Genomic DNA, 115343 nt, shown 5'->3' with positions numbered 1-115343 from the left:
GCCATATCATCAGCAAGAATCAGGATAACATTAGGTTTTTCCTGACCATTGATTATACTAATTGAAAATATTAAAACTAACAATAAGCTATAAAGGTTGGTCATTCCATTTAGATGACCCTGTCCATTTTTCGTTCTGTAATGAAGTAAATACATCATTGCCATTTTACTCTACCTTAAGTGTTTCATTCAAGCTTCTCCTTAATCCCTGCACTATTCTTTGTTCTCGCTTGTCACTAATAATGTTATCAACCTTAAATAGGTTCTGCTTAAGATTATAAAGTTCTTCTGCGATTATACTATCGTTATTAACGGATTTCCATTGAATGTACCTATAGTCTTTATCCCTAATTGTTGAACCAATGATTGAAAAATTTGCTTCTGATCCAAGAGGTCTAGGAATTTGTGATACAGCAATTTTCTTAATTTCCTTTTTAGGATTTTCAAATATGGGTAATAGGGAATTACCATCGAGTTTTTGCGAAAGATTCTCAATATCTATATCGGCTATCTCGACCAATGTTGGAAATAAATCAATCAACTCTACGATTGAAGATGATTTGGATCCTGGTTTTGTCAAATTAGGACTGTATACTACCAAAGGTACGCGTGTTCCTATTTCAAAATTTGTCCATTTACCAAACTGGCCATGCTCACCTGCATGATATCCATGATCCGACAAAAAAACAATCGTAGTTTTGTCCATCAGGTCCAAATTTTCAAGCTCATCTATTATCTTTCCAATCTGAGCATCCAAAAAACTTATAGCAGCATAGTACCCATGTCTTAACTCCAACTTTTTGTTGTCCGAAATAGGTCCATTTTTCGGCACATCGGAATATGACCTAGCCTCATTAGAGTCTATATAATTCCAATCCGATATAGAATTTATTTCATCAGTATATGAAAGACTAGGTAATTTTGACCGATCATAATAATCCCAGTATTTTTTTGGAGCATTATATGGTAAATGAGGTTTCCAAAAACCAACTGCTAAAAAAAAAGGAGTCTCACGTAAATTACGCAGGGTGTTAATAGCTTCATTTGCTATTCTACCATCTAAATAGGCTTCGTCTGGTACATCCTCCATTTGTACGGCTGCTCCCTTAGGTATATCTCCATGTATTTCGAATGGCCTTCCCGGTATATACCAATCTTGGCTATGTGCCGCCCAATGATACATTTCAGGACGCGACCAAGATTTTGGGTCTCCCATCAAGGCCTGGCCCCAATTATGGAAAATTTTGCCAATTCCAACTGCAGTATAGCCTTGATCTTTAAAAACTTCAGGTAATGTCTTTATTCGTGGGTGTATTCCTCGAAAATGTGGAGCATTGCTCCAAATTCTTAAATTATTGGGACGCTTTCCTGTAAGAATGGAAGATCTAGAAGGGTTACAGAGTGGAGCTTGGGCATAAGCTCTATCAAAGAGCATACCTCGATTTATTAACTTATTTATATTTGGAGTCCTTAGGTCATAAACATTAAAATTGTTAAATAAGTCATCAACCATAATAAAAAGAACATTATTCACATTTCCCGCTTGTATATTTTCATGGGAATCCTGTCCAAAAATATTAGGTTTTATAGATAGTATAACCGTAATAACTAATAAAGACCTTAATAAAAAAACACTATCCTTAAATACAATGGTACTTATTTTCATCCTTATAAGATTTTTCTAAAAATGCTCACACAACCTTGATTAGTTTTCCCTAAGCAAAGAATCGTTCAATTCTTTCATTTTTTCTAATATTAGACTACTTAATTCCTTAATGGCTTTAATTTCTACTTCATTTTGAGCATTAATCAGATTAATATTTTCTTCAGGATCTAGTGAAACATGATACAACTCATCTCTTGAAGGGTCGTTAAAATCCTTTACAAGCTTCCATTCTTTAGTTCTATACGATCTTAAATCTGCTTTTGCATAATTCATCATGCTATATTCTGCATATATATCGTTATTCCAATCAATGTTCGGTTCCGAGGTCAATAATGGGTTTAAACTTTTACCACGAATTGTCAAATTATCTGGCACTTTGATTCCTGCCATTTCTATAATTGTTGGAAACCAATCAAGGCTAGAGATATTATCATAAATAATTGTACCTGGTTGAACTTTTCCCGGCCATTTGACAATGGCTGGAACTTTTAATGAATTATCAAATAAGTTAGGTCTGTATTTACTGGGTATATCCGGTGTACCATTGGGTAAGTTTTTAGTAATCCAATAGCCATTTCCCTTGTGTTCTATTCCATTATGACCCATATTGTAGCCATGGTCTGAAGAAAAAATTACTATTGTATTTTTATCTAGATTCAGAATTTCTAAAATCTCCAAAAGTCTACCTACATTTCTGTCTACACCCGTAACACTTGCCAGATACTCCTTCATTTTTTTTTGGACTTTATAAAGATCTAAGTCAGGATAATTTGGATTAGGAACTTCAATTGGCTTATCCGAATATGGTTCCCAATCCTCCGGTGCTACAGGTAACCATGGGCTATGTGGCGCCCTATAATTTAAGCAAAGCAAAAATGGTTCTCTTTGATTTCTTCTTACAAAATCAATAGCTTCATTGGTTAAAATGTCAGTTGTATACCCTTCAAAGGTTTTTACTACCCCGTTCTTTTCCAATTTTGGAGATTCAGAACTTGTACCACCACCGGTCAAACCCATAAAAAAATCAAACCCGTGATTTGTTGGATGAAATTCCTTACTCTTAGTTTCAGTCCAATCGCCCAAATGCCATTTTCCAATGAGACCAGTTTTATAACCTGACTCTTGAATTACTTCAGCAAAAGTCGTAGTGCCGGGCGAAAGACCTATTTTATTCTTCTCATTATACAATTTATGGCCAGGCTGTGGTATAAAATCCAAAATTCCTAGTTCGCTTCCATATTTGCTTGTCATAATACTAGCCCTAGCTGGACTACAGACAGGGGTTGATACAAATGCATTTTCAAAATAGGCTCCCTCGTTAGCTAACCTATCGATATTTGGTGTATAACTGTTACTATTACCCGATCTGTTCAACGTCCAAGATGCTTGATCATCAGTATAAATAAAAACTATGTTTGGCCTTTCGATTTGAGCTTCCAAATCAAAAAATTTAAACAGAGCCAGGAGTACAAAAACAAAGTTTAAGATGACTGTGTTACTTTTTATGTACAACCCAAAAACTTTAAATGATATAATTTTAATCATAAGTACACGGTCCTATTTAAATGACACCAAAAAAACTTGTCTAATTATTTTTTTGACTTAATGGGTTGGTAAACAAATAAAAATGACCATCTTCCGCTCCAAGCAAAATATCAGGGATTTTATCGCCATTCCAATCCACGACTGTTGGTGAAGTTGTATGGCCCGCTATTTTCTTTTCTGACAAATCACCTTTGTAAACAAAACTTACCTTATCACCTTCCTCAAGAACATTTTCGAACCAAGAAGCATTTTTTCCGTTAACTATCAAATCCAAATCACCGTCCATGTCCCAATCCACAAAACAGATTTTACGCCTTCCACTTGCTCCATATTTCCCGTTGTTCAATCTTAGTGGCCCATCATTTTTTGCTGTCGGTTTGTTCTTGTTGTCAAACTCAGATTCTCCCTTTCCATAAAAAATCCTCTGTCCAGGTTTTAAGTAAAGTTCCCCATTATCATTATACCGTTCATAAAAAGATAGATATCCCTCGTGATCTAGCATTACCAAGTCCATCAGTCCATCCTTATTCCAATCAATCGTTACAGGAGTTGTTCTCCATTGTGTGGCCAACTCATTCCTTTCTGGATTCCACCAATTCCATTCAGGCTTAGGTATAGAATCTGCACCCCAACCCACCTTAATAGGAATCGCTGCTTGTAATTCAGGGGTACCCTTTGAACCAATATTCCGGTGCCACATAATCTTACCCCATATGGAATTTACAATGATATCCTTTAAACCATCACCGTCCCAGTCATTAATTGATAATGTAGTATAACCCCATTTCCTTTCCGCAGGCCCCTGTATAGAACCATTTTCTCCTGCTAAATATCGAATTTCCTCTCCCTCAGCAGTTAACTTCTTTGGAGAATCCCATTTTGGCAAACTATCTCCACCTAAGTTTTCTATGAATGCAATATATCCTGCAGAATTACCAACTATTAAATCCTCATCACCGTCTTCATCCCAATCTACACTATAAGGAGTAGATAAAGCTCCGAATTTTAAATTATCGGCCTTTTGATAAAAGTATTTGGGAGAATTGAATACGGGCATACTATTTTCCACTAAACCGGTATTCTCTACAAATGCCACTCTACCATCTTCATCTCCAACTATAAGGTCAATGTCCCCATCCTTGTCCCAGTCTAAGGAAGAAGGTATAATCATTTCTAAATCCATGGTAATGGTGCCATTCTTATTTTCAAGAAAACGTCCTTCAGAATATATAGGTTTCTCTCTTGTCCCTATATTTTCAAACCAATTAAAACGATCCAAAAATTCACCGCAAATAATATCTAAATCTCCGTCACCATCAAAATCGGCAAAATTGGGAGATGGCGCCCCATAAACATCTATTGGTTCATTTCCTACATTAATTGTTCCTCTATTTATGTATCCACCATTTTCATTTTCCAAAAGATAAATGTATCCATGTAGAGGACCATTTATCCACTCGCCTTCTTCATTAAAAGCATTGTCCCAACCATAATCAGTCCAATCATCAATACCTACTATGATATCTAAATCACCATCATTTTCATAATCCACATATTTCCATTGACTAAACCTTATTTTAGAGTGATTTTTTTCTATTTCTTCTTTAAATGGTAGATTTTTTGAGTTAGAAAAAATATCCTTTTTAAAATTCAAATATTCAACACCTCTACCTAGAACTCTAGTTTGACTTCCGTCTGAAAATACTTGAAGGTTCTTCATACCTTCCCCAATTTTTATGGGTTCTTCAAAAATTGGCATTTTCACTTTGGGACCTGAAGTGTTTTCAAAGAAATAAGTACCATTAAATGGGGTATCTGGACAAGAAACAATCATGTCCATATCTCCATCATTGTCAAAATCCATTGGCAGAGGCCATGCCCATAATCCAACTCCCAATTCAACTGATATTTCGTTGTTATTGTATTTAACGATTGTAAATTCTTTTGAATCTACGTTCCTTTCCAATCTAGAAGTCTTTGAATTAGAGCAAGAGCACAAAGTAATTAGGATAAATAATGAATTGAAAATTATAATCTTATTCATATTGATATAGTTTACGTCTTAAATCGAATTTAAATGCAGAATTCACTATTTGTACCATTGTATTTAGTTGTTTATTGAGGATTGATTCTAGGAAATCTAGCGTTAGAATTATATAAACGCTGAAGCAATTCCTTTTTCATAAGTTCGGCATCCCACGGACGTGTAGCTGCAAGATTATGAGATTCTCCTAGGTCATTCTTAAGGTCATATAGTTCGATACTATCAGTATCAAAAAACAAAATTAGCTTCAAAGAATTTTTACGTAATGCTGCGTGCGGACGTGTCTGACTAATTTCGCCATCCTCCAAACCAATATCATCTTTTGCTTTATTATATGCCTCACCTTCGGGATGATAATAAGGAAAATGCCAAAACAATGTTTTTTCTCTCACAATCCCTTTCCCCTTTAATAGTGAGAAAATGGATTGCCCATCAAGTTCAACTGTTTCCAATTTATTGGTTCCTGCTATTTCCATAAGCGTTGGGAAAAAATCAGTTTGTATAACAGGGGTGTTTTCAATGCAATCAGGCTCGACAACACCAGGCCAGGAAATTACCATCGGTATCCTAATTCCTGCTTCATATAAGTTCCATTTACTACCTCTAAAAGGGGCATGATGAGCAAAAGCTGGATGCCCACCATTATCTGATGTAAAAATCACCAATGTTTTTTCTCTAAGGCCAGATTTATCAAGGGCCTTTAACACTTGACCAACATAATAATCTAATAGTTCAATATTGGCGGTATATCGCAACTCTTCTTTACTAATATTGTTGCTTGCCTTTTTTTTATATTTTTCTTCTATCCATTGCAAACCGAGTAAGTGAGGCGTGTGAACAAAATAATGACTTACCATTAGAAAAAAAGGAGAATTATGATTTTTCTCTATGAACTTAATAGCTTCATTCGTGAGAGAATCTTCTGGATATTCTCCTATTTGCAATTGAGGGGAATTTTTTATCCCACTGTATGGATGAGACCCAAAGGTTTCCTTTGCTGTATCAAACCCTTGTTGGGATGGTCCATGGGTGGGACTCCAACCTTTATAAACTTTATGATGGGCTGCAACATGCCATTTACCAACTATACCGGTTTCATATCCTGCCTTTTTAAGACCTTCGGCTATCGTTATTTCTTCTAAAGGTAGGTTAAGGGTAATTGGAGGTGGTATAAGCTTTTTGTTTTGGAACATCGAAATCCATTTTTGATTATCCCAACCCAACGAATCTTTTTTATGCTTTGTAACAAATTCAAAACCTAATCGCGCAGGTGATTTTCCAGTCAAAAGTGCAGCTCTTGCAGGAGAACACAAAGGAGCCGATGAGTAAGCATTGGTGAAGCTCATCCCAGAGTTAATTAATAAATCTATGTTAGGAGTTTCAGCAATCGAATTACCTAAAGCTCCAGGATAATTGGGTAAATCTCCATAACCTAAGTCATCTACATAAATCAGAAGTATATTCGGTTTAATAGGTTCTCCAAGAACACCCTCATTTTTATCCTTGGCAAAAAGATAAGTACTAAGGAAACAAAAAAACAAAAGATTTATCTTAGACGGTACATCGAGAAATTTAATATCCTTCATTTTGTTTAAGTAATGGGTTAGCATCAAGTGCGAATTGTGGAATTGGATATCTGACCATATGATCCTGTGCAGGAATACCCCGAGCAATAGCTTGGCTTATAAATTTATCATGGCGTATCAAATCATGCCTTCTTTTACCTTCCCACCAGAATTCCCATCCCCTTTCCTTTAAGATATGGTCGTTCAATTCATCTTTGCTTCCAAAATCTGACAAAACCAAATTTGGCAATCCTGCCCTATTTCGAACCTGATTGATCAAATCTATGGATTCTTGGTTGGGCCCGTCGAGTTCATTTAGTGCTTCTGCTCTTGATAAAAGAATGTCAGCATATCTTATATCGGGAATATCATTACCATAAGCTGGACCTGCAAAGTCATCTGCTGGCCAGTATTTAAAAGGACGTACGTTATCATTTGGCGGCAGAAGATTAATAAGCTCCCCAGAAGTATTTATATATTCTTTTAATATTAGAGAAGTTCTTTTGTCGTTTGAGTCGAAAGAAAGCCAGAAGTCATCCCTAATTCTAAGCATAGTGGCAAAATTTCTACATCCATCACAGAACTCTAGACCTGTATTAGGATCTCTAGCAAAACTTTGTGGCCATGCGAAATTCATAAAACTTATGTTAGCCTCTCGTCCTAAATCAGCCTTAGCCGTCCTAACCCATAACAATTCTCTATTGCGCTCACTCTTCACCTGAAAAAGTTCAAAATATTCAGGAAATAATTCGTAATAGCCCATACTGATAACATTTTGAGCCATAGTTGCACACTTTTCCCATTGTTTGGTATTTAAATAAAATTTAGTGAGAACTCCCATAGCTGCTCCTTTATGTGCTCTACCCCATTGCTTCTCAGTACCTGGATTAGGTAAGTTTAGCATTGCTTGGGATAATTCTGTTTCTATGAAATTTAAAATTTCCTCTTCAGACGCCCTAGGTATCTCTAATTCTTGTGTGGTACTGGTTCGTAAAGGCGTTGGGCCAAAACGCATATATAATTTATAGTAGCTGGCCGCTCTAATAAATCGAGCCTCAGCGGTAATTAATATTTTTGAGGCATCATCTATATTCGCTGCCTCTAAATTTTCAAGAAGTATGTTTGAATTTCTGATAGCTTGGTAAGGCTGATTCCAAAAAACGGGATATAATCTACTTCCCACGCCATCTAACACGAAGTCTTGAAAATTAGTTGCCCAATTGGCGATAGCACCTTCAGTGGTAAAACCACCGTCAGTCATTATCTCCTCTACAGATAATTGCTGCGCAGCATCATTACCTCCGACCTCTGCAAAATTTGCGTAGGCCCCATTTAGAATTGCTTCAACACCTTGTAATGATTCAAATAAATTTTCCGGTGCGGTTTCAGAAAAAATTTCTGGTTCGATAGTTGATTCACAACGAACAAACAGTGCGACCGTGATAAATACTAAAATTATAATTTGTATAGATTTCATAATATCACTATTAGTTAATTAATTTTATTTTAAAACCCTATATTAAAACCAAGTAAAAAGGATGTGGCAGATGGGTACCCGTTCCAATCAATTCTAAAATTGGCTGTGCCATTAGGATTTAAAGCAGGATCAAAGCCATCATAGGATGAAAAAGTAGCAAGGTTCAAGCCAGTAGCATAAATCTCAAAGGACTTGAATGAATTTTTTATCCAATCTGATGGAAACATATACCCCAATCTGATTGATTGCAGTTTTACGTATGATGCATCCACTACCGTTTTGGAATTGACTCCTTGTCCCTGTTGACTTATCCCCAAATATGATGGTTGTTGATTGGTAGGATTTTCTGGCGTCCATCTATTTAAAAATGGCTCGGCAAATCTATTTACTCTTATTCCTGACCTTGGATAATATTGTTCTAAAAGGTTACCGTTTATCATTTCTACTCCTTCCACACCCATAAACAAAACGTTTAGGTTCCAATTTCCAAGATCAAAAGTATTTGTGAACCCCCAAGTCAAATCTGGAAAAGAATTTCCAAGTATGACTCTATCGTTCCCATCTATGGTCCCATCACCATTGACATCCCTAAACTTAAAATCGCCAGGACTAACATTATTAGAAATTTGAGTAAAATCATCTCCTTCCTGCCAAACACCAATAACATCGAAACCATAAAAAGAACGTAAAGGATCCCCGGGTCTTATAATTCCAACTTCAGTTGCGGCGGCGCCGAAACTTCCCGATAGAATTTCAGGAATTCCACCTAAATCGATCACCTCATTTTGCAATGTGGCTAAGTTTAGGTTGGAGTTCCATGAAAAATTTTTCCCTGAGATGTTATAGGTATTCAGACCAATTTCAATACCCGTATTTTTCATACTACCAATATTTACCAGTTGACTACTGAATCCACTGGAAGTTGGAACAGGTAGGCTAAGAAGCATGTCTGTAGTTTTCTTATTATACCATGCGAATGAACCCGAAATTCTATCATTAAAAAAACCAAAATCAATACCTAAATCAATCTGCTCGGTTGTTTCCCATTGAAGATTGGGATTGGCAATTCTACTTGGATTAAGGCTGGTAACAAAATTGTCATTTAACACATAACTTGTTTGGTTTCCAGTATTAAAAGTGGAAATTGCTTGATTGTTTCCTATTTCCTGATTTCCTGTCAAGCCCCAACTCGCTCTAAGTTTAAGTGTGTTAACAATATCATTTTTGAAAAACTCTTCTTGGTCCAACAGCCAACCGGCTGAAACAGAAGGAAAAAAGCCAAAACGGTTACCCTCCCCAAATCGGCTAGAACCATCAATTCTATAACTTGCGGTAAGAAGATATTTATCCAATAGCTTATAATTTATCCTTCCAAGATAAGAGAGTAAACTATTGGAAGCTTTACTGCTATTATTGATTAAAGTAGATCTGTCAGCAAGACCGAAGTTATCAGCAAGGGTAGCATCCGTTGTAAAATTATTGGCATCTTGTGAACTGAACCTTCGTTGGAACTGTTGGGTCGTGATACCTAAAAGTAAGCTGACATCATGAACTCCAAAATCTTTGATATAATTTACCGTACCCTCAATAAGATAATTTGAGTCTGTAGCGGAATAAGCAGAAGCAACACCTCCCAATGAATTACCTATGATAGTGGTTCTATCCTTGTAGACCGACTTATTCTCGTTGTTGACGTCAGCCCCTACATTTACCTTAAATGAAAACTCAGGTAGTAAAAAATACTCTAAAAAGGCAGACCCTAAACTTCTGTATCTATTACCTGTTATATGATTTCCAAAGATAATGGCTTCGGGATTATCGATATCAAAGAATTCTGAAATCACAAAATTACCTTGGCTGTCTCTAATAGGTAAAGTTGGGTCATATAATTTTGCTGCATTTATCGCACCCCCTCTTAAATTAACATCAAATCCATTGGGAACAAAATTGTCTTTTATGTAGCTTATTGTAGTGTTAATACCTACATTAAATTTTTCAGTTCTGTGATTTAAGTTGAAACGTCCGCTAAATCTATTGAACTGAGTATTTTTAACTAAGCCTTCTTCTTTCGTATTATTTAAGGTTGCAAGATATGAAGTGTTGGCATTACCCCACGAAAAACTAACATTGTGCTTTTGTAAAATGGCTTGATCCCTAAATACCACATCTTGCCAATCCGTATCGACACCTGGTCCATCGGGGACCCTCTCTGCTTCACTTCCAGCTCCTAAATCGATAAGTGAATTAATTCCTTCTCTATACTGTTCCGCATTCAAGAGATTTAATCGATTATGCACTTTGTTGAAACCAACATGGGTGCTATAATCAATTCTCAAATCACCTGAATTACCTTTTTTGGTGGTAATCATTATTACACCATTTGCACCTCGAGACCCATAAATAGCGGTTGCAGATGCATCCTTTAGAATGTCAATAGAGGCTATATCTTCAGGATTCAAAAAGCCAATTGGATTTCTCGGTGATCTTGTAGGTGCAGTTTCGTTACCTGTTTGTGAAATCGAAGGCTCATTATTAATGGGTAAACCATCTATAACATAAAGAGGACCACTTCCTGCATTTATGGATCCCACACCCCTAATGTTGATTGACATACCACCTCCAGGTTCACCACTATTTTGAACCACTTGGACACCAGCGGCCTTGCCTTGAATCATCTGATCTACATTGGTATTGGCTTGGGCGCTGAAAGAATCTTCATTTAATGATGCTATAGAACCAGTTACATCCCTTCTAACTTGGGTTCCATAACCAATTACTACTACTTCATCAAGTGAACTTACATCTTCAACAAGGGTTACGTTGATTTCTAACTCATCTCCGACTGGGATTTCCTTTGTTTTAAAACCGATGTAACTGAATACAAGAATAGCATTATTTGAATTTACCTCGACGCTGTAGTTACCATCAAAATCAGTCATGGTGCCAGTGTTTTCATTTTTAATAGTAACATTTACACCCGGTAATCCCGCAGGACTATCTTCACTTATGACCTTACCATTGATATTTCTTTGAGAGAAAAGAGAAGGTAAGGTCAAAATACTGAACAGCACAAAAGAAAATAAGATTCTATACCCTGTCCACTTTGGCTGACTCTCTAAATGATTTCCATACATAATCAATTTGTTAATTAGTTAGTTATTAAGTTTATGTCGCTTAATCGATTAAGCTATTGGTTAAATAAAAAATAATCCTGACTCTTAAATAAATAATTCAATGATATATCATTACGAAAACCATGATACATAAATGATTGCTTTAACGATTAAGCAATATTACTAATAAAATTGTAAAAACAAAAAAAAATCTTTCCAATATTGGTTTTTTAACAAAAAAGTCTTTTAAAAAAAAGACAACATTTAATTTAATTGATAAATTAATTAATATTTTTCAATTATTTTTCCTCATACCCTCCTCTTCCAGATGCGCAGGTAATTTCAATTGCGAGGTATTTAAATCAGGATTATTTATATGTTCTATAAGTGTTTTAAGTGCGTAATAGCCCATTTTCTTTATAGGTTGATCAATGTAAGGAACAAAATTTTGCAGAAAATGATAAGTTGAGTTCTGGTCGAAAACTACTACATCAATTTTCGCTAGTATATCTTTTTCTAATCCTATTAATTGCCTTAAACCTTCTTCTGCTAGTGTATTTGTTTGAAAATAGATTGCCGTCGCATTATTAACATTTATTAAATGGGTGATTGCTTCGTGCATATCAGCCTTTAATTTATTATTACTTACCCTTTTTACCAGATTTGCATCTTCCTCTATTCCATTAGTTTTGAGTCCTTCAACATATCCATTATACCTATCTTGATAATGTGCCAATGAGGAATTGTAACCTATCGTTGCAATTCTTTTATGCCCTTTTTTTATCAAATATTCTGTGGCAAGCATAGAGGCATTGAAATTATCGGCAACAATATAATTATAGTCCAAATCCTGGAAATATCTATCAATAAGCACAAAAGGAATATTTTGTTTTTTTAGCTGAGATATAGTGTTTTTTGAACCTTCCGGGGGTGCTATTATTAATCCATCAACTTGCCTAGTTAACAAAAGCTCAAGCACTCTATCAAACTTTCTTATATTCTCGTCAGATGACCCGAAAATCACAGTATAGCCTAAACTAAAGGCTTCATCTTCAATAATTCTGGCCAAGTTCGCAAAAAATGGGTTCGATATATCCGCTAGTATAACACCTATAGTTTTGGTTCTATTAGTTTTTAGGCTTCTAGCATTTAAATTTGGCCTGTAATTTAAGGCTTTCGCAGTATCTCTAATTTTTTTTGCCGTTTTATCTGATACTCTATTCTCCTTCCCTTTTCCGCCCAACACATAAGAAACTAAAGGTACCGATACCCCTACCTCCTTTGCAATATCCTTAAGTGATGGCTTCTTTTTCATTTTGCTTTAACAATTAAGCTAAAACAATGGTACTAATATATTCAGAGATACCCAAGAAATTTGTTGGCGAGTCTTCTGAAGATTCGAATAAAACATTTTTCAACGTAACAATTAATACCACAATCCATTCTTATTTGTACAAGGGTCCATAATTTTTGCATGCCCTGAAATCGGAAGATTCAATATCCATACCAAAGGAAGCCCAATCCTTGGGCCGAAAAACTTTCTCATTGGGTATATTGTGCATATTCACAGGTATTCTTAACATGCTACAAAGTGTTATAATATCATTACCGTAATGACCATAACTAAATGCAGCGTGATTCGCTCCCCAATTTGCCATAACACTATAAACATCTTTGAAGGCAACCTTTTCTTTATCTAATCTTGGAACAAACCAGGTAGTAGGCCAAGTAGGATCTGTCCTGTTGTCTAATATTTTATGTACATCTTCGGGCAACTCTACGGTCCAACCTTCAACTATTTGTATTACTGGCCCCAACCCGTCCACCAAATTAATCCTACATAGGGTTACAGGCATTTCTCCTTTAGTAACAAAATGAGATGAATAACCGCCACCTCCAAAATACTCATACATGGCAGGTGGCCAATCAGTTGCATTAAGGCATTTTTTTACCTCTTCTTCTTTTATTTCCCAATAGGGTTTCATTACGGGCTTGCCATTTTGAGTTTGTTGTCCCGTCCCATCTAGAGTAGACGATCCAGAATTAATTAAATGAATAATTCCATCTGATGATTTACCTTGTAGCTGGTATCCCGTTACCCTTTCAACAGATGAAGCACTCCAAAACGTTCTCACATCGGAAAACATTTGAGCTTGGTTTGTCAATAAATATCCAAATAACATAGAAACCCCATTCAAACTGTCATTTTCAGTGGCCATTATATACGGACTCCTAATACCATTCCAATCAAATGAGGAATTGAGTATTGCCTCTAAAAAATCACCATTAGGCATATAATCATTCCATTGACGTTGTCCTTGAAATCCAGCAGCTAAAGCATTATGACCTAATGCCTCCTCTCCATATCCCATGTCCTTTAATTTTGGATTACCTATCATTAAATCTCTTGCGATTATGGTCATTTTAACCACGGTCTCCCATTCTTCATCCATCTTTTTTCTAGACTTGACAAGTTTTTCAGGATTTCGATTTTCACCCTCTTTGCAATTCTCTTTAGTCCAAACAAGTGCTTTTTTGAACTCTTGTTTGTCATAAATTCCTTTCTGAAGCCTCCTATTAATTTCACTCATATCGACATACTCATTGCGCATGCCCAAGTACTTTTGAAAGAAAACCTCATTAACTATTGAACCTGCTATGCCCATAGATACAGATCCAATTGATAAATAGGATTTACCTTTTAAAGTTGCTACTGCAATACCTGACCTAACGAATTGTAAAATACTTTCCTTAACATCATCAGGAATAGTTTCATCATCCCTTTCTTGAACTTCTCTTCCGTAGATACTAAATGCAGGAAGTCCTTTTTGGGCATGTCCCGCCAACGCGGCTGCCAAATAAACAGCTCCCGGACGTTCCGTGCCGTTGAAACCCCAGATTGCTTTTGGCCTAGTAGGGTTCATATCTATTGTTTCTGTACCATAGCACCAACATGGGGTTACAGTTACAGAAAGTCCCACTCCTTCTTTTAAAAATTTTTCCTCGCACTTTTGAGCTTCTGGTACTCGACCAATTGTATTATCAGCTACGATACATTCTACATTCTCCCCATTAAAGTACTTTACATTTGAAGATACTAATTGTGCAACCCTTAGGGCCATATCCATCGTAGACTTTTCTAAGGATTCTCTAATACCGCCTAACCTAGCATCAATAACCGGTCTTATTCCAACTTTTGGCATTTCTTTCATATTACTTTATTAACTTTTATTAATCTTGGTTAAATTTTATTGGATAGTATCCTTTTCTACATATTCGGCGAACGACAAGTATTTTTCGTAGAGTTTATTATATACTTCTACATTTTGCTTATTTGGCTGAAATGTTTTTTTAATACCCCTACCCATAGCCTTTTGGGCCATATAGTAATCTTGGTATATACCCGAAACTACAGCTGCTGACATTGCTGCTCCCAGAGCGCATGTATTATTAGAACGCATTACACTTACCGGGTAGTTCAGAATATCAGCCAGAGTCTGCATAACGAAATTGGATTTTTGAGCAACTCCACCTACTGCTATTACTCCCTTTATTTCTATTGACTCCTCTAGAAACCTTTCCAATATTTTCCGAGAACCAAAACAGGTCGATTCTACCAATGCTTTAAATATTTTAGGTGGATCGGAACCGAGGGTTAATCCCAAAATTCCTCCTTTTAAGGATTGATTGGAATCTGGTGTTCTTCTGCCATTTAACCAATCTAATGCGACAATATCCGAATCTGATATAGTTAACTGACTAGCAGCATTACTTAAATCTTCCAAAATTGTCTTATTGTATTGACTTATGGCCCCTTCCCATAACTCCTTAGATCTTGGTTTACTAAATGAATTAGGACCTTCCAAGTTCCACATAAGAAGCTTTTTTAACCAGGCATAAATATCGCCAAATGCAGATTGACCAGCTTCCAAGCCAATCATATCAGGTAAAATGGAACCATCCACTTGTCCGCAAATTCCTTCAACTACTTTTTTTTTAATTTCCACCTTGGAAATAGTCAGCATATCACATGTAGAAGTACCGATCACCTTTACAAGATAATTGGGCTTAATTTGGGCACCTACAGCACCCATATGAGCATCAAGACTTCCTACACCGACTTTTGTATGCTTGGGTAGCCCTAATTCTTTGGCCCATTCACCAGTGATATACCCAGCTTCCATATCGGCTGTATAGGTTTTCGTATAAAGTCTTTCTCTTAATCCTTGTAGTAATGGGTCTACGGTTAATAAAAACTCATCAGAGGGCAAACCTCCCCAAGATTTATTCCACATAGCCTTATGACCCGCAGAGCATACATTCCTTTTAATCTTTAATGGGTCATCATTGCCTGTTAGTAATGCAGGTATCCAGTCACTATGCTCCACCCAAGAGTAAGCAGCGTTTCTGACCTTTTCATCTACTCTTAAAACATGTAATATTTTGGACCAAAACCATTCCGATGAATAAGTTCCTCCTACATATTTTGTATAGTCATTAAAATCCCCTGAATGTGCCAGCTCATTAATCTCCAATGCCTCTTTAATTGCAGAATGGTCCTTCCACAAAATGAACATGGCATTAGGATTATCCTTAAAATCTTCGAGTAAGGCCAAGGGAACACCATTCACATCAACAGCGACTGGAGTGGAACCTGTAGACGCAATGGATAACCCATAAACTGAATTAATCGTTGATTCTGGAATATCTTTCAACAATTCACTCATTGATTTTTTTAAAGAATTTATATGATCAATAGGATGTTGTCGAAATTGACTCTTGTTTGGATTACAATACTTACCCTTTGCCCATAATTCATAATTACTTGAACCAACGGATAAAGTTTCGCCATTTAGTGCATCTACAAGTAGGGTCCTTACTGAATCGGTTCCAAAATCGACACCAATTGTGAGCTTTCTATTTTTAGCCATAATTTAAACGATTAAGCAATAATTTTAAAAAAAATGCAAAAGTGCAATCCATTTTGCTTTATCGATTAAGCAATAATAAAAAAATATATGGTTAAAAAAAAATTACACTGAATAATTATTGAGAATTTATTATAATTGTCATTGAATTACTAACTAGAGTACCCAAAAACGTACACGTTTTAAATAATATTTGGTTAAAATAAAGGGGATTTTGGGCATTTACTTGAACTCATAACCCGAAGGTCACTGGTTCGAGTCCAGTTCCCGCTACTAGCAAACAAAGGGCTTTCAAGAGATTGAGGGCCCTTTTTTTATATAATCTTTATCCAAGTCCAAAACTGGACGAGAGCTTTATCCTGAATGCTGTCAAAGTGTTTATTAATATACTATCTCCAATTCCGCATAGGAAACTGGCGAAGTAATATCCGGTCTTTGTCCCAAATTGCCCCTATAGATGTCCTTGCTGATCGGCCAAGTCTCCAATTCCTCATCGGGTAGATCATCCTCGATCACGTTTATAATTTCTGCCTCTTTCAAGTTGGGGTCCAGCCAAACCTCAATATCCATTTCCTGTAAAATTACCGGTCGCCTGTTTTTTTTATTGTGGATTTTTTGGAACAATGGGGTCGCGCTTTTTGTAAGTATGGAGAATGTAACTGTGCCGTCGGAGATGGTAGTGTAAATCCCCGCCAGACTGAGCGGGCTATCGTCTTTTCGCTTAAAATAAAAAGGGATTTTAAAATTATTTCTTGCGGTGTGGGGTTCAAAAAATCCCTTTAGCGGTACAATACATTTCTTGAAGCCTTTGTAATTGGCGGAGTTGAAAAGTTTTTCTGATTTCGCGTTCAGCCCAGACCCATATTTTATCGTATCCTTATAATATTCTTGCGGTTCTATATGGAACTTGTAATGGGGTATGATTCCCCATAGGGCATTGGTTAATATGTTCGGGTTTTCTTCCGTAATGATCCAGGACCGATTGTGCGCGAATCCATTGTTAAAATAACGGTTGTATTCATTTTCAGGTTCGGCATACACATAGTTGTGATCCAAACGGTAATAGGTCTCTACCAATTTTACATCGCCAAACTCTTCCGTTGAAAAACACATCGTCCAAGACTTATAACTTTCTATTGGGTGTATAGGGTGCCTTTAATTCCTCCAAGGTTTTTTCAAAAGCTTCCATGGAACTATTTAATTCCTTCAAGGCTTGTTTGAAGGTATTGAACTCTTTTGAAGCGATTTCAATGTTCGTCACTTGTGTTTTGGTAGGTTCCTGTGTCGTTTCCCAATGAGCCCCTGCTACCTGTCCTACCCTAGATCTAATGGAAGGAGGCGTGGGCTCGTCCAAGGATTGTTTTACGGGATTGCCATATAAAGCCTTTCGTAGGGAACTTATCTCAAGCCCTAACTCCTTCAACTGATTGAAATGGGTCTCCTTGGCCAAAGGGGTCTTCAGCAAGGCTTCCTTCATGTGCCTGATCTGATTACCGTATTCACCCAATTTTTCGCCCGCATTATAAATTTGTCTGGAAAGCTCCGCCGTTCTATCCTGAAAAAGCTGAATGTCCCCATGTGCCATATTTTCCCTTTCATTGTGTACGGGTACCACCTTAAAGCTTTCCGGTGTTCCCTGGGGTTGCAATTCCCCGTCAAACAACACATACATTTGAACGCTGTAAGTGCCCGGTGAAACCAAAGGACCTTGGTCCTCTCCCGCCCAAGGCGGCCTAAAATCCGGAACGGACAAATCTATGGGGTTGGGCGCCGAACGCCTCAAATCCCACGTGGTACGTTGTAGCCCTTTACCGGACTTGCCTTGCAACCATCGTACAGGTTCTTGGTTTTGGTCCGATATCAAAAAGAGCACCTTGGCATCTTCCTGTCCCTTTTCTTCTTCCAGGGCTTCCCAGCCTGGAAAGGGAACCGACATTTTCTTCGACCTCAGCTCCTTTTCCTTTTCGCTTCGTAAGGTCTTGCCCGTTTTTGGCACATCTTTTATCCAGTAAGAGAATGTGGCACCAAAAGGCGGATTGTCCGTGGCAAAGCTTGTGGATCCCAAAGTGGGCATGCCCTTGGCCTGCATAGGGACATTTGGTACGTACCACCACGCATCCCGTACCGGGAATAGTTGATTGTTTTTATCCGATATTTTTTTACCCAATCCCCGTAACGGGGTGTAATCGTCCAGTACAAAAAATCCCCTTCCAAAGGACGCTCCCACCAAGTCGTTGTCCCTTGGGTGCAATTCGATGTCCCGAAACGGAATCGTGGGCACTCCTGATTTTAAGGGAATCCAATTTGTCCCTTTATTCGGGGAGAAATAAATGCCATATTCCGTGCCAATGAACAATAGGTTTGAATCGACATAGTCTTGCTTTATAACCCATACGATGGTCTCCTTGGGCAGGTCGCCCACTATGGAAGTCCACGAACGGCCACGGTCCGTACTCATGAACAAATACGGGGTGTAATTCCCTATTTTATGGACATCCGCGCTAACGAACACAACATTTGGATCATGAGCGGATGCTTCGATATCGTTTATAAAGGAAAGCTCAGGAACTTTGGGCAAGGCCCCACTTTTCCGCCAGGTCTGGCCTCCATCCTCGCTTACATAGATCAATCCGTCATCGGAACCCGTATACAATAAACCTTCCTGTTTAGGAGATTCTGCAATAGAGGTCAAAGTGGCATATTTGGACATGGCTCCCGTGTCATACAGGGCATCCACGCTCCAGACCCTGCCCATCATATCCAATTCATAACGTACCCTATTGGTCGTTAAATCATCGCTTATCGGTTGCCAGGAATCTCCCTTATCGTCACTACGCCACAATCGTTGCGAGCCGTAATATATCCTGTTGTTATTGTGGGGGCTGATCAATAACGGACTGTCCCAGTTCCATCTGTCGGCCATACCATCGGTTGACTGGGGCTGAATATCCATTCCCTCCTCCGTTTTCCTATCATGCCGATACAAATTGCCTTCCTGGATTTCCATATAGACAGTATTGGGATCCGTGGGGTCGAACGCATTGTCGTAACCATCCGCGCCCAAAGGCACATACCAATCCTGATTGCGAACGCCCTCAGTATTCATCGTCCGGGAGGGGCCGATCAAGGTGCCTAGATCCTGCGCGCCTCCCACTATATTGTAAAAAGGACGGGCATTATCCAAGGAAAGCTTGTAAAACTGTGAAATGGGCAGGTTTGGAAAATGCCGCCATGTACTGCCCTCATCAAAAGTTTCGTAAAGTCCGCCATCTGTTCCTGCGAGCAAATGCCTGCCATTGTTCGGGTCGATCCAAAGAGCGTGATTATCGCTATGCTTTTCACGACCTGTGCCCAAAACCTTAAAGCTTTTGCCGCCATCCCGGGTTACCCTAATGAAGACATCCATTTGATAGATCAAATCGGGATTCGTTGGTGACGCCTCGATCTCCTGATAGTAATGTGGTCCCGTTCCTCCGGATATATAATCGTTGCGTTTTTCCCAACTTTCTCCTTTATCGGCCGAGCTGTAAAATCCCTTTTCGGCAGCATCCGCTTCAATGGTAGCATATACCAGATTTGGATTTGCGTGTGTAACTGCCAATCCTATTTTGCCCATATCCCCTTTGGGCAGCCCTGTGGTCTTTTGGGTCCAGGTGTCACCGTTGTCAGTGGATTTATAGATTCCTGATTTTGGTCCACCGGATAGCAGGGCCCAGATGTGCCTTCTTCGTTGGTAGGCCGCGGCATAGACAACATCTGGATTTTCCGGGTCGAACTCAATATCGGTAACACCCGTATGCTCGTCAATTTTAAGGACCTGGTTCCAAGTCTGTCCGCCATCGGTGGTTTTAAAGACACCGCGGTCCCCGCCCGAAGACCACAATGGGCCTTCAGCGGCCACCAATACCACATTGCTGTTTCTGGGATCCACCAATATTTTTCCTACATGCTCGGAATTTTCCAGACCCATGGATGTCCAGGTGGCACCTCCATCGTTCGATTTATAGATACCATCTCCCCAGCCTACATGTCTGCCGCTTACGTTCTCACCGGTTCCTACCCAAACAGTCTGGGAGTTGTTGGGGTCAATGGTCACGCAGCCTATGGAATAGGAGGACTGATCTTCAAAAACGGGATGCCAGGTTATTCCGTTATTTTGCGTTTTCCACACACCGCCGGACCCCACGGCAACATACCAGATACTTGGATCCTTTTGGCTTACGGCAATATCCGCAATTCTTCCACCCATAAGTGCCGGACCAATAGCACGGAACTCCAAGCCATTTAGGTCCTTGGCAATACCCGAAAAATTGGGGTTTTGGGAATGGATAAGGTTAACATTGATAAGCAATAAAAAAAGGAGCGCTTTAACGGAGTTTTTGATATACATGGTTGAACCTTTAGTATGTTTGGAATGATATGGAGTTCTAAAGTAAAAATAACGAACCCTGATCAAACATTTGGGTGCCTCCAAACAATTTTTGGACATATTTTTAGGACCGATGGATTTCCTATAGAAAAAACATAATTCTTTTTGAGTTAGTAATTAAACGTATTGCTGTACCTAGGAATTCTATTCGATGATATCTTGCACCCAATCAAAAACTAGGAATGCATAAATGAGCCAGACCATACAAAGAATCTATTTGGCGGACGATGATAGTGACGACAGAGCATTTTTTTCCGATGCCTTAGGTGAAATTCCTATTGCCACTACAATTGAGGAGTTTAGTAACGGGGTAGACCTCATGTCTTTTTTATTGAACAGTGAGCACCAAAAACCCGATGCCATTTTCTTGGATTTAAAAATGCCCATGATGGACGGATTCGAATGCCTGGCCGACATTCGGGATTTAGAGTCGTTCTCGAATATTCCAGTAATCATTTACTCCACCTCTTTTCATGAAAAAGATGTAGAAAGACTAAAAAAAATGGGAGCTACCCTTTATTTAAAGAAACCTTCTTCATTCAATCAATTGAAGACCTTACTGCATAAATGTCTTTCTCATTTAGCTCAAATGTCCAAAGGTACGACCAAAATTGAACCTCAATTTCTAATTTCAATTTAGATTGTTTTAAAGTTTTCTCTTGTAGGATTGAGATAAAGAGAAAATCTTATTTGTTCAATGAACACATTCGTTCAATTTTTGGGTCAATAAAAACTTCCGAAATACGTAAGTTCCTACCCAAATTTATATTACTTTGGGCGTCAAAATCCATTGGCTAAATGCACGAACTAACCTACACTTCCCAGGCAAAAAAGAATGTTTCTCTTAAAGACCTGAACGATATTCTTAAAACCGCCAATGAATTCAACAAAACCCACTCCATAACCGGTTGTTTGGTATACCACAACGGACTTTTTGTACAGACGCTGCACGGGGCGAAAAAAGGAATTTTTGACCTCTTGAAAAAAATTCAAGGGGACGAAAGACATACCAATGTAAATCTTGTATGGGAAGGTCCCGCAGAAAAAGAAGTATTCAAAGGGTGGCACATGGCCTTCTTCTCACCTAAAACTTCCGGTAAAACTTCTGAAAGTCTGATAGATTTTGAAAGGAACCTTATAACGCTTTCTACATTTTATAAGGCAGATTCAGCATCGGTACGGATATTTTGGTCCATTGTGAAGGATTTATGTTTGAACGAGGCACAAACACACTAATCAACTACACAAGATTAGTAATTAGACCGCTTTCCTAAAAAAGGACAAGCCTTCATCGGTTATTTTGATACCTATATAGGACATGGCCGTTTTTAAAGTTTCCACTTCCCTTTCCGCATTATCGTTCAAAACTCCCAAAGAGTTTATTATCAAGGAATTCAATTGTCCTCTTGCCCTACCATTCAAATCTTGGTTCTCTTCAATATAAATGGCATCCCTTAATTTTATGTTTTTTGAAATAGCCTCATCTATCTGTAATATAAGATCTTTAATCTCATCGATAGGGTTCTTCGACAGGATTAAATCGAACTGTGTGCGGATACTTTTCTTCCATAAATTCAAGAGTTGTAATCTGGACTCAATATCCTTTTTAACCTCAATGTAGAGGTGGGCTTTTTTATGCTGCATTGGTTCGCTCATCATTTGACATTTTTATTTAAAGTTATCGGTCCGCTTCGCTATTCATTATCCCAAAAGTTTGAATTAATTGTCCATATTTATTTGAACCAAAAATCATTGTTTCAATCTTTCTAAAAAAATTTAGGCTGAGAGCTTGGTGCCACGCGCTTTCGTCAAATACACTTTGGGGGAACACTTAAAACGTTTGTTGAATATTTTGGAGAAATAGCTACGGCTGGAAAAACCAATGGTGTATACAATTTCGGAGACGTTCAAGTCGGTTTCCTGAATTAATTTTTCAGCCAGATCCAAGCGCTGGTTTTTAATGCAACTTGCCACTGTAGAGCCTGTAAACACCTTGAAACCAGATTGTAATTTTGCTGCGGATAGTCCGTATTTTCTAACAAAATAGTCTATGGAATAAGGAAACTCCGGCTTTGCCCTAATTTCCTCGATGGCTTCCTCAAGGCGCAACATCTCCCGCTTTGTCAATGTGGAATCATGTAAGGTTTTTTTGGAATTATCACTTTTATAATGTAAAATCTCCAATGCCAAAGTAAAGTGCACAAGCCCTTCGATCAATAATTTTCGAACCACACCGGTTTGGGAAATAGACTTTATTTGAAGCAAGTGCTCCTTAATCTTTAGATTGACCGTTCCAACATATTCATATTTTTTGTTCTTTAAAAATTGGGAAAACAACTGATTTTTTAATTTTTCGGTTTTCTCAACTGAAGTTTCGGAAGTATAGTCATCAGAAACTTGAATGACCGAAAAATGGACCTTCTTTCCAGGTTCCAATTCGATATTCACTTCCTCTTCCATACCCCCAAGAATTACCGTCCTTAAAGAATCCACCTCAATGGAAGACTTACTCGCAGGTAACTTTAGGGTAAAATTTCCTTCTAGACAATAAATGAAAAACAAACCGCGTGTGGAAGGGTTTTTCAGGTTTAAATTGACTGTTTCCGTAGTCTTTATATCGAATTGGCTATACCCAATACCTGATTCCAGCTCTACGGACTGGATGCGCCCGGTTCCTTTATGGTTATCGAACATCAATATACGTTCCGTATCGAATATGGAAATACTTCCTCCTAGACTATTGTTAAGCTGATTTAATTTTGCGTGTGTAGTGTTCATGGTTGACTGATTTAAGATTTTAAAAAGTGATGTTAGAATCACCTATTATTTTGAATCCCAAAAATCTTGATTAACCGATGATTTATGTTATAACATTTTCTGTTTCTGTTATAACATCTCATTCCGTTATCACTTAAATGGGGAATGGCGCTATTTAGATAACGAGGGCAAATAAACCGTGAATACGGCTCCTTCGGTATTCTTGCTGGTCGCCGTAATTATTCCATTGTGCGCTTCCACGATTTTTTTGCAAATGGCCAATCCAAGTCCGGTACCTGAATATTCATTTTTACCGTGCAGCCTTTGAAAAATCTCAAAAATCCTTTCCCCGTATTGGTCATCAAAGCCAATACCGTTGTCAATAAATTCCAACTTGTGATAGGTTCCTGCTGTAAGCTTGGGGATTTGGTTTAAGGCGTCAACCGTTATGCTGCTGTGCTTAATGGCAACCACTGGAACGGTTTCTGCTGCCATGTATTTTAAGGAATTTCCAATAAGATTTGAGAAAAGTTGTTCCATCTGAAATTGAACCCCATTAATTTCCGGAAGTTTATCCGCCTTGATGGAGGCATTTGTTTCACAGATCCGTTCGCCCAAATCTTCCAACACATTGGTCAAGATTTCGTTAAGGTCGATTTTTGTGGGCTTGTCCTCCACATCCTCTATTCTGGAATAGGACAACAAATTGGAGATTAGATTGCGCATCCTTTCCGTTGAAGAAGTTATCTTTTCAAGATAATTTTGAGATCTGGGCCCCATCCTTTCCCTTTCTTCCACATTCAATCTACTAATGAACATCTGAATTTTTCGCAGGGGCTCCTGTAAATCATGGCTTGCAATACGGTTAAAGGCCTCCAAGTCAGAATTTATCTTTTTCAATTCGGCATTTTTGGCTTGCAAAAGGGATTCGTGTTCTATCTGTCTGGTGACATCCTTAAAAACACCTACCATGTACCAATTATTTTGGGTTGGATAATACTCCCCGATCGTATTGATATATTTTACCTCCCTTGTTCTGGTTTTGACCTTAAAGGTTATATCGATCCTTTCCTTGGTTTCCTGCGTTTTTGCTATGATCGACCTGACCCATATCATATCCTTTTCATGCACAAATTTCAATATGGTATCCAGGGTTGGATTCGCAGCAAAAGGAGCGTCGTAGCCCAAAAGTTTATAGACGTTCTCGGAAAGGGACAACGTGCCATTGGTTAAATCCCATCGAAAACTGCCCGTGCTTGCAACATATTCAGCTTTTAGGAGCAACTTATTCTGTATCTCCAATTGCCGCTCGTATTCCTTTTCTTTGGTAATATCCTTTAAAAAATTGACCACCCCATTCTCTAGTTTAACCAGCCTAGCACTGAACCATACCGCCAAACTTCCAAAGACAAATTTGGCCGTATAATTGATAGTTTCCCCAGTGGAATAGCATTTTTTGGCCCTGTCAAAAACGCCGTTTTCCATAACCTGTTGGTCATAATCCAACCATCGCAAACCAATCATTTCATTGACTTTCAAGTCTGTGATTTCCTCTATACGGTTGTTGACATACTTAATGGTAAAATCCTCTATATCACCCCTATCATTGAAAAGTGGTTCTAAGTAGGCAATAACATTATTGCTACGATCCAAGATTTTCTCCCTAAATAAGTTGGACAGTTCCAACTCTGAAATTCGGTTTCTCAGTTCAATTCTGTCCGGCATATCATTGGGAAATTTATTGGGTAACTTGTAATTTGTCCATCTAAAAGAATTCTCAAGGACACCTATTAAATATGGGTTTTTAAATTCTTAATAGAAAGTTTTCCTTCTTAAAATCATCCATATGATAGGCCCAATTCATTTTTATCACTTGGGCCAGGGATTTCTTCAAGTCCTCAAAACTGGAAGGTTTTTTGATGTAGATATTGGCACCGTTCAGAAATGTGCGTTCAATATCCTTGTCAGACGACGAAGTGGAATAAATTGCAATGGGCAAATCCTTCAGCAACGGATTCTTTCGAATTTCGGTCAAACACTCAAATCCGTTCATTATCGGCATGTTAAGGTCTAGGAAAATTAGATTGGGTAAATTCTCCATTTGCTGCCTTAAGTAATCCAAGCAACTTTTCCCGTTGTCCAATTGCTGTAATTGGGTATTTAAGTCAACTCCTACCAAGGCATCGGCAAAAAACTCCCTGTCGTCCTCATCATCGTCTACCAGCAAAATTTTCATTTTATTCATACAATTTTCCGTTAAATGGTGTTTATAGTGTTATTTCTTATTTTCAAATATTGTGTTGTCGTCAAACCGGTAACCTTCTTGAATTGGCCGGATAAATGAGGTACACTGCTAAAATTTAGGCTAAAAGCAATATCGGACAATGTTTTATCTTCTTGCATTAATAGATCCTTCACTTTTTCAATGCGGATCAACACATAAAAATTTTCAATCGTAGTAAAGGTTTTCGACGTAAAATGGTTGGATAGGTATGAATAACTGTAACCCAATTCATCCGAAAGCATTTTGGATATAGAAATATTCCTATCATAATCCCCTCGAACATATTTTTTTATAAGGGCCTTTATTTGATCCAGTAATGACAATGTATTGCCGGTATTGATCTTTATTCCATAGGGGGCCAAACCCTTGGAAAGTGCCTGCATCTCCTTTTCCTCGATTTCCCCAGATAGTATAATCGAATCTTCATGAATTCGTTCCACTGGGATATCCATGGAATCCATGGTCCTTTTTACCACTTCCATGACAACTTTTTCAACTTCATAAGTGAACTCAAATTTCACGTTTCCAATTCAAATTAGATAAACCTCTAAAATATTTACATTCCATAAAACCGAATAACAAAATACAGTTTTTCTTTAACGATTTTTGGCAACGGGCGAACTTTACATCCCACTTTGTAAGCTCTAAATATATACGCCTTATAAATGTACCTCGGATTACAACTGACTTTGATTAACAATTCTTTAGGAATTGAGATTAGAATCCATAATTTTATATAAAAGATTACATTTCAATCAATTATAGCTTATTCTCATCAAGAAAATTGCATTTAGCCCCAAGCTGATTTTAAAAATCAAAATCTGTCAAAGAAGTAATTGAACTGATTTCCAAAATCCGAAAGTACTCGATTTAAAGGATGAAAATTATAGTTAAGTATTTTTGATGATAGCCTACGGCGGGCCACAGGAGGTATTTCAAAAAGCGATCGAATTAAAAAAATTTTCCTTTCATGAGACGATTATTACAGACCAAAACTCATAATTTAAGAGCTATCTTGGGCGCTTGACGGAAAATTTGGCAAACAAACATTCCAAATATGCTTTATCTCCATTGGCACTAGCTGCATATATCAATAGAATGCAGATTGTGAGTCTATTATTGAAATATGGTGCGTCCTACCTGACAAAAATGAAAAAAGGATAAAGCCCACAAAATTTGGCAGAAAGGGAAGGGTATGATAAAATCTATGAATGTCTCTCGAAAGAATTAATTGACCGGAAGCAATCGGGCCACCACAATAAATTTTATACTTTTAATTGATAGGAATTAAGTAACGACCAAAACCTTCATTTTAAATAAAATAACCATGTCCGAACCTAACGAATTAGATAATTACTTGGACAACCACTATATACACCGTAGCAATTGGTTACGAGCGGCAGTTTTGGGAGCCAATGACGGCATTCTTTCTACAGCCAGTATTGCTATTGGCGTAGCTGCGGCCAGTGAAATAAGGGAACCAGTGGTTTTGGCAACATTGGCGGGCCTAGTTGCCGGGGCTTTATCAATGGCAGCCGGCGAATACGTCTCCGTAAGTTCACAAACCGATGTGGAAAAAGCGGATATAAAAAGGGAAAAAGAGGAATTAGAGGAAATGCCTAATTTGGAACTAAAGCGCTTGGCACAAATCTATGAGGAAAGGGGTTTAAAGAAAGAAACTGCCCTAACGGTAGCCAAGGAACTCACGGCACATGATGCCTTGGGAGCCCATATTCGTGACGAATTGGGAATCAACGATATTAGTGCAGCCAATCCTTTACAGGCAGCCATGGCATCAGGCGCCGCATTCACCATAGGTGGGATACTTCCATTCTTAGTTACACTTTTTCTACCCTTGGAAAACATGGAGTATTACTTGTATGGATTTGCCATTTTTTTCCTGGTGCTTTTGGGGGCCATGGCGGCAAAAGCAGGTGGTTCAAGCATCCTAAATGCGGTTGCCCGGGTAACCTTTTGGGGTACCATAGCCATGGGGTTGACCGCCTTGGTAGGACATTTTTTTGGGGTTAGCGTCGCCTAAATCTTGTATTGCTTAGTTGCTATCGATTAAAAAACGCTTAACGAAACTTTTTTTCAATAATCCTCTGGCGCTGGACAAAAGGTTTTCTGTTTCCTCCAAGGTGGTATTCCTCATATCTGCAATTTCATCTGGTGTGAAACCTTGATCTGTGTATAATTCAAATACGCACCTCATGGGCAAGGACATTTTACCCAATACCATATCCATATGCCTTTCAACCCGCTCCTTGTCCAAACTTTCATCCAGTTTTTGCGCAAGGCCCTTTTCCTCTTCGGTTATAAAGACATGGTCCAATGAATAGTTGGTCCTGTCCAAGGAACTATCGTCCAACTCTTCCAATAGAACCAAATCACCATCACCATCGGTACTAAAATCTTCCTCCATGGCATCCCACTCCTTTTTGGAATAGGTGTCAATGTTTTCAAAAAATATGTGATCAAATTCCTCTTCGGTCAAACGATCATCTAACAGGTCATCTACTTTTTTAAAAAGAAAAGGGCGAAGGCCATATTCATTTTTCACAAGTTCCCAATTGTCATAAACTTCAATAAACAATTGGTCCGTAAAGTCATTGGGATCGAACATTCCCTTATTTAATTTACCGGCACGTATTGCGTTCTTCAACCTTATAGCAACATAATTTTTAACCTGTGGCATCAAACGCAATAATTCCTTATTGAAAGCCTCCCGGTTTTCTTGGTTTTTAAAATCAACCAGATTATTATAGGTCTCCTGAACCATCCAAAGTATGGTACCCATAATTGCTTTGTTTTCTTTTGTTCTATTCATGGCTTAACTGTTTTATTCATTGAATGTACGTTGATATGAAAACAAAAAACATGATTTATATCATTAAAAATCAAATATTTAAAGCGTGTCTTATGAAGGTGCCTATGTATATCGCATGATAAATGTCATACTTTTAAAAATGGGAAACCATTAATTTTAAAGGTGTTAAATCAAGAGCAATGAAAAACATTCTTATCCCGACCGATTTTTCTGATAGTGCCGAAAATGCCATCACTTTTGCATTAGACCTATTCAAATGCGACCGCACCAATTTTTATTTGATGCATGCGTATGCCGATGAGCTCTACGCAATGAGCCCCGATTCAGAGGGAATTGATTTTAAGAAGAAAAAGTTCCATGAAGCTTCGGAAAAAAAGCTTGGGGAAATAATTTCAAAGAATATAAAAGAAAAACATAATCCAAGGCATCGTTTTGAGTCTATTTCCGTATTCGAATCTCTCGTAGACGGTGTTAACGACTTTGTCAACTTAAAGAACATTGACTTGGTATTAATGGGAACCAAAGGGCAAACAGCTGACAAGAACATCACTTTTGGAAGCCATACCGTTCAGGTCTTTAAATATGTAAAGTGCCCGGTTTTGGCCATTCCTAGTGATTATACATTTTCACAGCCAAAAAAGATATTGTTCCCATCAGATTATATGGTTCCCTATAAACGAAGGGAACTAAAACTATTGGATACTTTGGCCGGCCGATTTAAGTCCGAAGTCCATTCGCTCTACATTTCGGATTTTGAGGATTTGAGCCACAGACAAGAGGACAATCGGTTGTTCCTAAAAGGGTCTTTGCCAAATGCCAATTTAAGCTTTACCAGGACCGAGGTAAAGAATAAGGGAATCGCCATAATGGACTACGCCCATGAACACAAAATGGATATGTTGGTCATGGTTAATTCCAGACATTCCTTTTTGGAGGATATGCTCTACCGCTCCACGGTGGACCAAATTGCCCTAAACCCGGTAATTCCGTTTATGGTATTGCAGAACTTACCTCGTTAATCGTAATATTTTAGTCATGAAAAAAATAATTTTACCTACGGATTTTTCGGAAAATGCCTGGAATGCCATTTTTACGGCCCTCAAGATATATGCCGATGTTACCTGCCATTTTTATATCGTCAACGCCTACGAACCAAGTGTTTTAAAGCCTTTGGGGGCACAAGGCCACAAAAGGTTGGACGTCATTTACGATTCACTTTCACAGCAGTCGAACAAGGAATTGAAAGAAATTCTTACCTACCTGGAAAAAAACCACAAAAACCCGCATCATAGTTTTGAGACGGTTTCTGTGGAAAGCACACTAGAGGAAGCAATGTATAAAATAGCACAGGAAAAAGATGCGGACCTGATTATCATGGGTACTCAGGGTGCCACAGGGGCTAAACAGGTTTTTTTGGGCAGTAATACGGTAAAAGTGCTCAACAAACTAACGAATGTCCCCATTTTGGCGGTACCGGATTCCTTTAATTTCCAAAAGTTGAAAACCGTCATTTTTTCGACGGATTTTATGAAGGGCTACGATAAATTTGAATTGGACAGTCTCCTGGAAATGGCAACTATTTGGAATGCCAACATAGAGATAATCCATGTTGCCGAGGAATTTGTCCTGAACGAAACACAAGAAACCAATAAGGCTATATTGGAAGAACGGTTGTCTGGCATGGAATTTACTTTTACCGATCTGCCCTTCAAGTCCAGCACGGCCTATACCATAGGTCAACATACTGCCAACCGCGCGTACGATATACTTGGGATGATACGGCATCACCATACGTTTTGGGAGAAGGTAATTGGGGAACCCGTGGTGAAGAAAATAGCCTTTCACTCCACGATTCCTGTATTGTTCCTTCCGGAAAAGTAGCTTGAAAAAATTGGGATCACTCCTTAGGAATGCTCCCTAATGACTTCTAGGATATCGTTCTTTTGGAGCACACCTGACTGTCTCCACAACTGCTTTCCGTTTTTGAAAAGCATCATGGTAGGCACGCCCCTAACATTATATTTAGTGGCCAATTTTTGGTTTTTGTCCACATCTATTTTCACGATTTTCAAACGATCCCCCAAGTCATCCTTCACCTGTTGAAGAATTGGGGCCAACATTTTGCAAGGTCCGCACCAGTCGGCATAAAAATCGACCAAAACGGGAACATCAGAATCCACGATGTTTTTAAAAGAGCTTTTCACACGTTTAAATTTTCTGTTTTAAAATAACACGATCAATTGTCAATTTGACGAATTATTAATTAAGTCATGATATTGGGTTCAAACCAACTCCATTATACAAGTTACTAAATTTTGAAAGATGGATACCTGACAAAAATCATGGAATTTGGCCACAGGAATTCGTAACTTATATACGTAATCTTAAAGGCCGATTTAGGTCAAGATAACCCACAAAATATCTGGAAAGTAATTGGTTCGACAGACCACACGCAATCGCTAAAAACAATAAAAAGATGAAACGAATATTATTACCCACGGATTTTTCGGATAATTCATTCAAGGCAATTGACTATGGATTATCGCTCTTCAAAAATGAGAAGTGTACCTTCTTTCTCCTGAACACCTATATGCCGCCCGTTTATCATACGGAATATTTGTTGGGGAGCCCTGGCCAAATAGGTCTTGGGGATATGATCCGGGAAGATTCCAAGAACAATTTGAACGAGCTGAAGGAAAAACTGGAAACGGAGTACAAAAATCCGCTTCACACCTTTGTCACCCATTCCGCCTTTAATATGCTCACCGAAGAAATAAGCCACATGACGGAAGCCGAGGACATAGATTTGGTCATCATGGGTACCCAAGGTGCCACAGGTGCCCAGGAAATATTGTTTGGAACCAATACGGTACACGCCATTAGGAGCAGTAAATGCCCGGTATTGGCCATTCCCCAAGGCTATGCATATCAGGACCCAAAATCCATCCTTTTCCCAACGGATTACGAAGTGGATTATTCAGGGGAAAAACTTGCTGCGATGTTGCATATCGCAACAGGGCATGATGCCCAGGTTCACGTGATGCACGTATTCACACAGTTGGAATTGGATTCCAAGCAATTATCCAACCAGCAAACCCTAAAAAAGATGTTGGGAAGCAATGGGAAGTTTCATGAGGTTGAAGGTGACGAGATCATCACCGCGATCAATAAATTTCAGGAAAGTACCAAAATCGATATGTTATGTATGATTCAAAATAAGCACACGTTCTTGGAGCGTTTGTTCATAGAACCCATCATTAAGAAAATCGGTTTTCATGTAAAGGTTCCTTTTTTGGTCATTCCACAACCTTGACCTTATGAAGACCCTTAAAATTCTTGTGGCCACTGATTTTTCAGATGAGGCTTATAACGCCCTTTTCTATGCTACCAAGCTTTTGGCAAACCAGTCTTGTATTTTTTTTATTCTACATGTTTTCAAAAAACCGATAGGTCTTTTGCCAAAACAAATTAATGTCAACGATAAAAAAATCGACCTATTGGAAAAAGAGTCCATAGAGAATTTAAAAAAGACTTTCCATAAAATCCACTTGGACGATAAGAATGAACTGCACGAATTTAAAATGCTATCCAAGCAAGGATTCCTTGGTGAGGTCATTTATGAAACCATAGGAAATTTTTGTATAGATATAGTGTTTATGGGCAACAAAGGAACTACAGGGGCCAAGGAAATATTTATGGGAAGCAATACGGTACAAACCATCAGGGATTTAAGGAAATGTCCACTCATGGCCGTTCCGAAGGAAGTGGAGTTCAAACTTCCAAAAAAAATAGCTTTCATTTCGGACTTGAAAAAGGGCTGCAATCTAAAAACCATAAAACCTCTTTTGCATTTGGTTAAAATGCTTGATGCATCGGTACATATTGTACACATCATCGAAGAGGAATTTTTGTCTTCCCTCCAAGCATCCAATAAAAAGTTATTGCAAATTTCCTTTAATGACTTTAATCCTAGTTTCACCTCAATTTTTGAGTTTGCAGATAAAGCTCAGATTATTGACAGTTTTGTAAAAAACAGCGAGGTAGATATTTTCTCCATGGTACACACCAAAAAGAGTTTAATTGAGCGGTTGCTTAAAAAACCAGTACTTTTGGATTTAAGTATATATTCAACAGTACCCTTTCTCATGCTACCGCATAGGGAATGACAATTATCATACTTTAATTAGCTTCTTTATCCTAATTTATATGAAATAAAAATTATGGATATGAAATGAGCAATATCAAGTCTTAATACCCATTGAGATGGTTTGTGGCGAAATCAATGATTCATGAACACCTATGAAAACAAAATGAAATGATGTGAATAATTGCAACCCTGTGCTGAGCGTAGTCGAAGCATGACCTATGACAAACAATAAAAATAAACAGATGAAAAATATAGGTATTTGGTTGGACAGCAAAAACGCTTTGATCGTTCGTTTGAATGAAAACGGAGACTCTTTGAACAAAATAAATTCCGGTGTTGAATTTTTCAACAGAACCAGCACCTCTGGGTCAAGGGTCAAATGGGGTGGAACCCAAGATATAACCCATGAAAGGAATTATTTGGAAAAACAAAAACGGCAATTTAAAACATATTTCAAGGAGGTGGCCCATGCGGTAGCCGACTGTGATGCACTGGCACTTTTTGGCCCAGCGGATATTAATGAGAAACTAAAAAAGGAACTGGAGGAAAACTATCCTGAAATTAACAGAAAAATAGTTGCAGTAAAAAAAACGGATAGTATGACCGCTAATCAAATAAAGGCCCTCATTAGAGACTTCTTCAACAATAGATAAACCGATCGCCCATGGAACATTTTCTTGCGCTTTTTGAGAACCCTACGGTCCTAAAGTTCCTAAAACTTGGATTGTGGATTGTGCTCATTATTATCATCATAGGTTTATTAAGAAAAACCCTCAAAAAGCGAATAGAGGATACCATCATTAGATACAAAGCTCAAAAAGGTATAGAAATCATTGGCTACTTTCTCATTTTGCTTATAGTCTTCATGGCTTTCACAGTGGATGACATTAAGGACTACACCCTTGTCATTGGTTTATTTACCGCCGGAATCACCTTTACCCTCCAGGAACTTATTCTAAGCATGGCAGGTTCATTTTATATTTTTTTTGTGCGTGTCTATAAACCTGGTGATAGAATAGAGATCAATAATATCAAAGGTGATGTTATCGATATAGACAGTATCTACACCACCCTAATGGAAATAGGAGAATGGGTCAGTAGCGACAATTATTCCGGAAGAATAGTAAAAATTAGCAATGCATTCGTATTTAAAGGCCCCATTAAGAATTATTCCATGGATTTTCCCTTTGTCTGGGATGAGCTTAATATTCTGATTACTTACGGTTCCAATATGGAACTTGCCCAATCCCTAATATTGAAAAAGGCAAATGAAATATTATCGGAATATACCGAAAAATCCCAGGCAAAATGGCAGGAGATGGTGGAACGCTATTATATTGAAAATGCAACGATAAAACCCACCCTGGCCGTTCAACTTACCGATAATTGGATAGCTTTGAACTTACGCTACATTACGGATTACAAATTAAGAAGGGATACCAAAAACAGATTGTTTTCAAATATTGAAAAGGCCCTAAAGGAAACAAAAGGTAAGGTAACCTTGGCCTCAACCACCCTTCAGCTTCTAAAAATACCGGAGGTTGAGATTCAACTAAAAAAATGATATGAAGGAATCTAACATTGAGGTACAAAAATCTTCTGGGGAAAGAGTACAATTCTCCATGGATAAACTAAGAAGTTCGCTTAAACATAGTGGGGCGGACCATGAATTGGTGGAGGATATTGTGACGAAGGTACGGGATGAAATCTATCCGGGAATCACTACAAATGAAATCTACAATCGTGCCTATGCACTTTTAAAAAAGAGGAAGTCGGTTTTTGCTTCCAAGTACAAACTAAAAAAAGCCATCTATGAGTTGGGACCTACGGGATTCCCTTTTGAACGGTTCGTGGCCGCCATTTTAAAATACTCGGGGTACCAGGTTGAAGTGGGCGTTTTTTTAGAAGGTCTATGTGTAACCCATGAAATAGATGTACTGGCCGAAAAAAATGAATGCACCACCATTATTGAATGCAAGTTCCACGGCGATAAAGGACTCAACTGCAATGTAAAAATCCCCCTCTACATACATTCTAGGTACAATGATATCAAGGAGCACTGGGTAAATAGAAAGAGAGAAAAGAATATACTGGAAAAGGGTTGGGTGGTTACGAACACCCGTTTCACACAAGATGCCATAAAATATGGGACGTGTGCCAACCTATACCTTCTAAGCTGGGATTATCCCAAAAATGAAGGTCTCAAGGACCGCATTGATCGCCTGGGACTATATCCCATCACGGTCTCCACGCTTTTAAGCAATCGAGAAAAACAATTCCTGCTCAGTAGGGATGTGGTCCTATGTCGGCAACTCCTTAAGGATAAATTCTTCCTTGATCATTTGGGTATATCCCCAAACCGAAAAGCCAAAATATTGGATGATATTGGTCAACTCTGTAATCTTTAGGCCATGAATAATATCAAGATTCAATTTCTTGGAGCCAGTGGCACCGTTACAGGTTCTAAATTTTATCTGGAAACCCCAGACGTAAATATTATGGTAGATTGCGGCATGTTCCAAGGATTGAAGGAACTCAGGGAGATCAATTGGAAACCTTTGCCCATAGACGCATCAAAAATAGATTTTGTGTTGTTGACCCATGGACATTTGGACCATACCGGATACTTGCCAAGATTGCTCAAAGAAGGATTTAAAGGTAAAATCATTGGAACCGCCCCCACTTTGGACATCACACGGATTATTTTGATGGATAGTGGAAAAATTCAGGAGGAACAGGCCCAATTGGCCAATGAAGAGGGCTACAGCAAACATTCACCTGCGGAGCCCTATTATTCTACAAAGGATGCGGAAAGAACATTTACCTTTTTCCAAACCTGTGAAAAAGATTCATGGATATCCCTTTCACAAAATGTCAGGGCCAGATTTAAGTTTAATGGCCATATCATTGGGGCAACCTTTATCGAATTGGAAGCTTTTGGAAAGTTATTTGTGTTTTCCGGGGACGTTGGAAGAACTACTGACATTCTTTTATCCCCTCCGGAACGACCCAAATGGGCAGATTACCTGTTTTTAGAGAGTACCTATGGCAATAAACTACACCCTGAGGAAGACGTTCCCACAATTTTAAGCACCTTAATAAAACGGACGATTCAGGAAAGGGGAAATCTTATCATTCCATCCTTTGCCGTGGAACGCTTGCAGTCTCTTATGTATACTTTATGGATGCTATTTAAAAAGAACAAAATTCCAAACATTCCCATTTTTATAGATAGTCCAATGGGTTCCAATGTACTTTCCGTTTTTGAGAGGTTTCCTGCTTGGCACACTCTTAAAATTTGCGAATACCATGCCATGGTGCATCATTTTAACATTATTACTTCCTATGCGGATACCTGGAAAACCATTGATGATCAAAGACCGAAAATTATCATTGCCGGCAGTGGAATGGTCACCGGAGGACGGGTCCTTACCTACTTGCAACAAATGCTTGATAGGACAACAACCCAAATTCTGTTGGTTGGTTTCCAAGCTGAAGGCACCCGGGGCAGACAACTTTTGGATGGAGCACATGAATTGAAAATATTCGGAAAGTATTATCCGGTAAAGGCAAAAGTCCATCTTCTGGAAAGTCTTTCCGCACATGCGGACCAAAACGAATTGTTGCATTGGACAGATACCATTGAAAACATTCCGGAAAAGGTATTCCTTATCCATGGGGAGCCCAGTGCACTGGATGCCTTACGGGTAAAACTTAAAGACACAAAAGGTTGGAATTGCCACATCCCGAAGCAATACGAAACTGAAAAAATTATGTGTTGAAAGGGTACATACCTATCAATACCGTCGTATGATTTTTGTCATTTTTAATACTCGGGTCAATGCATATCTTTAATGATCGCTTAAATGTACATGTCATGAAAAAAATACTTTTCGTTTTCACTGTTCTTCTTATGGGATGTTCCTCCACTAGTCTAATTGAAAACTGGAAAGACCCGGATACCGTACTTTTCCACGCCAACAAAGTCCTTTTGGTAGGAATGACACAAAACGAGGAAGCGCGAACCGACTTTGAACAAAAACTTCAAAAAGAATTCGAAAAAAGGGATGTGGAGGCTTGGAAAAGTTTGGACGTTTTTGACGTGTCCTTTACGGATTCCAAGAAAACCCAAGAGGAACTGGATTTGGTGGAGCAGAGTTTGTTGGACAAGGGTTTCGATGCCATACTCCTTACCAAGATTACGGGCTCGGAGAATAGGGAAAATTTCATGAAGTCCGTGTCTCGTTGGGACTCGGGCCAATCACGTTTCAACGATGATTACCTGGAGCATCAGGATATCTATTTTGATAACAGCTACTATGAAAAGTTCAAGATATATTTTGCGGAAACCACCTTGTACTGCATTTGTGAAGGAAAGGAACGCGCCATGATATGGCGGGGCATTATTGAAATCTCAGACCCCAACAATGTAAACAAGGCCATAAACGATTACATCAAATTGGTGGTCACCGCACTGGAAGAACAGGATTTAATCTTTATCGAGGATTTTTAGGACCGGTTTTGTAAACTGGACCTTTACAATATCGGACTGAATATTTTTCCGATTCCTTCCTTGAGTTTTTTGGTCCAAGGGCGCCCAACATAAGCATCATACGTAAGCATGTTACCGGTACCACTGTCCCTTAGAAAATCGGCCTTTAATAACTCCGCAAACTTCTTTTCATAGATAATGGCGTTCACTTCATAGTTCTGTTCAAAACTCCGATCGTCCAGATTGGCCGTTCCAATGGAGGAAATGGCATCGTCGCTAACGATGATCTTGCTGTGAAGGAATCCGTCCGGGAAGAGGTAAATTTTTACGCCCGACTTTAAAAAAGTCTCAAAATAAGAGTGTACGGCCCAGCTGACCAATCGGTTATCCGCATTTTCAGATACCAAGAGACGTACATCCACCCCACCCAATGCCGCGGTCTGTAAGGCCTTAATCAGCGCCTGGTTTGGTATGATGTAGGGATTCGTGATGTAAACATATTTTTTGGCGGCATTGATGATGGAAAAATAGGTCTGCTCCAAAGCGGGAAAATCATCGTCCGGACCTCCGGAAACGATTTGCACCAAGGTATCGATTTTTGATTTGGTAATGCCCGTGGGGTTTTCAAGGGGCTCCAATAATTCTTGACAGACCAGGTACCAATCCATCATAAAAACCTGATTTAGGTGATTGGCGGCAGGACCGGTTATTTTTAGGTGCATATCGTGCCACTTGCCCAAGCCGGGGTCGCCTTTGAGGTATTTGTCGGATATATTGATGCCCCCCGTAAATGCGATTTGTCCGTCCACCACGATTATCTTTCTATGGTTTCTATAGTTCAGGGAGGAGAAAAAACGTCCGAATTTAAAGGGCAAAAAGGGGTATACTTCCACCCCAATGACCTGCAATTTTTTAAGATAGGCCTTGCTCAAGGAAAAACTCCCAATACCATCATAGATCATCCTTACCTTAACGCCCATCGCTATTTTGGTTTTAAAAAGCACCCATAATTTGTCCGCCAACTCGCCATCCTCATAAATGTAATACTGTATATGAATTTCGCGCTGTGCCTGCTCCAGAGCATTAAAAATGGCGTCAAAGGTGGTCTTCCCGTCCTTTAAAAGCTGTAAATCATTGTCCCCAACCGGAGGAAAGTGGGAGTTATTGTAGAAGAGGGTCATCAATTTCCGGTATCTTCCCTCAAAGGAATTCACCAAGTCCGTTCCTGGACTAGGAAGTTTGGTGAACAGGTTCCTTTTTAAGGCTATCAGTTTATTCTTTCTCCGGTTTCTGCCCAAGAGAAGGTAAAGAATGATTCCGCCAACGGGAATCGCAAAAATGGCCAATAACCAAGCCAGACTTTTGGAAGGTTTGGCCCCATAAAGCAGAATTGCAACAACAATGGACAGCGTGATCAATATATAAATACCCAGAATAATGGTCGTCCACATAGCAAGGCCAATTTTTATAATGTATTAATTCGATTTTTTAAAATAAATCAAAATAGGTTCAGGAGCAATGATTGTGGTCACGAATTCTGACCTTTTGATTCATTGGGTATGATTCGAGTCAAGCTATAATGTTGAACACTAGCAACAAAAAAACCCTTGAAAGTAAATCCAAGGGCTCTTTTATCATAGAATTTTTTTTACCAAGTTTCTATTTCCTTTCTAATTTCCTCTTTCCTTTTTCCTGTTTTTTCCTGAAGTCTTCCCAGCATTTCATCAAATTTACCTTCGGCGAACGTGGTGTCATCATCTGTAACGTTTCCGTATTTCTGTTTGAATTCGCCTTTCACCTGGTTCCACTTTCCTTCCAATTGTTCCTTATTCATAATATCTATTTTTAAAAAATTCAACTTATAACTTCAATTTACCCATTAATTGTGGTTTGAAATGACGTATTCGATGGGTTTATTGATGCATTTCCAAAAGAAGGCATATTCCGTTCCAAAACATGTCAAGGAACTAAAGGAATAATTGGGAGGTTAAAACAAAAAAACTTAATAATATGCTAATTTTTTCAATTCATTAACATCGTAATTTATTATTTATCAAGTATTTATCTATAGAATCAATAACAGAATTGATTACGGCAGGGATAGCCTTCCATTGTGCTTATTTTTATTCTGTGAATGAACGTTGATAGATAAAAATCAGGAGATTTCATTCCATAATTTGTAAAATTAAAAACCTAATAGTATGAAATTTAAAACAGTAGTCGCTATCGTATTGATGGTAGCATCCGCAAACATATTCGCGCAAAGCGATAAGGACAAACAAGTAATGGCCGATGCGGAAAAGGCAAAAATGGAACTTCAGAAAATGGACGGTATGGACCGGTTCTTCAACAATTCTTCCGGATATGTTATTTTCCCAAATGTGGGAAAAGGAGGATTGATCGTGGGAGGTGCATCCGGTAACGGCGTACTTTACGAAAATGGTATGGTACAAGGAATGGCCAGTTTGAAAAAAGTGGACATTGGACTACAGGCCGGAGGACAGGCACTTACCGAAATCATCTTTTTTGAGACCGAAGAGGCCTTGAACGATTTTAAGGACGGTAATTATGAACTCTCCGCAAATGCCACGGCAATAGCAATCGACAAGGGCTTTGCGGCAAATGCCAATTATAAAGATGGGGTGGCCGTATTTACAAATCCAAAGAAAGGCTTGATGGCAGACCTATCCATTGGGGGGCAAAAGTTCGAATATGACGAAATGGACAAATAAGGGTCCAAGAACTTTATAAAGCTAAAAACCGGGACAAGTCCCGGTTTTTTTTTGCCTTAATATGCGCTTTCCGATTAAAAGTAGTTGAGCACATAGCCAAAAATCCAGTAAAGTATAAGGAAAACAAAGATGGTTCCAATACAACCACATTTACCGCCCCCAATTTTTCTTGCGCCGTACCACGCCCCGATAATCTGTATTAGTTTTTTCATTTTTTAGTAAATCGATGTTCTATTATAAGTGTTGGACGATATTCGAAATTTAGTGTTTTTATACTAGCCGAACGAAAGCTTCGTATCCTTTTTCAAAAGTTTGTTCACGTGTGCCCACAGCGTTAATTTGGAAGATCCGGGCGATTTTACAATTTCCGACCCATGAAAGATTTGATGGAACAACATTTTCTTGTGCCTAATTTGGTCAGACACATCGTCAAAGTTGTTGTAGATGGTAGAAAATTGGGAAAACAAACGAAACTTGTTCTCCTCCAGATTCAACAATACGATTTCGCCGTGCCTTTCATCCTTGCTGATTCTACCAAATAACTTTCGCACCAAGGTTTCCTCCCCTTCCAACAAGTGAATAAAGTTATGGCGGTGATAAACCAGGCACCCGGTAATCCCATGCGCTGCATTAAACCGACTCGCATTTCGCATTAAATCGTGTATTTCCTCATTGGGCAATCCCTTCGCTGCTTTAGATCGATAAATAAGTGAGAACATAGGAAATCTATTTCCTATTAAAGTTAAGGTCAAGAAGAAATTGATATTAGCCCAAAAAGAAAAATTTGTGAACCTATTTATGACATAAACACATAGTTCCCAAACACTTGAAAGGATGATCCATAATTGCTATAAAAGCCAAAAAATTCTTAAAAGAGTTAATTTCTTTAACTGTTTGGGAATACATTTGTTCACCAACCAGAGACAAAATGCAAAAGGAAAAAATCAATTATAAAATAACCTCAAAGGAGAATCCAAATTCCCCTTTGATAATGACCATTAAATTTTCCATAGTGGTCGCCGCCATAGGCATCGTCTTCTGCATCATCCTTTTGGCAAAAAACAATTTCTAGGAGTAGGAGCCAAACTTCAATTTCCAAAGTAAAGTATAGCCTATTGCATTTCGGGCAAATCCAGTACCCTCTCAGGGCCATAGAACTTTAAGGCGATCGCAAACACTATTACAGATAATATCATGCCGATCATAAAGACGGTATAGGTCCATCGTAACAATCTGTACTTTCTTTCAAGCACGATTCCCAAATAGTACAGGTCCTTGGTCAGGGAGCTGTAAATATATTCTTGGTCCTTTATGACTTCACTTATGGCCCATTGGTATTTTTCGAGCTCCATTTTATGAAAGTTTCCAAAAAAGAGGAGGTTTACCTTTTTGGTCTTCACGTCCTCCTCTGTGAATTCGCCGCTGGTCACGTTTGGCTTGGTAGCCAAAATAGACATGATCATGGAGATGATACTGAAAAAAATAAAGATAAAAGTGGGATAAAATAAATAGTCGTTTGAAGGATTGTCCAATTTTGGTATGAGGTTTGCCAGGGCCAACGAGATGATAATGGCATTCACGGAAAGTAAGATATTGGCCTTCGTATCGGCAATATCGCTGAGCTTTATATGGTTTCTTAACGTGACCCTATAAAGTGTCTGCACGCCCCGATCCGGAATCTGTCCTTTGAACTTGGCCTTTAGGCTTTCCTTTTTCACCAGCTTTTTACTCTTGTTTTTGGCCTTAACGAGTCGCTTGATATTCTTATCCTTCCCTTTCTGCCAATTTTCCCTTGCATGGTCCGTAAAATATCTATGCTTAACCCTTAAAAGATGAATGTTTTCCTCACGCCAATCCTCTATCGAATAATCCTTTAAATTTAATTGCTTTAATTCCTCCCTAAGCAATTCAGAAGTCTGCAAAAAGGACTTCTTGGCAAAGTGGGAAGAATCCGCATCCCGCATGATTTTCTCCAAATGGTTTTTGGGCTCGTAGTTCATTTTAGTTGCCAATATCAAACTACAAACATCCGTAATGAATTCCTCCGGGCAATCCTGCTTCTCCAAAAACTCACGGGCCATCTGGCAGCTATGTTCCTCGTGGTTATCGTGCGATTTCAAATATCCAAGATCGTGGAACCATACGGCAACCATCAGCTTTTCCCGATCCTTGTCCCCAATCTTTTCGCCTTCAATAAGTTCCTTGGCACTTTTTACGACCCTTTCGGTATGTCGTAAATTATGATATAGATAGGTGGTATCAATTTCCTTGCCCAATTTTTGGGTCACGAAGCTTTCAGCTTTCGATACAATGGTATCCATGAGAATATAATTTTTCTATTTTATTAAAAGGGGGCAATGAATCCAACTTGGACCATATTTGCCTCTTTGGAATTAAAATAACCGATGTTAAAAGTCAATGCTTTTAGACTACTTATCCATAAGCCTCCTCCCTGTGAAGTATGCCATGTGTTTGAGCTTTCGTTGGAACTCCATACCCTTCCATAATCAAAGCCCGCATACATACCGATAGTAACGGGAGAAACAGCTGTAACATAGCGTTTGATGCTCCATTTAAGGTCGGAAGTGTGATAAAAGGAAGACCTTCCGGTAAAGCGCTCGTCTCTAAAACCCCTTAGCCCATTATTACCCCCAATGGAAGGAATGTGGTAAAAGAATATATCATTGGATTTGGACACTGTACTATATTCCGCGGTACTACCTAGAACCAAGCCCCCGGATGAAATTATTTTATGGTTAAAACCAAGTTTAAGCGACCCGTAGGCAAAGTTATTTTCCTGAAGGTTAAGATTGGCTTTGTATCCCAATCTAAGACCTATATAAATAGATTTTGAAGGGAAATCATCCGCATCCTCGTTGTCATAATAACCCGATAGCTCGGCTCCCCCATAATTCTGATTTTGGAACAATTCCGGGGTCAAATTGCTGCGGTTAAAAAATCTTTGATCATTTTCATTGACCTTATAAGACTCAAAAAGCCCCCTTATTTTTAAGGTGTAATAGGATATTCCGGCAGCCAAGTTCAATTGCTTTAATCGTGCCCTGTAATAATCCCTTCCCAAGTTATCCTCATTGTTAAAAGTATCATTGCCTATACCAAAAAAATTCCTGGCGTATCTATCACTGGTATAAAATCCGTCCATAATAAAATTCCATTTGGGAAATATATTACCAATAGCTCCGGAATATTTTAACTCTGTTGCTTGGAAATTAAAATAGTATTTGGCACTTAACGTATGTTTTTGCTTGAAATCGTTGCCATTTAATCCGTTAACGGTATACGTATTGGATGCTCCAAGAAACACCCCGTCATCTGTTCTGAAACCCGTATTGGGTACAATGACGTTCGTATTGGGTTTAAAGTATCGCCAATGGTAATTATTGGTCGTATAAATATCGCTCAGTTGGGTTTTGGGTTCTTCCTCTTCAAATACGATTTTTTCATGTTCCCAATCAAAGATCTTTATCCGTTTCTTGTTTTTTATGGCATATACGTCCTCCCCATAGCCACCTATAATCTTTATTTTGATTTTTGGGTCTGCATCCCCCCAAACCCTAAAAATATCATCGTCACCCAGTCCATAAAGCCAAACCTCCTTAGTCTCCTCCTCTTTGAAAGTACGTTGAAAGAATATTTCGTTCTTCTCATCTGTCAACAACCTTTTTAGGGTGACGGACAACCCACCGTTTGGTAGTTTTTCCACTTCGAACAGGTCGTCCTTTTCCGTTCCTGTTACCGCCACCACCGTATTCAAGTATTCCGCATATTCCCGCGTTTTTTCCGGTAGGGTCTCCAGACGTTCTTGTAAGCTTTTTTTAATAAATTCTGAAGTTTCGTCCCTAACTTCCACCGGCAGTCTCATAAAAGCCTCGTCAATTACCTGGGACGTCATGTTTTCTTTAATGTACGTCGCCTCGTCCACCCAAGCATCCACCCCATATTTGTTCAACAATGCCCTGTCCAACTTATTACCACCCATATTCTGCCATTTGGGGTTCTCTATCTCGCCGTCGAACGTCTGCCATCTTTTGGTGGTTGGCACAAAGAGTTTCACAAACTTGACGGCAAAACCATCGAACCGGGGAAATACATTGTCCCGGTCCCTAGGTACCGGCATAAACTCGCGCTCACCATCGGGGGTTTCGTACTCTACCCATCGCCATTGGTCCTGGTGCCTGTCCCAATCGCCTATCAACATATCAAAAATACGGGCGCGGATAAAATTCTTTTGGTCTATGGCATAGGATTCGTCGCGCTTTATTCTCTCGAGCATATCGGTAGTACTTTCAAAATCCTTCACCTTGCCAGTAACTTTGTCGATCGTTCTCCTGTATCCCTTATAATTTAATTGTTCATCCGACGGACGCCTTTGTATGAAATAGAGCTCGTCCCCAAAATTTTCATTATACTGCTCCAGTTGGGGCTGCTTGGGTACATAAAATAAATGGGTGTCCGAGTGGTTGATACCGACGGATTCCGCCAATGGATTCACCACCATTTGCATAAACGGATGCGCCGTGGTGAAAAAATCCGATATGACCTCCTCTGTCCAGGTATCCCTGTAATCATCGGAATTATAGGAAATACCGGGCAACATGAACTTTAGGAATTTGAGGGCGCTTTTTCGTAAGGAACGCATGGCATATTGTTTACCATCGTCGTCCGCCAACCGCAAGGAAAACGACTGGTGCCCACCTCCTTCTTTCACCACATGTAGACCACCGTAAAGGGTGTCCAGCCTTACGACAGGGGCCTCCACGGGCTTTCCAAAATAGGAACGGTAACGTTCTCCCCATAAAAATTTGTAGAAACCTCCCTTTTCATAATCATTGGGGTTATCCAATATGGTCGTCGTGAACGTATCTCCTAGATTCTCATCAAAGGTTGCAAATTCGTGGTCCGCTTCTTTGGGTTTTAAGATTTCGAAGGTTTTTTCTTCCTCCAGATCGGCTTCCGAAATAAAGGTCACCTTTGAGCTACCATCCTTGAAAAAATCCAATCGGGCAAAGCCCCTATCGCCATAGGCATATTCCCCATGATATTTTAGGGAACCGCCAATGGCCGTAATGTGTTTTTCCTCGATTTTGGTGGGGCTTTTGGAGCCCAAAGAACCGCTGATGACCTGATGTATTCCCCCGCCGGACAATAACTGTAGGTTTTCCTCGTGCCCGGAAACCAAGGTAATCCTATCATTGGCCTGGGCCAGGGAACTGATAGCGATCCTCAAATAATTGTACCGCCTAGAATTCAAATGGCCGGGGTCGAAAGCCCCAAGGTCCATCACCGCATTCCGCAATGTTCCCAAAATGGGCAATGGGGTTATATGGGATTTGAAGGATTCCGTTCCCGCATAGGTTCCGTTGCTCATCACCGGATGATGCATGGCTATTACGATGTTCTTTCCCTGACCGTCATTGATATAGCCCTCCAGTTCTTCCATAAACCTTCTTCGGGTGACGATATTGGGGCACTTTTTGTTGATATCCTCCAATCTGGACCAATTGGCAATGAACCACTTGGAATCGACTAAAATCAGGTCCAAATCGTCATTGATGACTTTGTACTCAATGGGGCAACCATTTTCCGGAAATACGTCGATACCTTCTTTATCTATTTCCTTAAGGTAATCCTCTACCCGTTCCATTTTGTCCAGTTCGTAGCTCTTCCATTCATTGTTGCCGGGAAGAAATATGGTCTTTCCCTTAAAATCTTTCACCAAAGCTATCTGTTCCGTTATCAAGGTGCTGTCCTTGGTCCAGGCATCGGATTCCGTAGAAACATTGTCGCCCGTGAAAATGACGGTGCTGTTCTCCCCGCTTTGGTTTATTTCCGACCGAAAACGTTCCAACAATTTTTGATTGGATACACTGGAAGGATTGCCATACCCACCGGCCAGAAAAAAGGTATAGCTGGGTTCCTCCGTAGAATTAGATTCGACCAAGGGAATTTCCCGATGCTCTTTGTACGTAGCACAGGAATTCAAAAAAAATATTCCGAAGGCGACCAAAAGGGTACATAAAAAATGGAAGAATCTGGCTTTTAATGTGTGAGGTCTTGTCATAAATGTGTTTATGTTATCGATAGGTCCCGTATCCTATTCAAAGGCGATTCCGCTTAGGACCACGCCCAAAATCATGAGCACCAAAAACCCGATGACTATGGCCGTACCCAACTTTGTCTTTTTATCCTTTTGGAAAATATATCCTCGTTTTTCCTTTTCAGGTTCCTTTACGAACTCTGTTTTTTCTTCTCCTTGTTTCATGCGTTCAGATTTTTATTGTTAATAATTATGTCAGATATAATTCGCCGTTCCAAAATGTTGATCCTTATCAAGATTGGATGTGGCGCATTTGATATGTTTAGCTTTTAATGTAAACTGTTTTCTTGTTCACAAAAGCCAAAATGCCCTCGCGGGATAGCTCCCTGCCATACCCCGATGCCTTGGTACCCCCAAAGGGCAACCTTGGGTCCGATTTTACCATGTCGTTGATAAAAAAGGCCCCATCCGATATTCTTGGTATCAAGTCCAATGATCCCTCAATGTCCTCCGTGAACAACATGGCGCCCAATCCAAATTTGGAATTGTTTGCCAAGGCAATGGCATCTGCTCTATCCTTGGCCCTGATGATGGCCGCTACCGGACCAAAAGTCTCCTCGTCAAAAGCTGGCATTCCTGGAACGACCTCGGTAAGTATAGTTGGTTGAAAATAGGCTCCTTCCATCTTGTTTCCCATTGTAAGCTGTGCACCTTTCTCAATTGATTTATCCACTTGTTCCTTTAAGCTTTTTGCCAAGTCTTCCCTTGCCAATACACCTATATACGTTTCCTTTTCCTTCGGGTCCCCGGAAACGAGCTGTTTGGTAGCCTCCGTAAATTTTTGGACAAAAGTATCGTATAGCTCATCACATACTATGAAGCGCTTGGCCGCGATACAACTTTGCCCCGTATTTTGCATCCTTGCCTTTACCATGGTGTCCAGGTGCTTTTCTAAATCCGCATCCTCAAAAACGATGCACGCATTGTTGCCTCCAAGTTCCAGTACGGTTTTTTTCAGGTTCTTGCCAGCAGTTTGTGCGATGCCCCTACCGGCCTTTTCGCTTCCCGTGAGGGTCACGGCTTTAATGGTTTCGTTTGCGATCAATTTCTCAATTTCCTCGTGGCCGGCAAGGATACTTTGAAAACAACCTTTTGGATATCCCGCATCCAAGAAAAGTTTTTCAAGTGCTCTGGCGCATCCGGGTACGTTTTGGGCATGTTTTAAAATACCGGTATTGCCGGCGGTCAGTGTGGGTGCGGCAAACCGAATGACCTGCCAAAATGGATAGTTCCAGGGCATTACGGCTAGAATACAGCCCAAGGGGTCATAACTTATAAAACTTTCCTCGGCATCGGTCTCAATAATTTCATCGGCCAAAAGATCTTCGGCATTGTAGGCATAGAAATCGCAGGCCCACGCACACTTTTCTATTTCGGCAATACTTTGAGAAATGGGCTTGCCCATTTCAGAGGTCATCAACATGGCATATTCTTCCTTTCGTTCCAAAAGTAGCTCGGAGACATTTTCCAACAGCTCGCAACGTTCCTTAATAGTTTTGTTAAACCATTCCTCTTGTACGGATTGGATCAACTCTAATTTCTGCTTAATGGAATGGGATGTATCCTTTTCGTAAGACCGGATTTTCTCTCCCGTATATGGATTTTTTGACCAAATGATTGACATAGTATATGGAATTGATATATAACTCTCAAATATAAATGCAACAAGAGGATGTCGTTGGTCCTTTTCCCCAAATTGTTGACCCTTTTACGTGTTCATCATTGCCGTTAATATTTAAATGGTTAGAGCAAAGCTATATTCCAGATAATTCTAAAATTTGTAAGGAAAGTGATGAACGACATCACATTGAATTTTAAAATCAATCATTATGAGTAATAACACTGGAAATACACTTTTAGCGATTATTGCCGGCTCCGCCATTGGCGCAGCATTGGGAATTCTATATGCACCGGATAAGGGAGAAATAACAAGGAAACGAATTGCAGACAAGGCAAATGAAACCAAAGATCACCTAACTGAAAACGCGATAAGCTTAAAGGATAGGGTAGCAAACAGTATTGCTTCTGAAAAACAATCTTTGGACCACAGAGTAGAGTCTTTAGTTTCTGATGTAAGTTATAAGACCGAGGATATAATCACTACCCTGGAAACGAAGTTGGCCGAATTAAAAGCCAAAAACAAAAAACTTCAAAAAAGCTCGTAAATGGGAATTTTTGAATCGCTTAACAACACTTCAAACAAGGCTGTTGACCTAAGTGAACAGTATTACAAAAAGACTCAGGAGTATTACAAACTCAAAGTCTTTCATCAATTGGCAACAACTACCGGAATGTTCTGTAAAATGGCCATTCTTGGTAGTTTGGCCTTTTTAGGTGTTTTATTCCTTGCCGTTAGCAGTATGCTATATTTGGGTGAGGTATTGGGAAGTATGGCCTATTCTTGTTTACTAGTAGCAGGCATAATCTTTCTTATTGTAGCCATTCTATATAAACTAAGAAGAAAAATAGACAATGCCATTGTTAAAAAACTTTCCAAAAAATTCTTTAGTTAATTAGACGACCATATATGTACAACAATTTTGACGAAATAGAATTTGATTTGCAGCGACTGAATCTTGAAAGACAAATTGCAATAGAGGAGCTTAAGGGGCTTAAGCAGGAAGTCAAGGAAGATTTAAATCCTTACAATTGGTTGTCTACTGCTATTTCCTTGATCAAAAAATATGGTATTCTTTATCTCATTAAGAAAATTCTAAAGTGAAAAATTAGCTTAAATCACCTCCAAGTTTAAAGGTTTTTTCACATGTGCCTGGAATTCACTTGGACTGATGCCATATTTATTCTTAAAAATTTTAGAAAAATAGCTACGGCTACTAAAGCCAATGGAATAAACTACTTGGGAGATGTTCATATCAGAGTTACCAAGAAAATCCCTGGCTGCTTCCAAACGTACATGCCTTATGTATTCCGTCACAGTACGGGTATATAATAATTTAAAACCTTCTTGTAGTTTGGATTGGGACAGACCACTTTCCCTAGCTAGTCGTTCCAAAGTATAGTCTTTGGAAACGTTTTTGGCAATCGAATTGGCTAAATCCCTTATTATTTTTAATTCTCTACGTAACAACGAGGTTGAAGGAAGGGAATTTTTGCTTTCCTTTTCATGTTGGGCTATATGCATAGCCAGAATCTCATACACCAATCCTTCAATTTGCATAATTCTAATCATTCCATTTTTACTTCGGACCTTTCTTAATGCAGAAATTTTATTTGCCAGTTTTAAATTGTAAGATCCAAAAAAAGCGAACTTCCTTTCATGGTCGGTGTCCATGAATACATCGTACAGTCGTTTATTTAGTTCCTGTACCCCGTTCAATCGTTTTTTAAGAAATTTTCTTCGGGTTATTAAAATCACATTGATGGAAAGTTCCACCCCCTTTTCAAAATATCCCAAGCTTGTCGTATTGTCCATATTCGCTATGATTACAGATTGAAACTGTTCCAGCTGTCTTAACTCGCTTTCCAATTGGTTGCCAAACCGGTGGCCACATTGACCTTTCAAACAATAATAGAATCGAATAGGGCTAAAATCGGCATAATTACTTTCAAAAATCACATCTTCATGGAAAGTAATATTGTACTCCAACATAGTAACTCCCCATTCAAACGATATAAAGCGAATATTACCAGTAGCATTTTCGTTATTTATCAATAGTGTAAACTCGCCCCATCGCTCGGAAATTACACCTCCAATTTGTTCCTGAATTTGACGAACATTCTCGCGAGTGGAATTGCCCGTGGTTTTGATTGTTATCATACGCAACTAATGAGTGTACATCAATATAGTAAGGATTTCCTGAAATGTAGTAAAGCACTAGTATTCATTAAGCCACAGGATTTCCAGTTGCGGAAAGTTAAAACCTTTTGATCAGATAAAGACTCTTTAACAAAAAAAAGCCCCTAAAATGGAGCTTTAAGAATTAACAAACTACTATTTACAATTGGTCTCTTGTATCCTTTGTCCATGCATCCAACATCCAACTAACCTTTTCCAAACTGGCAATATATCCTCCCATCATATCAATAGTTCCTTCATCCCCTGCTTCATCAGCTTTTTTAATCACCTTATTCATCTGTTTCAGTATAGATTCGTGATTGGTCAAAATGTGCTCCACCATTTTTTGGTCGCTTATCAAGGAAGAAGTTTCCTTTACTTTTGACAATTTAAAATATTCCGTAAACCGACTTTCCGGATGGTGCCTTAGGGTCAGAATTCGTTCAGCAATTTCATCAATTTTTATTCTCGCATCCGTGTAAAGCTCCTCAAATTTCTCGTGAAGGTCGAAGAAATTTTTTCCAAGAACGTTCCAATGAAAGCCTCTTAAGTTTTGATAGTAAATATTGTAATCCGCCAAGAGTACGTTCAACTCCTCCACAACAGGTTTTACCTCTTTTGTATCTATTGCCAAATAGCTCATGTTTCTTTTTTTTGATTATTAGTTTAACGTTAATTACAATATAATAAAGCGTTATAGTTTTCCTTGCCTCAATAACATCGACGCTTGACGCAATTCAAATTTTGACAATCATTTAACAATTCGGACACTATTGTTTTACCAAGGGCTTTAAATTAATATAGTGGTAATTGATTTTCCCTACATGATCGTACTCTGTAAAATTTTGCTTTAATGTTCCCCATTCAAATTCCTTGTCAAGGTCATGATCTTTGTAATAGTTAGAAAGGCCCTCGCTTATCAAAATATATTCGTCCATCCTAATTTTATTCTTCAAGAGCCTATGGGCAACAATTAAGTCCTCCCCGAACAATTTTATTCGATTGCCAACCTTGGTGGAAGCCACCTCCTTTCCATAATGAAGGATAATCTTTAGGCCCAAAACCTCTGGAATCCTGGGGGCGTCCTTCTCATCTTTGTATTGGTCCCTTAGCTTTTGCAACTGATCATAAAACTCGATATAAAAATGTTCGCACTGCTCTATCAGTTTTCGTACGGGTGGTAATTTTCCGGTTTTAAAGAACAGGACGGCATCGCCTTCGATTTCCGAAACTTTTAAGCCAATTTTATTGGAGTATATTATTTTGTTCAAAAGCGTCGGAATTACTTTTGAACTTAGGTCAAAATCGGTTCCGCTCATAAATTCCGTAAAACCGCTGATATCGGGAATACAAATTAATGTAGGGGTCGCTTTCATATATTTTTGATGGGATTTGGCTACCAAAAGGCAGCTTTGGGTTTCTTTTTGTTATTTCCTGAATGGTACAAAATAACCCTTTCTTTGAGGGTTTAGTGACTCAAAAAACAAAATTTTTGCTACGTACAGCAATCGTGGTATTCCGTCCAAAACCCTATGTATTCACGGCAAGAATCCTAGGGATACAGCAAAGGGAAACGGCAATGCCTCCTTACTTTTGTTATGAATCGAAGTAGAACAAAATAATTTAGAGAAATGAAAAAGTTGATATTGATTTTTGGAGTGGGAGCTCTTATTACGAGTTGCAATATAAAAAAGGAAGAAAAAGGTGAAATGCCAGAAGTGGACGTAGATGTAATGGCCGACGCCGGCGAATTACCGGAGTATGAAGTTAATTGGGCCGATATTGATGTAGGTACTACTACCAGAACGGTCAATGTGCCCAAAGTGGTAGTCGTGATGGAAGAAGAGGAAGTAGAGGTGCCTTTTATAGATTTTGATATGCCCGAAGGTGACAGTACTCAAGTTTCCGAAAGAACTATTATGGTAGAGGCGGAAGTAACTGATACCGAACACAACTTAGATATACGAAAAATTTATGCCTCTGGAAACAAGCTTTTTGTTGTTTCAGAACTGACAAGTACGGATACATCCATAGCGGATAAAACAATGCGCGTTTCCGACCAGGTAGTGTTGAAGGCCCCAGAACTGGATGTAAAATATTACATCGTCGGTCAAAGACCGGAGAACATGTTCAACAGCAAATACGAATATGTCAACAACATGTCTGAAATTGAAAAAGAAATGAAGGACAGCAAAGTTATTTACGAGAAGTAGAATTTTGGTTGATTGGTTGAAAAATGATTCTCGTATGGTAAAACATACTTGGGTCATTTTTTTTTCGCTCTCACCACTAGGTCTTAAAAAACATTACATGGCAACAAACCCAACCTATGATATTGATTTCATCGATAGGCTAATGAATCGGCCAAGTGAGGCCGCATCTCATTTGGACCTAACATATGTATCGAGGAAAAACCTGTCTATCTTAAGAGTCAAAAAAGGGAAAAAGTTCTCCTATTTACTTCATAAAAAACCCCTAGAGAAAAAATCAGAGCTGAAAAGAATCTCAGCATTGGTAATACCTCCAGCGTGGGAGGATGTAAAAATCTCATCTATTTCCAATGCTCATTTACAGGCAATAGGTTACGATCTTAAAAGCAGGTTGCAATATAAATACCATCCTACCTGGGTGAAGCTTAGGAACAGAACCAAATTTTACAAAATGCGGCATTTTGGCGAGACACTACCTAAAATTAGGGAACGAATGGAGAAAGATCTTTCATTAAATGGATGGCCAAAAAACAAGGTTATGGCATTGATTTTAAAACTCATGGAAGAAACCCATATTAGGATTGGGAGCGAGCAGTATGCCAAGAGAAACAAAACCTACGGACTATCCACACTTAGAAGAAAACACATAAAATTCTATAAGGAAAAACTTCGGTTCGAATTCACAGGCAAAAAGGGAAAAAAACATAAAATAACCCTTAACAACAAGAGACTGCAGAAACTGGTAAGCAAGTGCGAGGAAATACCTGGCTGGGAATTGTTTCAATTTTTTGAGAAGGATGGTACCAAAACCAGTGTTGACAGTGGTATGGTGAACGACTATATTCATGAGATAAGCGGCCATCTTTTTACAGCAAAGGATTTTAGGACATGGGCCGGAACCGTAATTTTCTATGAGACATTGATAGACTTGCCAAAAACTACAAACTCCAAGGAAATCAAAAGGAACATCTTGACCGCCTTTGACCAGGCAGCCAAGGAGCTGGGTAATACTAGGAACGTTTGCCGAAAATATTATGTACATCCGCTAGTGGTCAAGAAATATGAGCAAGGTTGCCTCAATCTCAACATCAGAGAATCCAAAAGCCAAAACATTGCTACGGATCTTACTAATACCGAAAAGCAAATCTTAAAACTTATAAAAGAATATAAACCCTTAAACAATCTTAAAAACACTGAATATGAAAGAAAAATTTTCTGAAGCTTGGTCTAAAATGATGGAAAAACTGGCCAGTTGGTTCGACGCCTTGATACTTAATTTACCCAATATCATGATTGCCATTGTGGTTTTTATTATCACGGTAATAATTTCCAGATACATCAGTAAAGGGGTCTCCAGACTGTTGGAAAAAACAAAATTGCAGGCATCCATGAGGAGTCTATTATCAAAAATAGCATCAATTACCATTGTTCTCCTAGGCCTATTCTTGGTATTGGGTATCCTTAATTTGAGTAAGGCCCTAAATACCGTTCTGGCCGGTGCGGGCGTGGTAGGGCTTGCGGTAGGCCTGGCGCTTCAGGGAGCTTTGGCCAACACTTATTCCGGAATTGTTTTATCCTATATCAAACATATAAAATTTGGGGACTGGATAGAAAGCAATGGCTTTGAGGGGGAGGTGATTGATTTGGACCTACGATCGGTAACCTTGAGGCAACCGGACAACAACCTGGTTTTTCTCCCAAACAAACTAGTAGTGGAGAACCCAATAAAAAACTATTCTACCACGGCACAGTCCAGGGTAATTTTGGAGTGTGGTGTGGGCTATGAATCAGATCTGACCTTTGTTCGAGATTTGGTTAAGAAAACCATTTTGGAAAAATTCGATTCCATAGAGAACAAGGACGATATCATATTTCTATACGAGGAATTTGGGGACAGTTCCATTAATTTTGAAACGCGTTTTTGGATAAAATCAACCTCCGCACTAGAGGTGGCGAAAGCCAAGACCACTGCCATGATCGCGGTCAAAAAAGCCTTTGATGAAAACGGAGTCAATATACCATTTCCTATCAGGACATTGGACTTTCCACAAAAATTAAAAATCGTTTCGGAGAATGATTCAGAGGTATGAGTTTAAAAGTTGATCTTACAGGTGGTGTTCTACCTCACTTTCGCTTTTGAGAACATGGTCACCATCCTCTTGTTGAATGTACAGGGCTTTGTTGCCCTGTTTTCCTTTCCTCGTCACCTTAGTTCCTTTTATTTTCTTGGTGACCTCATAGTCAAAGGTCTCCTTGACCGTGCCTTTGGCAAAGCCATTGCCCCATTTCCATTGTACTTCAGCTCCTTTTTTAATCATAATTTAGTATATAGGCTTTTGAACTTGTGCTTCCCATTGCCTCTTATTTTTTTGGAGAACAAGGCAATGGGAAGAAGGTTTTAGAAAACCCACAAATTCTAACCAATTTGGAATATTAACTATGGGTATGAAATTCTGAATTTTTAAGTTGTAAGCCCATTTTTAGCGCGCCCTTTTTTAGCCCATTCGCTAGTTAAATTAGCCGCATCGATTTGAGCCAAAACTCAAATTTATTCAGCCAAAAGGCCCATGGGATACCATTTATATTTACAAAAAATATAAAGATGACAGCAATTGTAGAAATAATTGGTGCAATATCCATCCTAACGGCAGTTGGATTTCTTATTATTTATGTTAAGGAAAGCTTTATTGATCAACCCAACAAATCAGAATTAAATCTTCAAAAAACGGGTAACAACGAATCTTTTATCAACATGAATGTGGATAGCCTTATTAATGACATTTCCACAGAGACCAATCCAGAAGTAAAGAGAGAAAAAAGAAAACGATTGGAGTCCTTTCGACTTAGAAACAAGTTTTATTATTCGAAATAGGTTAGAGGTAGTTAGACTTAAGGGGCATGCTTATAAAATTAAATAAGCCCAAAAGCCAAGATTGAGGATAGAAAAATTCTTTGGCTGTGGCAAAAAAGGGTGTTAAATGGCCTACATCCCAGCAAAAAAGGCCTATCACTTAAACAAAAAATGAAATGAGTACGTACACCGAAAAAGTTGGAGATAAATTGAACGACATCTTGGAAAAGACCTATGATGCCGAAAAAGGCTTTAAAAAAGCTGCAGACAATACGGACAACGTTGCCCTAAAGAACTACTTTAAGAACAAGGCAAAGCAACGCTATGATTTTGGACATGCCCTAAAGGACGAAATCGCTAGCTTTGGCCAAAAAGTTGAGAAGGGCGATAGTTTGACAGGCAAGGCACATAGGGCATGGATGGATATAAAAGCCATGTTCACTTCAGATGATGCGGAATCCATGTTGGAGGAAGCTATTAGGGGAGAAAAGGCAGCCCTTGAGGAATACGAAGACGTATTAAAGGAAACCTCATTGCCTAGCAGTACATCCACCGTACTACGAAGCCAAAAAATGGCCATAGAAAATGGTCTATCCAATATAAAAACCTTGGAAGACCTGGCATAGATAATCTTAAGGATTTGCTTTGAAAAAAAAGAAGGCTAAGCAGCCTTCTTTTCTTTTTCCAATGCGGTTTTGTTCGCTCTTTTTTTATAGCTCTTGGGACTACAATTATATCTTTTCTTGAAGATTTTACAGAAATAACTTCTACTTGTAAACCCTATAGAATAGACTACCTGCGAAATGTTCAGGTCGGTTGTCCTAATCAATTCCTCCGCTTTGTCAAGCCTAACCAGCCGGATATACTCCCCCAAGGTGGCATCGTGCATGAACTTGAAGCCTAACTGCAATTTGGAAGGGGAAAGTCCAGATTTTTCCGAAATACTGTTGATACTGTGTTCGGCTTCGGGATAATTGTTGATGTAATCCGTAAGCTCGCTGATCATCTGCAACTCCTTCTTCAAAAGTGTGGTAGCCGGCTTTAAGCCTTTTTCAAGGTCTTCTTCAAACTGCTCTATCTGCTTGGCCATAATCATGTGACACACGCCGTTAAAATAAGTAAGTGAAGAGATGGAATCCGCATATTTTGCATCCTCCAATTGCTTAATAAGCTCGCCAATTTCCAAATTGATCTTGCCTACATGTAGCCGACCCATAATTTCCTTATCATAGGAGTTCAGTAGGGAAACCACGGTATCAAGTTCCGCTTCTTCTGCGCCTTTTTGGTATTCTTTCATGTCGACCCTTAGACAATTGAATATTACATGCTCGTCCCTTTTAAAGATTAATTTTGTGTTGTGTTCATTATCATCGAAAACCACCCCGGTCTGTAACTCCTCCAATTTGGTCACGATTTCATGACCACTGAATTTGTGAAAGCAATTGCCTTTAAGACAGTAAAACATAAATACGGTATCGTTGTCCGGTTTATCCATCGGGAGTTCAAAATCCTTATTTAAGGAAAGGTCGAATTCCATGGCCATAAGGCCATTTTCCAGATTTACTATATTAATTTGTCCTGAGCCAATGGATGAATCTACAACCAACACTGGAACTCCCTTGTCATTTGTAACTTCACCTTTAAACCTCTCATTCAAGAGGTTTAGCTCGTGCAAAGCATTTCTTCTGCGTGTTTTCATATTGGTACTATTTTTAAGATTGTGTAGGATTTTACCCTATTTTAAAATTAAACCTAATTTATTTGGACCATTGCCGAAATACCATAAATCTTTAACGAAATACAGTAAAACACCGCCTTTTTCATCCAAATAAGCTCCTTACTTTTAATGGGTTAGCTTTTTTGGTGATTCAATCAAAACCAAGATTAAAAAATAGCTTACTTGCATCTGTAAAATTGAGGAGGCATATGTATTTTAAACTATCGAATACAGCGGAGCGGGAGACATTGGAAAGAATGACTAAGGCCTCTTTTAAATATCCAAACCTTTACAAACAACAAGGTATCATACATGGATTAAAAGAGGTTTCCATTCCAATCATTACCATGGAAGAAAAAAGTGAACTTTCATTGGCCATCTGGGGACTTTTACCTGAAAGCCACACAGCAGACTGGAGTATATTTCAGAATAATTTCAACACCTTAAATTTTCATGAAACTTCCATGGATTCTGGATTATGGTATTCAGATGCATTGGAGGCTAGAAGGTGTTTGATACCTGTTACAGGATTTTTTACAACGTTCATTGAAAATGGCACAGCCTATCATTTTAAGGTAGGGCTCAAGAATGGCGATCCCTTTTTTCTCGCAGGTATCTACACTGTGTTGGAAGATGGGTTTATTACCTGCGCGCTTTTGGTTGGAAAATCCAACGACTTTATGAAAAAAATACAGAACGGTGTGGATAGCATGCCCATTAGCATTTCAATGGATGAAAAGGACGAATGGCTTGATGTAAAAACAACTCCTATGAGAACTCGGCAATTATTAAAAAAGCCAATACAGCAAGACTATAACGCCATATCCATATCAGAAACATATTATAACTATGATAATTTGGAGTACAACCCTTCTATTTTCTTAGGGTATTGAATTAATTAATCTTTCCCGTTTTTAGGTATTTCCGATAATCCGTTGGTAGGATTCCATAGGATTCTTGAAAAATTTTGGAAAAATAGCTTCTGCTTTTGATACCTACCAAGTAAACGATTTCAGAAACCGTAAGATCACTATTCTTTAAATAATCTTTGGAGACTTCCAATTTTAGTTGCCTAATATACTCGTTTACGGTTTTGGAATAGAGTAACTTGAAGCCCAATTGTAATTTTTTGGGAGTCAATCCAGATTTTCTTGAAAGTACCTCGATAGAAATGGTTCCCGATATATTATCTATAATATACTCTGAAAGCGTGTTTATTTTTTTGATGTCCTCCTTGGACAGTGATTCCATTGCACATTCCTTGGTTTCAAAATTGTGATGTTCCAATAGTTGTAATGAAAGAATTAGGTAAATCCTCCCTTCAATGGACAAGGTCCGCATTATGCCGCTCTCATGAACATTGTCCAACTGCTTTACCTCATTGGCTATTTTTAGGCTATAACTACCTCCATGGGAATAAGGAATAATGTTTTTTTCATCTTTGAATACGGACAATAACAGTTCATTTAAGTGACTGACATTATTATTCTTTTTTTTCAAATATTCCTTCTTGAAGATTCTAATCATATTCACCTTTAGTTCTTTATTAGATGGAAAAATGAAGTTTTTTTCCTGAAATCGTTCCGGTGAAATAATGATGTTTTGGAATTGTTCCAACTCCAATTTTTCGCCCAAATGGCCCTCCTTATATGTAAGTCCACCTTTTGAAATAAAAATGAACTCCAAGGGTGAAACTCCCTTTGATTTTACGGTAAGCTTAATGTCATCAAAAAAAGTAAGGTCCAAATCAAACAATGATACGCCCCAATCAAACTCCATACTCCTAATAATGCCCTTTCCTAGCTCATTATCAAAGGTAACTACACGTTCTCCCCATTGTTCTTGCAAAGACCCTTTAAGGTTCTCTTTGAAGCCAAGAAGCATATCTTCATCCCTCACACTATTTATAAGAATCTCTTTCATAGCTATTTAAACTTAAAAACAACTAATGCAAAGAAATTGGAATTATATAGTTTCGGTTAACAATTATGAAACGTTGATTAACACAATTGCGATGCTTTGGGGGTAAAAATTTTGTTAAAAAAATAAATGGAGTCACTATTTGCTCAACTGTGACTCAATAGATTAAGTGGTTTTAGAACGCTCTTTTTGAGGCTTTAATTTTTTTAGATACTGGGTGGGTGTCATGGCATAGCGCTCCTTAAATAGCTTTGAAAAATAACTTCTTGAGTTGATGCCAATTTTATAGGTAATCTCAGTTACGTTGAGATCGGTCCTTTCCATCAATCCCTTCGCCATTTCCATACGCTCGTTTCTGATGTAATTGTTTACTGACATTCCGTAAAGATGTTGAAAACCACTCTGTAAGGTATTTTGGTTAAGGCCGACCCTTTTGGCCAGCGCGATGATATTGTCTACCTGATCTAATTCACTGGAAATGATTTCCGCGGCCTCCTCCAACTTTTTAACGGTAGCCTGTCTTAGTATTTTTCTATTATCTGGATCTGAAGAATCATCCACATACTGTCTTAAGTGATGGGCCACAATTTCATAACACTTCCCTTCGATAAAAACACTCCTAGGAAAACCGGATAATTCGCACTGCTTTATTTCCTCAATGCACTTGGCGATGTCCAAACTATAATTGGCCTTATAAAAAAAAAGGTTGACCCCGTTCACATCCCTAAAAAGGGCTTCAAGGTCAGAATCCATATCCGGCAGAAAATCCCCTATTTTTTCCTCGAACCTTTTACGGTTGATTTCAATGTTAAAAAAACAAATAGGTTCTACCGCCGGTAGAATTACCATATTACTATGTTTTCCATTGCTGGATATCATTGCGCTCTCCAAATGCCGTATCTCATGGGCATCTTCCTTGCCGTTAAACCTATGGACAAAACTGGACTCTTTGTTATAGATAATTTCCAATGGTTGCACCAAAGATGGGTTGAGCTCAAAACGAACCTCCTCCTTTAATCGCACATCTAAATCCATCAATGCCACCCCATGGGAAAATGACATGGCCATGATGGTACCTGTACCGGATTCCTTTGGGATATCAATACAAATCTCATTGTTTTCGGTTTCGTAATCAACTTTTAAACGACCTGCAATATCCTTGACAACGTCTACTAGGCTAAGTTCCTTAAGTTCTTTTTTTTCGGCCATTAGTATTATGTGATATGCGTACAAGATAAAACAAATTTTAATCATGATTCGCTTATCAATTCAACTGTAATGAATAAGGTTAAAGGGTGACCAGCTCCAAAATAAATCTCTCAAAACACCAAAATAAAATATTATTTGAATGAGTCAAGGATAACGTTTATACAACAAAGACTATCAGACAATTAGTATCATCTTTGGGTATGGAAAAAGGGAGTGACCTTTTAGTACATTAACCAATAAATACACATATTATGTTAAAATGGACAATTATATTTATAGTACTAGCCATCATAGCAGGAATTTTAGGATTTGGCGGTATTGCGGCAGGAGCCGCGGGTATAGCGAAAGTACTTTTCTTTATTTTCATAGTACTTTTTCTTATTTCACTTATTAGAGGAAAAAAAGTGGTTTAAATTACCTAAAAACAACCTTTAACAGATTAATAACCCAAAATTAAAAACGATGAGAAAGTCATTATTAATGTTCCTGTTCTGTCTAATGACGGTTGGAATTGCATTAAGTTGTCGAGAAGAAAAATCGGCTGGTGAGAAAATTGAAGATGGCGTAGAGGAATTAGGCGAAGATATTGAAGACGGAGCCGAAGAAGTGGAAGATGCCGTAGAAGATGTGGCCGATGACCATTAAAATAAATTCACAAACTTAAAAGAGGGCCATGCCCTCTTTTTTTTATGCCCTTTCACTTCCTTTTCCCACTTCCGGTAACCACATCAATTAATCCATCTTCCAACCCGACCCATAGATAGTTGAAAAAAGACTTGTTCCGATTTCTTTCCACTTCCATTGTTCCATGTCGATAACCATCGTCATCAACCTTGGAACCGTCATTGATAAACAGATTACCTATAAATGACATAATCTTTTTTACGTGGCTTCGCTCTTTGTTCAAAAGTTCCAGTTTAAAATCCTCGTAGTTCATTTTGATATCGCCCTGTGCCATAAAATCCCCGCCACTTAAGGTAAAAAACATCTGATCTATGGTTCCCTGGGCCCGTAATCTGGCATTTGGCACCAAAAAATCGTTTAAAGTGGAAGTTTCCATATTGCTCAATCCGCCAGAAATGATGAAAGTCTCCTTAGGGTCAAAGACATCAAATTTCCAGTCGAGGTCCAGTTCCCCATTTCCCATAAAGTTGGCGTTGATTCTAATATCCACGGTTTCCCCTTCATTTTCCGTATTTGAAAAATTACTAATATGCGCCCCAAGGTTTTCAAAGGTAAGGACACCCGGTCGTACATTGTTTGGGGCATCTTCTTCATAGCTGAGAAACCCGTTGGCCAGTTCAATACCCTTTATTTGAAGTTTTATGGGCAACTGCCGGATAAGTTGGGAATATAATGGCCTTATTTTTGGGTTTTCCATAAGACTTTTGTCCCTATAAACATTAAGAAAGGGCTCATAAGCCACCACGGTATCCATTTGCAATTCCAGTACTTCATCAATGAAGGTTAGGTCGTGATTTTCTATTCTTATTTCGGGAACCTTTAATGAAACATGGTCCCTTTCGTAACTGATCTTTTCGCTGAGTTCCCTGCGTGAATATTTCGTTTTGAATTCAAGCTCCATAATTTCGATAGACTCGTTATCCATTTGATAAGACCCCACCTCAAATTCCTCATATTCCCCGGAAGGTCCACTTATCTGATTGAATGAAAATTGGTATTCCCCAAACTCCATAGGGATATAGTCCTTGATTTTTTCTGTATCCGTAGCGACTTCCTTTATTTCAAAATCCAGGGTGCCCACGTTCAACAATTGCTTTTCCCCGTTGGAATCCCAAATTTCCATCTGGCCATCCTTCAAAGTGATAGTGTTTACGGATATCGGCTTTAATAAATGAATGGGTGTATTCCTTTTGGACGCGGTCGTAGTATCTGCAGGGCAGGTCTTAAATGTAAGATTGGGTTTGGACAAAAGGATTTCGGTCGCATGGATCTCACCCTTAAGGAACAAGCGCCAATAACTGAACCCCTTGATGGCTATTTTTTCCATATTCGCTGAAATCTCACAAGAGGAGGTTTGCCTACCCAAATTGTTCACGACCGGATTTTCAAAATCCAGATTTCCCTTTATGAGGCTTATATCCAATTGATCATAGGAATATTGGACATGGGAAGGCACTTTCCGTTCCAAGAATTCTGCAATCGCCTTCTTCATTTGCCATTCAGCGAAAAAATAGAGTCCGATCGAAAGCATTAAAAACCCCAATAGCCAAACACTGATTTTTTTGAAGTTCATTCGCTACTGGGTTGAAGATTTAGGCGAAGGAGTAACCGTTCACCCTAATAAATTAAAATAATCAGGATTCCTTTAATCCGGCACTATCCGGAGCAATGAATTTTTTAAAACTCGCCGCATTTTCCAATTCTAAATACTGATCATCGTTCACGGCTATTGGATGTTTTAGAAGATGTGGTTCCTTTTGAAGGATTTTTATACAATCGTTTTCGTCCAGGTCCTGTCCCTGTTCCCCATAGACATTTAAAAAATCTGGATGGTCCATAGCGATCAAATCCTTGATATCCTTGTTCAGACCATCGGCCAATTCTACCCATTGGGTACCTGTGACCTTCGTTTTTGAAATATCTACGGCTAGATTCTTTTTTTTCGAAGACTGAACATAGGCGTGTATTTGTTTACCAATAGTATTTTCAGAACTATAGTATAAAGTAATTTGTCTTTTATCCATTGCGATGGTGCCCATTTTCTTTAATTTTTAAATTTAATATCCTATCCCGCCCTTGCTTGACCCATTTCAAATAAAAAGTGTCGGTAATGCTATCAGGGCCAAAAAACACTTAAAAAATACATTATATTGTTGATTCCTTTAAAGATACAAAATGAACACCTTTCTTTGGATAGGCTACTTTACCGTAACCATTTGGAGTATTGTCAACATTATATTCTATGGCCAGCGTTCCACGAAGATGATCAGTTGGTCCCTTGCCGTCATCATACTCCCCTTTTTAGGCCCCATTTTATACTACCTTTTTGGTATAAACCGCAGGAAATTTAAACTGTTCAAGCTTAAGCAGACTGAAAAGCGCAAGCTGTATTCGGAAACATATAAGGAGCTTAAAGGCGGGGAACAGAGTGTTCATGATTTTTCGAATTACAAACATGATAAGATTGCCTCCTTAATAAGAAAGAACAGTTATTTTGCCCCATATGAAAACAACACTATAGAACTCCTGAATGATGGGGAATCGGCATTTGGGGCCATTTTTGATGCTATAGAAAAAGCGGAAAAGTTTATACATATCCAATACTATATTTTGGAAAAAGGAGACCTTTTGGATAGGTTTTATGAATTATTCTCCAAAAAAATAACCGAAGGGGTGGAAATTCGCATACTTTACGATGCTTTGGGAAGCCATTCCATACGCGGGAAGGTAGTTAAGCGATTTAAGGATATAGGGATCAAGGTTTTCTCCTCTATGCCCATAAGATTTGGCAATCTGCTGTTTACCTTAAACTATCGTAACCATAGAAAAATAGTAGTCATTGATGGAAAGGTAGGTTTTACAGGTGGCTTTAACGTATCGGACAAATACATCAAATCCATATCGGAACTGGGGGTGTGGCAGGACCTACATCTTAAATTACAGGGACCCGTAGTGAATAGCCTGCAACGGGTTTTCATCAAAGATTATCACTTTGCCAGTGATGAGGACCTTTTGTTACAGGACAAATACTTTCCAAAATTTGACGGTAAAGGGGAAAGTATCGCCCAAGTGGTATCCAGTGGTCCGGATTCCAAATATCCTGCCATCATGCAGCAATATCTGGCAATGATCAATAGCGCGAAAAAAAGCATATGCATAGCCAACCCCTATTTCATTCCTGGGATGCCCGTTTTGGAGGCCCTACAAATAGCCTCGCTCAGTGGTGTGGAAGTAAACCTCCTGACCCCCAAGGTTTCTGATTCGTTGTTGGCAAAGTACAGTATGTTCTCCGGTTTCGAGGCACTGCTTAATGTTGGGGCGAACATTTATCTGAGACCTGATTTCTCCCACAGCAAGGTCATCATTATAGATGGCGAAATAGCATCGGTGGGATCGGGCAATTTTGATTACCGAAGTTTTGAGCATAACTTTGAAACCAATGTCCTAATTTATGATAAGGATATAGCCAAAAAAATCGAGGAAATATTCTTTGGCCATTGCAAAAAGGACATCCAATTGGAATTGGTTTCCTTTAAAAAGCGTTCCATTTTCATCAAGTTTATGGAGGGTCTCGCTAAATTCTTTAGCCCATTACTTTAATACCAAAATTTTGAACTTTATAACCGCACTAGTACCGATCCTATTTATGCAAGCCACCCAGCCACACATCATACCCGAGGAAATTAAAGAGGAAGCCCTGATAGCCTTGTCCCACTATCCAGAACTAGCGAATACACCCATCGAGTTCAAGTTCAAAAAACATATTGAAAAATCTACCATGCAGGCGCAGCCCGCTTTTTGGAGTGTTTTTAGGCAAAAAAAGAAAAGGAAGTACAAAATTTTAATAAGCGAAAAAATCAAAATTGCCGATAGTGTCTATCTCACCAAGGACATTCCCTCTAAAATCATGATTGGTTGGCTGGGCCATGAATTGGGCCACATCATGGATTTTAGAAATCGCAGTGGACTCAATCTCATTGGTTTTGGTATCAGATACATATCATCCAAAAGATACATTCGGAAGGCGGAGCGTAGGGCGGATTCCTTTGCCGTAATCCATGGTATGGAGGATTATATATTGGCGACCAAGGAGTTTATTCTGAAAAAGGCCGGACTCACTGAAAGGTATGTTAATAGGATCAAACGCCTGTACTTAAGTCCGGAAGAAATCATGCTATTGGTTGAGGAGCGGGATGCCGTTGTTGATTAAATCGAAAACTATAGTTCTTTTTGGACAAAGTCCTCCCATTCTTGGAATTTGTCCTCGTCCATGACACGCTCCATTTTAACCTGTCCGCCCTTTTTCTTGTTCCGGTCGTTCCATTCGTAAAAAACATCGAGTTTCACGACAAATACCTTGACCCCTTGCAAGGCCTTTGAGCGTGCCACCTTATAGTTCTTGTTCGCATTTTTTAAGGACTCGTCCAGCGTAGCTGCCGCTTTCTTAGGGTCCAGTTGGGCATCGGTTCCCAAATACCACGTATGATAAAATCCGTCGTCGTACTTTTTTGCACAAAGCGTATATTCCGGTACCTCCACATCAAATGTATTTTCCAGTTCCTGCAGGGCGTCGTCCAATTTATTAACCGATAGTTGGGAACCAACGGTATTTAGAAAAAACTTGGTCCGGCCCGTAATCTTGATTTCGGCCCGTTCCACATCGGTAAATTCTATGGTATCCCCAATAAGATAACGCCAAGCACCGCTAACGGTACTAATGATCAACACATAATTTTGACCTTTTTCCACCTCAGCAAGCGTCACCGATTTCGCTTCTTGGCTTAGTGACCCATCTTCTTGTATCAAATCTGGGTCAAAGGGAACAAACTCGAAATAGATACCGTTGTCCGTCACCAACTTCATGGCATCCGTTTCCGGTCTCGCCTGGAAAGCGATAAACCCTTCAGACGCTAAATACGTATCAATAACCGTTATTGGGCGACCCATTAAGGCATTGAAACTTTTCTCATAAGGACCAAAAGCGACACCCCCGGAAGTGTAGACCTCCAGATTGGGCCAAATCTCATGGATGTTTTTGAGGTTATGTGCCTTTATGACCTCTTTCAACATCAACTCTATCCAGGAAGGGATACCGCTAAGTCCTCCAATATCCCAATTGGGAGCCTCGGCTACTATTTTTTCCACGCGTTCGTCCCAATCGTCTATCTTGGCGATTTCCTCACCAGGTTTGTAATAGCCCCGGAACCATGAAGGGATATTACTGGCACTTATGCCACTTATTTCACCTTCCAAATGGTCCTTTTGTTCAATAAGGTCTGTAGAGCTACCCAGCATCAAAATACCCTTTTCAAAAAAATCAGATGGAAAATCAAAATTACTCAGGGCCAATACCTGCTTGATACCGGCCCAACGAATTGCTTTGATCATTTCTTCCGTTACGGGAATCCGCTTACTGGTCTTTCCCGTGGTTCCGGAGCTTAGTGCGAAGTAATCCGGATTGCCGGGCCAAGTGACGTTTTCCGCGCCTTTATGGAGCTTTTCCCACCAATTGGCACTAATGGAATTGTAGTCAAAATAGGGAACGGTTTCCGCAAAAGTGCGCTGAATGTCCTCGGAGGAAAGGATTTCAGGAAATTTATAGGCGGTTCCAAATTGCGTTTCGGCTGCAGACTCCAATAGGGATTTAAGAACTTCCTTTTGTTCCGCAACAGGATCGGATTCTCCAGAAATTGTACCGGTAACATCTATAATACCTTTAATAACACTTCCAATGATTGGCATAACGTATACTTTTGGTTATTGATAAAATTAACACTCCTCCATCATCGAGCTTCCTCAAAAGGACTTTTGTTTGACTGCTTTGAAAGTTTGTTTTTTATTCATTATGAATCACCCTACTTGACAAAACGTTGATTATGTAAGCCCTTAAAGGAATACCATACAATCTTTTAAAAACTAGACCCCAAAGGTTTTTGAAACCTTTGGGGTCTTTTATATCAATGGATTATCCCGCTACCTACGGATTATGAACTATATCCCTACTGAATACACAAAAGCGCCAGGGCCTCCTCTGTCCGATTCTCGTCCAGCCATTGCTGGGCCAACTTATGGATTTTTACGGTATCCATGGAGCTTTCCAACAGTTCCTTGATTTTGGGTAAAGCCGCAATCCTATCGATGGATTCCTGTGTGGGAAGGGCCTCCAGGTTCCCCAATCGGCCTAAATTATTTCCCGTTAAAACGGTACTGTTCCGTACTTTTTCGGGTAGTTGATCCACGCCGATTCCTTGGTTTCTGATAGGTTTTGGAATCTCAAAAAGCGATGTCCCACTGGAACGTGTATACCAATTACCGCCCATGCGGCCCACAAGATCCAATTTTTGGGTATCCAATTGGGCGTCCTTGTCCAGATAGGCCTCGTTAACATGCACCAATTCCACTTTTGCCAAAATCAGGTTTCCGGCTCCCGGGGTATCGGCCAGTTCAATGACTTCCGTGACCGAACATTCAATGGCCACCGGCGCCTCCCCTACCCTGGGCGGTTTCACCTTTTCGCTGGGGACCTCCGTAAATCCCGCCTTCACAAATTCATTGACGCCCTTGTCGTACGAAGTACTGGCCAAGGACATTTGCTCCACCATGGGGTAGTTGACAATATTGATCACCACCTCCGGCACTTCCAGTACATTCTGATGGGAATGCTTCATGGATCCGTCACGTCCGCTTCGATTGGGTGAAAAAATCATGATGGGCGGATTGATACTGAAAATATTGAAATAACTATAGGGGCTTAAATTGACATTGCCATCTTTATCCACCGTACTGGCAAAACAAATGGGACGTGGCGCTACGGCCGATAAAAGATAGGCATGTAGTTCCTGTTGGGAAACCTTATTTGGATCAATCGTTTTTGTCATATTTCAATTTTTAGCCGGAAGAATTTTTCCCGAAACTTCACCGAAGCCTACTTTTATAAAATCCCTTTCCGCAACCCCTCTTAGGGTAATGGTGTCGTTGTCCTCCAAAAAAGTTCGGGTTTGTCCGTTAGTTAGTTGAATTGTTTTTGTTCCGCCCCAAGAAAGTTCCAAAAGCGAGCCGTAGGCCGTATTGTCCTTCCCGGAAATGGTACCGGAGGCCATCATATCGCCCACTTTCACATTACATCCGTTTATGGTGTGATGCGCCAACTGCTGGGCCATGTTCCAATACATATATTTGAAATTGGAACGGCAGATGGTTTGTGGATCCGATTGTTCTGGGGCCAGGGTCACTTCCAAATCGATATCATAATTATGGGCACCCTCGATTTTTAAATAGGGAAGCACTTCTGGGTCTTGTTCGGGTCCCGATACCTTAAAGGGTTCCAAGGCCTCTAAGGTCACGATCCACGGGGAAATGGACGAAGCAAAACTTTTGCCCAAAAAAGGTCCCAAGGGAACATATTCCCATTTCTGGATATCGCGGGCGGACCAATCGTTGAACAACACCATGCCAAAGATATAGTTCGATGCCTTATCCACAGGAATGGATTCCCCCAATTGGGTTTCCTTGCCAACGATAAATGCCATTTCCAGTTCAAAATCCAACCGACCGGAAGGCTTGAAGACCGGAACCTCAGCGCCCTTGGGGAGTACTTGGCCTTTGGGTCGATATATGTCGGTACCGCTCACGACAATGGATGAAGCCCTACCGTGATAGCCCACAGGAAGGTGCTTCCAGTTGGGCAACAACGCATTTTCCGGGTCACGGAACATTTTGCCTACATTAGTAGCGTGCTCCAAACTGCTATAAAAATCGGTATAATCCCCTATTTGGACGGGAAGATGCATCGTAGCCTTTTCTTGGGGCATGAAGGCATCTGGCCTACTTTTTAGGGGTGAATCCTCCTCCATCAATAGCTTTTGTACCTCCAACCGAACCTTGTTGGTAATGGGTTTGCCGAGGGCGATAAAATCGTTCAGAGTGGATTGCAAAAAATAGCGCGGTTCCACCGCCAATAAATTGGCCTTGGCCAATACGGAAAGGTCCACGATCTGTTCGCCTATTGCCATACCGGCCCTAGGGTTTTTTCCATCGGCAGAAAATATCCCGAAGGGCAAATTATAAATAGTGAAATCCGAATTTTGTGGTACGTGTACCCAAGTGGTCAACGGCTTCATGTACGTGCTGTATTTATGAATTCAACCAAGAACGGTAGTAATCCCCGTCGTCCAGTTTTAGGGCATTTTCCGTAACCATCAAGGGCCTGAAGGTGTCTATCATTACGGCAAGCTCCTCAGAACCTTTTTGGCCGATGCTTCGCTCCACGGCACCCGGATGCGGACCGTGGGGAATACCGGCCGGATGCAAGGAAATATTGCCCGGAGCCACCCCATTCCTGCTCATAAAATCACCGTCCACATAGTACAGCACCTCATCAGAATCTATGTTGGAATGGTTGTAAGGAGCCGGAATGGATTTTGGATGATAGTCGTACAATCTGGGCACAAAGGAACAGATCACAAACGCCGATGTTTCAAAGGTCTGATGTACCGGTGGCGGTTGGTGTATCCTGCCCGTAATCGGTTCAAAATTATGAATCGAAAATCCGTAGGGATAATTGTAACCGTCCCATCCCACGACATCAAAAGGATGCCCTTCGTAGATCATTTCATGCAGCACCCCTTGTTTTTTGACCTTTATGAAATGATCCTCCAAATCCGTGAACGTTTCCAAATCTTGGGGGAGTTTATAGTCCCGCTCGCAGTATGGGGAATGTTCCAACAACTGCCCGAACCAATTTCTATACCTTTTCGGGGTGTAAATGGGCGTGAAGGACTCCGCGTAAAAAATCCGGTTGTCCTCAGAATCAAAATCGATTTGATAGATCACCCCTCTAGGAATGATCAGATAATCGCCATATTCAAAGGGAATATTACCAAAAATAGTTCGCAACGTACCCGTACCCTTGTGGATGAAGAGCATTTCATCCGCATCGGCATTTTTATAGAAATAATCCGTGACGGATTTCCGTGGCGCCGCTACGCCTATATGCACATCATTATTGATCAATAGGGGTTCCCGTGCCTCCAGAAAGTCGTCCTTGGGTTCCACATTAAAACTCACCAATTTTAGCGAACGAATGTGTTTTTCCAGGGCGATTTTTGGGAACATGTCCGTGCTCTTTACAATTTCCTTGACCATAGTGGGCCTATTGTGGTGATAGAGCAGCGAGGACATGCCATCAAAACCTATGGTGCCGAACAATTGCTCCGAATACAGTTCCCCATCCGGCCTACGGAACTGCGTGTGCCGTTTTGGGGGTATGTTTCCTTGTTTATGATATATGGGCATCGAATTATATTTTAATTGTTCCTTACTTTTAAAGTTAGTCATTTTAGTACATGTGGCATAAAAGCGGCAAAAGCCGTAAATCAGGACTTTACCACGATTCACTTTGTACTGAATGTTGTGACGACGAAGTCGGTATGGCTTTTGCGCCGGATAAGCGAAGCCAAAGCCCCGAAATTCAGCCAGGCATTGGCATGGCGCGGGGTTTGGTGAGCGGTTTTTGACTTGCTTAAAGTCAAAAATCCCACTCAAAAGTGTCGTTTGTTTTGGTTCGTTTTCTTTGGACAAGCAAAGAAAATGAACAATTTTACACTATGACCTTCACACTCACAACCACAATACTTTTATCCCGAGCATTGGTTTTACAAAGTACCCCTCAACTCTTGCTCCCGCTCAATGGCCTCGAACAAAGCCTTAAAGTTTCCTTTTCCAAAGGAAGTAGCTCCTTTTCTTTGTATGATTTCAAAGAACATGGTGGGCCTTGCCTGTACCGTTTTGGTGAAAATCTGTAACAAGTAACCTTCATCGTCACGATCCACCAAAATTCCCAGTTTTCGCAGGGAATCTATATCCTCGTCTATTTTACCCACCCTTTCGGTTAGCACATCATAATAGGTGGTGGGAACGGTCAAAAATTCCACCCCCCTGCTTTTAAGGTCGGATACCGTTTTCACGATATCGTCCGTAGCTACAGCAATATGCTGTACCCCTTCGCCTTCGTAAAATTCGAGATATTCGTCCACTTGGGATTTTTTCTTTCCGGGAGCCGGTTCGTTAATAGGGAATTTGATACGCCCGTTACCGTTACTCATCACCTTGCTCATGAGGGCCGTGTATTCTGTAGAAATATCCTTATCATCAAAGGAAAGAATCTGTTTGAAGCCCATGACATCCTCGTAGAACTTCACCCAATAGTTCATTTTTCCCTCTTCCACATTCCCTACCATGTGGTCCACAAATTTGAGTCCGGCGGACTCTGGCTTATAGTCTGATTCCCATTTCCGATATCCGGGCAAAAAGACCCCGTTATAATCCTTTCGTTCCACAAAGATATGGACTACCTCGCCATAGGTATGAATACCGGAACGAACCACTTTTCCGTGATCATCTTCCTCCACTTGGGGTTTCATAAAGCTTTTGGCACCTCGTTTTACCGCCTCCTCGTAGGCATAGGTGGCATCATCTACCCAAAGGGCGGTTACCTTAACGCCATCACCGTGTTTATCGATATGCTTACCTACCTCAGTACCACTTTTTAAAGGGGACGTTAATACCAAGCGAATTTTATCCTGTTGAACCACATAGGATTCAAACTCCCTACTCCCGGTCTCCAAGCCTTTGTAGGCCAAGGACTCAAATCCAAAGGCGGTTTTATAAAAATGGGCCGCTTGTTTGGAGTTGCTCACATAGAGTTCCAAATAATCCGTGCCGTTTATGGGCATAAAATCAGTTGCTTTATCCTGCTTCTTCTCTGCTGCTATGGTTGTTGACATATGTTTTTATTTTATTGTTGTTAATGCAACATAGTTGCGAAATTTTTTACGTTGTTACTTCTTTTTGTTTGATAGCGGCTTCCAAGGCATCCAACATAGCGTTATTTGCCGCCCGGGTACCGAATGAGATACGGACTTTACCGGGGGCACCAAAATTACCCACGGGCCGCACCATGATTCCTTTTTGTTCCATCTGTTTTACCAACTCGGTGTCCGATATTGGGGGTTGGATCATGACAAAGTTTCCCTGGGTGGGCCAATATTTAATATGTAATTCCTTCAATCCATGCAACACAAAAGCTCTTTCCGTTCGAACCAAATCCACGGTCTCTTGTACGAATTCCTCATCTTCCAATGCCGCAATGGCTCCTTCCAAAGCCATTGAGGACAACAGGAACGGTTTACAGATTTTTCGCATGTAACTGCTGATGTGTAACGGTGCATAGCAATACCCTATACGAAGTCCGGCCAACCCGTAGGTCTTGGAAAAACTGTTGATCGCGATGATATTTTTGTTCTGTTTTACAAAGGGAAGCCCTGTCACATAATCCGGGGCATCGGCAAAATGCCGATACACCTCATCCAGAACCACGATTACATGTTCCGGAACTTTGTTCATAAAATCCTCTAAAACGTCTTTTGGAATATAGGTTCCCGAGGGATTGTTGGGCGAAGCCAAAAAGACCAATTTGGTACTATCGGAAATAGCCTTCAAAATACCCTCAAAATCATATTCAAAATTCGTGGTCATAGGTACATTGATTGCCGTTGCTCCCATCCACCTTGTAAACGCAGTATAGGGTAGAAAGCACGGCTGACTCACAATGACGGTATCCCCTTCCCCAAGAAAGGCCTTTGAAATTAGGTCGATAATTTCCGAACCGCTGTTCGTCGTTATAAAATGATCTTCAGAAAGTGCTTGGTCAAAATCCTTTACCAAGGCCTGGCGCAAACGAATATCCGTATTGTCCGGATATTGGCTCAATTCATCAAGCGAAGCCATGAGGGCTTGTCTCACCTTTGGCGAATACCCCAGTGGATTTTCGTTGGAGGACAATTTATGGACTTCAATACCTTGGGGCATTACAATTTTCTTGGCGCCACCTTTATAGGTGCTGTCCTCTAAAATATATGTTTTGAATTGTATCGACATGATGTTTACTTGGTTCATCAATCCGGTCTAAAACTACAAAAAAAATTCCATTTTGTTGCATTAACAACAATTTTAACGATTTTCTATGTATTTTTGTTCGACGAAAGGCGAAATATGGACCGTACCGAAGGATTTGGCGTATACATTGACCGTACCCTTAAAAAGGTGCAAAGTACTTTTTTACAAGTGTTCGATGATAATGATATTGACCTAACCATTGAACAGTGGGTCATTCTCCAACGGGTGCATTTAGAAGGTACGGATGCCTCTCAGGCAGACATCGCCAAATCCAATTTTAGAAATAGGGCGACGACCTCCCGCGTCATTAGCGGACTTTGTAAAAAAGGTTTGTTGAAAAAATCCCGATTCAGGGACGATCAAAAGCGCTACAAATTGGTGATGACAGAAGAGGGCCAAAAGCTCATGAAAAAAGTACTTCCCTTAATTCAGGATTTAAGGCGGGTCAGTACCATTCATATTTCAGAAGAAGCCTTTGAAACCTTCTATCAGGTCCTGGACCAGTTATACGATAACTTTGACAAATACGACGGATACAAAAAAACTTAACCCAACCCTTCGCCATTACCGTATTATCTTTTATTGATTTTGGTTTTAACAATATGGATTTTTTACTAAATTTGCACCCACATTTAAAAAACCCATTCTTTTAAATGTTCTATGGTCGCGTAGCTCAGCTGGATAGAGCATCTGCCTTCTAAGCAGACGGTCACACGTTCGAATCGTGTCGCGATCACCTGAAAATCAAGACTTTAGAGATTCATTTCTTTAAAGTCTTTTTCATTTGCACTCAATTTGCACTCAGAATATGGGGTTATTTGGTTTTATTTGAATTTATATGGGTGTGTTAAGATCAGTTTATGATAAAAACCATATAACTCTCTTTCCCCTAACCACAAAAATCCTGTGTAGATTCCTCGCCGATTAGTCCCCTTTGCCACTAAAATGAAATTCCCCTATCCTTCCTTCTCTTTGTATAGTCGGTCAACTCATCCTTAAATCCGTTGTAATCTTCCTGATGGTTCCCTCCCGGTTTGTCCAATAATGAGCCTTTAGTGTAAACGCCTATTCTTAATAGACGGTTTTGTTGGAAGGTGTTTTTACTTGCTATCCGCTCCTGTATGGTTTTACTGAGTCCCTTATCCATGTGATATTCTACTACTTCTCGGTGAAGGTTCGGATATACGTTTTCATTTGTCAGCAGATAAGCGACCCTTTCATATTGGCCCAGTTCCATCAAATGGCCGGCCCATAAGTTTTCTAGGCTATTCCTGTTAGTTTTGATGAGATTTTCCAAAACCGGATGCTGTTGTTTTAAGAATGTTTCCAAATCGGGGATGGAATTTAAATAAAGGCTTGTCCTTTTTGGTAGTTTATAACTTGAACTATTGTCGGTGTAAATTGACTTTATGTTGATACCGTTATCTATTTTCTCAAAATAGAATCCCTTTGCATTGAAAAAACCAATGTAGTCAATTGGGGATTTCTCGAACGATTCATGCATCCGTTCGGCATGTTTGAGGTAAGCACCTAGGGAAATGCTTTCGTATTGTCGTTTATAATCGGGATGCATACGTTCGAAGAGTCCCGGAAAGACCATGGGAAGAAAAAAGGAAATCGCGGATTGTTTGGATAAGATATCAGTTTCTTGCTTTGTCAGCATTTCCATCATGAGATGGTTCTGTCGGACAAATCCATTAGATACATGTTCTTGCATATTTTTAGGAAAGGGCAAGTGTCCCAATTGAACTGGAACGAAATATTTGTCCGAACTGGCGAACAGCAGTTTATTGTTCTGGTACTTGACACCCAAGGCTTGGAACAGGTGCCTAACGCTCCCATCCGTTGCTCCTACATTGAAAACGCCTTTCCTTAATACATCCCCTATCAAATCGAACTTCCCTTGTAGGGCTTCCCTCTCCTTTCTGGTTTCCGTGTCATGTAATTTTTGTTGGATTTGGGGAAAGGTTTCTTTTAGGTTTTTCCTAAATGTATGTTTCTCCTCGCTTGACATATACTTTTCAAGGAATCTGTGCTTTTCAGATTCCAATAGGATTGGAACGATATTCTTAAACCTGAGGGTTTCGATATGTTCCGATAGAAGTACTTTTTGTTGTTTTGATGTCAGGTGTGATGTTTGAATCGCTTCCCTAATCAGTTTTTCCTTTTCAAGTTGGAACTGTTTGCTTTGGGTATCGATTTGGGTCGGGACATTACCGTTCCCGAAAATATCCTGCCGCTCCTGCATCCTGAGATGTTTACTAAGTTCCTTTTCCCTGAAGACATATCCTGACTTGTCGTAGATGGTATATTCTCCAATGGTAGCCCTCCTTATATCCAGTTCGATATCCATACCCTGGTATTCCTTGAGCACTTGCTTGAGGTCGTGCGGACGGATAGTCTTGAAAAGGCTATAAGTTGTCTCAATTTGTTTCAGCAGCCGTTTTCGGTGCATCGGCAACAGCTTGGACTTTTTATGGTTTTCGAATACCCATTGGAGTTTCGGGCCGCTCATTTGTCGGTGTACCTGGGAACCGTTGATAAATCGGGTCCTGTATCCCTGACGGTTGTCCAGTCCAAAGGCTACCCCTACCCTTCCCGATGTGCTTTGGGTCTTGCGTATTTCAATGTGATAGGGTTGGACGTGTCGGGCAAGCTCCTCGAAACTCCTGACCTTATATTTCTGTAGGATGCGGTTCAATACGTCCTGGATATAGTATCTTGTCCCTTGGGTATCTTCGTTGTCGGTCTTTAGTTCCGGTAACCGAAAAATTGGTAGTTCCTTCTGCTGTTTTGTCCTAGGGATAGGTTCAAGGCCGTATTTCGTTTCGAGATAACTGGTGGTGGCCATGCTTCTTCTTTTACTATTGTAGAGACTTAGCACCTTTCCCTTGTCATTGACATTGGTGGTAACGATATGCACATGTTCATGTTTCGTATCATTGTGCCTTACTACGATGAAGGGCTGTTCGCCATAGCCCATCTTTTCCATGTACTCCTTCGAGATTTCAAAAAAGGTACTGTCATCGACGTGTTCATTGTGGGGGAGGTTCAGGCTGATATGGGCATAGCGGTTCTTGGTCGCGTTGCGCTGGCCCTGAAAATGGAGCAGGCTCCCGAAAAACTTCGGGGAGATGTCCTGTGAAAACGTGTTGCCATAGCCTAATACCTGCATGCCCTCCTTGCCGAGGATATAGTCCAAGGTTCCCCTACATGTATGTCCGTAAATTATCTTGGCAATCATATCGTTTATGCTTTCATTGTAATCTCCAAGAGTTCGTACAGTAGTTCATTGGTCCTTTTTATTTCCGCATCTAGGTTCCCATTGGGGTTTCTTAGATTTTTATGGTGGGCCAACTTTACCAGTTGGTTAATGTTGTTCCCTATCCTGTTGATATGGTAGGCGAGTTCCGAGGTATCGGGCAGTCTTTCCTTCTCTTCTGTTTTGCCGTTCAGGACCATTCTTCTCAGCAATGGGCTAATAGTTCCTCTTTGGGATATGTCCAAATCGTAGCTTTCGCAAATGGCCCTTAGCTTTTCATATTCGGCATCGTTGAACCTGAGCATTACATTATGCCAACGCTTCCTGTTTCCCAACCGTTTCCTGCCCCTTTTTCCAGAATCCATTTTAGATGCTTTTTTAAGCAGAACACTTCGCCAGAAGTAGCCGATTCTAAGTTACTTAGAATACACCTCGCTATCCGTTTCACGGATAAATATAAGTGAAGAAAAAACAATATAACTAATTAATTATCAATTATTTAATATAAAAAACCACATCAAACCATATAGGAACAAATGGGGCCAAACCGATACTTTATTTGGCCTTATTTGGGATTTCGCTATCCTGAAAAAGTCAGTTGAAAACGGTTTTGTGGGTAGGGGAAGGAAAGGTCAAGGGGCGTGGAACGCCGCTTGTTCTTTCTAGCGCACCGAGGGGGTCGGGCGACCTGGAACGGAAGGACGACCGTTGCGGACCGGTGAGTCGTGTCCGCATGGGAAGGATTGGAGCGGAAGGTCTGGCCGACTTCCGGAGGTTGGGTTAAAATTAATTGGATAAAGGTTTTAACTTCACAACCCCAGACCCTTGTTCCTTTTAGGGTCGTTTAATCGTCTCAATTCTTTAATATCCAACAAGTCCTTGGTTCTATTTGACTTGATTTTACTACTAATCAAATCATCCAAAGTCAATACACGAAGCTTAGCAATTTTATTCGTACCGATTTGAACCAGTTCGGATGCTTCGTAGGCTTGGTCAAAAGGTCGGCCTACATTGAATTTTGTAATTAGCTCGACATCCAAGTCTGCAGGTGAAAACTTTAAGGATATATTCTGTTTCTGTTCATGGACCTCTGGTGGAAACCCATTAAAGTCAAAGCCCATATCCTTAAAGACCCGTCCCAACTTATCCAAATTTTCTGGAGAGGTATCCAACCAAAAGTCAACATCGGCGGAATGTCTTTGGTACCCATGGAAATTAACGGCCGCCCCTCCCACCATCAGCATTCGTACAGCATGCTTACTGGCCAGTTCTAGAAATTGGTCAACGTCCTTTTTCCATTGCTGCATCAACGATTTGTTTTGATGATGATCTTGAAGCTTTTGTCTTTGGTTTTCTTGGCTTTGGAAGGCAGCTTCTTACTTTGTTGTATAAACCCGACAAACCTATAGAACCGCTCACTTCCCGAAAGGGCGAGAAACTCCCTTTCCTGTTCCTTATTGGCATCTTCCTTTGTTCTAAAAGCGATTTTCATAAACGGTATCAATGAGAGTCCAAGTTACTATTTTTTTGAATTCCTTCTGATCAGAACTAATTTGAGGTTTGCCTATGCTCTTTTGGAAAGCTGGAAAGTCCATCTAGTCTTTAAGTCAAATAAGGCTCATGTGTTAAAATTACTATTGAAGGAATTTTAAATGTTGGCCGTGTAAATGTGAGCAACTTAAAGTCAATTCCTAAATGGGTCGATTAAAAGTTGGACGGGGAGTCTGCTTTGGTACCTAGTCATCTCGATTTCAATTCTCCTATTTGTCTACTGTTGAACGTTAGAAAAGATTTTTGTGGGTAGGGGAAGGAAAGGTCAAGGGGCGTGGAACGCCGCTTGTTCTTTCGAGCAAACCGAGGGGGTCGGGCGACCTGTAGTGGAAGGACGACCGTTGCGGACCGGCGCGGCGTGTCCGCATGGGAGGATCCGAGCGGAAGGTCTGGCCGACTTCCGCAGGTTGTCAACGTTTAAATATTTTTTGAAAATTACGCATTTCAGTAAGGAAATTTTATCCAAACATAGTATCTTAGGAATTCTCTTACGAGAAACCTTCCCCCATTTTAAATTGTAAGAAATATTATGCTATGGTCTTTGGGACTATGGATAGAACGTTTTTGATTAAACCAACTAAAAATGGTACATACGTTACTGAAAATTGGGGAATGGCAAAGCCAAGGAGAAAATCAACTTAATAATCCTTTTGAACCCCCGCCAAGATTCGAACTTGGAACCTGTGCTTTCGATAGCACTGCTCTATCCATTGAGCTACGGGGTTTGTTTTCAAACCTAGTTTTGATGGAATTTAAATAAACAACGATATGGTTTCAATCCAACTTTGTTTAGATGATTCAAAAATATGAATAATAGGTCATTTATAAACAACTATATGTAAATATTTTTATATTTGATAATATAAGAAATACCATTATGCAAGATCGGTCGATAACGGACATTGGAAAATTAGAGTTTGAAAGAAATTCAAATCTCAAGCCTTATGAGTTATTTACACAGGAACCTTATCCAAATAAGGTCTGTAAAATGCTTCTAATTGAATTCCAGAAAAAAGGAGAAAGAATTCATTTCAAAGGTATCGATGTGCAAAATGTGAATGAGAAGAATTATTCAAAATACGCTTACAGAAAAGGATCTGCACGTGGTGGTGATATAACCTTCACAACCAAATTTGGCGACTTGGATAAAAAACTGAACACACTAGTTAATACTCAATTCCCAAACCTAATTGAATTATCAGAAACCGAAGATGCTGATAATGCAACCTTTTTTAAGGGATGGCAGCATTCATTTATAGATAATTACGACCAAATTAAATCTGAATTACAAAATACATATGATAATCAAGAAAAACAGGATAAACTCAATAGTGCCTTTACTTTAACTATTGACGTTGATGGCCAAAGAAGGTTGTTGTCCGATTTTAAAATAGTCCAGCGGTTAATCTCCAAAAATGGAATAGAGGGAAATTATAATAAATATGGAGTTGTTTCGAAGGCGGAGAACAAAATATGTAGTATCTGCCATCAGCAAAAACCAGAGGTTTATGGTTTTGGTTCTCCCTTTAAATATAGTACTGTAGATAAAACAGGAACTGTTAGCGGGTTTTTTAACCAAAAAAACAATTGGATTAACTACCCAATTTGTGAAACCTGTGCCATTGAAATGGAATTGGGTAAAAATTACATCACAAAATACCTGACAAAATATTTTTTCGGCAAAAGTTATTTTTTGATACCCAAAGCCGTCATGCCAAACGATACTGAATCTTTGGATAATGCTCTAGGACTATTTAATGAAATTGACTATCAAATAAAAAATAGTGAATCCATTACTTCAAACGAAGATTTTTTAATGGAAAAAATTGGACAAACAAACAACAACTTATTTACATTAAACCTGCTTTTTTTTGAAGAAAACCCAACAACAAAGGCAATTAAAATAAAAATGATGTTGGAAGAAATACCGCCATCACGCTTCCGGAAATTATTTATAGAAATTCCAAAAATTATAAACAATAACCCACTATTTAAAGACTTAGATTATCACTACAAGAAAAAGCAAAAACAGGACCTAAAATTTAGTTTTAGATTATTCAAACAATTCTTTGAAGATAGCTTTTATGAGATAACCTATAAAATTTTTATGGGTAGAAAAATAAGTGAGAAAGAACTTCATGAACGATTTATGAAAGTAATAAGAGCGAACTATATTAAGAGGGCCAATAATGAAGGTTTTGTTGAAAAGGGAGATTTATTGATTGCAAAGTGCTTTTTACTACAAAATTATTTGGCAGAATTAAATCTAATAAAATACGAAAATTAAATATTACAACAATGGTAACAGAAGAAGAAAAAGAAGAAATCAGCAAAAAGGTATCCTTCGATTTTGAAAAGTTAAAAAGATTTATATCAGAAAATGAAGATTTTGCCAAACAGGATGCACAATCAGGGATATTTTGTCTTGGTGTACTTGTTCACTTAGTGTTTAGTATGCAACAAGCAAGTCTTGGTAGTACGCCATTTGAAAAAAAACTAAAGGGATTGCATATTACTTCAAGAGATGTGGAGCGACTTTACACCGAAGCGGTAGAAAAAGTAAATCAATATTCTTATCAAAACACCTATAAGGACCTTCGTGAATATATTGCCGAAAAACTAAGGATCTGTAAAAAGGAAATTGCAAAAATGTCCAATCAAGAAATATCATTCAATTTTGTTTGCGGTCTTGAATTAGGAAGAAAATTTAAATCATAAAAATCAAATTATCTAATACAATTATAATGGAAGAAATTAAAAATCGTTCAGAAATTTTATTCTTATACGAAATCGAGAATTCAAATCCCAATGGGGACCCTTTAAACGAAAACCGGCCAAGATTTGACAGCGAGGAAAACAAGGTACTTGTTTCTGATGTTCGACTAAAAAGAACTATTAGGGATTATTGGTTTGAATATAAAGGTTATAACGGTTCTGATGATAAAGATATTTTCGTACGAGAAACAAAATATTCGGATGGAAATGAAGATTATATAGCTTCTGGTTCCAGAAGAGCAGAACTTTTCAAGGAAAGTAGCGATAAGGTATTGAAAACTTGTATTGACGTTCGCGTGTTTGGTGGTGTTTTACCAATTAAAAAAGACACTTTTACTTATACTGGGCCTGTTCAATTTCAAATGGGTAAATCATTGCATCAAACAGAAATTATTACTGAGCAAGGAACGGGTGCTTTTGCTTCTGGAGATAAAAAGAAACAAACCACCTTTAGAACAGAATACAAAATTCCATATGCATTAATAGGCTTCAACGGTATTGTAAATGAAAAAGCTGCTCAATACACCAAAATGACTGAAGAAGATCGGGAGCTGCTTTTGGAAGGAATTTGGAATGGCACAAAGAATCTTATTTCTCGATCAAAGTTTGGACAGAATCCTTTATTGCTTTTTACTGTTAATTATAAGGAACCATACTACATTGGTGGATTAAGACAACGTTTGAAAATGATTTCAGAAAAAAGTGAGTTACAAATCAGAAATACTGAAGATTATAAAATTGACCTCACAGGCCTACTGAAAGAAATTAAAGCCAATTCAGATAAAATAATCTCTGTAAAAGTTCAAGTGGATAGTCGCTTAAAGTTTTTAAACAATGGAGAAACCTATACTTTAGAAAATAAAACGTACAAGACAGATGACTTCTAAAACAGCACTCATATTCGATATTTCTGGGGAATATGGCCATTTTAGAAAATTCAACACTACGACTTCTCCTTTAACTTACAGTTTGCCAACTCCATCAGCAATTTATGGCGTTTTGGGGGCAGTTTTGGGTATAGAGCGAGAAGATTCTCTTAACAAAATTAAGGTGGGCAAGGAACACTTGAGGGAAGTTTTCTCAAATAGTAATGCTTCGGTCGCAATTAGACCTCTTTCTGAAATAAAGAAAGTAAATATCGGATTTAATCTGTTAGATACGGGCAGTTACCAATCATTTTTCAATGTAACAAACAGAACCCAAATTGAATATGAACTATTAAAAGACCCGAATTATAGAATTTTTTTAAACTGGGACCATCGATTAAGAAATGAGCTAATCGAACGCCTAAAGAGTAAGAGGTTTCATTTTCATCCTTACTTGGGGTTAAGTCAAATGTCTGCTAATATTGAATATGTTGGAGAAAAAGAGTTAAGCGAAGTTCCTAATAATTATCTAGATTTTAGCACGGCTATCAACCTTTCAGAATTAGACACAGAAAATGCTCCTGTTGATATTAATTTTATAAAAGAAAGGGTTTTTCAGGTTGAAACTTTTCCTTTAGATATGCAAACCGACAGAACAATTAACCGATACGGTGAAATTTTGGTAGAAATGAATGGGGATAGTATTAGGGCAAAATCCAACAAAAAATCATTTGCCATTGCAAGTGAAGGAAACATTCAGTTTCTATGAAGATTATAGAATCGCATCCTGGTGTGCCATTGGTCAAGCATTTAAAAGAAGTTGCAAAAAATTGTTCGACAATTGCCATAAAGAACACAACTAATTTTGGTTTTGATAAAACTATAAAGTCCGACTTGTTATACATTTGTGGGTTTTATCACGATATCGGCAAGGCCACTTCGTACTTTCAAAATTACTTGCGAATCCCGGATGAGCCGCATAATAGTTTAAAAAATCATTCCTTACCGTCAGCGGTTTTTGTCTTTTATGTTGCCCAAGAATACCTTAAAAACAGTGGGCTTCCCGTTGATTTAAGGTTTTTGCTTTGTGTTATTTGCTTCATAGTCGTAAGAAGACATCACGGCAATCTTGGAGATTTTAAAAATGAATTGGGCATCAATAATTTCAAAGAGGATTTACAGAAACAATATATATCTATCCCTAAAGATGCTGTTCAGGATATTATAGAAATATGCAATGAAAAGCTGAACATTTCTGTACATTGGGAAGACTTTATTGATTGGTTTGAAGATGATGGCTTCAATAAAGAAACTCGTTTAAATCTCGTAGAATTCTATAATCTTAATTTTAAGAAAAAATGGGGAAATTCTAAAAAATCTGAAACTTATTATCTTTTTTTATGGATGTTTGGGTGTCTTCTTCTTTCAGATAAATCCGACGTGATTTTATCGGGAAATTTTCCAGAAATTAAAAACCTCGATTTAAACTATTTAGTATCATTCCGGAAAGATAATGGGTTTGAAAAACCTTCAACAACAATAAATAACCTCAAAAATGATGCTTATTTTTCAGTCATAGAATCAATAGAAAATAAATTTGCACCTATAAATCATTTCTATTCTATATCTCTTCCAACCGGTTTAGGCAAAACGTTAACTTCCCTTGGAGCAGCATTAAAATTAAAGGAGTTGGCTAGACTACAGGAAGGAAAAATTATAATCGCTATTCCTTTTACTAGTATTATCGACCAGAATTATGAAGTCTATCGAGAAGTTTTCAATGACCCGGATACCTCATTGCTTTTAAAGCACCACCATCTAGCCGAACCGAAATATAAAGAAAGTGAGGATACAGTGCGGGATTCACAGGAAAGTCAATTTTTAATAGAAACTTGGCAGAGTTCTGTAGTTGTAACCACTTTTGTACAATTACTGGAATGCCTAATCACAAATAACAAAACCAAACTCCTTAAGTTTTCAGCCTTATCAAATTCAGTTATCATTTTAGATGAAGTTCAGCAAATCCCACATCCTCTTTGGGAAGTAATAAGACAGGCCCTTTTTTCAATCGCAGAACATTTAAATTGCTACATTATTCTTATGTCTGCAACTCAACCGCTTATTTTTAAACCGGAAGAAGAAATCACAGAATTAGTAAAAAATCATCACTACTACTTTACATTCTTTAATCGCACAAGACTTATAAATAAGGCAAAAGAATCTATCTCGCTGGATTCGTTTATCGAATTAATAATCGCATTCTGTTTAAATAATCCAGAAAAGGACATTTTAATTATTCTAAACACAAAAAAGTCAACCCTTGAAACATATCGAAATATTTCCACAGTCTTTGATAGCAAGAAAGACGAAGTTTTTTATTTAACCACATTGATTACCCCTTATGAAAGAAAAAGAATTATTGAAAAAATTAAAGCAAAGAAAAGAGATAATCGTCAAATAATTGTAAGTACGCAATTAGTGGAGGCAGGAGTGGATATATCCGTGGATACTGTTTTTAGAGCATTTGCCCCTTTAGATTCCATAATACAGGCCGCAGGAAGAGCCAATAGGTATGATGAAAAAGAGGAAGTTAGTGAAGTATTTATCTACAAAATTGATGAATTGGAGAAGGTAACGGGGTTTATTTACGGTGCAGATTTATTAAAGAAAACAGAAAACGTTTTAAAGTACTATGATACTATTGAAGAAAAGGAATATTTACATTTAATACAGAATTATTTTGAACAAGTAAAAGATCTTTCAGAGTACTCGGAAAATAAATACCTAAAAAGCTTACTTGCTTTAAATTTTGAAGAAACTGGTGATTTTAAACTAATTGAAGCTACGAAAACAGAATCTATTTTTATAGGATTGAATAAAAAGGCCAAAAAAGTTTGGACCGAATTTGTTGCCCTTCAAGAAAATGACAAATTAAATACTTTCGAAAGGAAGGATAATTTCGCTTCCATTAAAGCAGAGTTTTATGACTATGTAATTAATATCAATATTCCTTTCAAAGAAAATGATATTGGACTTCCAATGGAAAAGACACATGGCTTTTATTATATTAACCTTGAAGAGCAAAAGACACCCATCTATAATTGCAACAAAGATTTTTCACAAAATAAGGAAGGATACATCTATCAAGGAATAAATGTTTTAACATTTTAATGCCATTTATTGAATCTATATCTATGAAACACCCCCTCAAACTCAAAATCGCCCTACAGGACCTACCACACAAATGTGAGCGCACGCTTTTGGTGCCAGAAGATTGTACCATGCTGCAATTACACTTCATCATCCAAGAGTCCTTTGGCTGGATGAACGCCCACCTTTTTGAATTTAGCGATGCAAAGGGCCGTGCCACCATGCGGGTAGGTATACCGGACGACTTTGACGATTTTGGCGGCCCCGAAATGTTGGGAGCCCATGAAGTCTTGTTAAAGGATAGCATCTTGTTTAAAAATGGGGCAAAACCTTTTTGGTACTGGTACGATTTTGGGGATGATTGGTGGCACAAGATTTCCTTTTTAAAAGCGACCCAAAAAGAGATTGAAGCTTTTACAGGAATACCTTATTGTATGGATGCAGTGGGTAAATGTCCGCCGGAGGATGTAGGCGGACCATGGGGTTATGCGAATTTTTTGGAGGTTATAAAAAACCAGAAACACCCGGAACACAAGGAACTAAGGAAATGGTACGGGCTTGAGCCCGGAGAGATTTACGCTGAAAATGAGGTTTCGATAGCCGAAATTAATCAATATTTAGAGGACCTTTTTAATTCAGAGAATTGGGAATCCAATGAATATGAGCTTTTCTAGCGTGCCATAGAGTAACATTTAAACATCCACTAAAACAAGGAATATGACCACAGCATCGACCACCAAACAACTACAGATCTGTCGTATCAAGTTCCCGGAAATTAAATTACAGACCCGGGATGCCCATAAACTTAGGGGTTATTTCGGTACGCTATTTAAAGAACACTCCCCTATTCTGCACAACCACTATGAGGATGGTAGGTTCCGGTATAAATACCCCAGTATACAGTACAAGGTGATTCAAAATACGCCCATGCTTTTAGGAATCGGAGAAGGGGCGGAACTGTTGCCCAAGCTGTTCCTGAAAATAAAGGAATTGGATATTTCGGGCAAAAAATATCCAATCAGCAGTAAAAATATAGAAGTTAAGAATGAGGAAACAGGGTATAGTAGCCAACTGCACGAGTACTCCTTTGCCACCCTTTGGATGGCCCTCAACCAAAAAAATTATCCCAAATACCAAAACCTTAAAACCACGACCGAAAAGGAAGACATGCTCAACGCCATTCTTGTGGGGCATGTCCTTAGCTTTCTCAGGAATACGAACATAGAACTTGATGACAATGAACGTTTGATGGCCAAGGTAAACCTTCGGGAAAAAAGCACCTTGTTCAAAGAGAACAAAATGGTCGCCTTTACGGGTTCCTTCATTATAAATGCAAAGCTTCCTTCGGAGATTGGCCTTGGCAAATCCGTAAGCAGGGGTTTTGGTAGCATAACAGCCCCCTAATGCAGATTTTCATCAATACATACGGCACCTATCTTCATGTAAAGGATGATATGTTCGAGATAAAGGTGCGGGAGGACAAAAAACAACCCTTTAAGGTAAACCACATTGCCGCTCACAAGGTAACTTCCTTTATTGTTTCCAAAGGGGCCGCTCTCACTACGGATGCCATTGCCCTTGCCCTAAAGCACAATATAGATATTGTCATCGTGGAAAACAACGGGCACCCCATGGGCAGGTTTTGGCATAGCAAATTGGGCAGTACCACCAAAATCCGAAAGCGGCAATTGGTGGCCTCCTTGGATGAAACGGGTCTTATCTGGGTAAAAAGTTGGTTGGCCCAAAAATTGGAAAATCAGGCAGATTTCCTGAACGGTTTAAAAAAACACAGAAAACAACAACATGCTTACTTGGACGAGAAATGTGGTGCAATTTTGGAATTCAGAAAGAAGATTCTTGAAACAAATGGCCCAGATGTAAACTCCGTTGCAGAAAGTTTCCGCGGTTGGGAAGGGTCTGCTGGTAGACACTATTTTGAGGCCTTGTCTACCTGTATTCCGGATACCTATCAATTTAAAGGGCGTAGTTTTAGGCCCGCACAGGACGAATTCAATGCCCTTCTCAATTATGCCTACGGCATACTTTATAGCCGAATAGAAAGGGCCTTGATGTTGGCAGGCCTAGATCCCTTTGTGGGCTTTATGCATAGGGACGATTACAACTCCAAAAGCTTGGTCTATGATTTTATTGAACCCTACCGCATTTATGCGGAGCGCTTTGTGTTCAAGATGTTTACCTCCAAAAAAATGAACAAATCCTATTTTGATAGCTTCACTGGTGGGGTAAGTTTAAACCAAGAAGGGAAAGCCTTTTTTGTACCGGAATATTTGGAATACCTGGACAGTGACAGGATAAAATATAAGGGTAGGTTACAGACCCGGTTGAACGCAACACAACTTGAAGCACATAGATTTGCGAACAGTTTAATTGAAAAGGAATGATTACTTGGGTTTTATATGATATAAAAAATAATTCGGCACGCAGCTATGTTTCAAAAGCATGCAAGCATGCCGGGCTGTATCGGGTACAATATTCTTGCTTTTTAGGTACGTTGAACGCCAATGAAAAGGATAGTTTGGAACTTCAGATTACCAAAGTCATCAATGAGGAAACGGACAAAGTATATCTATTCCGAATGAACAAAGAACAATTGAAGGAATGCAGTATGTTGGGACAGGCCTTTGATGAAAAACTGGTGACGGACGAGGTAAAGGCATTATTTTTTTAAGCCGATGCTGAGCTTCTACCCATCCCAAATCATTGAATACCTTTATTGTCCACGGTATACCTATTTTGAATATGTGCTGCGAATACCACAGAATGAGGATAAATATTTTAAGGTAGAGCGAGGTAGGGAAATCCATGACGAAAAATTGGAGCGAAACAAAGTGTATCTGCGGAAAAAAATTGGTGTGACCCAAAAATGGACAGATATGTATTTGGGAAACGATTATTTAAGGGGTAAGGTGGATGAAGTGTTGGAACTGGAAGACGGTAGTTACGCTCCCTTGGATTATAAGTTCGCCCTTTGGAAAGACCGAATTTTTGAAACCTATGCCCAACAGCTCTATTGCTACGCGATTTTAATCGAGGACACCTACAACAAACCGGTCCATAAGGGTTTCTTGGTTTATACCAGAAGTAAGAACAAATTGGTAGAGGTTCCCATAGATCAAAATGCTAAGAGTCTGGTTAGGCAAAGCACTGGGGAAATGCTTAAAATAATAGAAGGAAACAAATTTCCAAAGGCAACAAAATTTAAAAAAAGATGCTTAAATTGTACATATCGGAATATCTGTACAAAGTAGGTTTTCCGGGTTGCAATTTATTTTAATCTTTTAAAAAAATGATGCCGATGTCAACAATAACGGGTGATAGCCAATACGGAAATTTCCCGAAAAACCCATATAAAGCGTTCTTTGACGTATTGAAAAATAGGAAAGAAAAAGTTATCAAAATGCTTGAAGTCGCATTATATTTGGTATTTGAGGCTCAAATCGCCTTAAATACCTATCCAATTAGAAACTAGGATTGAAACTCAAACTCTTGCTGGTATCGGTCCAACAATTCCAACTTAAATACCTATCCAATTAGAAACTAGGATTGAAACAAAGGATTTCACCCGTTTCAAGGTGGACGTATGATGCTTAAATACCTATCCAATTAGAAACTAGGATTGAAACACGGCTTGGGGATATCCAACAAAAAAGCCTCGCTTGCTTAAATACCTATCCAATTAGAAACTAGGATTGAAACCCGTTTCCCAGGCCATTTCCGCATATCCCAACTTCTCTTAAATACCTATCCAATTAGAAACTAGGATTGAAACCCGGAGATTATCTCGAGTTCATAAGCACGGCGGGCGCTTAAATACCTATCCAATTAGAAACTAGGATTGAAACGCGGCATGTACCAACGACCCCGTCGACGAGTACCAACTTAAATACCTATCCAATTAGAAACTAGGATTGAAACCGTATATTCGTACCATAAAAATCAATACTATGCAGCCTTAAATACCTATCCAATTAGAAACTAGGATTGAAACGCAAAAGGTGATATTCCTAAACATCCTTTGTTTTTCTTAAATACCTATCCAATTAGAAACTAGGATTGAAACATATTACATATCTTTTTACTAGCACGGGAATTGACTCTTAAATACCTATCCAATTAGAAACTAGGATTGAAACTCGGATTCGGCCACAACGGCCTCTATCGCCACAGCGCTTAAATACCTATCCAATTAGAAACTAGGATTGAAACGGTAAGCCAAAGTATGTTTATCAACCTTGGGAGTACTTAAATACCTATCCAATTAGAAACTAGGATTGAAACTTTCATACCCAAGGTGACCACCACTTTTGGAACCGGCTTAAATACCTATCCAATTAGAAACTAGGATTGAAACCCCCGCAGGAACGCATGCGTATTGCCCACAGGGTAACTTAAATACCTATCCAATTAGAAACTAGGATTGAAACTACCCCCTTATACTGAATATAGGCCAGTGTAAAATATCTTAAATACCTATCCAATTAGAAACTAGGATTGAAACAATGAAGGATGCCGCCGTTGGTGAGGATACGGGTACCGCTTAAATACCTATCCAATTAGAAACTAGGATTGAAACTTGAACTTAGCGGATGCCAACGGCAAACTGGCCAAGCTTAAATACCTATCCAATTAGAAACTAGGATTGAAACATGCGGATGAACTTGTCCGTCTTCTTCATGGTAATGCTTAAATACCTATCCAATTAGAAACTAGGATTGAAACCTATAACGTTCAATCCCGGTGTTGTCGTTTTTTCTCTTAAATACCTATCCAATTAGAAACTAGGATTGAAACATTAAGCTACCTAAATACATTGGGTTTTGAATACCTCTTAAATACCTATCCAATTAGAAACTAGGATTGAAACCATAGCCGTATACGCGCCTTCCATTATCCATTTCCGCTTAAATACCTATCCAATTAGAAACTAGGATTGAAACCTCCCTCTTTTAAAGGTTCGGGATTACCTTTGCACTCTTAAATACCTATCCAATTAGAAACTAGGATTGAAACTTCATTTGCAAAGCTGTATGATATAATCTAATGGGCTTAAATACCTATCCAATTAGAAACTAGGATTGAAACAGTTTTTTGCGTTCAATATATTACAAGGCTCACCGCCTTAAATACCTATCCAATTAGAAACTAGGATTGAAACACTCTTTCTGTCATGCGTAAGCGTATTAGGGGGTTTCTTAAATACCTATCCAATTAGAAACTAGGATTGAAACGTTGGGGGTAGAAACCGTCCGTTATTTCTTTTGGTCTTAAATACCTATCCAATTAGAAACTAGGATTGAAACTGTCAAGCGCTTCATTAAGGGCTACACTACATATGCTTAAATACCTATCCAATTAGAAACTAGGATTGAAACTTTTGAAAAGCAGGGCATCTACCTTGGCTTGGTATTCTTAAATACCTATCCAATTAGAAACTAGGATTGAAACTGGCCGGGATGGTATTGATGGGAAAATTATGGAGCTTAAATACCTATCCAATTAGAAACTAGGATTGAAACTCCACACCCAGAACGAACGGGAGGTATTGAAGGTCCCTTAAATACCTATCCAATTAGAAACTAGGATTGAAACTTGGAAGGTGATGCGGCAGGAACAGACAACCTTGGCAACTTAAATACCTATCCAATTAGAAACTAGGATTGAAACTTCATCCGTTCCCATTTCTTCACCTGCCACATATAGACTTAAATACCTATCCAATTAGAAACTAGGATTGAAACCCCCATAGATGTCATTGTTCATGATCATGAACTGGCTTAAATACCTATCCAATTAGAAACTAGGATTGAAACTTAGAGCCGATAGGCAAAATGCCGAAATCGGTCGCCTTAAATACCTATCCAATTAGAAACTAGGATTGAAACGCGTACATATAGCAATGTTAATATTATACGCAGAGACTTAAATACCTATCCAATTAGAAACTAGGATTGAAACAAAGTGTAGGTAAACACATAAAGACACTACAGGAAACTTAAATACCTATCCAATTAGAAACTAGGATTGAAACAAAACCGAAGGAAGCCCCAAGACTCCGGTGGTATACTTAAATACCTATCCAATTAGAAACTAGGATTGAAACCGGGAGACCTTGGTTTTTTCAAGATCAATATACTCCTTAAATACCTATCCAATTAGAAACTAGGATTGAAACGTGATAGCCTTCATTAAGGCTTTCTTCATCACTTCACTTAAATACCTATCCAATTAGAAACTAGGATTGAAACTGTCAAGCGCTTCATTAAGGGCTACACTACATATGACTTAAATACCTATCCAATTAGAAACTAGGATTGAAACGATTCCCCTTTCTCCATATTGCCCCCAATGGCAGCGGCTTAAATACCTATCCAATTAGAAACTAGGATTGAAACCCCCATAGATGTCATTGTTCATGATCATGAACTGGTCTTAAATACCTATCCAATTAGAAACTAGGATTGAAACACACTCATTTATATAAAGCCCTACCCTATGGTGGGCTTAAATACCTATCCAATTAGAAACTAGGATTGAAACTGGGCTTGGAGGCTTCCTTGGTGGGATCCTCGGTCTTCTTAAATACCTATCCAATTAGAAACTAGGATTGAAACTAAAGCCCTTGAAGTTTTTGAACGACTTTCGTAATGCTTAAATACCTATCCAATTAGAAACTAGGATTGAAACCAGGCCACCTATCCCGTTGCGGTCGCCGGTGGCTATCTTAAATACCTATCCAATTAGAAACTAGGATTGAAACTAGCGTTAATGGCCACGTTGCGGTAGGAGTTGCTTTCTTAAATACCTATCCAATTAGAAACTAGGATTGAAACGTTTTTTAAATGCTTTTAGACTTGCATCGGTACGTCTTAAATACCTATCCAATTAGAAACTAGGATTGAAACTCAAGAATTTCAATTGTAAAATTGAACGGAGAAACACTTAAATACCTATCCAATTAGAAACTAGGATTGAAACTCGCTATTCCCGCTCATGATTGCTTATTGAATAAATCTTAAATACCTATCCAATTAGAAACTAGGATTGAAACTTTCCTGTTGGGCCATGAGTTCCTTGCTCAAGCTGTCTTAAATACCTATCCAATTAGAAACTAGGATTGAAACACGCGGTCATGGTTTTCCTGAAAGGAAAGGAAATGGCTTAAATACCTATCCAATTAGAAACTAGGATTGAAACATGTTAATGGGCATTTTCGTATTGATAATTATTGTCTTAAATACCTATCCAATTAGAAACTAGGATTGAAACTGGAAATACGGACATATATGGGTAGGGGATTATTGCCTTAAATACCTATCCAATTAGAAACTAGGATTGAAACTGTTAACGGACAAGAAACTTCCATTACCGATGAATCCTTAAATACCTATCCAATTAGAAACTAGGATTGAAACTTATTTCCAAACATAGTTCTTCGGGAACAATAGATCCTTAAATACCTATCCAATTAGAAACTAGGATTGAAACGGACATAAACGTTCATCCTTACCGGCTTTTTAGAACTTAAATACCTATCCAATTAGAAACTAGGATTGAAACCGGAACAATAGGATGTATTCCGGTAACCCCACCCCCACTTAAATACCTATCCAATTAGAAACTAGGATTGAAACTCCACCCGCTCCCCGTTGCTCATCTTATAACTGGGCTTAAATACCTATCCAATTAGAAACTAGGATTGAAACTGCCTACGGTTGGCCTAATGGCACAAACACCCTCCACTTAAATACCTATCCAATTAGAAACTAGGATTGAAACACAACCCGAACACCCAAGAGGATATTGACGGCCAGCTTAAATACCTATCCAATTAGAAACTAGGATTGAAACGCGGACGAGATAGCCAGGCTAAAGGCCAATAACGACTTAAATACCTATCCAATTAGAAACTAGGATTGAAACCACAAATAGCGATACTTATGGTCTTGGTAGTTATGCTTAAATACCTATCCAATTAGAAACTAGGATTGAAACTATCCTGAATATGTTTTATTTCAACATTATAAAACTGCTTAAATACCTATCCAATTAGAAACTAGGATTGAAACTCGATACTGGCAGGCTCCTGCTTAAAAATAAAGGCGCTTAAATACCTATCCAATTAGAAACTAGGATTGAAACAGACAGGAGCGCTAACGGGCTATGAGTTCGAGATTACTTAAATACCTATCCAATTAGAAACTAGGATTGAAACTAAACGGGGACACCATAACCACCGGACAGATTACCACTTAAATACCTATCCAATTAGAAACTAGGATTGAAACTAATTTACGCAAAACGCGCCGCGGAGTATTGGGCGGACTTAAATACCTATCCAATTAGAAACTAGGATTGAAACGTTAGATCTAGCGTAGCCAGATTGAACACGGGCGGCACTTAAATACCTATCCAATTAGAAACTAGGATTGAAACTAGGTTACCACGTCGCCCTTAAAGTAGCTCGTGGCCGCTTAAATACCTATCCAATTAGAAACTAGGATTGAAACTTATCAATTCAACGACAAAACCAGAAAAACGCTACACTTAAATACCTATCCAATTAGAAACTAGGATTGAAACATGGCGGACCAAGCATTTTTTGCTGGCCCTGTTTTCTTAAATACCTATCCAATTAGAAACTAGGATTGAAACAGACGGCCTTCGATAAACATCTTGTCGCCCTTTTGCCTTAAATACCTATCCAATTAGAAACTAGGATTGAAACCCAAATACAGAAAAGGCAAAAGTTTATAGGTCTGAACTTAAATACCTATCCAATTAGAAACTAGGATTGAAACACGGTACTGATGGCTATTTCGGTACGAACCTTCGTCTTAAATACCTATCCAATTAGAAACTAGGATTGAAACCCCCATAACCACTGAGTCTTCTTCTTTACTAGTCCCTTAAATACCTATCCAATTAGAAACTAGGATTGAAACTTCATGTGTAACGCTGCGTTATACAGTCTAAATGGCTTAAATACCTATCCAATTAGAAACTAGGATTGAAACACTAGATATGCCCTACTGGCAGGTAGGGCATATTATCTTAAATACCTATCCAATTAGAAACTAGGATTGAAACGGAGTTCGGTCACAACAAGCGCAGGGGGCACTGCTGCTTAAATACCTATCCAATTAGAAACTAGGATTGAAACACATGGCCTTAAACATGCTTGGTAAACCTCATGAACCTTAAATACCTATCCAATTAGAAACTAGGATTGAAACCCGGTACCCGTATCCTCACCAACGGCGGCATCCTTCTTAAATACCTATCCAATTAGAAACTAGGATTGAAACTTTTATTAGTGAGTTGCCTCGGGTTCACTATTCCCACTTAAATACCTATCCAATTAGAAACTAGGATTGAAACTGATAAGGTTGCTTTGCAGGGTTATTTCCCCACCACTTAAATACCTATCCAATTAGAAACTAGGATTGAAACTTGAAGTAGCTGAACGAGCCCTAAATGGAGCCCATTCTTAAATACCTATCCAATTAGAAACTAGGATTGAAACTAACTCGTTAGATTTTCGGTTGAATAGAAAAAACCGCTTAAATACCTATCCAATTAGAAACTAGGATTGAAACAACGGTTCTTACAATCTGAGTATCACTTGCCTGTTAGCTTAAATACCTATCCAATTAGAAACTAGGATTGAAACTCAGTTGATTTATTTTCATCATAATTCGTGACCGGACTTAAATACCTATCCAATTAGAAACTAGGATTGAAACCAGCTACAAGTCTATTCACGGGTACGGCCAGTGCGCTTAAATACCTATCCAATTAGAAACTAGGATTGAAACTTTCAACGAAAGTTATAAATGTTAATCATTAAAAAACTTAAATACCTATCCAATTAGAAACTAGGATTGAAACCTGCATCCGGTAGGGAATCAAATAGGCAAATAATACTTAAATACCTATCCAATTAGAAACTAGGATTGAAACTGGTGATACCAGAAGGAAGTAGGCCGGGGAGCAGACTTAAATACCTATCCAATTAGAAACTAGGATTGAAACTTAGTTGACAATACAGCTGAATATACCGCTTTTCAAACTTAAATACCTATCCAATTAGAAACTAGGATTGAAACACCCTATTCTCAACATCGTGCATAGAGCAACCAATGCTTAAATACCTATCCAATTAGAAACTAGGATTGAAACCGTTGTCCTTTAAGGTACTGATGACCCCGTTAAAGGCTTAAATACCTATCCAATTAGAAACTAGGATTGAAACAAGGCTACGGCATGCTACCGGTGGACATCAACTACGCTTAAATACCTATCCAATTAGAAACTAGGATTGAAACCAGGAATTGGGCAATACCACCTTTGCCGGTGGTATAGCTTAAATACCTATCCAATTAGAAACTAGGATTGAAACACGGGGTCATACCTACGTTCCGGCAATTCGCGCACTCTTAAATACCTATCCAATTAGAAACTAGGATTGAAACATAAGTGGGTTTTGGGCTTCGGTAAGTTTTGACCCAGCTTAAATACCTATCCAATTAGAAACTAGGATTGAAACAGGGTTTGATACATTTAAAAAAGCCTTGCCTATTTTGCTTAAATACCTATCCAATTAGAAACTAGGATTGAAACTTAAGGCAAAGGCCTCCGGCGTGGAGGACATAGCCCGCTTAAATACCTATCCAATTAGAAACTAGGATTGAAACCCACCCCGGTGGTATCGCTTGCCTTGGCGAAAATGACTTAAATACCTATCCAATTAGAAACTAGGATTGAAACTAGAAGCGGTGGCAGATGCCAGTGTCAACGAATTTGCTTAAATACCTATCCAATTAGAAACTAGGATTGAAACTGGGGAAATTACCGCCCTATGCCATGCCAATGGCTCTTAAATACCTATCCAATTAGAAACTAGGATTGAAACTAAGAAGTCTAATATAAATAGGGAATAATGGAAAACGACTTAAATACCTATCCAATTAGAAACTAGGATTGAAACAAATCTAATGATATGCTAGGAATCGACAAATATGGACTTAAATACCTATCCAATTAGAAACTAGGATTGAAACATCTTAATAGATAAACAGATAATAGGATAATGGACACTTAAATACCTATCCAATTAGAAACTAGGATTGAAACAGGATAGGACATGAAATACATACCCATACTTTTTAGTCTTAAATACCTATCCAATTAGAAACTAGGATTGAAACTAGTCCGGCGCAAGGGCCTTGGGATAGTAGAAACTTTCTTAAATACCTATCCAATTAGAAACTAGGATTGAAACTCCCACACAATCCAGCAGCTACTATCAAACGGCATTCTTAAATACCTATCCAATTAGAAACTAGGATTGAAACAAATCTAATGATATGCTAGGAATCGACAAATATGGACTTAAATACCTATCCAATTAGAAACTAGGATTGAAACTGGGGAAATTACCGCCCTATGCCATGCCAATGGCTACTTAAATACCTATCCAATTAGAAACTAGGATTGAAACCAAAGTATTTTTGTTTTGTGTCGCTTGCATTATTGGCTTAAATACCTATCCAATTAGAAACTAGGATTGAAACTGCTTTTATTTCTTGGTTGCTAGGATTTCTGACAATCTTAAATACCTATCCAATTAGAAACTAGGATTGAAACGGCGATGGATCCAGCAATGGAAGGACTATTTTAGGACTTAACTACCTATCCAATTAGAAACTAGTATTGAAACACTTGACTACTTTAGTTTTCCACCCAGGAACCTGTGAATAATCCTTAAAATTAAAGAACTGACCGAGCGAAGCGACCGATGAATTCCTTAGAAAACAATACAAGTGGCATGAATACAGCAATTCACAACTGGGATGTATTCCAGTGCATTCCAATTTCCTTTAAGTGCTCTCCGAAATCTTTATTCTCAAGCATTTTCTGCTCGAATTTTATGAACCATTCCTCCGGACTCATAGAATTTCCATGATCTAAACCATACTGCTCAAATAATTTTAGTATTTTCGGGCGCTTTCCCATATTTTTTACTTTTGCAAAATGACAGATGAGCTGACATCAGAAATGCATTCAGAATTCAAGGTGGATCCTGAAACAGAAATCTCGCATAAAGTGGGCACTATTGTAGAGGAACTTGCCGAGGGCGATTTCACTCTTATAGAACTATTGACGGATTATATCGTAACTATGGAGCAATATGAAAAATATCGGTCCAAGTGGGAATCACTTATTTAGGTAATTCAGAAACCTCTCGTTTGATTTTTGGTTGTTAAGGTCAATGGTACCGCTTCAAAAACTTCCCAACAACTCTTCCTTTCTACCTTTCAATTCTGCCATTCTGACCATTGGAAAAGGAACATCATTGCCATATCTTTTGTAGGGTTAATTGAATTTTCTTTTTGCCTTGGTTTTCCAAATACTATTTTTTTGATACGTTTATTATTTCCAAAACCTCCTTTTTGTTGGTTGCCCTGTGAATAGTCATTAAGATTAAGGAACTGAACCGAGCGTAACGACCGATGAATTCCTTAGAAAAAAAATTAATTTGGCATGAATAAAGCAATTCACATTAAGTATTGATATTTCTTTCATAACTTAGAGTAGTTATGGTTGAAATGTTTGGGAGGTATTTTTACATTGTGTTTTTGAGCCTATTGAGTATTGGGTGTAGCAAAGACGAAGAATTTATCAATGAAACACTTTTGGGAAAATGGGAACTTATAGCTTACTACGATCAAAGTACAAGGGAAACCAAAAATCCTCCAATTGGTTCTGATTCGATTAAGATTACTTTTGAAATAGGTGATTTTCAAGGTTCAACTGGAAGAAATACATTTTTTGGAAATTACATATCGGAGTTAAGTAACCTGTCGCTTCTTTCATTAAATGGAACGGAAATTGCCGAAAGTGAATGGGGAACACTCTTTTTTCAGACCATCACATCCACGTACAATTCGAACCAAGAATTGTTTATTATGGAATACACTATTGAAAGAAATATTTTGAATATAGAATATGCCGAGTCCAGGTTCATGCTCTTCAAGGCCATACAATAATCCGCCAATATAATACGCTTTAAAATCGGCAAGAAAAATTAATGTATAAACTATTTCAATTACCAAGTCAGCTAGGGTCATCCCAGATGTGTAGTATGATTTCAATATCGTTAAACTTATTAAGAACTTACCTCATTTAAGGACCAAACTTCAAGGAACAAATCCCAACAATGAAGTATTCAAGGCTATGCAGTAAATGGGTTGGCCATTATATGCTAAATAGGAGCCTTAGTAACAAGAATGAGCTATTTTTTTTGCCCACCAAATTTTTTAAAACTATCTTAATGGCACTAACCATAAACCTCTCTTCATGAGGCTCTACGACTTTATGATGCTCAATGCTGAAGAACAGATGGCCATGGTAATTTCCGATGGGACTTTGGTTACCCGGCTAGAAAAGGGCAATCGCTTTTTTGTTCTTTACTCACTAGGAACGTTCTATTTTGAGATGGAGTTCGATGCTTCTATCACAGCATCGAGCAAAGAACGGATATTATTACGAAAAAGGATATTTAAATCCGGAAAGTTACTTGATAAATATGTAAGGCTATTGGCCGTCTAAACCACCTTTTTCCTTTAGGCCTTTCATAATTTTAAGAACCTCCGTATACATTTTCTCTTTACTGACCATATCATCGAGCCTATTGTGTCGGTCATGATATTCATATGTGTATATTACAGCAAATTCCTCCAGGTCGTCGATATTGTAGTCCATGTATTTTTGAAACACATGCGCAATATTGATAATGTAAAGCTCGTCTTTATTGAAAGCATCAAAAAGCTTCCAAAGCCATTCTTTGCCTATTTTTAATAGAGAAAGCAGCTTAGGTTTGGGCATGTTCTTGTATCTTTTTTCTATTGTCGAGGATATAATATATCAACACTCCTAAACTAATTCCCAAGGTCAAAAAGAGCTTAGTGCTAGTTTCATTAAAAGAAGTTTCCTTCGCATTTAGAAGAATCAAAGCGGTAGTATATCCACTTAATATTACCGGAACCAACAAGGCTATTCTGTAATATTTACCTTTTGCATCCATCATCCAACCGACATAGCCAATATGGGCAAATAAGTGTATGCATAAGGTGTAAAGGAAGACCCGGTAAGAGCTGAATCCCATTACTAGGCCGTCCGGCCCTGTAAAAAGTTTCTCGGCCCCGATAATAGGTACGCCATAGCGAATTCCTTGTGCACCGGTAATAACATCGTGAAAATAGGGCAAGGTCGATATCAATATGATACCTACCATGCCCAATAGCCTTTTACATAACGTCGCCTTCTTTAATCTCATCTTTATCTATCGACTGTTCATACAGACTTTCGTCCTCAGTAGTCGATTCTTTTTCACATGAAACGAATAATCCGTTAACTGCAACGATGACCACGGCCACCAACCATTTTTTTGTTTTCATAGATATGATATTTTGGTTATTAAACCCTACCATAACTATTTAACAATCAAAAAATTGTCTTTTTGTCGGTCAAATCTTACCGATAATCGACGAAAAACCGCAATTCATGACAATATACGTAACTAAATGAGATTATGGAATACAAAAGAGACTTTAACGACATTGGATTTAGGGTAATTTTCGATAGTAACCCACACATCACAGGACTATTGGGTTTTGCAGCCCAGCCCCATGAAATGATGCTCGATGTGGAGCTCAACAACCTCCCAGAGACTTTCTTGGTCCGGGGCAGAGTGGAGACCGGGGAAAGGCTTTTGGTCGGCTTCAGAGATTTTGCATTTGAGATGACCCCCGACCTTCACCTTAGGTTAGGGAAACTTTATGAAATTGTTAGGATGGAATATCGAAATACTATGCTTAGAAACGTTTAGTTACGACTGTGACCCATCACGGATTTATCGCCAATAATTCCAACCAAACCCATAAAAGGAAAGAGTCAAAAACAATGAGTTGTGTTACCGAGTTTTCAAACGAATACCATACATGTTTTTACTTTTTTACAGGCATCCAATTTGGGCCTTTTCCGCAAACGTTCCTATACTGTATTTCCAACTTTTGGCTACAAGGAGCTTCCTTTTGTCGCTTACTAACCCTAAGTTGGCCAACAAGTCCTTCCAATAGATTTTTTTTGCGGTGTCGAATGTAAATTCTCAGGACAACCTCGAAACGCCTGGGAATAGCACAAATTTTCGCCTTTGCCTTACTTGGCAATCCTTCCTACCTACCTTCTATCTAATATCAAAAATGTTCGGGTATTCCTTTGGGTAATCTCAAAAAATTATACTCTTGCCACACCACACATTTCGACTCCAAAGAGAATATAAGTTAATCATAAATATCTACCCATATAGGAACTAGGATTAAAACACTTTCTCAATTACTATTCTTACTTTACAAAACGGCTTGAATAGTTATCCAATGGGAAATCAGGATTGAAACCCACAAGAAACGGGCACATATAGTACCCGTTTATTCATCTTTAATACCAATCCAATTAGAAACTAGGATTGAAACCTTTTACTTGGTGTCTTTACATCCATTGGATTCACTTAAATACCAATCCATTTAAAAATAAGGATTGAAACGCTTTAGGAGAACCAGAACGGTTAGCAAAAAACAATTTAATTACTTATCCACTTTATAACAAGGATTGAAATAAGCTGCCGGACTTTGGCGATATGCTTGTAGTCTTTAGGGATGACCACAAGAGATAAATTATTTATAGGATTGTAGAAGAAGAAAATCCTAGCGAAAGAGCCACGAAGCCGCACAGGGCAACAGGATAATGCTAGGATTGGTTCAAACTTATGAAAAAAAGTAATTAGGCATCGTAACTGTAAAAATTATCATAAGTGCACTCACCAATAAATATGGCAGATATGGTAAGGAAGGTCAAAAAAGGAAACCCCTAATATTTTTTGTAATGCATTATGCCCCCTCTCCAAATCTTAAATACCCATCCATTAAGAAACTAGAGTTGAAAATTTGAACATTTGAGAAATGAATGAGGACTTAATGGTTCTAAATGATTGCTTGATATCATAAAACAAAAAAATCGGCACATCACGCAAGGGTTATTAACCCAAGGCTGTTACCGATAGTTCAAAATAAATAAAAAAGGAGCAATCGGGCATCATAACCTACAAAACATCAAAAAAAATCCTAGGTAGATACTAGTATCGAAACTTAATACGGCAAAAATTAAAATGCCTCCTTCAATAGCCGTAATTGCTCCTGATGCTTTTCAGGATCAGCTTCCTTTAGTCTGTTCAGATTTTGCAATTTCCATTGAACGGCTGGAAAATCCTTAAAATCATAATATGTCCAATCAGGGCTTCCTTTCTGGAATTTTAATAGAAATTCTTTATCAGAATCGCTAAGATTGGATTGAATTGCACTTATTAGCAAATGTCGGGTAGTTTCAAAATCCGCATATGAAAATTTGTCCTTGCTCATACCCTCAAATTGATTGGCCATAGCTGAACGCTGATCCAGAAGGTTTGGAAATAGCATTTCATGGATGGGTCTTTTACTACTGAGCAATCCAAAAAGGAATCCCTTTTTAACGGCTTCTGTAAACCCTTCATTTTTCACAAGATCGTTTACATCAAATAAATCTCTTGGATGTTGTCTGTCCAGAGCGGCACAAATTTTTCCGCCATATAATTGACCAAAGGGTACCACTTGAATTTCACAAAAGACATCAAATACCTCTTGTGCCGTTTCACATAAATACATCTTTACCGGGACATCAATCACCCCACGCATTCCTTGATTGACTTCCAATTTTATTTGAGCCTGTCCCTTTGAAATTTGAAGTTTGAGAATCTCAGGTTTGGATATGATTTTAATATTAGGATCAACCTTTTCAATTGCTGCCTTAATACGACCCAAGGCACTATTGATATTTTTAAATGCTATAGTCCTTTCTTCCAAAGGGATATAGGTCAAATCAATATCCACGGATAGTCTCGGCATTTCACGAACGAACAGATTAATTGCAGTACCCCCGTGGAGTGCAAAACAATCTTCCTTAGCCACTTCCGGCAGCACATCCAATAATAATGCAACCTGAAATCTATAATTCGTCATTTGCCAATTCCTTCGGTATTGTTATTTTATATTTCGAATCATAAACCCCATTTCTTATGATACTACGCTTTCCTTCCCCCAAATCTATTTTGCTTACATCAAGATGTTTAAACCAGGCATGGTTTACCTTTTCTCCCAGATAAAGAAAAAGTCGATTGACCTTAATCGAGGAACTGGATTCCAAGAGTTTCTGTACTTCTTTTGGCCTAAGATTGTTCAAACCTTCCATTAATTGATAACACTCCAAAAGATCTTGTTTTTTGGGAGCCAGATATAAACATTCCATCAATGCACGGGAGGCATTTGAGATCTTTATGGAAAAGGTTTTATGTTCTATCTCGGTAAGGCCTATTTCAGGAGGTAGAAACGAAGAACCGTGATAATCAAGTTCCAATCCCCAATCGTAATTTAAAAACCATGTAGGTAATCGTTCATCCGCTCCTCCGTATAAGGTTATCTTATTTGGGGCCATTTGCAGATAATGGGATTTACCTAAAAGTGCTAGAGCGGTCTTTCCTCCCGGATGTACTGACAAACCGGCTTGTTCTTGCAGGGCGTAGATGGCTCCCTGATAAGTTACATCTTGTCCTGTACGTATCATCGCCCCGGTACCGATAGAAGTAAGCCAATCGCTTTTTCTATATCGTTTTTGTAGGTCTAGGCTATAACCCTGCCCAACCATCCAAGAAGATAGATAGACTATTCCTGATGGATTGTCACTTAACAATTGGTTTATTTTTAACCTATTATCGGTACTCATAGTACCAAATTACAATTTTTTTTAAACCTTTAATAAAAATGGTTTAAAAATATTCGTTTTAAGGTACTCACAGTACTAAAATCACTAAATATATAAACTTACTGAAGCTTTTGAACGAACTTTAATCCTTAACTAATATCCTAGACCCTTACCGCGAGATTTCAAGTTCTCATTTCTAGAAACATTGGTTTCACTTTTCTCATTTGAAATACCTTTCTTCTTATCTTTTAAAAGTTTTGCTTCCTCTATATATTGCTGCATTCCCAAATGCATTGGATTATCGGGCATAATTTTTTCTTGATTCTGAATCAAGGGAATTTTGAGGTTCAACTCCTCTGCCAAACGGTAGCCTAAATTAAAGGCACTTTTAAACTTTTCGTCAACTTTAATTTCTTCTTCCATAGCTAAAAAGTTTCACGTGCGTGTTTTTCAATGTATTCCATAATGGACTCCCGGTCATATAAGATGATTTTCTTTTGGGGTTGGGAAAACCTGATTTTCCCTTCATCCCTTAGTTTTTGAAGGGTAGTAGTCGACTTAATCTTCAAAATCGACATAGCTTCTTCTCCATCAATCCATCTCTCAGGTGTGTTTGGTCTTTTTGATTCGACATGTTCAATTACTTTTTTGAACAATGCATAAAATGCTTCCTCTTGTAGACAAACAACTTGCATAATTGAAAATGGGTTGGTTAAATTATTACCTCTGGAATATATTATAATAAATCCTAGTGGATTGAATTATTAGATAAACGGTCCAAAAGTGTCAATAAAATGAATGTAAACAATTCAAAGGAGTATGTGGACATCCCTTAAAAGGTAAAAATATTCTACCTGAAGTATATCTAAATTTCAAGTCTTTCCTGATACTCATCCATAATATGGGTGGGTAAATTCTTAATATAGATCTCCGTGGTCTGTAATTTACTATGACCAAGCATTTTACTTAGTGCGTTTATTGGCACATCGTTCAGAATGAGATTAGTTGCCATGGAATGACGGCTGACATAACTTGTTAGTTTTTCTTCGATATCACATAGCTCGGCAATTTCTTTCAACCGTTTATTGTAGCGCTTTCGTTCCCATTGCACGTCATAATATTGGTTCTGTAGACTCTCCCTTCGTATTATTGGGAAAATGAAGTCAGATTTCTTTTTCCCCTCTAGATAGTATTCAAGAATAGAGGAAAGTTGATTGGTTATTTTAATATCATAAGGCCTGGCTGTTTTTTGCCTTTTATATTGGATTCGTCCGTCAATAACATTTTCCATTTTTAGAAATGCCATGTCTATAAATGAAATGCCGTTCATCAAATACGAGCATAGAAAATAGTTTCTTGCGTGAAATAATGGAGTATCCGGCTTAAGCTCCAGATCAAGAATACGTTTGATTTTATCTTTGCTAATGGCCCTTTTCGCCGTTGGTTTGGATTTTATCTTGTACTTCCTAAATGGATAACTGTCTGCTGATACGATTTCCTGATGAATGGCTTTGTTATATATAGCCCTTACGGTACGCATGTATGTTGATAATCCATTAATGCTATTTCCCTTTTTGAGATGTGCGATTTCAAATTTTTTGAGAAATGAATAATTTACTTCTTCAAAACGCAAACTCTTCTTTCTATGAAAATTTCTTAATGCGCCCAATACACTTTTATAAGCCCTAGCATTTCCAAATTTTTTGGCTTCCTCCATTTCATCTATGAGTTCTTGTGTATATTCAAAAAAGGAAATCTTCTTGGTCGTTTTAGTAAGTATGTGCTTCAAATCAGAAATTCCCAAACCTTGCAACTGATTGTTTTCTTCCAATAGATTAATATCGTCCCTCAGTTCTGTTTTCTTTTTTGCCAGCATATTGTTCAAACGAGGAACGGAGGATACACCCTTATATGTACCCTTTACCTCTCGTTTTTTTTCGTTCCAATATTCAGGGGGAACGGCAAATCCTGTAGAAATAGTAATTGTTTTTCGATGATGGCTCAGTCTAAAAATAATTGGACACATTCCATCCTTTCTTTTTCGTCTGGTATCAATTGAGAGGGTTATATTAGTCTTCATAAATTGAAGATATGAAAAATTTGCACTCAATTTGCACTCAAAATTGGGTATTATATGGTTTCATATGAATTCATATAATTTATAAAACATTGATTATCAGTACCTTTAAATATTTTTAAAAACACATAAAACCATAAATCCACCGTCTTCTAAGCAGACGGTCACACGTTCGAATCGTGTCGCGATCACGACACTCGAGAACCACGCCAATTGGCGTGGTTCTTTATTTTTAGGAGAAATGCAAACCTGTTTGCCTGTTCGGACAAAAATAAGGGCCCGCAGCGGTAGCTGCTAGGTTTTGTATTGGCAACTTTGAATGCAATCGTGTCGCGATCACGAGTAAATCTAAACAAGGTTGTAAACAAAGTGAGCTAAAACATAGCTTGCCTTTATTTTTTTGTAAGGATATTATAGCTAGCCACACTTGATTTTATAAATATTCATCGAAAGAAATGCAAAGACCGTTCCCGAGAAGAATTCTTCCTCGAAACGGACACTTTTAACCAAAAATTGTTGAATTTAGAGCTATATTAAATTGGGGAATGTGTAATAAAGGTAAGTCTGTCATTAAGGGAGTATTATCCTATAACCACCCAAAAAAATTGTAGAGACTTGAAAAAATATGTTTTATTTTTTTTTACGTGCTTTTTTTGGCAAGGTTCTATCCTAGCTCAAATAAAGGACAATAAGGAAATTTCAGAGCTAATTTCAAAACTAAAGCAAGACATTCGTGGTCCCTATAAAGATATCCGTTGGTTCTGTACCGATGGGAGCATTCGCCAGCCGAAGGATCCCTGCCCTGATGAAATAGGCCCAGGCTGGCAACATGCCAGATATCGTGATGATGTTTTGGAGTTGGGCAAGTCAAACCATATTTATTTAGGTCAAATTCTTGCCTACACAGACCCAAAGGATTTTTGGGATGCTGAAAATGACCATGCCCGATTAAAACAATATCAATTGGAGCAGTATCTTAAAGGTGTCGATGATGGCTGGATTTTGCAAAAAGGACAGTATTACAGGGGTGCCGTTCAATCAGAAGACGAAGAGACTTGGGGAATTGATTTCTATAAAGATTTATTAAAAGATGATGAAAGTCTAGAGAAAAAATTCTTTTTGATTCGACAGTCATTAAAGGATGTGCCTCACAATGGCGATAGTAATATCGCTCAAAAAATGCGAAGTGAATCAAAGGTGTTGTCAGATGAATATGTCCCCTTTATGGAACTTCGCATCAAAATTCATGGACGCCCTGAACCTTCCGATATTCAAAAAGTGGAGCAGTTCATAATTAAACATCAAGATAAATTGACAAGTACCTTGAACGCTCAATTTAGGGAATTGCTTTCTACCATGCGTGAGTTTCACAGGCCTATTGATTTGGGCTCTCTTACCAAAAATATTGGTAACCTTCAGAATTCAGAACTGAAAACTTTCCTCAACCAATTCGCGAACAATGGTAATCTGGCCAATAATCCGACCGAATTGATTCGTGAGGCATCCGATTTATTGTTAAAACTTAGAGAGGGAATTTTATTGGAGACAGATTCACAAGTTCGCTTGAAACTTTTGGATGTTTCACTAAAACTGGAAGGTTTGGTCTTTAAAAATGCATTGAATTGGGAAACCGATAGCTTACATTCCCTCTTGGAAAAAATATGTCACTTATGTATGGCTTCCGCTGGTGCGGGATTTTTGGAAATATGGGAATGGAATCAGCTGCAGGGTTATCTTTCAAACTACGAATCGGAATCCCTTTCATTGGCCGAATTGACCGAAACCCTGCAACAAGCGCGAAGTGGAGTGGAGTGGAGTGCCAGCATGGTAAAGGCCAATTATGACGATGTTGTCGAAACCTACGTAGGATTTGAGCCCATGGCGTCCGGTTTTATCGATGATAAAATCAGGGGTTCCGTAGCCCTACACTTAGGTAATGCCGTGGGTGAGCTTGGTAGTTTTATTGCTTCGGAATCCTCATTGACCAATCAGGTTATGGACGTTTCCAACCAAAGTACCGTTCGGGGGTTAAATCCTGGCTATGCTTTTGGAGAATTGGTCGTAATCGGAGGCAGTTCAGATGATATCGAAGTATCTTCGGATAAAATCTATGTGTTTCAAAGTCCCCCTTCCGACTTGAAGCCTGTGGCAGGAATTGCAACGGTAGCCGAAGGAAATATGGTTTCACATGTGCAATTATTGGCCCGCAATTTGGCAATTCCGAATGCGGCCCTATCCGATGAAAACCTACAACAATTGAAAAAGTATGACGGGCAACGGGTGTTCTTCGCAGTTTCTAACAAAGGAAATGTGATATTAAAACCCGAAGCGCAAATGAGTGAGACAGAAAAAAGCTTATTTACAAAAAAAGAGCGGAAGGATGAACGGATCGAAGTGCCTGTCGGACAAATTCGTTTGGATGAAAAAGAGGTCTTGGATATGCGCACTGTTGATGCCGAAGATTCTGGAAATCTATGTGGCCCAAAAGCGGCAAATCTAGGGCAGTTGAAAAAAATGTTTCCAGATTATGTGGTTGAAGGGTTGGTCATTCCCTTTGGGATTTTTAGGGAACATATGGACCAGACCATGCCGGGGCAAACTGTAAGCTATTGGACTTTTCTAAACGGGGTGTTTACCGAAGCTGACCGAATGCGTTCAAATTCCGTAGAAGAAAAAGAGGTTGAAAACTACCAGTTACAGCAGTTGGAAGTACTTCGCGAAGCCATTAAAATAATGCCGCTGAATGCTAAATTCGTGGAAGCGTTAAAGGCAGGGTTTAAAAATGTCTTGGGTTCAGAAATAGGTAAAGTCCCGGTCTTCCTTAGGAGCGATACCAATATGGAAGATTTAAAGGATTTTACCGGAGCAGGACTCAATCTTACCCTTTTCAATGTGTTTGAAGAGGAGAAGATATTGGATGGAGTTCGTGCCGTCTGGGCTTCCCCTTATACAGAGCGTAGTTTCAAATGGAGACAAAAGTATTTGTTGAACCCAGAAAATGTCTTCCCTTCCATTTTGGTGATTCCCAGTGTCGATGTAGATTATTCTGGAGTTTTGATTACCAAGGGAATCGTTTCGGGCAACGAAAATGATTTGACCATTGCCTTTAGCCGTGGTGCAGGTGGTGCGGTGGATGGGCAGGCTGCCGAACAATACTTATTGAAGAAAAATGGCCAGAATATGTTGCTGGCACCTGCCCGTGAATCCTATTATAACAGCCTACCCAAAACTGGGGGAACCCTAAAAAAAAGCGCCACTTTTGAAACGCCCGTACTCAACCCAAAGAATCTTAAAGATATTCGTAGTATGGCCAAAACGATTCAAGAACGTATTCCAAAGGAAACAAAATCCGATTATCATGGGGCCTATGATGTTGAACTTGGTTTTAAGGATGATAAATTGTGGTTGTTTCAAATCCGTCCCTTTGTAGAAAATAAAAAGGCCCTGAGCTCTGATTATTTGGAATCGATTACCCCAAAAGTGGAATTAAACAAAATGATTTCCTTATCAAAAAATCTATAGCTATGGAAAAAATAGTTGCATTGGTGTCGATTTGTTTTCTGGTGATGGCCTTTACTGTATCGCCCTATCCCATTGACGGCTATGAACGAACCGGCATAAAGCGATTGAAGCGGTTGGAACTCATCCAAAGTGGCGAACTCAAGGATGCCTCAACCATCCCGTTGGGAGCTTTAAAATCTTGGGAAGAGATTTCGTTGAATTTAGCGTCAAGAAAAGAAGATAGTCTGGGGTCTTTTTTTCAAGTTGATGATGGTCTCCAAAGGGAAATAGGTGGATTATTTCGAGGACTTGACAGAAGCTATTCCATTGCAGTGCTTGATATTTCGAATCCTGACAGCACACGCTATGCACAGCGAAATGAAACCTTGGGCTACCAACCGGGAAGCGTTGGTAAGTTGGCAGTTTTGAACGCTCTGTTCACTCAATTGGCCAAGATATATCCTGACTCCTTTGAACAGAGGATCGAGCTGCTAAAAAATAAGTCCGTAAAGGCAGGGGTTTGGGGCCTTACAGACGAACACACTGTTCCTATTTTCAATATAGAAAAAAATACCTTGGTCAAAAGGCAGGTCATCGCAAGTGATGTTTTTACGCTCTTTGAATGGGCAGATCACATGCTTTCGGTCAGTAATAACGGTGCGGCCAGTATTGTTTGGCGTGAGGCTTTGTTAATGTCTGTCTTTTGCGAAAAATATCCGGAATTGACCCAAGAAGAGGCAGATGCCTATTTTAAGGAAACTCCAAAAAAGCTATTGACCGATATGGCAAATGATATTGTCAACCTTCCTTTACGGCAATTGGGTATCACCCATGAAGAATGGCGTCTGGGCAGTTTTTTTACCGGAGGGGCCAATACTTATGTTGGTGACAAAGGGGGCAGTATTGGCACCCCATTAGGATTGATGAAATTTTTGGTCCAGTTGGAACAGGGCAAAGTGATTGATGAGGCATCAAGTCTTGAAATGAAGCGGTTGATGTATATGACCGATAGGCGTATTCGATATGCACAATCACCGTCTTTAAAAGAAGCTGCGGTATATTTTAAGTCGGGCAGCCTGTACAAATGTGATCGAAGCAAAGGAGAGGAATGTGGTAAATACATGGGAAATGTAATGAATTATATGAACTCAATAATCATCGTCGAACATCCCGATAATTGTAAATATATAGTCGCCTTGATGAGCAATGTGCTAAGGAAGAATTCGGCTTCAGATCATATGTATTTGGCCAATTTAATAGATAGGGCGATACGTAAAGGGTAGTTCGTTCAGCTATTGGTACATTTATAACTGTTCCGAGCCAATTGTTACCAGCTTTAGACTGTCCGGCTGAATTATCGGACCACCGATACTGTCGAAGAAAACCTTCCGATTGATTGAATCTTGAATAATCGAATCTTTTATAAAAAGTTCTTTTAAATAAACAGAATCCGTAGAATAATGTGCCATGGCAGAAGCTGCATCCAGCTCAGAGTACGAGGGGCAACCAAAATGTTCCTGATCAAACTCAAAATTCGTTAGTATGGGTCTTTTCCAACTACTAAGACTCCTAAACGCGGAAGCGACCATGGGCATGGCCGTTCTTGCTCCGGAACCATAGCCCATTTGTACCCTTTTGTCCAAGGTACCCACCCAAGAACCGATTACAAGTTCCGGTGAGCATCCAATGAACCAACCATCGGAGTTGTTCTGGGTGGTTCCTGTTTTCCCGATTATGTTAAAGGGTACCCCGTATGCCTGAAAACCTTTCCCCGTGCCCTCTTGGGTAACCTCGAGCATCATTTTTTGTAGCGTTTTTACATTTTCCATTGCGGAAACCCGATTCCCAATATTTTTTTTATCTGCGGTAAAAAGGACCGTACCATCTTCCTGTTCTATTCGTTCAATGATATAGGGCGTAACCGAACGCCCCCCATTTGATATGGAGGCATAGGCTTTAACCATTTCAAAAAGTGAAATTTCGGCCGTACCCAAAACAATAGATGGTACATCTGGTATTTCAGTATCGATTCCCATTTTTTTGGCCAGCGCAATGACATTTTGGTTACCCGTTTTCAACTGAAGTTCGACCGAAACGGTATTGATTGAATTTGCCAATGCGCCATGCATGCTATAACTGCCCCCATACCTGTGGTCTGCGTTCCTTGGTGTCCAATCTTCAAACTTGGAGTATTTTCTTAAAATGTTGTCGTAGAACGTACAGGCATTTTCGTGGGAGTTCAGGGCAGCGAGATAAGTAATGGGCTTAAAAACCGACCCCACTTGTTTCGGTTCTTGAATATGGTCTTTTTGCGAAAAGCCGTAATCAATACCCCCGAGATAGCCCATAATCTCGCCGCTTCCGCTGTTCAAGGCCAAAATACCCGTATGCAATCTGGTCACCGCCTTGATTATGGAATCTTTTAAAGATTGGTCCACGTCGACCCATCCCAAGCCAAGCTCCCAGTACTTTCGATTTTGAATTGAATTTACAAATTCATCCAACTCAGCCTCGGTCTTCCCCTGCTGCCTTAATTTTTTTACCTGCGGATGGTCGGCCAATAGTCGTTTTACCAAACCCTCTTTACCCCCTTCAACTGTGGCACTGGTCCAAGCCCTATCCATATCGGCCTGCAACCGTTTCATTTGTCGGGTCATGGCATTTTCAAGGTATCTCTGTATATTGGGATTGAGCGTGGTATATATTTTTAGACCATCCAACTCTACATCGTACTGTCCACCGTTACCTTTTGGATTTTCAAGTGCCCATTTATTAAATTCTCGGCGTATAAATTCTTTATAGTACGATGCAAAAGAGGATTGTTTTACAGGCGGCTGATAATTAAGTGCTAGGGGTTTTTTGGCCAAATTGGTTAAACTATCGTCGATATAACCATATTTAATCATTTGCTCAAGAACGATATTTCTTCTTTTTTCGGCTCTCTTGGGATGATTCCTCGGGTTGTAGAACGTTGGTGCCTTTAAAAGACCTACCAAAGTGGCACTCTCCGAAAGATCAAGATCTGTTGTAGATTTATTGAAAAACCGATGCGCCGCCTTTTCCAGGCCATATAAATTCTCACCAAAAGAAACCGTGTTGAAATAAAGCAATACCAATTCATCCTTGGTATAAATAGACTCCAGTCGTTTTGCAATTATGATCTCTCTCATCTTATTGATCGGAGTGGTCAAAAACCTTTGTTTTTTACGTCCGAACAAATTCTTCGCAATCTGTTGGGTTATGGTACTGCCGCCCCCTGCATCTTGACCTAGCAAAACCGACTTGATTAGAACCCGGGCGTAGCTTTTATAATCGATGCCGCCATGGGAAAAAAAACGGACGTCCTCAGTAGCTACTAAGGCATTGATGATTTCATTTGTTAGCTCGGCTCGCTCAATATTCGACCTATTTTGAAAAAAAAATATACCTATCGGCTGTTCGTCTTTACCATAAATAGTAGAAGTTACCGGATTCTGAAGTGCTTTCAGTTCTTGTTTTGTAGGGATATGTCCAAATGCGCCAAAATAGGTTAACAGAAAAAATGAAAATACAGCGCCAAGGCAAGATGTAAAAAGGTATAGGGTAAATTTGATGGGGTGCTTTCTAATAAATCTTAGGGAACTTAAAATTAATTTTTTGGATTTTCGCAACAAAATTATGACCTGAATCATTAATCTGTGGATGCTATGTTCCACCCGTTCCTTCATTCGTTGCAAAAGATTAGTTTTCTGCATTTATCTCTGAAATGGCATTCAACGCAAAAGTCCTGATTTTTAAATCGTTTTGTTTTGACAAAGGCTCCAAAATAGGCAAATATTTTTTATCACCCTGTTTTCCAATAAGATAAAGTACTGCCAACTTCATCTTTAAATCGGGCATATTCAAAAGCAGTTCAAAACATTCCTTTTCAGAGGGGATTTTTGGTTTGATGCGCTGAATAGACTCTTCGGAAGAAAAATCCCTCATTACTTCTTCAATGATTGGAAAAAGCTGCTGTTTGAGGCTTCCGGTCAACAGATTGTCCAAAAAATCAATGGCAGTGGATCGAAGCTCTTCTTCATTACTTGTCAATCTTTCAAAGGCCAATAGGATATCCTCTTGGGCATATTTAAGCCCCAATAACTTAAAAATACGCTCCAAACCAGCATCCAGACGCCGTTCCAACAATTCTAAAAGTGAAGTTCTGGCATCCCGTTCCTTTTGCTGAACTTCTTGCCGGGGCCTTTTACGATTTCGGTACGAGATTATAATTTGGGTATGCATCGCGTTGAGGGTCTGGTGAAAAAGTTTACACTCTTCATAAATCTTGGAAGCCACTTCAAAACGGTTGAACTTTATTTCAGGATGCGATGAACGCAGGTTACTCAGTGAACGGATACTTTCCAATCGAACGCTAAGATCTACGTCCTTGAACAATTGAAATAGATACTGTATGGATTCTTGGTTGCCAAACGTTTCAATAACCCTTGGTATGAACCTACGCGCTTCCAAGCTTACCTTTTGTTCTTTTACCATCCATACCAAAACTGGCATTACTCCAAGTCCATAATTCCTTAGGGAAGCTATTACTGGTCCTCGATAGATTTTTTTTGGAAGCAATTCCACTAAATTGGGAACAAAAGATGATTCCATGCTTAACCCCATTGCTTCGATGGCTTCCATCTGTAAATCCACATTATGGCCATTCAAGATTTGGGTGAGTAGGGAGTGGAATTTTGTCAACCCGGCAATACCTATGGTCTTTATTAAATAAGGAGACAAATTTTTATCCGATTCTTCCACAGCTTTTTGAATACGCCTTTCCAAATGATATCGGTTTCGCATCCTTTGGTTGTTTATAGACTCCCTAGCCAAAGAAAAAAGTGCTGCACCAGCGATATTTTTATCCTTATGGTCAAGATAGTATGAAAATATGGCCTCAGGTTCGTTTCTTGAGTGCAACAGCAAAAAATCCATAGCCGCCAAGTTCAAATCCTCATCACCGATAGAAAGTAATTCGTTCATGTTCCACGGCATGGATACGCTATCCAAATAATAAAGATTTTTGATAGCCGATGTCTTTACCTTATTGGAAGGATGGTCCAAGAGGTTTCGAACATCGGGGGCGAAACGTTTATCATTAATTTCCATCAGCTTATCCAGCATAAAAAGGATTTGATTTTCATTTCCTTCGGAAAAGACCTTGCGCATACCTTTCAAGACGGAAACCTGCTTGACTACTGGAGCTGCCAATTCTTCGTTGGTTTGTCCCCTCAAGTTGGCCCTGAAGGTTTCATAATAAGTTTTGCGGACTCTAAAAATGAAATAGGCCCATAGTAACACCAATGCGATAACCAACCAAGTGACCTGATAGCTTTGCCACTCAAAACCTTTTATCAAAAACACCAATAAAATTCCCGCAATACCGGTGGCCAAACTATCGATGACGACATCAATGAATGATTTGGTCCTATTTTTTATTTCAAAGGGTAGTGGTAATGCCAGCAATTCAAAAGCACTTTTGTTTATCGATTGTTTTAGAGCACCGTCCATAGCCTTAATGACAACAACCGCTGAAAGCTCTGGCAGAAAAAGGAAAAATATGCTGCCAAGCAAGATCCCCAATGGTAACAATAGTAGGGAAAAACCAACTCCCCAAACACCAACAATACGCTGTGTTAGAAATAACTGTAACGCTAAAGAGACCAGATTAAAGGTCGAGAACCAAAACCCAAAAAAAGAGGACAGTTCATCGGGGTCGGAAATGGCATCGGCGGCATAATCGCTGAACAGGTAATCGACTAGTTTGGCGACCAAAACGCTTATACCCACAAGCATGGCAAGATTTCTTAAATGTGGTTCCTTTTTCACCAGCTGAAAAGGTTTTTCCGAGATTGTCGGATACGTTTTGCTCTTTTTGAATTCATTTAATTTCGTGACGCGAAAGCTCCAGATTCTTTGTAGTAGTGGGAGCAACAGAAGTAGTAAAAAGGCCGCTAGGAGCATCATGGTACCATTTCCAAACCATGGGGCCAATAACGAAGTCAGGTAACCGCCAAAAAGGCCGCCCATGATGGCTCCAGAACCGATAAATCCAAACAACCTTTTGGCGTCCCTCACATTGAAAACCAAGTTTGCCAATACCCAAAATTGGGAGGCCGCCAAAACTCCATAGATGGCTACCCAGGTATAGACGATGTAAAGCATCCATCCTTTTAAAATATCCAAAAACACAAAAATTCCTGCGGAAATCAACACCAAACTTGAAAAAACAAGTGTGTATCGAATGATAGTTTTTAGTCTGTATCTTGAAAGTAATTGCGAGTACCACAACGAACTCAGAATGGCTCCTATGGCAACCAATAGATAACCGAACGGGAGCTGCTCTGGACCAAGTTCTGAAAGGAAAAGTGCACTTACCGTTGGTTTTAGCACTAAAAGTACCGCTACAACGATAAATATGTAGCAGAACATAAAAATAGAAATGCGCAATTCCCCCCTGCGAATATCAAAGAAGTCCGAAATAAATTTTTGGACCATTCGTAAATGTTGGTTACTTGTTCGACTTTATCAAAGAACGGGCTTTTTCAATACTTTCTCCACAGGTTTGACCAAGTCTCGGATAATCTGTTCCCCATTGGCGTCGTCAATCAAGGCAACTAATATATAACGCCTTTCAGGGTCCTTGCCCCAAACCAAAACAGAATCGGAGTGGTAGGTTTTCCAAGAACCTGACTTTCGGAAAAGTCTGGCATTTGGTGCAATCTGATCTAATGTATTGACAAACTTGTGGTGCAGTTCAGGGTTTTCCATAATGTCAAGCATCTGTTTTGAACGTCTTTCATTGACCAATTTACCGTGGGCCAAAAGATAGTAGAACCGGCATACTTGTGATACTGACGCGGCGTGGCTTAAGTTCTTTAACGGTTCACGATGCGTATCACCGCCGCCGCCATAACGCTTTCCTACCCAGAGACCGCCTCCAGTCTCCTCGTCATAAAAGGCATATTTGGAATCCGTCATAACCTCTTCGATTTTGTCATAACCCAAACGGTCAATCATTCGGGTAGAGGCCGCATTATCAGATTTACTGATCATCAGGCGCATATCTTTTTTAACTTCGATAGTTTCATTCAATTCCCCTTTTTCAATGGCGTCCATTGAAGCCAACAATATGGCAATCTTTGGCAAGCTCGCCGCGTACATCATATGGGTACCATTGACCCTGGCAAATCGTATATCTTCAGGATTACTTAGGTCAACGATACCAACCGCCATTTTTTTTGAATCGATGAGTTGTGCCCAATCCTTATTTTTGGTAAGCTCGTATTCTAGATTATTTTGCAATGATGTATCCACCATTTTATAAAGTGGTTTTATACTCTTTTCCAAGGTTTGTATAGGAAGTTGGGATAGAGCATTGCAACTCCATCCAATAGCCATTACGAAAGTCAATAATCTTATTCTCATCAAGTTAATTCGAATTCAATAAATCTGTGTGAACAACAAGGACTTAAGGACATGCCATTGAAATTTGGTTATCTAATATATCTTACCAATAAAAAAGTAGGTAAAATTATATAATCCATTTATGTACAATTTGTTAAATATTGTCAATTGTAACGTTTTTGAGGTATTCTTTAAACTTAATTTTATTTTTTGCCATATTTCTATTCTCTTAATTATTCAGATTCACTTTCCCATTCAAACCCTCTCAAATAAATCTCCTTTGTTCTTTCCATTTTATTTCAATTGCATTTATCTTGTGAAGCGATTCATTTTGACTTTTAAAACCAATCAAATGCCCACTATCATGAGAATCCCAGTCATTTTCAACAAGAAG

Annotated in this window: 103 protein-coding genes, 2 tRNA genes and 1 CRISPR repeat array (2 of these 106 only partly in view); of the genes, 46 read left to right on the top strand and 59 right to left on the bottom strand. The window is 39.0% G+C overall.

What is annotated here, in order from left to right:
• From FEK29_RS04895 to FEK29_RS04840, 12 genes are all read right to left on the bottom strand, one after another.
• Positions 1-158 carry the 5' portion of a sulfatase-like hydrolase/transferase gene (locus tag FEK29_RS04895; protein WP_205123388.1) on the bottom strand. The gene continues 1234 nt to the left of window position 1, outside the view, so the window shows 158 of its 1392 coding nt (coding positions 1-158); the start codon lies at positions 156-158; the stop codon falls past the left edge of the window.
• Between the two features lie 7 nt (positions 159-165).
• Entirely contained in the window at positions 166-1665 is a 1500-nt protein-coding gene (locus FEK29_RS04890; RefSeq protein WP_138257248.1) for a sulfatase, read from the bottom strand.
• A 39-nt stretch (positions 1666-1704) separates the two neighbouring features.
• A complete protein-coding gene (locus FEK29_RS04885; RefSeq protein ID WP_138257247.1) occupies positions 1705-3210 on the bottom strand; it encodes a sulfatase family protein in 1506 nt (501 codons plus the stop codon).
• Positions 3211-3250: 40 nt separating this feature from the next.
• Positions 3251-5254 carry an FG-GAP repeat domain-containing protein gene (locus FEK29_RS04880; RefSeq protein ID WP_138257246.1) on the bottom strand — a complete coding sequence of 668 codons (2004 nt, stop codon included), beginning with the start codon at positions 5252-5254 and terminating at the stop codon, positions 3251-3253.
• 71 nt (positions 5255-5325) lie between these two features.
• Positions 5326-6840, bottom strand: coding sequence for a sulfatase (locus FEK29_RS04875; protein ID WP_161595314.1), 1515 nt, complete (start codon positions 6838-6840; stop codon positions 5326-5328).
• A complete protein-coding gene (locus tag FEK29_RS04870; protein WP_138257244.1) occupies positions 6827-8296 on the bottom strand; it encodes a RagB/SusD family nutrient uptake outer membrane protein in 1470 nt (489 codons plus the stop codon). The genes FEK29_RS04875 and FEK29_RS04870 overlap by 14 nt, the downstream gene beginning before the upstream one ends.
• Before the next feature lie 29 nt (positions 8297-8325).
• The gene (locus tag FEK29_RS04865; RefSeq protein WP_138257243.1) at positions 8326-11430 is read right to left on the bottom strand and encodes a SusC/RagA family TonB-linked outer membrane protein; all 3105 of its coding nucleotides are present in this window, start codon (positions 11428-11430) and stop codon (positions 8326-8328) included.
• Between the two features lie 274 nt (positions 11431-11704).
• Complete coding sequence (locus tag FEK29_RS04860) at positions 11705-12724, bottom strand: LacI family DNA-binding transcriptional regulator (RefSeq protein WP_138257242.1); 1020 nt, start codon at positions 12722-12724, stop codon at positions 11705-11707.
• A 130-nt stretch (positions 12725-12854) separates the two neighbouring features.
• Positions 12855-14621 carry an L-fucose isomerase gene (locus FEK29_RS04855; RefSeq protein ID WP_138257241.1) on the bottom strand — a complete coding sequence of 589 codons (1767 nt, stop codon included), beginning with the start codon at positions 14619-14621 and terminating at the stop codon, positions 12855-12857.
• 36 nt (positions 14622-14657) lie between these two features.
• The gene (locus tag FEK29_RS04850; RefSeq protein ID WP_138257240.1) at positions 14658-16340 is read right to left on the bottom strand and encodes a ribulokinase; all 1683 of its coding nucleotides are present in this window, start codon (positions 16338-16340) and stop codon (positions 14658-14660) included.
• 378 nt (positions 16341-16718) lie between these two features.
• Positions 16719-17450, bottom strand: a complete 732-nt coding sequence (locus FEK29_RS04845; protein ID WP_138257239.1) for an SOS response-associated peptidase — start codon at positions 17448-17450, stop codon at positions 16719-16721.
• 10 nt (positions 17451-17460) lie between these two features.
• Positions 17461-20727, bottom strand: coding sequence for a WD40/YVTN/BNR-like repeat-containing protein (locus FEK29_RS04840; protein ID WP_138257238.1), 3267 nt, complete (start codon positions 20725-20727; stop codon positions 17461-17463).
• Between the two features lie 229 nt (positions 20728-20956).
• Here FEK29_RS04840 and FEK29_RS04835 point away from each other — a divergent pair, with 229 nt between their 5' ends.
• Both FEK29_RS04835 and FEK29_RS04830 read left to right on the top strand, forming a co-directional pair.
• The gene (locus FEK29_RS04835; protein WP_138257237.1) at positions 20957-21406 is read left to right on the top strand and encodes a response regulator; all 450 of its coding nucleotides are present in this window, start codon (positions 20957-20959) and stop codon (positions 21404-21406) included.
• Between the two features lie 158 nt (positions 21407-21564).
• Complete coding sequence (locus tag FEK29_RS04830; RefSeq protein WP_138257236.1) at positions 21565-22002, top strand: BLUF domain-containing protein; 438 nt, start codon at positions 21565-21567, stop codon at positions 22000-22002.
• Between the two features lie 21 nt (positions 22003-22023).
• Here FEK29_RS04830 and FEK29_RS04825 read toward each other — a convergent pair whose 3' ends face one another.
• The 5 genes from FEK29_RS04825 to FEK29_RS04805 all read right to left on the bottom strand — a co-directional run bounded on the left by FEK29_RS04825 (position 22024) and on the right by FEK29_RS04805 (position 26289).
• A complete protein-coding gene (locus FEK29_RS04825) occupies positions 22024-22410 on the bottom strand; it encodes a hypothetical protein (protein ID WP_138257235.1) in 387 nt (128 codons plus the stop codon).
• A 132-nt stretch (positions 22411-22542) separates the two neighbouring features.
• Complete coding sequence (locus FEK29_RS04820) at positions 22543-23544, bottom strand: helix-turn-helix domain-containing protein (RefSeq protein ID WP_138257234.1); 1002 nt, start codon at positions 23542-23544, stop codon at positions 22543-22545.
• A gap of 150 nt (positions 23545-23694) precedes the next feature.
• Entirely contained in the window at positions 23695-25248 is a 1554-nt protein-coding gene (locus FEK29_RS04815; protein WP_138257233.1) for a sensor histidine kinase, read from the bottom strand.
• Between the two features lie 79 nt (positions 25249-25327).
• Complete coding sequence (locus FEK29_RS04810; protein WP_138257232.1) at positions 25328-25768, bottom strand: response regulator; 441 nt, start codon at positions 25766-25768, stop codon at positions 25328-25330.
• An 11-nt stretch (positions 25769-25779) separates the two neighbouring features.
• Positions 25780-26289 carry a helix-turn-helix domain-containing protein gene (locus FEK29_RS04805; protein WP_138257231.1) on the bottom strand — a complete coding sequence of 170 codons (510 nt, stop codon included), beginning with the start codon at positions 26287-26289 and terminating at the stop codon, positions 25780-25782.
• 845 nt (positions 26290-27134) lie between these two features.
• Here FEK29_RS04805 and FEK29_RS04800 point away from each other — a divergent pair.
• Positions 27135-27848 (top strand): VIT1/CCC1 transporter family protein, encoded by a 714-nt coding sequence (locus FEK29_RS04800; RefSeq protein WP_138257230.1) that lies wholly within the window; start codon positions 27135-27137, stop codon positions 27846-27848.
• 12 nt (positions 27849-27860) lie between these two features.
• On the opposite strand, the gene FEK29_RS04795 is transcribed toward FEK29_RS04800, so the two are convergent.
• Positions 27861-28637 carry a sigma-70 RNA polymerase sigma factor region 4 domain-containing protein gene (locus FEK29_RS04795; RefSeq protein ID WP_138257229.1) on the bottom strand — a complete coding sequence of 259 codons (777 nt, stop codon included), beginning with the start codon at positions 28635-28637 and terminating at the stop codon, positions 27861-27863.
• Between the two features lie 179 nt (positions 28638-28816).
• Here FEK29_RS04795 and FEK29_RS04790 point away from each other — a divergent pair, with 179 nt between their 5' ends.
• Positions 28817-29656, top strand: coding sequence for a universal stress protein (locus tag FEK29_RS04790; RefSeq protein ID WP_138257228.1), 840 nt, complete (start codon positions 28817-28819; stop codon positions 29654-29656).
• Between the two features lie 16 nt (positions 29657-29672).
• Positions 29673-30518 carry a universal stress protein gene (locus tag FEK29_RS04785; protein WP_138257227.1) on the top strand — a complete coding sequence of 282 codons (846 nt, stop codon included), beginning with the start codon at positions 29673-29675 and terminating at the stop codon, positions 30516-30518.
• Between the two features lie 23 nt (positions 30519-30541).
• Here the strand turns inward: FEK29_RS04785 and trxA are convergent, their stop codons facing one another.
• Entirely contained in the window at positions 30542-30841 is a 300-nt protein-coding gene (gene trxA, locus FEK29_RS04780) for a thioredoxin (RefSeq protein WP_138257226.1), read from the bottom strand.
• Between the two features lie 272 nt (positions 30842-31113).
• Here trxA and FEK29_RS04775 point away from each other — a divergent pair, with 272 nt between their 5' ends.
• From FEK29_RS04775 to FEK29_RS04745, 7 genes are all read left to right on the top strand, one after another.
• Positions 31114-31950, top strand: a complete 837-nt coding sequence (locus FEK29_RS04775) for a universal stress protein (RefSeq protein ID WP_138257225.1) — start codon at positions 31114-31116, stop codon at positions 31948-31950.
• 4 nt (positions 31951-31954) lie between these two features.
• Entirely contained in the window at positions 31955-32803 is an 849-nt protein-coding gene (locus tag FEK29_RS04770) for a universal stress protein (RefSeq protein ID WP_138257224.1), read from the top strand.
• 223 nt (positions 32804-33026) lie between these two features.
• A complete protein-coding gene (locus FEK29_RS04765) occupies positions 33027-33437 on the top strand; it encodes a hypothetical protein (protein ID WP_138257223.1) in 411 nt (136 codons plus the stop codon).
• Positions 33438-33448: 11 nt separating this feature from the next.
• A complete protein-coding gene (locus FEK29_RS04760; RefSeq protein WP_138257222.1) occupies positions 33449-34348 on the top strand; it encodes a mechanosensitive ion channel family protein in 900 nt (299 codons plus the stop codon).
• A 1-nt stretch (position 34349) separates the two neighbouring features.
• Entirely contained in the window at positions 34350-35192 is an 843-nt protein-coding gene (locus FEK29_RS04755; protein ID WP_138257221.1) for an ATP cone domain-containing protein, read from the top strand.
• 3 nt (positions 35193-35195) lie between these two features.
• The gene (locus tag FEK29_RS04750) at positions 35196-36566 is read left to right on the top strand and encodes an MBL fold metallo-hydrolase RNA specificity domain-containing protein (protein WP_138257220.1); all 1371 of its coding nucleotides are present in this window, start codon (positions 35196-35198) and stop codon (positions 36564-36566) included.
• A 95-nt stretch (positions 36567-36661) separates the two neighbouring features.
• Positions 36662-37297: a hypothetical protein gene (locus FEK29_RS04745; RefSeq protein ID WP_162850208.1), complete on the top strand. Its 636-nt coding sequence runs from the start codon at positions 36662-36664 to the stop codon at positions 37295-37297.
• Between the two features lie 23 nt (positions 37298-37320).
• On the opposite strand, the gene cls (FEK29_RS04740) is transcribed toward FEK29_RS04745, so the two are convergent.
• Positions 37321-38727: a cardiolipin synthase gene (gene cls, locus FEK29_RS04740; protein ID WP_138257219.1), complete on the bottom strand. Its 1407-nt coding sequence runs from the start codon at positions 38725-38727 to the stop codon at positions 37321-37323.
• Between the two features lie 197 nt (positions 38728-38924).
• On the bottom strand, positions 38925-39110 hold the full coding sequence (locus FEK29_RS04735) for a CsbD family protein (RefSeq protein ID WP_138257218.1): 186 nt from the start codon (positions 39108-39110) through the stop codon (positions 38925-38927).
• 367 nt (positions 39111-39477) lie between these two features.
• Here FEK29_RS04735 and FEK29_RS04730 point away from each other — a divergent pair, with 367 nt between their 5' ends.
• A complete protein-coding gene (locus FEK29_RS04730; protein ID WP_138257217.1) occupies positions 39478-40008 on the top strand; it encodes a lipid-binding SYLF domain-containing protein in 531 nt (176 codons plus the stop codon).
• 74 nt (positions 40009-40082) lie between these two features.
• Here FEK29_RS04730 and FEK29_RS18040 read toward each other — a convergent pair whose 3' ends face one another.
• Both FEK29_RS18040 and FEK29_RS04725 read right to left on the bottom strand, forming a co-directional pair.
• The gene (locus FEK29_RS18040) at positions 40083-40220 is read right to left on the bottom strand and encodes a hypothetical protein (RefSeq protein WP_162850207.1); all 138 of its coding nucleotides are present in this window, start codon (positions 40218-40220) and stop codon (positions 40083-40085) included.
• 63 nt (positions 40221-40283) lie between these two features.
• Positions 40284-40727, bottom strand: a complete 444-nt coding sequence (locus FEK29_RS04725) for a BLUF domain-containing protein (RefSeq protein WP_138257216.1) — start codon at positions 40725-40727, stop codon at positions 40284-40286.
• Positions 40728-40936: 209 nt separating this feature from the next.
• Between FEK29_RS04725 and FEK29_RS17895 the strand changes: the two genes are divergently transcribed.
• Positions 40937-41080 (top strand): hypothetical protein, encoded by a 144-nt coding sequence (locus tag FEK29_RS17895; protein WP_161595313.1) that lies wholly within the window; start codon positions 40937-40939, stop codon positions 41078-41080.
• Between the two features lie 40 nt (positions 41081-41120).
• Here the strand turns inward: FEK29_RS17895 and FEK29_RS04720 are convergent, their stop codons facing one another.
• From FEK29_RS04720 to FEK29_RS04710, 4 genes are all read right to left on the bottom strand, one after another.
• Positions 41121-42329: a Pycsar system effector family protein gene (locus FEK29_RS04720; RefSeq protein ID WP_138257215.1), complete on the bottom strand. Its 1209-nt coding sequence runs from the start codon at positions 42327-42329 to the stop codon at positions 41121-41123.
• A 23-nt stretch (positions 42330-42352) separates the two neighbouring features.
• Positions 42353-46090 (bottom strand): ShlB/FhaC/HecB family hemolysin secretion/activation protein, encoded by a 3738-nt coding sequence (locus FEK29_RS04715; RefSeq protein WP_138257214.1) that lies wholly within the window; start codon positions 46088-46090, stop codon positions 42353-42355.
• Between the two features lie 33 nt (positions 46091-46123).
• On the bottom strand, positions 46124-46291 hold the full coding sequence (locus FEK29_RS17890; protein WP_161595312.1) for a hypothetical protein: 168 nt from the start codon (positions 46289-46291) through the stop codon (positions 46124-46126).
• A gap of 97 nt (positions 46292-46388) precedes the next feature.
• Entirely contained in the window at positions 46389-47750 is a 1362-nt protein-coding gene (locus tag FEK29_RS04710; RefSeq protein ID WP_138257213.1) for an NAD-dependent succinate-semialdehyde dehydrogenase, read from the bottom strand.
• 205 nt (positions 47751-47955) lie between these two features.
• Here FEK29_RS04710 and FEK29_RS04705 point away from each other — a divergent pair, with 205 nt between their 5' ends.
• From FEK29_RS04705 to FEK29_RS04695, 3 genes are read left to right on the top strand one after another with little or no spacing between them, the layout of a single operon-like run.
• A complete protein-coding gene (locus FEK29_RS04705; RefSeq protein WP_138257212.1) occupies positions 47956-48291 on the top strand; it encodes a YtxH domain-containing protein in 336 nt (111 codons plus the stop codon).
• On the top strand, positions 48292-48639 hold the full coding sequence (locus FEK29_RS04700; RefSeq protein ID WP_138257211.1) for a hypothetical protein: 348 nt from the start codon (positions 48292-48294) through the stop codon (positions 48637-48639).
• 14 nt (positions 48640-48653) lie between these two features.
• The gene (locus FEK29_RS04695; protein WP_138257210.1) at positions 48654-48848 is read left to right on the top strand and encodes a hypothetical protein; all 195 of its coding nucleotides are present in this window, start codon (positions 48654-48656) and stop codon (positions 48846-48848) included.
• Positions 48849-48857: 9 nt separating this feature from the next.
• On the opposite strand, the gene FEK29_RS04690 is transcribed toward FEK29_RS04695, so the two are convergent.
• From FEK29_RS04690 to FEK29_RS04680, 3 genes are all read right to left on the bottom strand, one after another.
• Positions 48858-49904, bottom strand: coding sequence for a helix-turn-helix transcriptional regulator (locus FEK29_RS04690; protein ID WP_138257209.1), 1047 nt, complete (start codon positions 49902-49904; stop codon positions 48858-48860).
• A gap of 178 nt (positions 49905-50082) precedes the next feature.
• Entirely contained in the window at positions 50083-50565 is a 483-nt protein-coding gene (locus tag FEK29_RS04685; RefSeq protein ID WP_138257208.1) for a Dps family protein, read from the bottom strand.
• A gap of 127 nt (positions 50566-50692) precedes the next feature.
• A complete protein-coding gene (locus tag FEK29_RS04680) occupies positions 50693-51298 on the bottom strand; it encodes a DUF2652 domain-containing protein (RefSeq protein WP_138257207.1) in 606 nt (201 codons plus the stop codon).
• A 255-nt stretch (positions 51299-51553) separates the two neighbouring features.
• Here FEK29_RS04680 and FEK29_RS04675 point away from each other — a divergent pair, with 255 nt between their 5' ends.
• The 3 genes from FEK29_RS04675 to FEK29_RS04665 all read left to right on the top strand — a co-directional run bounded on the left by FEK29_RS04675 (position 51554) and on the right by FEK29_RS04665 (position 54222).
• Complete coding sequence (locus tag FEK29_RS04675; RefSeq protein WP_138257206.1) at positions 51554-52135, top strand: hypothetical protein; 582 nt, start codon at positions 51554-51556, stop codon at positions 52133-52135.
• Positions 52136-52232: 97 nt separating this feature from the next.
• Complete coding sequence (locus FEK29_RS04670) at positions 52233-53351, top strand: DNA topoisomerase IB (RefSeq protein ID WP_138257205.1); 1119 nt, start codon at positions 52233-52235, stop codon at positions 53349-53351.
• Entirely contained in the window at positions 53332-54222 is an 891-nt protein-coding gene (locus tag FEK29_RS04665; RefSeq protein ID WP_138257204.1) for a mechanosensitive ion channel family protein, read from the top strand. Before FEK29_RS04670 ends, FEK29_RS04665 begins: the two co-directional genes overlap by 20 nt.
• Before the next feature lie 15 nt (positions 54223-54237).
• Here the strand turns inward: FEK29_RS04665 and FEK29_RS04660 are convergent, their stop codons facing one another.
• A complete protein-coding gene (locus FEK29_RS04660; RefSeq protein ID WP_138257203.1) occupies positions 54238-54450 on the bottom strand; it encodes a hypervirulence associated TUDOR domain-containing protein in 213 nt (70 codons plus the stop codon).
• 284 nt (positions 54451-54734) lie between these two features.
• Here FEK29_RS04660 and FEK29_RS04655 point away from each other — a divergent pair, with 284 nt between their 5' ends.
• Positions 54735-55004, top strand: a complete 270-nt coding sequence (locus FEK29_RS04655; protein ID WP_138257202.1) for a hypothetical protein — start codon at positions 54735-54737, stop codon at positions 55002-55004.
• Between the two features lie 155 nt (positions 55005-55159).
• Positions 55160-55609 carry a ferritin-like domain-containing protein gene (locus FEK29_RS04650; RefSeq protein WP_138257201.1) on the top strand — a complete coding sequence of 150 codons (450 nt, stop codon included), beginning with the start codon at positions 55160-55162 and terminating at the stop codon, positions 55607-55609.
• 35 nt (positions 55610-55644) lie between these two features.
• Here the strand turns inward: FEK29_RS04650 and FEK29_RS04645 are convergent, their stop codons facing one another.
• Positions 55645-56682: a helix-turn-helix transcriptional regulator gene (locus tag FEK29_RS04645; RefSeq protein ID WP_138257200.1), complete on the bottom strand. Its 1038-nt coding sequence runs from the start codon at positions 56680-56682 to the stop codon at positions 55645-55647.
• A gap of 227 nt (positions 56683-56909) precedes the next feature.
• Here FEK29_RS04645 and FEK29_RS04640 point away from each other — a divergent pair, with 227 nt between their 5' ends.
• Entirely contained in the window at positions 56910-57593 is a 684-nt protein-coding gene (locus FEK29_RS04640) for an SOS response-associated peptidase family protein (protein ID WP_138257199.1), read from the top strand.
• Position 57594: 1 nt separating this feature from the next.
• Here FEK29_RS04640 and FEK29_RS04635 read toward each other — a convergent pair whose 3' ends face one another.
• Both FEK29_RS04635 and FEK29_RS04630 read right to left on the bottom strand, forming a co-directional pair.
• Entirely contained in the window at positions 57595-58623 is a 1029-nt protein-coding gene (locus FEK29_RS04635) for an AraC family transcriptional regulator (RefSeq protein ID WP_138257198.1), read from the bottom strand.
• 162 nt (positions 58624-58785) lie between these two features.
• On the bottom strand, positions 58786-59829 hold the full coding sequence (locus FEK29_RS04630) for a helix-turn-helix domain-containing protein (RefSeq protein WP_138257197.1): 1044 nt from the start codon (positions 59827-59829) through the stop codon (positions 58786-58788).
• A 251-nt stretch (positions 59830-60080) separates the two neighbouring features.
• Between FEK29_RS04630 and FEK29_RS04625 the strand changes: the two genes are divergently transcribed.
• Both FEK29_RS04625 and FEK29_RS04620 read left to right on the top strand, forming a co-directional pair.
• On the top strand, positions 60081-60242 hold the full coding sequence (locus FEK29_RS04625) for a DUF1328 domain-containing protein (protein WP_138257196.1): 162 nt from the start codon (positions 60081-60083) through the stop codon (positions 60240-60242).
• Between the two features lie 49 nt (positions 60243-60291).
• A complete protein-coding gene (locus FEK29_RS04620) occupies positions 60292-60474 on the top strand; it encodes a hypothetical protein (protein ID WP_138257195.1) in 183 nt (60 codons plus the stop codon).
• Positions 60475-60526: 52 nt separating this feature from the next.
• Here the strand turns inward: FEK29_RS04620 and FEK29_RS04615 are convergent, their stop codons facing one another.
• Complete coding sequence (locus FEK29_RS04615; protein WP_138257194.1) at positions 60527-62086, bottom strand: DUF748 domain-containing protein; 1560 nt, start codon at positions 62084-62086, stop codon at positions 60527-60529.
• A 61-nt stretch (positions 62087-62147) separates the two neighbouring features.
• Positions 62148-62552 (bottom strand): arsenate reductase family protein, encoded by a 405-nt coding sequence (locus FEK29_RS04610; RefSeq protein WP_138257193.1) that lies wholly within the window; start codon positions 62550-62552, stop codon positions 62148-62150.
• Positions 62553-62688: 136 nt separating this feature from the next.
• Here FEK29_RS04610 and cls (FEK29_RS04605) point away from each other — a divergent pair, with 136 nt between their 5' ends.
• Both cls (FEK29_RS04605) and FEK29_RS04600 read left to right on the top strand, forming a co-directional pair.
• The gene (gene cls / locus FEK29_RS04605; protein WP_138257192.1) at positions 62689-64113 is read left to right on the top strand and encodes a cardiolipin synthase; all 1425 of its coding nucleotides are present in this window, start codon (positions 62689-62691) and stop codon (positions 64111-64113) included.
• Between the two features lie 10 nt (positions 64114-64123).
• On the top strand, positions 64124-64723 hold the full coding sequence (locus tag FEK29_RS04600; protein WP_317129163.1) for a hypothetical protein: 600 nt from the start codon (positions 64124-64126) through the stop codon (positions 64721-64723).
• Between the two features lie 8 nt (positions 64724-64731).
• On the opposite strand, the gene FEK29_RS04595 is transcribed toward FEK29_RS04600, so the two are convergent.
• The 6 genes from FEK29_RS04595 to hisC form a co-directional block, all read right to left on the bottom strand.
• Positions 64732-66255 carry a GH3 family domain-containing protein gene (locus FEK29_RS04595; RefSeq protein ID WP_138257191.1) on the bottom strand — a complete coding sequence of 508 codons (1524 nt, stop codon included), beginning with the start codon at positions 66253-66255 and terminating at the stop codon, positions 64732-64734.
• 257 nt (positions 66256-66512) lie between these two features.
• Positions 66513-67391 (bottom strand): flavin reductase family protein, encoded by an 879-nt coding sequence (locus tag FEK29_RS04590; protein WP_138257190.1) that lies wholly within the window; start codon positions 67389-67391, stop codon positions 66513-66515.
• Between the two features lie 3 nt (positions 67392-67394).
• Positions 67395-68624: a fumarylacetoacetase gene (fahA, locus tag FEK29_RS04585; protein WP_138257360.1), complete on the bottom strand. Its 1230-nt coding sequence runs from the start codon at positions 68622-68624 to the stop codon at positions 67395-67397.
• Between the two features lie 22 nt (positions 68625-68646).
• A complete protein-coding gene (locus FEK29_RS04580) occupies positions 68647-69807 on the bottom strand; it encodes a homogentisate 1,2-dioxygenase (protein ID WP_138257189.1) in 1161 nt (386 codons plus the stop codon).
• Positions 69808-70166: 359 nt separating this feature from the next.
• A complete protein-coding gene (gene hppD / locus FEK29_RS04575) occupies positions 70167-71297 on the bottom strand; it encodes a 4-hydroxyphenylpyruvate dioxygenase (protein WP_138257188.1) in 1131 nt (376 codons plus the stop codon).
• A 46-nt stretch (positions 71298-71343) separates the two neighbouring features.
• Positions 71344-72468, bottom strand: a complete 1125-nt coding sequence (gene hisC, locus FEK29_RS04570; protein WP_138257187.1) for a histidinol-phosphate transaminase — start codon at positions 72466-72468, stop codon at positions 71344-71346.
• Positions 72469-72564: 96 nt separating this feature from the next.
• On the opposite strand from hisC, the gene FEK29_RS04565 reads away from it, so the two are divergent.
• Both FEK29_RS04565 and FEK29_RS04560 read left to right on the top strand, forming a co-directional pair.
• Complete coding sequence (locus FEK29_RS04565) at positions 72565-73017, top strand: MarR family winged helix-turn-helix transcriptional regulator (protein WP_138257186.1); 453 nt, start codon at positions 72565-72567, stop codon at positions 73015-73017.
• Positions 73018-73130: 113 nt separating this feature from the next.
• Positions 73131-73204 (top strand) — tRNA-Arg (locus FEK29_RS04560).
• A gap of 204 nt (positions 73205-73408) precedes the next feature.
• Here the strand turns inward: FEK29_RS04560 and FEK29_RS04555 are convergent.
• The 5 genes from FEK29_RS04555 to FEK29_RS04535 all read right to left on the bottom strand — a co-directional run bounded on the left by FEK29_RS04555 (position 73409) and on the right by FEK29_RS04535 (position 78006).
• The gene (locus tag FEK29_RS04555; protein WP_138257185.1) at positions 73409-75712 is read right to left on the bottom strand and encodes a relaxase/mobilization nuclease domain-containing protein; all 2304 of its coding nucleotides are present in this window, start codon (positions 75710-75712) and stop codon (positions 73409-73411) included.
• A gap of 5 nt (positions 75713-75717) precedes the next feature.
• Positions 75718-76095, bottom strand: coding sequence for a plasmid mobilization protein (locus FEK29_RS04550; RefSeq protein ID WP_138257184.1), 378 nt, complete (start codon positions 76093-76095; stop codon positions 75718-75720).
• A 444-nt stretch (positions 76096-76539) separates the two neighbouring features.
• A complete protein-coding gene (locus tag FEK29_RS04545; protein WP_205123387.1) occupies positions 76540-77037 on the bottom strand; it encodes a nucleotidyl transferase AbiEii/AbiGii toxin family protein in 498 nt (165 codons plus the stop codon).
• Positions 77037-77222: a hypothetical protein gene (locus FEK29_RS04540; protein WP_138257182.1), complete on the bottom strand. Its 186-nt coding sequence runs from the start codon at positions 77220-77222 to the stop codon at positions 77037-77039. The genes FEK29_RS04545 and FEK29_RS04540 overlap by 1 nt, the downstream gene beginning before the upstream one ends.
• Positions 77223-77937: 715 nt before the next feature.
• Positions 77938-78006 (bottom strand) — tRNA-OTHER (locus FEK29_RS04535).
• A gap of 152 nt (positions 78007-78158) precedes the next feature.
• Here FEK29_RS04535 and FEK29_RS04530 point away from each other — a divergent pair.
• Genes FEK29_RS04530 through cas4 form a run of 10 tightly spaced genes read left to right on the top strand, consistent with a single transcriptional unit; the run spans position 78159 to position 87341 of the window.
• Positions 78159-79568: a TM1802 family CRISPR-associated protein gene (locus FEK29_RS04530; protein WP_138257181.1), complete on the top strand. Its 1410-nt coding sequence runs from the start codon at positions 78159-78161 to the stop codon at positions 79566-79568.
• Positions 79569-79579: 11 nt separating this feature from the next.
• Complete coding sequence (locus FEK29_RS04525) at positions 79580-79999, top strand: TM1802 family CRISPR-associated protein (RefSeq protein ID WP_138257180.1); 420 nt, start codon at positions 79580-79582, stop codon at positions 79997-79999.
• A 26-nt stretch (positions 80000-80025) separates the two neighbouring features.
• Positions 80026-80943 (top strand): type I-B CRISPR-associated protein Cas7/Csh2, encoded by a 918-nt coding sequence (gene cas7b, locus FEK29_RS04520; RefSeq protein WP_138257179.1) that lies wholly within the window; start codon positions 80026-80028, stop codon positions 80941-80943.
• Positions 80933-81691 carry a type I-B CRISPR-associated protein Cas5b gene (cas5b, locus tag FEK29_RS04515; RefSeq protein ID WP_138257178.1) on the top strand — a complete coding sequence of 253 codons (759 nt, stop codon included), beginning with the start codon at positions 80933-80935 and terminating at the stop codon, positions 81689-81691. Before cas7b ends, cas5b begins: the two co-directional genes overlap by 11 nt.
• Positions 81688-84093 (top strand): CRISPR-associated helicase Cas3', encoded by a 2406-nt coding sequence (gene cas3, locus FEK29_RS04510; protein ID WP_138257177.1) that lies wholly within the window; start codon positions 81688-81690, stop codon positions 84091-84093. Before cas5b ends, cas3 begins: the two co-directional genes overlap by 4 nt.
• Before the next feature lie 23 nt (positions 84094-84116).
• Positions 84117-84746, top strand: coding sequence for a plasmid pRiA4b ORF-3 family protein (locus FEK29_RS04505; RefSeq protein ID WP_161595311.1), 630 nt, complete (start codon positions 84117-84119; stop codon positions 84744-84746).
• Between the two features lie 43 nt (positions 84747-84789).
• Positions 84790-85476, top strand: coding sequence for a CRISPR-associated endonuclease Cas6 (locus tag FEK29_RS04500; protein WP_138257175.1), 687 nt, complete (start codon positions 84790-84792; stop codon positions 85474-85476).
• Positions 85476-86474 (top strand): CRISPR-associated endonuclease Cas1, encoded by a 999-nt coding sequence (gene cas1 / locus FEK29_RS04495; RefSeq protein WP_138257174.1) that lies wholly within the window; start codon positions 85476-85478, stop codon positions 86472-86474. The genes FEK29_RS04500 and cas1 overlap by 1 nt, the downstream gene beginning before the upstream one ends.
• Positions 86471-86761, top strand: coding sequence for a CRISPR-associated endonuclease Cas2 (gene cas2, locus FEK29_RS04490; protein WP_138257173.1), 291 nt, complete (start codon positions 86471-86473; stop codon positions 86759-86761). Before cas1 ends, cas2 begins: the two co-directional genes overlap by 4 nt.
• A gap of 4 nt (positions 86762-86765) precedes the next feature.
• Positions 86766-87341, top strand: a complete 576-nt coding sequence (gene cas4 / locus FEK29_RS04485; protein ID WP_193554876.1) for a CRISPR-associated protein Cas4 — start codon at positions 86766-86768, stop codon at positions 87339-87341.
• A gap of 193 nt (positions 87342-87534) precedes the next feature.
• Positions 87535-95812: direct repeats of the CRISPR family, unit length 37 nt; unit sequence CTTAAATACCTATCCAATTAGAAACTAGGATTGAAAC.
• Between the two features lie 122 nt (positions 95813-95934).
• On the opposite strand, the gene FEK29_RS17885 is transcribed toward cas4, so the two are convergent.
• Positions 95935-96108 (bottom strand): hypothetical protein, encoded by a 174-nt coding sequence (locus FEK29_RS17885; protein WP_161595310.1) that lies wholly within the window; start codon positions 96106-96108, stop codon positions 95935-95937.
• Positions 96109-96126: 18 nt separating this feature from the next.
• Here FEK29_RS17885 and FEK29_RS04480 point away from each other — a divergent pair, with 18 nt between their 5' ends.
• The 3 genes from FEK29_RS04480 (at position 96127) to FEK29_RS04470 (ending at position 97704) form a co-directional block, all read left to right on the top strand.
• Complete coding sequence (locus tag FEK29_RS04480) at positions 96127-96321, top strand: hypothetical protein (protein WP_138257172.1); 195 nt, start codon at positions 96127-96129, stop codon at positions 96319-96321.
• A 371-nt stretch (positions 96322-96692) separates the two neighbouring features.
• The gene (locus tag FEK29_RS04475) at positions 96693-97142 is read left to right on the top strand and encodes a hypothetical protein (protein ID WP_138257171.1); all 450 of its coding nucleotides are present in this window, start codon (positions 96693-96695) and stop codon (positions 97140-97142) included.
• Between the two features lie 310 nt (positions 97143-97452).
• Complete coding sequence (locus FEK29_RS04470) at positions 97453-97704, top strand: hypothetical protein (RefSeq protein ID WP_138257170.1); 252 nt, start codon at positions 97453-97455, stop codon at positions 97702-97704.
• Here FEK29_RS04470 and FEK29_RS04465 read toward each other — a convergent pair.
• The 3 genes from FEK29_RS04465 to FEK29_RS17880 are packed head-to-tail and all read right to left on the bottom strand — an operon-like array spanning position 97690 to position 98552.
• Positions 97690-97980 carry a hypothetical protein gene (locus FEK29_RS04465; protein ID WP_138257169.1) on the bottom strand — a complete coding sequence of 97 codons (291 nt, stop codon included), beginning with the start codon at positions 97978-97980 and terminating at the stop codon, positions 97690-97692. The two genes, FEK29_RS04470 and FEK29_RS04465, sit on opposite strands and share 15 nt — an antisense overlap.
• A complete protein-coding gene (locus FEK29_RS04460; RefSeq protein WP_138257168.1) occupies positions 97967-98431 on the bottom strand; it encodes a hypothetical protein in 465 nt (154 codons plus the stop codon). The genes FEK29_RS04465 and FEK29_RS04460 overlap by 14 nt, the downstream gene beginning before the upstream one ends.
• A complete protein-coding gene (locus FEK29_RS17880; protein ID WP_161595309.1) occupies positions 98403-98552 on the bottom strand; it encodes a hypothetical protein in 150 nt (49 codons plus the stop codon). Before FEK29_RS17880 ends, FEK29_RS04460 begins: the two co-directional genes overlap by 29 nt.
• Before the next feature lie 134 nt (positions 98553-98686).
• On the opposite strand from FEK29_RS17880, the gene FEK29_RS04455 reads away from it, so the two are divergent.
• Positions 98687-98983: a hypothetical protein gene (locus tag FEK29_RS04455; RefSeq protein WP_138257167.1), complete on the top strand. Its 297-nt coding sequence runs from the start codon at positions 98687-98689 to the stop codon at positions 98981-98983.
• A 1330-nt stretch (positions 98984-100313) separates the two neighbouring features.
• Here FEK29_RS04455 and FEK29_RS04450 read toward each other — a convergent pair.
• The 5 genes from FEK29_RS04450 to FEK29_RS04430 all read right to left on the bottom strand — a co-directional run bounded on the left by FEK29_RS04450 (position 100314) and on the right by FEK29_RS04430 (position 104023).
• Entirely contained in the window at positions 100314-101204 is an 891-nt protein-coding gene (locus tag FEK29_RS04450; protein ID WP_138257166.1) for a nucleotidyl transferase AbiEii/AbiGii toxin family protein, read from the bottom strand.
• Positions 101191-101964, bottom strand: coding sequence for a type IV toxin-antitoxin system AbiEi family antitoxin (locus tag FEK29_RS04445; RefSeq protein WP_138257165.1), 774 nt, complete (start codon positions 101962-101964; stop codon positions 101191-101193). Before FEK29_RS04445 ends, FEK29_RS04450 begins: the two co-directional genes overlap by 14 nt.
• Before the next feature lie 132 nt (positions 101965-102096).
• Positions 102097-102366 (bottom strand): hypothetical protein, encoded by a 270-nt coding sequence (locus FEK29_RS04440; protein ID WP_138257164.1) that lies wholly within the window; start codon positions 102364-102366, stop codon positions 102097-102099.
• A 2-nt stretch (positions 102367-102368) separates the two neighbouring features.
• A complete protein-coding gene (locus FEK29_RS04435) occupies positions 102369-102638 on the bottom strand; it encodes a helix-turn-helix domain-containing protein (protein ID WP_138257163.1) in 270 nt (89 codons plus the stop codon).
• Between the two features lie 170 nt (positions 102639-102808).
• Positions 102809-104023, bottom strand: coding sequence for a site-specific integrase (locus FEK29_RS04430; protein ID WP_138257162.1), 1215 nt, complete (start codon positions 104021-104023; stop codon positions 102809-102811).
• 612 nt (positions 104024-104635) lie between these two features.
• On the opposite strand from FEK29_RS04430, the gene FEK29_RS04425 reads away from it, so the two are divergent.
• Both FEK29_RS04425 and FEK29_RS04420 read left to right on the top strand, forming a co-directional pair.
• Complete coding sequence (locus FEK29_RS04425; RefSeq protein ID WP_138257161.1) at positions 104636-107542, top strand: PEP/pyruvate-binding domain-containing protein; 2907 nt, start codon at positions 104636-104638, stop codon at positions 107540-107542.
• Between the two features lie 2 nt (positions 107543-107544).
• On the top strand, positions 107545-108804 hold the full coding sequence (locus FEK29_RS04420) for a serine hydrolase (RefSeq protein WP_138257160.1): 1260 nt from the start codon (positions 107545-107547) through the stop codon (positions 108802-108804).
• A gap of 21 nt (positions 108805-108825) precedes the next feature.
• Here the strand turns inward: FEK29_RS04420 and FEK29_RS04415 are convergent, their stop codons facing one another.
• From FEK29_RS04415 to FEK29_RS04405, 3 genes are read right to left on the bottom strand one after another with little or no spacing between them, the layout of a single operon-like run.
• Complete coding sequence (locus FEK29_RS04415; protein ID WP_240042660.1) at positions 108826-111255, bottom strand: transglycosylase domain-containing protein; 2430 nt, start codon at positions 111253-111255, stop codon at positions 108826-108828.
• Positions 111242-114040 (bottom strand): Npt1/Npt2 family nucleotide transporter, encoded by a 2799-nt coding sequence (locus tag FEK29_RS04410; protein WP_138257159.1) that lies wholly within the window; start codon positions 114038-114040, stop codon positions 111242-111244. Before FEK29_RS04410 ends, FEK29_RS04415 begins: the two co-directional genes overlap by 14 nt.
• Positions 114041-114070: 30 nt before the next feature.
• Entirely contained in the window at positions 114071-114970 is a 900-nt protein-coding gene (locus FEK29_RS04405; protein WP_138257158.1) for a serine hydrolase, read from the bottom strand.
• Positions 114971-115313: 343 nt separating this feature from the next.
• Here FEK29_RS04405 and FEK29_RS04400 point away from each other — a divergent pair, with 343 nt between their 5' ends.
• On the top strand, positions 115314-115343 hold the 5' portion of the coding sequence (locus FEK29_RS04400) for a hypothetical protein (RefSeq protein ID WP_138257157.1). 1617 nt of this gene lie beyond the right edge of the window; only the first 30 of its 1647 coding nucleotides appear in the window; the start codon lies at positions 115314-115316; its stop codon lies off the right edge, out of view.

This window comes from Maribacter aurantiacus, assembly GCF_005780245.1.
Classification (GTDB): Bacteria; Bacteroidota; Bacteroidia; order Flavobacteriales; family Flavobacteriaceae; genus Maribacter; species Maribacter flavus.
Note: the sequence above shows the minus strand (reverse complement) of the source record. Positions and strands in the feature narration are given on the sequence as shown.

Excerpts from the sequence above, each read along its gene's own strand:
- FEK29_RS04890 (WP_138257248.1), bottom strand. The coding sequence starts at position 1,665 with ATGAAAATAAGTACCATTGTATTTAAGGATAGTGTTTTTTTATTAAGG.
- FEK29_RS04885 (WP_138257247.1), bottom strand. The coding sequence starts at position 3,210 with ATGATTAAAATTATATCATTTAAAGTTTTTGGGTTGTACATAAAAAGT.
- FEK29_RS04880 (WP_138257246.1), bottom strand. The coding sequence starts at position 5,254 with ATGAATAAGATTATAATTTTCAATTCATTATTTATCCTAATTACTTTG.
- FEK29_RS04875 (WP_161595314.1), bottom strand. The coding sequence starts at position 6,840 with ATGAAGGATATTAAATTTCTCGATGTACCGTCTAAGATAAATCTTTTG.
- FEK29_RS04870 (WP_138257244.1), bottom strand. The coding sequence starts at position 8,296 with ATGAAATCTATACAAATTATAATTTTAGTATTTATCACGGTCGCACTG.
- FEK29_RS04865 (WP_138257243.1), bottom strand. The coding sequence starts at position 11,430 with ATGTATGGAAATCATTTAGAGAGTCAGCCAAAGTGGACAGGGTATAGA.
- FEK29_RS04860 (WP_138257242.1), bottom strand. The coding sequence starts at position 12,724 with ATGAAAAAGAAGCCATCACTTAAGGATATTGCAAAGGAGGTAGGGGTA.
- FEK29_RS04855 (WP_138257241.1), bottom strand. The coding sequence starts at position 14,621 with ATGAAAGAAATGCCAAAAGTTGGAATAAGACCGGTTATTGATGCTAGG.
- FEK29_RS04850 (WP_138257240.1), bottom strand. The coding sequence starts at position 16,340 with ATGGCTAAAAATAGAAAGCTCACAATTGGTGTCGATTTTGGAACCGAT.
- FEK29_RS04845 (WP_138257239.1), bottom strand. The coding sequence starts at position 17,450 with ATGTGTTTTTCAACGGAAGAGTTTGGCGATGTAAAATTGGTAGAGACC.
- FEK29_RS04840 (WP_138257238.1), bottom strand. The coding sequence starts at position 20,727 with ATGTATATCAAAAACTCCGTTAAAGCGCTCCTTTTTTTATTGCTTATC.
- FEK29_RS04835 (WP_138257237.1), top strand. The coding sequence starts at position 20,957 with ATGAGCCAGACCATACAAAGAATCTATTTGGCGGACGATGATAGTGAC.
- FEK29_RS04830 (WP_138257236.1), top strand. The coding sequence starts at position 21,565 with ATGCACGAACTAACCTACACTTCCCAGGCAAAAAAGAATGTTTCTCTT.
- FEK29_RS04825 (WP_138257235.1), bottom strand. The coding sequence starts at position 22,410 with ATGCAGCATAAAAAAGCCCACCTCTACATTGAGGTTAAAAAGGATATT.
- FEK29_RS04820 (WP_138257234.1), bottom strand. The coding sequence starts at position 23,544 with ATGAACACTACACACGCAAAATTAAATCAGCTTAACAATAGTCTAGGA.
- FEK29_RS04815 (WP_138257233.1), bottom strand. The coding sequence starts at position 25,248 with ATGCCGGACAGAATTGAACTGAGAAACCGAATTTCAGAGTTGGAACTG.
- FEK29_RS04810 (WP_138257232.1), bottom strand. The coding sequence starts at position 25,768 with ATGAATAAAATGAAAATTTTGCTGGTAGACGATGATGAGGACGACAGG.
- FEK29_RS04805 (WP_138257231.1), bottom strand. The coding sequence starts at position 26,289 with ATGGAAGTGGTAAAAAGGACCATGGATTCCATGGATATCCCAGTGGAA.
- FEK29_RS04800 (WP_138257230.1), top strand. The coding sequence starts at position 27,135 with ATGTCCGAACCTAACGAATTAGATAATTACTTGGACAACCACTATATA.
- FEK29_RS04795 (WP_138257229.1), bottom strand. The coding sequence starts at position 28,637 with ATGAATAGAACAAAAGAAAACAAAGCAATTATGGGTACCATACTTTGG.
- FEK29_RS04790 (WP_138257228.1), top strand. The coding sequence starts at position 28,817 with ATGAAAAACATTCTTATCCCGACCGATTTTTCTGATAGTGCCGAAAAT.
- FEK29_RS04785 (WP_138257227.1), top strand. The coding sequence starts at position 29,673 with ATGAAAAAAATAATTTTACCTACGGATTTTTCGGAAAATGCCTGGAAT.
- FEK29_RS04775 (WP_138257225.1), top strand. The coding sequence starts at position 31,114 with ATGAAACGAATATTATTACCCACGGATTTTTCGGATAATTCATTCAAG.
- FEK29_RS04770 (WP_138257224.1), top strand. The coding sequence starts at position 31,955 with ATGAAGACCCTTAAAATTCTTGTGGCCACTGATTTTTCAGATGAGGCT.
- FEK29_RS04765 (WP_138257223.1), top strand. The coding sequence starts at position 33,027 with ATGAAAAATATAGGTATTTGGTTGGACAGCAAAAACGCTTTGATCGTT.
- FEK29_RS04760 (WP_138257222.1), top strand. The coding sequence starts at position 33,449 with ATGGAACATTTTCTTGCGCTTTTTGAGAACCCTACGGTCCTAAAGTTC.
- FEK29_RS04755 (WP_138257221.1), top strand. The coding sequence starts at position 34,350 with ATGAAGGAATCTAACATTGAGGTACAAAAATCTTCTGGGGAAAGAGTA.
- FEK29_RS04750 (WP_138257220.1), top strand. The coding sequence starts at position 35,196 with ATGAATAATATCAAGATTCAATTTCTTGGAGCCAGTGGCACCGTTACA.
- FEK29_RS04745 (WP_162850208.1), top strand. The coding sequence starts at position 36,662 with ATGAAAAAAATACTTTTCGTTTTCACTGTTCTTCTTATGGGATGTTCC.
- cls (WP_138257219.1), bottom strand. The coding sequence starts at position 38,727 with ATGTGGACGACCATTATTCTGGGTATTTATATATTGATCACGCTGTCC.
- FEK29_RS04735 (WP_138257218.1), bottom strand. The coding sequence starts at position 39,110 with ATGAATAAGGAACAATTGGAAGGAAAGTGGAACCAGGTGAAAGGCGAA.
- FEK29_RS04730 (WP_138257217.1), top strand. The coding sequence starts at position 39,478 with ATGAAATTTAAAACAGTAGTCGCTATCGTATTGATGGTAGCATCCGCA.
- FEK29_RS18040 (WP_162850207.1), bottom strand. The coding sequence starts at position 40,220 with ATGAAAAAACTAATACAGATTATCGGGGCGTGGTACGGCGCAAGAAAA.
- FEK29_RS04725 (WP_138257216.1), bottom strand. The coding sequence starts at position 40,727 with ATGTTCTCACTTATTTATCGATCTAAAGCAGCGAAGGGATTGCCCAAT.
- FEK29_RS17895 (WP_161595313.1), top strand. The coding sequence starts at position 40,937 with ATGCAAAAGGAAAAAATCAATTATAAAATAACCTCAAAGGAGAATCCA.
- FEK29_RS04720 (WP_138257215.1), bottom strand. The coding sequence starts at position 42,329 with ATGGATACCATTGTATCGAAAGCTGAAAGCTTCGTGACCCAAAAATTG.
- FEK29_RS04715 (WP_138257214.1), bottom strand. The coding sequence starts at position 46,090 with ATGACAAGACCTCACACATTAAAAGCCAGATTCTTCCATTTTTTATGT.
- FEK29_RS17890 (WP_161595312.1), bottom strand. The coding sequence starts at position 46,291 with ATGAAACAAGGAGAAGAAAAAACAGAGTTCGTAAAGGAACCTGAAAAG.
- FEK29_RS04710 (WP_138257213.1), bottom strand. The coding sequence starts at position 47,750 with ATGTCAATCATTTGGTCAAAAAATCCATATACGGGAGAGAAAATCCGG.
- FEK29_RS04705 (WP_138257212.1), top strand. The coding sequence starts at position 47,956 with ATGAGTAATAACACTGGAAATACACTTTTAGCGATTATTGCCGGCTCC.
- FEK29_RS04700 (WP_138257211.1), top strand. The coding sequence starts at position 48,292 with ATGGGAATTTTTGAATCGCTTAACAACACTTCAAACAAGGCTGTTGAC.
- FEK29_RS04695 (WP_138257210.1), top strand. The coding sequence starts at position 48,654 with ATGTACAACAATTTTGACGAAATAGAATTTGATTTGCAGCGACTGAAT.
- FEK29_RS04690 (WP_138257209.1), bottom strand. The coding sequence starts at position 49,904 with ATGATAACAATCAAAACCACGGGCAATTCCACTCGCGAGAATGTTCGT.
- FEK29_RS04685 (WP_138257208.1), bottom strand. The coding sequence starts at position 50,565 with ATGAGCTATTTGGCAATAGATACAAAAGAGGTAAAACCTGTTGTGGAG.
- FEK29_RS04680 (WP_138257207.1), bottom strand. The coding sequence starts at position 51,298 with ATGAAAGCGACCCCTACATTAATTTGTATTCCCGATATCAGCGGTTTT.
- FEK29_RS04675 (WP_138257206.1), top strand. The coding sequence starts at position 51,554 with ATGAAAAAGTTGATATTGATTTTTGGAGTGGGAGCTCTTATTACGAGT.
- FEK29_RS04670 (WP_138257205.1), top strand. The coding sequence starts at position 52,233 with ATGGCAACAAACCCAACCTATGATATTGATTTCATCGATAGGCTAATG.
- FEK29_RS04665 (WP_138257204.1), top strand. The coding sequence starts at position 53,332 with ATGAAAGAAAAATTTTCTGAAGCTTGGTCTAAAATGATGGAAAAACTG.
- FEK29_RS04660 (WP_138257203.1), bottom strand. The coding sequence starts at position 54,450 with ATGATTAAAAAAGGAGCTGAAGTACAATGGAAATGGGGCAATGGCTTT.
- FEK29_RS04655 (WP_138257202.1), top strand. The coding sequence starts at position 54,735 with ATGACAGCAATTGTAGAAATAATTGGTGCAATATCCATCCTAACGGCA.
- FEK29_RS04650 (WP_138257201.1), top strand. The coding sequence starts at position 55,160 with ATGAGTACGTACACCGAAAAAGTTGGAGATAAATTGAACGACATCTTG.
- FEK29_RS04645 (WP_138257200.1), bottom strand. The coding sequence starts at position 56,682 with ATGAAAACACGCAGAAGAAATGCTTTGCACGAGCTAAACCTCTTGAAT.
- FEK29_RS04640 (WP_138257199.1), top strand. The coding sequence starts at position 56,910 with ATGTATTTTAAACTATCGAATACAGCGGAGCGGGAGACATTGGAAAGA.
- FEK29_RS04635 (WP_138257198.1), bottom strand. The coding sequence starts at position 58,623 with ATGAAAGAGATTCTTATAAATAGTGTGAGGGATGAAGATATGCTTCTT.
- FEK29_RS04630 (WP_138257197.1), bottom strand. The coding sequence starts at position 59,829 with ATGGCCGAAAAAAAAGAACTTAAGGAACTTAGCCTAGTAGACGTTGTC.
- FEK29_RS04625 (WP_138257196.1), top strand. The coding sequence starts at position 60,081 with ATGTTAAAATGGACAATTATATTTATAGTACTAGCCATCATAGCAGGA.
- FEK29_RS04620 (WP_138257195.1), top strand. The coding sequence starts at position 60,292 with ATGAGAAAGTCATTATTAATGTTCCTGTTCTGTCTAATGACGGTTGGA.
- FEK29_RS04615 (WP_138257194.1), bottom strand. The coding sequence starts at position 62,086 with ATGAACTTCAAAAAAATCAGTGTTTGGCTATTGGGGTTTTTAATGCTT.
- FEK29_RS04610 (WP_138257193.1), bottom strand. The coding sequence starts at position 62,552 with ATGGGCACCATCGCAATGGATAAAAGACAAATTACTTTATACTATAGT.
- cls (WP_138257192.1), top strand. The coding sequence starts at position 62,689 with ATGAACACCTTTCTTTGGATAGGCTACTTTACCGTAACCATTTGGAGT.
- FEK29_RS04595 (WP_138257191.1), bottom strand. The coding sequence starts at position 66,255 with ATGCCAATCATTGGAAGTGTTATTAAAGGTATTATAGATGTTACCGGT.
- FEK29_RS04590 (WP_138257190.1), bottom strand. The coding sequence starts at position 67,391 with ATGACAAAAACGATTGATCCAAATAAGGTTTCCCAACAGGAACTACAT.
- FEK29_RS04580 (WP_138257189.1), bottom strand. The coding sequence starts at position 69,807 with ATGCCCATATATCATAAACAAGGAAACATACCCCCAAAACGGCACACG.
- hppD (WP_138257188.1), bottom strand. The coding sequence starts at position 71,297 with ATGTCAACAACCATAGCAGCAGAGAAGAAGCAGGATAAAGCAACTGAT.
- hisC (WP_138257187.1), bottom strand. The coding sequence starts at position 72,468 with ATGAACCAAGTAAACATCATGTCGATACAATTCAAAACATATATTTTA.
- FEK29_RS04565 (WP_138257186.1), top strand. The coding sequence starts at position 72,565 with ATGGACCGTACCGAAGGATTTGGCGTATACATTGACCGTACCCTTAAA.
- FEK29_RS04555 (WP_138257185.1), bottom strand. The coding sequence starts at position 75,712 with ATGATTGCCAAGATAATTTACGGACATACATGTAGGGGAACCTTGGAC.
- FEK29_RS04550 (WP_138257184.1), bottom strand. The coding sequence starts at position 76,095 with ATGGATTCTGGAAAAAGGGGCAGGAAACGGTTGGGAAACAGGAAGCGT.
- FEK29_RS04545 (WP_205123387.1), bottom strand. The coding sequence starts at position 77,037 with ATGCAGCAATGGAAAAAGGACGTTGACCAATTTCTAGAACTGGCCAGT.
- FEK29_RS04540 (WP_138257182.1), bottom strand. The coding sequence starts at position 77,222 with ATGAAAATCGCTTTTAGAACAAAGGAAGATGCCAATAAGGAACAGGAA.
- FEK29_RS04530 (WP_138257181.1), top strand. The coding sequence starts at position 78,159 with ATGCAAGATCGGTCGATAACGGACATTGGAAAATTAGAGTTTGAAAGA.
- FEK29_RS04525 (WP_138257180.1), top strand. The coding sequence starts at position 79,580 with ATGGTAACAGAAGAAGAAAAAGAAGAAATCAGCAAAAAGGTATCCTTC.
- cas7b (WP_138257179.1), top strand. The coding sequence starts at position 80,026 with ATGGAAGAAATTAAAAATCGTTCAGAAATTTTATTCTTATACGAAATC.
- cas5b (WP_138257178.1), top strand. The coding sequence starts at position 80,933 with ATGACTTCTAAAACAGCACTCATATTCGATATTTCTGGGGAATATGGC.
- cas3 (WP_138257177.1), top strand. The coding sequence starts at position 81,688 with ATGAAGATTATAGAATCGCATCCTGGTGTGCCATTGGTCAAGCATTTA.
- FEK29_RS04505 (WP_161595311.1), top strand. The coding sequence starts at position 84,117 with ATGAAACACCCCCTCAAACTCAAAATCGCCCTACAGGACCTACCACAC.
- FEK29_RS04500 (WP_138257175.1), top strand. The coding sequence starts at position 84,790 with ATGACCACAGCATCGACCACCAAACAACTACAGATCTGTCGTATCAAG.
- cas1 (WP_138257174.1), top strand. The coding sequence starts at position 85,476 with ATGCAGATTTTCATCAATACATACGGCACCTATCTTCATGTAAAGGAT.
- cas2 (WP_138257173.1), top strand. The coding sequence starts at position 86,471 with ATGATTACTTGGGTTTTATATGATATAAAAAATAATTCGGCACGCAGC.
- cas4 (WP_193554876.1), top strand. The coding sequence starts at position 86,766 with ATGCTGAGCTTCTACCCATCCCAAATCATTGAATACCTTTATTGTCCA.
- FEK29_RS17885 (WP_161595310.1), bottom strand. The coding sequence starts at position 96,108 with ATGGGAAAGCGCCCGAAAATACTAAAATTATTTGAGCAGTATGGTTTA.
- FEK29_RS04480 (WP_138257172.1), top strand. The coding sequence starts at position 96,127 with ATGACAGATGAGCTGACATCAGAAATGCATTCAGAATTCAAGGTGGAT.
- FEK29_RS04475 (WP_138257171.1), top strand. The coding sequence starts at position 96,693 with ATGGTTGAAATGTTTGGGAGGTATTTTTACATTGTGTTTTTGAGCCTA.
- FEK29_RS04470 (WP_138257170.1), top strand. The coding sequence starts at position 97,453 with ATGAGGCTCTACGACTTTATGATGCTCAATGCTGAAGAACAGATGGCC.
- FEK29_RS04465 (WP_138257169.1), bottom strand. The coding sequence starts at position 97,980 with ATGCCCAAACCTAAGCTGCTTTCTCTATTAAAAATAGGCAAAGAATGG.
- FEK29_RS04460 (WP_138257168.1), bottom strand. The coding sequence starts at position 98,431 with ATGAGATTAAAGAAGGCGACGTTATGTAAAAGGCTATTGGGCATGGTA.
- FEK29_RS17880 (WP_161595309.1), bottom strand. The coding sequence starts at position 98,552 with ATGAAAACAAAAAAATGGTTGGTGGCCGTGGTCATCGTTGCAGTTAAC.
- FEK29_RS04455 (WP_138257167.1), top strand. The coding sequence starts at position 98,687 with ATGGAATACAAAAGAGACTTTAACGACATTGGATTTAGGGTAATTTTC.
- FEK29_RS04450 (WP_138257166.1), bottom strand. The coding sequence starts at position 101,204 with ATGACGAATTATAGATTTCAGGTTGCATTATTATTGGATGTGCTGCCG.
- FEK29_RS04445 (WP_138257165.1), bottom strand. The coding sequence starts at position 101,964 with ATGAGTACCGATAATAGGTTAAAAATAAACCAATTGTTAAGTGACAAT.
- FEK29_RS04440 (WP_138257164.1), bottom strand. The coding sequence starts at position 102,366 with ATGGAAGAAGAAATTAAAGTTGACGAAAAGTTTAAAAGTGCCTTTAAT.
- FEK29_RS04435 (WP_138257163.1), bottom strand. The coding sequence starts at position 102,638 with ATGCAAGTTGTTTGTCTACAAGAGGAAGCATTTTATGCATTGTTCAAA.
- FEK29_RS04430 (WP_138257162.1), bottom strand. The coding sequence starts at position 104,023 with ATGAAGACTAATATAACCCTCTCAATTGATACCAGACGAAAAAGAAAG.
- FEK29_RS04420 (WP_138257160.1), top strand. The coding sequence starts at position 107,545 with ATGGAAAAAATAGTTGCATTGGTGTCGATTTGTTTTCTGGTGATGGCC.
- FEK29_RS04415 (WP_240042660.1), bottom strand. The coding sequence starts at position 111,255 with ATGCAGAAAACTAATCTTTTGCAACGAATGAAGGAACGGGTGGAACAT.
- FEK29_RS04410 (WP_138257159.1), bottom strand. The coding sequence starts at position 114,040 with ATGGTCCAAAAATTTATTTCGGACTTCTTTGATATTCGCAGGGGGGAA.
- FEK29_RS04405 (WP_138257158.1), bottom strand. The coding sequence starts at position 114,970 with ATGAGAATAAGATTATTGACTTTCGTAATGGCTATTGGATGGAGTTGC.